Annotated in this window: 114 protein-coding genes (1 of these 114 cut by a window edge); 45 read left to right on the plus strand and 69 right to left on the minus strand. The window is 59.4% G+C overall.

Going from position 1 to position 111,816, the window contains the following annotated elements:
• Positions 1-261: 261 nt before the first annotated feature.
• The 4 genes from FHP24_RS16635 to FHP24_RS16650 all read right to left on the minus strand — a co-directional run bounded on the left by FHP24_RS16635 (position 262) and on the right by FHP24_RS16650 (position 4,660).
• Positions 262-1,596 carry a solute carrier family 23 protein gene (locus FHP24_RS16635; protein ID WP_139677337.1) on the minus strand — a complete coding sequence of 445 codons (1,335 nt, stop codon included), beginning with the start codon at positions 1,594-1,596 and terminating at the stop codon, positions 262-264.
• Positions 1,597-1,858: 262 nt separating this feature from the next.
• On the minus strand, positions 1,859-2,323 hold the full coding sequence (alaE, locus tag FHP24_RS16640) for an L-alanine exporter AlaE (RefSeq protein WP_139677338.1): 465 nt from the start codon (positions 2,321-2,323) through the stop codon (positions 1,859-1,861).
• A gap of 185 nt (positions 2,324-2,508) precedes the next feature.
• On the minus strand, positions 2,509-2,865 hold the full coding sequence (locus FHP24_RS16645) for a hypothetical protein (protein WP_139677339.1): 357 nt from the start codon (positions 2,863-2,865) through the stop codon (positions 2,509-2,511).
• 205 nt (positions 2,866-3,070) lie between these two features.
• Positions 3,071-4,660: a trimethylamine methyltransferase family protein gene (locus tag FHP24_RS16650; protein WP_139677340.1), complete on the minus strand. Its 1,590-nt coding sequence runs from the start codon at positions 4,658-4,660 to the stop codon at positions 3,071-3,073.
• Positions 4,661-4,928: 268 nt separating this feature from the next.
• Here FHP24_RS16650 and FHP24_RS16655 point away from each other — a divergent pair, with 268 nt between their 5' ends.
• The gene (locus tag FHP24_RS16655) at positions 4,929-8,567 is read left to right on the plus strand and encodes a response regulator (protein WP_180356042.1); all 3,639 of its coding nucleotides are present in this window, start codon (positions 4,929-4,931) and stop codon (positions 8,565-8,567) included.
• An 8-nt stretch (positions 8,568-8,575) separates the two neighbouring features.
• Here FHP24_RS16655 and FHP24_RS16660 read toward each other — a convergent pair whose 3' ends face one another.
• From FHP24_RS16660 to mnmD, 4 genes are all read right to left on the minus strand, one after another.
• Entirely contained in the window at positions 8,576-9,712 is a 1,137-nt protein-coding gene (locus FHP24_RS16660) for an acyltransferase family protein (protein WP_139677342.1), read from the minus strand.
• A gap of 279 nt (positions 9,713-9,991) precedes the next feature.
• On the minus strand, positions 9,992-10,561 hold the full coding sequence (locus tag FHP24_RS16665; protein WP_139677343.1) for an NADPH-dependent FMN reductase: 570 nt from the start codon (positions 10,559-10,561) through the stop codon (positions 9,992-9,994).
• A gap of 123 nt (positions 10,562-10,684) precedes the next feature.
• Positions 10,685-11,083, minus strand: coding sequence for a hypothetical protein (locus FHP24_RS16670; protein WP_180356033.1), 399 nt, complete (start codon positions 11,081-11,083; stop codon positions 10,685-10,687).
• Between the two features lie 137 nt (positions 11,084-11,220).
• Positions 11,221-11,982: a tRNA (5-methylaminomethyl-2-thiouridine)(34)-methyltransferase MnmD gene (gene mnmD, locus FHP24_RS16675; protein WP_139677345.1), complete on the minus strand. Its 762-nt coding sequence runs from the start codon at positions 11,980-11,982 to the stop codon at positions 11,221-11,223.
• Between mnmD and FHP24_RS16680 the strand changes: the two genes are divergently transcribed.
• From FHP24_RS16680 to FHP24_RS16725, 10 genes are all read left to right on the plus strand, one after another.
• Positions 11,981-13,204, plus strand: a complete 1,224-nt coding sequence (locus tag FHP24_RS16680; protein ID WP_139677346.1) for an NAD(P)/FAD-dependent oxidoreductase — start codon at positions 11,981-11,983, stop codon at positions 13,202-13,204. The two genes, mnmD and FHP24_RS16680, sit on opposite strands and share 2 nt — an antisense overlap.
• 126 nt (positions 13,205-13,330) lie before the next feature.
• On the plus strand, positions 13,331-14,038 hold the full coding sequence (locus tag FHP24_RS16685; protein ID WP_139677347.1) for a DUF1045 domain-containing protein: 708 nt from the start codon (positions 13,331-13,333) through the stop codon (positions 14,036-14,038).
• A gap of 77 nt (positions 14,039-14,115) precedes the next feature.
• Positions 14,116-15,060 carry an allantoinase PuuE gene (puuE, locus tag FHP24_RS16690; protein WP_394344632.1) on the plus strand — a complete coding sequence of 315 codons (945 nt, stop codon included), beginning with the start codon at positions 14,116-14,118 and terminating at the stop codon, positions 15,058-15,060.
• A complete protein-coding gene (gene uraD / locus FHP24_RS16695; protein WP_139677348.1) occupies positions 15,057-15,554 on the plus strand; it encodes a 2-oxo-4-hydroxy-4-carboxy-5-ureidoimidazoline decarboxylase in 498 nt (165 codons plus the stop codon). The genes puuE and uraD overlap by 4 nt, the downstream gene beginning before the upstream one ends.
• A 63-nt stretch (positions 15,555-15,617) precedes the next feature.
• On the plus strand, positions 15,618-15,911 hold the full coding sequence (locus FHP24_RS16700; RefSeq protein ID WP_139677349.1) for a nucleotidyltransferase family protein: 294 nt from the start codon (positions 15,618-15,620) through the stop codon (positions 15,909-15,911).
• Positions 15,908-16,270 carry a HepT-like ribonuclease domain-containing protein gene (locus FHP24_RS16705; RefSeq protein WP_139677350.1) on the plus strand — a complete coding sequence of 121 codons (363 nt, stop codon included), beginning with the start codon at positions 15,908-15,910 and terminating at the stop codon, positions 16,268-16,270. The genes FHP24_RS16700 and FHP24_RS16705 overlap by 4 nt, the downstream gene beginning before the upstream one ends.
• Positions 16,267-16,773: an ureidoglycolate lyase gene (locus tag FHP24_RS16710; protein WP_180356034.1), complete on the plus strand. Its 507-nt coding sequence runs from the start codon at positions 16,267-16,269 to the stop codon at positions 16,771-16,773. Before FHP24_RS16705 ends, FHP24_RS16710 begins: the two co-directional genes overlap by 4 nt.
• Entirely contained in the window at positions 16,770-17,126 is a 357-nt protein-coding gene (gene uraH / locus FHP24_RS16715) for a hydroxyisourate hydrolase (protein ID WP_139677352.1), read from the plus strand. Before FHP24_RS16710 ends, uraH begins: the two co-directional genes overlap by 4 nt.
• Positions 17,126-17,872: a metallophosphoesterase family protein gene (locus tag FHP24_RS16720; RefSeq protein ID WP_139677353.1), complete on the plus strand. Its 747-nt coding sequence runs from the start codon at positions 17,126-17,128 to the stop codon at positions 17,870-17,872. Before uraH ends, FHP24_RS16720 begins: the two co-directional genes overlap by 1 nt.
• Before the next feature lie 91 nt (positions 17,873-17,963).
• A complete protein-coding gene (locus tag FHP24_RS16725; protein ID WP_139677354.1) occupies positions 17,964-18,728 on the plus strand; it encodes a hypothetical protein in 765 nt (254 codons plus the stop codon).
• Between the two features lie 21 nt (positions 18,729-18,749).
• Here FHP24_RS16725 and FHP24_RS16730 read toward each other — a convergent pair whose 3' ends face one another.
• From FHP24_RS16730 to FHP24_RS16760, 7 genes are all read right to left on the minus strand, one after another.
• Positions 18,750-19,685 carry a lytic transglycosylase domain-containing protein gene (locus FHP24_RS16730; protein WP_139677355.1) on the minus strand — a complete coding sequence of 312 codons (936 nt, stop codon included), beginning with the start codon at positions 19,683-19,685 and terminating at the stop codon, positions 18,750-18,752.
• Between the two features lie 55 nt (positions 19,686-19,740).
• A complete protein-coding gene (locus FHP24_RS16735) occupies positions 19,741-20,886 on the minus strand; it encodes an alpha-hydroxy acid oxidase (protein WP_139677356.1) in 1,146 nt (381 codons plus the stop codon).
• 132 nt (positions 20,887-21,018) lie between these two features.
• Positions 21,019-21,399 (minus strand): helix-turn-helix domain-containing protein, encoded by a 381-nt coding sequence (locus FHP24_RS16740; RefSeq protein WP_139677357.1) that lies wholly within the window; start codon positions 21,397-21,399, stop codon positions 21,019-21,021.
• On the minus strand, positions 21,392-21,670 hold the full coding sequence (locus FHP24_RS16745; protein ID WP_246091786.1) for a type II toxin-antitoxin system HigB family toxin: 279 nt from the start codon (positions 21,668-21,670) through the stop codon (positions 21,392-21,394). The genes FHP24_RS16740 and FHP24_RS16745 overlap by 8 nt, the downstream gene beginning before the upstream one ends.
• A 43-nt stretch (positions 21,671-21,713) precedes the next feature.
• Complete coding sequence (gene guaD / locus FHP24_RS16750) at positions 21,714-23,045, minus strand: guanine deaminase (protein ID WP_139677358.1); 1,332 nt, start codon at positions 23,043-23,045, stop codon at positions 21,714-21,716.
• Between the two features lie 19 nt (positions 23,046-23,064).
• Positions 23,065-24,294: a urate hydroxylase PuuD gene (puuD, locus tag FHP24_RS16755; protein WP_139677359.1), complete on the minus strand. Its 1,230-nt coding sequence runs from the start codon at positions 24,292-24,294 to the stop codon at positions 23,065-23,067.
• Positions 24,295-24,410: 116 nt separating this feature from the next.
• Positions 24,411-25,913: a S10 family peptidase gene (locus tag FHP24_RS16760; RefSeq protein ID WP_139677360.1), complete on the minus strand. Its 1,503-nt coding sequence runs from the start codon at positions 25,911-25,913 to the stop codon at positions 24,411-24,413.
• Positions 25,914-26,254: 341 nt separating this feature from the next.
• Here FHP24_RS16760 and FHP24_RS16765 point away from each other — a divergent pair, with 341 nt between their 5' ends.
• On the plus strand, positions 26,255-26,590 hold the full coding sequence (locus FHP24_RS16765; RefSeq protein ID WP_394344641.1) for a hypothetical protein: 336 nt from the start codon (positions 26,255-26,257) through the stop codon (positions 26,588-26,590).
• Positions 26,591-26,608: 18 nt separating this feature from the next.
• On the opposite strand, the gene FHP24_RS16770 is transcribed toward FHP24_RS16765, so the two are convergent.
• Entirely contained in the window at positions 26,609-27,505 is an 897-nt protein-coding gene (locus FHP24_RS16770) for a LysR substrate-binding domain-containing protein (RefSeq protein ID WP_139677362.1), read from the minus strand.
• 115 nt (positions 27,506-27,620) lie between these two features.
• Between FHP24_RS16770 and FHP24_RS16775 the strand changes: the two genes are divergently transcribed.
• The gene (locus tag FHP24_RS16775) at positions 27,621-27,854 is read left to right on the plus strand and encodes a hypothetical protein (RefSeq protein WP_139677363.1); all 234 of its coding nucleotides are present in this window, start codon (positions 27,621-27,623) and stop codon (positions 27,852-27,854) included.
• A 25-nt stretch (positions 27,855-27,879) separates the two neighbouring features.
• On the opposite strand, the gene FHP24_RS16780 is transcribed toward FHP24_RS16775, so the two are convergent.
• Positions 27,880-28,812: a LysR substrate-binding domain-containing protein gene (locus FHP24_RS16780; protein WP_139677364.1), complete on the minus strand. Its 933-nt coding sequence runs from the start codon at positions 28,810-28,812 to the stop codon at positions 27,880-27,882.
• A gap of 125 nt (positions 28,813-28,937) precedes the next feature.
• On the opposite strand from FHP24_RS16780, the gene FHP24_RS16785 reads away from it, so the two are divergent.
• Positions 28,938-29,192 carry a hypothetical protein gene (locus FHP24_RS16785; RefSeq protein WP_139677365.1) on the plus strand — a complete coding sequence of 85 codons (255 nt, stop codon included), beginning with the start codon at positions 28,938-28,940 and terminating at the stop codon, positions 29,190-29,192.
• Here the strand turns inward: FHP24_RS16785 and xdhC are convergent.
• Positions 29,166-30,017, minus strand: coding sequence for a xanthine dehydrogenase accessory protein XdhC (xdhC, locus tag FHP24_RS16790; RefSeq protein WP_139677366.1), 852 nt, complete (start codon positions 30,015-30,017; stop codon positions 29,166-29,168). The two genes, FHP24_RS16785 and xdhC, sit on opposite strands and share 27 nt — an antisense overlap.
• Positions 30,018-30,215: 198 nt before the next feature.
• Here xdhC and FHP24_RS16795 point away from each other — a divergent pair, with 198 nt between their 5' ends.
• A complete protein-coding gene (locus FHP24_RS16795) occupies positions 30,216-31,160 on the plus strand; it encodes a GGDEF domain-containing protein (RefSeq protein WP_139677367.1) in 945 nt (314 codons plus the stop codon).
• Positions 31,161-31,175: 15 nt separating this feature from the next.
• On the opposite strand, the gene FHP24_RS16800 is transcribed toward FHP24_RS16795, so the two are convergent.
• From FHP24_RS16800 to FHP24_RS16820, 5 genes are all read right to left on the minus strand, one after another.
• The gene (locus FHP24_RS16800) at positions 31,176-31,676 is read right to left on the minus strand and encodes a GNAT family N-acetyltransferase (protein WP_394344642.1); all 501 of its coding nucleotides are present in this window, start codon (positions 31,674-31,676) and stop codon (positions 31,176-31,178) included.
• 88 nt (positions 31,677-31,764) lie between these two features.
• Positions 31,765-34,101, minus strand: coding sequence for a xanthine dehydrogenase molybdopterin binding subunit (xdhB, locus tag FHP24_RS16805; protein WP_139677369.1), 2,337 nt, complete (start codon positions 34,099-34,101; stop codon positions 31,765-31,767).
• Position 34,102: 1 nt separating this feature from the next.
• Complete coding sequence (gene xdhA / locus FHP24_RS16810; protein ID WP_139677370.1) at positions 34,103-35,575, minus strand: xanthine dehydrogenase small subunit; 1,473 nt, start codon at positions 35,573-35,575, stop codon at positions 34,103-34,105.
• 209 nt (positions 35,576-35,784) lie between these two features.
• Positions 35,785-36,561, minus strand: coding sequence for a 3-hydroxybutyrate dehydrogenase (locus FHP24_RS16815; RefSeq protein ID WP_139677371.1), 777 nt, complete (start codon positions 36,559-36,561; stop codon positions 35,785-35,787).
• A gap of 115 nt (positions 36,562-36,676) precedes the next feature.
• On the minus strand, positions 36,677-37,627 hold the full coding sequence (locus tag FHP24_RS16820; protein WP_139677372.1) for a GGDEF domain-containing protein: 951 nt from the start codon (positions 37,625-37,627) through the stop codon (positions 36,677-36,679).
• Positions 37,628-37,887: 260 nt separating this feature from the next.
• On the opposite strand from FHP24_RS16820, the gene FHP24_RS16825 reads away from it, so the two are divergent.
• Positions 37,888-39,132: a D-alanyl-D-alanine carboxypeptidase family protein gene (locus tag FHP24_RS16825; protein WP_139677373.1), complete on the plus strand. Its 1,245-nt coding sequence runs from the start codon at positions 37,888-37,890 to the stop codon at positions 39,130-39,132.
• A gap of 5 nt (positions 39,133-39,137) precedes the next feature.
• On the opposite strand, the gene FHP24_RS16830 is transcribed toward FHP24_RS16825, so the two are convergent.
• The 9 genes from FHP24_RS16830 to FHP24_RS16870 form a co-directional block, all read right to left on the minus strand.
• Entirely contained in the window at positions 39,138-39,716 is a 579-nt protein-coding gene (locus FHP24_RS16830; protein WP_139677374.1) for an SH3 domain-containing protein, read from the minus strand.
• A 44-nt stretch (positions 39,717-39,760) separates the two neighbouring features.
• The gene (locus tag FHP24_RS16835; protein ID WP_139677375.1) at positions 39,761-40,255 is read right to left on the minus strand and encodes an invasion associated locus B family protein; all 495 of its coding nucleotides are present in this window, start codon (positions 40,253-40,255) and stop codon (positions 39,761-39,763) included.
• Between the two features lie 245 nt (positions 40,256-40,500).
• Positions 40,501-41,031, minus strand: a complete 531-nt coding sequence (locus FHP24_RS16840) for a TadE/TadG family type IV pilus assembly protein (protein ID WP_139677376.1) — start codon at positions 41,029-41,031, stop codon at positions 40,501-40,503.
• Positions 41,028-41,546, minus strand: coding sequence for a TadE/TadG family type IV pilus assembly protein (locus tag FHP24_RS16845; RefSeq protein WP_180356035.1), 519 nt, complete (start codon positions 41,544-41,546; stop codon positions 41,028-41,030). Before FHP24_RS16845 ends, FHP24_RS16840 begins: the two co-directional genes overlap by 4 nt.
• A complete protein-coding gene (locus FHP24_RS16850; RefSeq protein ID WP_180356036.1) occupies positions 41,543-42,796 on the minus strand; it encodes a pilus assembly protein TadG-related protein in 1,254 nt (417 codons plus the stop codon). Before FHP24_RS16850 ends, FHP24_RS16845 begins: the two co-directional genes overlap by 4 nt.
• Positions 42,797-42,995: 199 nt before the next feature.
• Complete coding sequence (locus FHP24_RS16855; protein WP_139677379.1) at positions 42,996-43,478, minus strand: GFA family protein; 483 nt, start codon at positions 43,476-43,478, stop codon at positions 42,996-42,998.
• Positions 43,479-43,540: 62 nt separating this feature from the next.
• Positions 43,541-44,248, minus strand: a complete 708-nt coding sequence (locus tag FHP24_RS16860) for a glutathione S-transferase N-terminal domain-containing protein (RefSeq protein WP_139677380.1) — start codon at positions 44,246-44,248, stop codon at positions 43,541-43,543.
• Positions 44,249-44,277: 29 nt separating this feature from the next.
• Complete coding sequence (locus tag FHP24_RS16865) at positions 44,278-44,637, minus strand: type II toxin-antitoxin system RelE/ParE family toxin (protein ID WP_139677381.1); 360 nt, start codon at positions 44,635-44,637, stop codon at positions 44,278-44,280.
• Positions 44,638-44,889 (minus strand): ribbon-helix-helix domain-containing protein, encoded by a 252-nt coding sequence (locus FHP24_RS16870; protein ID WP_139677382.1) that lies wholly within the window; start codon positions 44,887-44,889, stop codon positions 44,638-44,640.
• Between the two features lie 127 nt (positions 44,890-45,016).
• Here FHP24_RS16870 and FHP24_RS16875 point away from each other — a divergent pair, with 127 nt between their 5' ends.
• The gene (locus tag FHP24_RS16875) at positions 45,017-45,409 is read left to right on the plus strand and encodes a YciI family protein (protein ID WP_139677383.1); all 393 of its coding nucleotides are present in this window, start codon (positions 45,017-45,019) and stop codon (positions 45,407-45,409) included.
• Positions 45,406-46,677, plus strand: coding sequence for an RNA polymerase sigma factor (locus FHP24_RS16880; RefSeq protein ID WP_139677384.1), 1,272 nt, complete (start codon positions 45,406-45,408; stop codon positions 46,675-46,677). The genes FHP24_RS16875 and FHP24_RS16880 overlap by 4 nt, the downstream gene beginning before the upstream one ends.
• 4 nt (positions 46,678-46,681) lie before the next feature.
• Here FHP24_RS16880 and FHP24_RS16885 read toward each other — a convergent pair whose 3' ends face one another.
• The 4 genes from FHP24_RS16885 to mqo all read right to left on the minus strand — a co-directional run bounded on the left by FHP24_RS16885 (position 46,682) and on the right by mqo (position 52,997).
• Positions 46,682-48,529: an ABC transporter ATP-binding protein gene (locus FHP24_RS16885; RefSeq protein WP_139677385.1), complete on the minus strand. Its 1,848-nt coding sequence runs from the start codon at positions 48,527-48,529 to the stop codon at positions 46,682-46,684.
• A gap of 157 nt (positions 48,530-48,686) precedes the next feature.
• Positions 48,687-49,070, minus strand: a complete 384-nt coding sequence (locus FHP24_RS16890) for a response regulator (protein ID WP_139677386.1) — start codon at positions 49,068-49,070, stop codon at positions 48,687-48,689.
• Between the two features lie 3 nt (positions 49,071-49,073).
• On the minus strand, positions 49,074-51,068 hold the full coding sequence (locus tag FHP24_RS16895) for a GAF domain-containing protein (protein WP_246091788.1): 1,995 nt from the start codon (positions 51,066-51,068) through the stop codon (positions 49,074-49,076).
• Positions 51,069-51,296: 228 nt separating this feature from the next.
• Positions 51,297-52,997 (minus strand): malate dehydrogenase (quinone), encoded by a 1,701-nt coding sequence (mqo, locus tag FHP24_RS16900; RefSeq protein WP_139677388.1) that lies wholly within the window; start codon positions 52,995-52,997, stop codon positions 51,297-51,299.
• Between the two features lie 214 nt (positions 52,998-53,211).
• Between mqo and FHP24_RS16905 the strand changes: the two genes are divergently transcribed.
• The 4 genes from FHP24_RS16905 to FHP24_RS16920 all read left to right on the plus strand — a co-directional run bounded on the left by FHP24_RS16905 (position 53,212) and on the right by FHP24_RS16920 (position 56,605).
• Positions 53,212-54,237 carry an ABC transporter substrate-binding protein gene (locus tag FHP24_RS16905; protein ID WP_139677389.1) on the plus strand — a complete coding sequence of 342 codons (1,026 nt, stop codon included), beginning with the start codon at positions 53,212-53,214 and terminating at the stop codon, positions 54,235-54,237.
• Complete coding sequence (locus tag FHP24_RS16910; protein ID WP_139677390.1) at positions 54,234-55,274, plus strand: FecCD family ABC transporter permease; 1,041 nt, start codon at positions 54,234-54,236, stop codon at positions 55,272-55,274. Before FHP24_RS16905 ends, FHP24_RS16910 begins: the two co-directional genes overlap by 4 nt.
• Positions 55,271-56,032 (plus strand): ABC transporter ATP-binding protein, encoded by a 762-nt coding sequence (locus tag FHP24_RS16915; RefSeq protein WP_139677391.1) that lies wholly within the window; start codon positions 55,271-55,273, stop codon positions 56,030-56,032. The genes FHP24_RS16910 and FHP24_RS16915 overlap by 4 nt, the downstream gene beginning before the upstream one ends.
• 111 nt (positions 56,033-56,143) lie before the next feature.
• Positions 56,144-56,605 (plus strand): SRPBCC family protein, encoded by a 462-nt coding sequence (locus FHP24_RS16920; RefSeq protein ID WP_139677392.1) that lies wholly within the window; start codon positions 56,144-56,146, stop codon positions 56,603-56,605.
• 67 nt (positions 56,606-56,672) lie between these two features.
• Here FHP24_RS16920 and FHP24_RS16925 read toward each other — a convergent pair whose 3' ends face one another.
• Both FHP24_RS16925 and FHP24_RS16930 read right to left on the minus strand, forming a co-directional pair.
• The gene (locus FHP24_RS16925; protein ID WP_139677393.1) at positions 56,673-58,214 is read right to left on the minus strand and encodes a cation:proton antiporter; all 1,542 of its coding nucleotides are present in this window, start codon (positions 58,212-58,214) and stop codon (positions 56,673-56,675) included.
• Positions 58,215-58,344: 130 nt separating this feature from the next.
• Positions 58,345-59,532: a GGDEF domain-containing protein gene (locus FHP24_RS16930; protein WP_180356037.1), complete on the minus strand. Its 1,188-nt coding sequence runs from the start codon at positions 59,530-59,532 to the stop codon at positions 58,345-58,347.
• A 190-nt stretch (positions 59,533-59,722) separates the two neighbouring features.
• Between FHP24_RS16930 and FHP24_RS16935 the strand changes: the two genes are divergently transcribed.
• Entirely contained in the window at positions 59,723-60,784 is a 1,062-nt protein-coding gene (locus FHP24_RS16935) for an LLM class flavin-dependent oxidoreductase (RefSeq protein WP_139677395.1), read from the plus strand.
• A gap of 27 nt (positions 60,785-60,811) precedes the next feature.
• Positions 60,812-61,567, plus strand: a complete 756-nt coding sequence (gene map / locus FHP24_RS16940; RefSeq protein WP_139677396.1) for a type I methionyl aminopeptidase — start codon at positions 60,812-60,814, stop codon at positions 61,565-61,567.
• A gap of 114 nt (positions 61,568-61,681) precedes the next feature.
• Here map and FHP24_RS16945 read toward each other — a convergent pair whose 3' ends face one another.
• Positions 61,682-61,900 carry a hypothetical protein gene (locus tag FHP24_RS16945; protein WP_139677397.1) on the minus strand — a complete coding sequence of 73 codons (219 nt, stop codon included), beginning with the start codon at positions 61,898-61,900 and terminating at the stop codon, positions 61,682-61,684.
• A gap of 201 nt (positions 61,901-62,101) precedes the next feature.
• Here FHP24_RS16945 and FHP24_RS16950 point away from each other — a divergent pair, with 201 nt between their 5' ends.
• Both FHP24_RS16950 and sbmA read left to right on the plus strand, forming a co-directional pair.
• Complete coding sequence (locus FHP24_RS16950) at positions 62,102-63,274, plus strand: YbfB/YjiJ family MFS transporter (RefSeq protein WP_246091789.1); 1,173 nt, start codon at positions 62,102-62,104, stop codon at positions 63,272-63,274.
• Positions 63,275-63,397: 123 nt separating this feature from the next.
• Positions 63,398-64,675 (plus strand): peptide antibiotic transporter SbmA, encoded by a 1,278-nt coding sequence (sbmA, locus tag FHP24_RS16955; RefSeq protein WP_139677399.1) that lies wholly within the window; start codon positions 63,398-63,400, stop codon positions 64,673-64,675.
• A 420-nt stretch (positions 64,676-65,095) separates the two neighbouring features.
• Here sbmA and FHP24_RS16960 read toward each other — a convergent pair whose 3' ends face one another.
• The 3 genes from FHP24_RS16960 to FHP24_RS16970 all read right to left on the minus strand — a co-directional run bounded on the left by FHP24_RS16960 (position 65,096) and on the right by FHP24_RS16970 (position 67,347).
• On the minus strand, positions 65,096-65,446 hold the full coding sequence (locus tag FHP24_RS16960) for a VanZ family protein (RefSeq protein WP_139677400.1): 351 nt from the start codon (positions 65,444-65,446) through the stop codon (positions 65,096-65,098).
• A 109-nt stretch (positions 65,447-65,555) separates the two neighbouring features.
• Entirely contained in the window at positions 65,556-66,572 is a 1,017-nt protein-coding gene (locus FHP24_RS16965; protein WP_139677401.1) for a polysaccharide deacetylase, read from the minus strand.
• 124 nt (positions 66,573-66,696) lie between these two features.
• Positions 66,697-67,347 carry a hypothetical protein gene (locus FHP24_RS16970; RefSeq protein WP_180356038.1) on the minus strand — a complete coding sequence of 217 codons (651 nt, stop codon included), beginning with the start codon at positions 67,345-67,347 and terminating at the stop codon, positions 66,697-66,699.
• 376 nt (positions 67,348-67,723) lie between these two features.
• Here FHP24_RS16970 and FHP24_RS16975 point away from each other — a divergent pair, with 376 nt between their 5' ends.
• Both FHP24_RS16975 and der read left to right on the plus strand, forming a co-directional pair.
• Positions 67,724-68,395, plus strand: coding sequence for a tetratricopeptide repeat protein (locus FHP24_RS16975; protein WP_139677403.1), 672 nt, complete (start codon positions 67,724-67,726; stop codon positions 68,393-68,395).
• A 32-nt stretch (positions 68,396-68,427) separates the two neighbouring features.
• On the plus strand, positions 68,428-69,852 hold the full coding sequence (gene der / locus FHP24_RS16980) for a ribosome biogenesis GTPase Der (protein WP_139677404.1): 1,425 nt from the start codon (positions 68,428-68,430) through the stop codon (positions 69,850-69,852).
• A 338-nt stretch (positions 69,853-70,190) separates the two neighbouring features.
• On the opposite strand, the gene FHP24_RS16985 is transcribed toward der, so the two are convergent.
• Complete coding sequence (locus FHP24_RS16985) at positions 70,191-71,243, minus strand: glycosyltransferase family 4 protein (protein ID WP_139677405.1); 1,053 nt, start codon at positions 71,241-71,243, stop codon at positions 70,191-70,193.
• Positions 71,244-71,607: 364 nt separating this feature from the next.
• On the opposite strand from FHP24_RS16985, the gene FHP24_RS16990 reads away from it, so the two are divergent.
• Positions 71,608-72,093 (plus strand): fused DSP-PTPase phosphatase/NAD kinase-like protein, encoded by a 486-nt coding sequence (locus tag FHP24_RS16990; protein WP_139677603.1) that lies wholly within the window; start codon positions 71,608-71,610, stop codon positions 72,091-72,093.
• 26 nt (positions 72,094-72,119) lie between these two features.
• On the opposite strand, the gene FHP24_RS16995 is transcribed toward FHP24_RS16990, so the two are convergent.
• Positions 72,120-73,034, minus strand: coding sequence for a sugar kinase (locus FHP24_RS16995; protein ID WP_139677406.1), 915 nt, complete (start codon positions 73,032-73,034; stop codon positions 72,120-72,122).
• 157 nt (positions 73,035-73,191) lie between these two features.
• On the opposite strand from FHP24_RS16995, the gene bglA reads away from it, so the two are divergent.
• A complete protein-coding gene (gene bglA, locus FHP24_RS17000; protein WP_139677407.1) occupies positions 73,192-74,850 on the plus strand; it encodes a beta-galactosidase BglA in 1,659 nt (552 codons plus the stop codon).
• 192 nt (positions 74,851-75,042) lie between these two features.
• Here bglA and FHP24_RS17005 read toward each other — a convergent pair whose 3' ends face one another.
• The 6 genes from FHP24_RS17005 to FHP24_RS17030 form a co-directional block, all read right to left on the minus strand.
• Positions 75,043-76,284: a saccharopine dehydrogenase family protein gene (locus FHP24_RS17005; protein WP_139677408.1), complete on the minus strand. Its 1,242-nt coding sequence runs from the start codon at positions 76,282-76,284 to the stop codon at positions 75,043-75,045.
• Positions 76,285-76,351: 67 nt separating this feature from the next.
• The gene (locus tag FHP24_RS17010; protein ID WP_139677409.1) at positions 76,352-77,449 is read right to left on the minus strand and encodes a carboxynorspermidine decarboxylase; all 1,098 of its coding nucleotides are present in this window, start codon (positions 77,447-77,449) and stop codon (positions 76,352-76,354) included.
• Between the two features lie 150 nt (positions 77,450-77,599).
• Positions 77,600-78,133 (minus strand): SRPBCC family protein, encoded by a 534-nt coding sequence (locus tag FHP24_RS17015; RefSeq protein ID WP_139677410.1) that lies wholly within the window; start codon positions 78,131-78,133, stop codon positions 77,600-77,602.
• Positions 78,130-78,546 carry an ArsR/SmtB family transcription factor gene (locus FHP24_RS17020; RefSeq protein WP_139677411.1) on the minus strand — a complete coding sequence of 139 codons (417 nt, stop codon included), beginning with the start codon at positions 78,544-78,546 and terminating at the stop codon, positions 78,130-78,132. The genes FHP24_RS17015 and FHP24_RS17020 overlap by 4 nt, the downstream gene beginning before the upstream one ends.
• A 70-nt stretch (positions 78,547-78,616) precedes the next feature.
• Positions 78,617-78,871: a type II toxin-antitoxin system RelE family toxin gene (locus FHP24_RS17025; protein ID WP_139677412.1), complete on the minus strand. Its 255-nt coding sequence runs from the start codon at positions 78,869-78,871 to the stop codon at positions 78,617-78,619.
• Positions 78,868-79,068 (minus strand): hypothetical protein, encoded by a 201-nt coding sequence (locus tag FHP24_RS17030; protein ID WP_139677413.1) that lies wholly within the window; start codon positions 79,066-79,068, stop codon positions 78,868-78,870. Before FHP24_RS17030 ends, FHP24_RS17025 begins: the two co-directional genes overlap by 4 nt.
• A gap of 212 nt (positions 79,069-79,280) precedes the next feature.
• On the opposite strand from FHP24_RS17030, the gene FHP24_RS17035 reads away from it, so the two are divergent.
• Positions 79,281-80,123 (plus strand): alpha/beta fold hydrolase, encoded by an 843-nt coding sequence (locus tag FHP24_RS17035; RefSeq protein WP_139677414.1) that lies wholly within the window; start codon positions 79,281-79,283, stop codon positions 80,121-80,123.
• A 190-nt stretch (positions 80,124-80,313) separates the two neighbouring features.
• On the opposite strand, the gene ade is transcribed toward FHP24_RS17035, so the two are convergent.
• Together ade and FHP24_RS17045 are read right to left on the minus strand one after the other, a co-directional pair.
• Positions 80,314-82,008 (minus strand): adenine deaminase, encoded by a 1,695-nt coding sequence (ade, locus tag FHP24_RS17040; protein ID WP_139677415.1) that lies wholly within the window; start codon positions 82,006-82,008, stop codon positions 80,314-80,316.
• An 82-nt stretch (positions 82,009-82,090) separates the two neighbouring features.
• Positions 82,091-83,050, minus strand: coding sequence for a threonine ammonia-lyase (locus FHP24_RS17045; RefSeq protein WP_139677416.1), 960 nt, complete (start codon positions 83,048-83,050; stop codon positions 82,091-82,093).
• A 98-nt stretch (positions 83,051-83,148) separates the two neighbouring features.
• Here FHP24_RS17045 and FHP24_RS17050 point away from each other — a divergent pair, with 98 nt between their 5' ends.
• Entirely contained in the window at positions 83,149-83,610 is a 462-nt protein-coding gene (locus tag FHP24_RS17050; RefSeq protein ID WP_139677417.1) for an Lrp/AsnC family transcriptional regulator, read from the plus strand.
• Between the two features lie 148 nt (positions 83,611-83,758).
• On the opposite strand, the gene FHP24_RS17055 is transcribed toward FHP24_RS17050, so the two are convergent.
• The 6 genes from FHP24_RS17055 to FHP24_RS17080 all read right to left on the minus strand — a co-directional run bounded on the left by FHP24_RS17055 (position 83,759) and on the right by FHP24_RS17080 (position 89,526).
• The gene (locus FHP24_RS17055) at positions 83,759-84,862 is read right to left on the minus strand and encodes a branched-chain amino acid ABC transporter substrate-binding protein (RefSeq protein WP_139677418.1); all 1,104 of its coding nucleotides are present in this window, start codon (positions 84,860-84,862) and stop codon (positions 83,759-83,761) included.
• A 428-nt stretch (positions 84,863-85,290) separates the two neighbouring features.
• Positions 85,291-85,611, minus strand: a complete 321-nt coding sequence (locus FHP24_RS17060; protein WP_139677419.1) for an ArsR/SmtB family transcription factor — start codon at positions 85,609-85,611, stop codon at positions 85,291-85,293.
• Between the two features lie 128 nt (positions 85,612-85,739).
• Positions 85,740-86,456, minus strand: a complete 717-nt coding sequence (locus tag FHP24_RS17065) for a HugZ family pyridoxamine 5'-phosphate oxidase (protein WP_139677420.1) — start codon at positions 86,454-86,456, stop codon at positions 85,740-85,742.
• A 118-nt stretch (positions 86,457-86,574) separates the two neighbouring features.
• Positions 86,575-87,645, minus strand: a complete 1,071-nt coding sequence (gene choV / locus FHP24_RS17070; RefSeq protein WP_139677421.1) for a choline ABC transporter ATP-binding protein — start codon at positions 87,643-87,645, stop codon at positions 86,575-86,577.
• Positions 87,642-88,502: a choline ABC transporter permease subunit gene (gene choW, locus FHP24_RS17075; protein ID WP_139677422.1), complete on the minus strand. Its 861-nt coding sequence runs from the start codon at positions 88,500-88,502 to the stop codon at positions 87,642-87,644. Before choW ends, choV begins: the two co-directional genes overlap by 4 nt.
• A 70-nt stretch (positions 88,503-88,572) precedes the next feature.
• The gene (locus tag FHP24_RS17080; protein WP_139677423.1) at positions 88,573-89,526 is read right to left on the minus strand and encodes a choline ABC transporter substrate-binding protein; all 954 of its coding nucleotides are present in this window, start codon (positions 89,524-89,526) and stop codon (positions 88,573-88,575) included.
• Positions 89,527-89,758: 232 nt separating this feature from the next.
• On the opposite strand from FHP24_RS17080, the gene FHP24_RS17085 reads away from it, so the two are divergent.
• Both FHP24_RS17085 and FHP24_RS17090 read left to right on the plus strand, forming a co-directional pair.
• A complete protein-coding gene (locus FHP24_RS17085; protein ID WP_139677424.1) occupies positions 89,759-90,481 on the plus strand; it encodes a L,D-transpeptidase in 723 nt (240 codons plus the stop codon).
• 134 nt (positions 90,482-90,615) lie between these two features.
• On the plus strand, positions 90,616-90,957 hold the full coding sequence (locus FHP24_RS17090) for a YciI family protein (protein WP_139677425.1): 342 nt from the start codon (positions 90,616-90,618) through the stop codon (positions 90,955-90,957).
• A gap of 8 nt (positions 90,958-90,965) precedes the next feature.
• Here FHP24_RS17090 and FHP24_RS17095 read toward each other — a convergent pair whose 3' ends face one another.
• Together FHP24_RS17095 and FHP24_RS17100 are read right to left on the minus strand one after the other, a co-directional pair.
• Complete coding sequence (locus FHP24_RS17095) at positions 90,966-91,226, minus strand: hypothetical protein (protein WP_139677426.1); 261 nt, start codon at positions 91,224-91,226, stop codon at positions 90,966-90,968.
• An 86-nt stretch (positions 91,227-91,312) separates the two neighbouring features.
• The gene (locus FHP24_RS17100; protein WP_139677427.1) at positions 91,313-91,573 is read right to left on the minus strand and encodes a DUF982 domain-containing protein; all 261 of its coding nucleotides are present in this window, start codon (positions 91,571-91,573) and stop codon (positions 91,313-91,315) included.
• 161 nt (positions 91,574-91,734) lie between these two features.
• Here FHP24_RS17100 and FHP24_RS17105 point away from each other — a divergent pair, with 161 nt between their 5' ends.
• The gene (locus tag FHP24_RS17105) at positions 91,735-92,262 is read left to right on the plus strand and encodes an AAA family ATPase (protein WP_139677428.1); all 528 of its coding nucleotides are present in this window, start codon (positions 91,735-91,737) and stop codon (positions 92,260-92,262) included.
• A 9-nt stretch (positions 92,263-92,271) separates the two neighbouring features.
• Here FHP24_RS17105 and FHP24_RS17110 read toward each other — a convergent pair whose 3' ends face one another.
• A complete protein-coding gene (locus FHP24_RS17110) occupies positions 92,272-92,799 on the minus strand; it encodes an NUDIX hydrolase (RefSeq protein WP_139677429.1) in 528 nt (175 codons plus the stop codon).
• A gap of 104 nt (positions 92,800-92,903) precedes the next feature.
• Between FHP24_RS17110 and FHP24_RS17115 the strand changes: the two genes are divergently transcribed.
• The 6 genes from FHP24_RS17115 to FHP24_RS17140 all read left to right on the plus strand — a co-directional run bounded on the left by FHP24_RS17115 (position 92,904) and on the right by FHP24_RS17140 (position 98,101).
• Positions 92,904-93,548, plus strand: a complete 645-nt coding sequence (locus tag FHP24_RS17115) for a DUF47 domain-containing protein (protein WP_139677430.1) — start codon at positions 92,904-92,906, stop codon at positions 93,546-93,548.
• Entirely contained in the window at positions 93,548-94,552 is a 1,005-nt protein-coding gene (locus FHP24_RS17120) for an inorganic phosphate transporter (protein WP_139677431.1), read from the plus strand. Before FHP24_RS17115 ends, FHP24_RS17120 begins: the two co-directional genes overlap by 1 nt.
• An 82-nt stretch (positions 94,553-94,634) precedes the next feature.
• A complete protein-coding gene (locus FHP24_RS17125; RefSeq protein WP_139677432.1) occupies positions 94,635-95,216 on the plus strand; it encodes a thymidine kinase in 582 nt (193 codons plus the stop codon).
• A 129-nt stretch (positions 95,217-95,345) separates the two neighbouring features.
• A complete protein-coding gene (locus FHP24_RS17130) occupies positions 95,346-95,795 on the plus strand; it encodes a pseudoazurin (RefSeq protein ID WP_139677433.1) in 450 nt (149 codons plus the stop codon).
• Positions 95,796-95,915: 120 nt separating this feature from the next.
• Positions 95,916-96,794 (plus strand): hypothetical protein, encoded by an 879-nt coding sequence (locus tag FHP24_RS17135; protein WP_139677434.1) that lies wholly within the window; start codon positions 95,916-95,918, stop codon positions 96,792-96,794.
• A 143-nt stretch (positions 96,795-96,937) separates the two neighbouring features.
• Positions 96,938-98,101: a DUF2333 family protein gene (locus FHP24_RS17140; RefSeq protein WP_139677435.1), complete on the plus strand. Its 1,164-nt coding sequence runs from the start codon at positions 96,938-96,940 to the stop codon at positions 98,099-98,101.
• Between the two features lie 114 nt (positions 98,102-98,215).
• Here the strand turns inward: FHP24_RS17140 and FHP24_RS17145 are convergent, their stop codons facing one another.
• The 5 genes from FHP24_RS17145 to FHP24_RS17165 form a co-directional block, all read right to left on the minus strand.
• Complete coding sequence (locus FHP24_RS17145; protein WP_139677436.1) at positions 98,216-98,686, minus strand: PAS domain-containing protein; 471 nt, start codon at positions 98,684-98,686, stop codon at positions 98,216-98,218.
• A gap of 34 nt (positions 98,687-98,720) precedes the next feature.
• On the minus strand, positions 98,721-99,422 hold the full coding sequence (locus tag FHP24_RS17150) for a response regulator transcription factor (RefSeq protein ID WP_246091790.1): 702 nt from the start codon (positions 99,420-99,422) through the stop codon (positions 98,721-98,723).
• 353 nt (positions 99,423-99,775) lie between these two features.
• The gene (locus tag FHP24_RS17155; protein WP_139677438.1) at positions 99,776-101,110 is read right to left on the minus strand and encodes a GGDEF domain-containing response regulator; all 1,335 of its coding nucleotides are present in this window, start codon (positions 101,108-101,110) and stop codon (positions 99,776-99,778) included.
• Positions 101,111-101,232: 122 nt separating this feature from the next.
• Positions 101,233-101,766, minus strand: a complete 534-nt coding sequence (locus tag FHP24_RS17160) for a TIGR00645 family protein (RefSeq protein WP_139677439.1) — start codon at positions 101,764-101,766, stop codon at positions 101,233-101,235.
• Positions 101,767-101,894: 128 nt separating this feature from the next.
• Positions 101,895-104,249 carry a TonB-dependent hemoglobin/transferrin/lactoferrin family receptor gene (locus tag FHP24_RS17165; RefSeq protein WP_139677440.1) on the minus strand — a complete coding sequence of 785 codons (2,355 nt, stop codon included), beginning with the start codon at positions 104,247-104,249 and terminating at the stop codon, positions 101,895-101,897.
• A 290-nt stretch (positions 104,250-104,539) separates the two neighbouring features.
• Between FHP24_RS17165 and FHP24_RS17170 the strand changes: the two genes are divergently transcribed.
• Together FHP24_RS17170 and FHP24_RS17175 are read left to right on the plus strand one after the other, a co-directional pair.
• Positions 104,540-106,219 (plus strand): formate--tetrahydrofolate ligase, encoded by a 1,680-nt coding sequence (locus FHP24_RS17170; protein WP_139677441.1) that lies wholly within the window; start codon positions 104,540-104,542, stop codon positions 106,217-106,219.
• Between the two features lie 145 nt (positions 106,220-106,364).
• The gene (locus tag FHP24_RS17175; protein WP_139677442.1) at positions 106,365-106,676 is read left to right on the plus strand and encodes a hypothetical protein; all 312 of its coding nucleotides are present in this window, start codon (positions 106,365-106,367) and stop codon (positions 106,674-106,676) included.
• A gap of 7 nt (positions 106,677-106,683) precedes the next feature.
• Here the strand turns inward: FHP24_RS17175 and FHP24_RS17180 are convergent, their stop codons facing one another.
• Positions 106,684-107,919 (minus strand): extensin family protein, encoded by a 1,236-nt coding sequence (locus FHP24_RS17180; protein ID WP_246091791.1) that lies wholly within the window; start codon positions 107,917-107,919, stop codon positions 106,684-106,686.
• Positions 107,920-108,251: 332 nt separating this feature from the next.
• Here FHP24_RS17180 and FHP24_RS17185 point away from each other — a divergent pair, with 332 nt between their 5' ends.
• Positions 108,252-110,441 carry an anthranilate synthase gene (locus tag FHP24_RS17185; protein WP_139677444.1) on the plus strand — a complete coding sequence of 730 codons (2,190 nt, stop codon included), beginning with the start codon at positions 108,252-108,254 and terminating at the stop codon, positions 110,439-110,441.
• Position 110,442: 1 nt separating this feature from the next.
• Positions 110,443-110,943: a GNAT family N-acetyltransferase gene (locus FHP24_RS17190; RefSeq protein ID WP_139677445.1), complete on the plus strand. Its 501-nt coding sequence runs from the start codon at positions 110,443-110,445 to the stop codon at positions 110,941-110,943.
• On the opposite strand, the gene FHP24_RS17195 is transcribed toward FHP24_RS17190, so the two are convergent.
• On the minus strand, positions 110,940-111,626 hold the full coding sequence (locus tag FHP24_RS17195) for a GNAT family N-acetyltransferase (RefSeq protein ID WP_139677446.1): 687 nt from the start codon (positions 111,624-111,626) through the stop codon (positions 110,940-110,942). The genes FHP24_RS17190 and FHP24_RS17195 overlap by 4 nt on opposite strands.
• Positions 111,623-111,816, minus strand: partial view of a MarR family winged helix-turn-helix transcriptional regulator gene (locus tag FHP24_RS17200; RefSeq protein ID WP_139677447.1) — the 3' portion only. It continues 298 nt past the right edge of the window; only the last 194 of its 492 coding nucleotides appear in the window; its start codon lies beyond the right edge, outside the window — the gene reads right to left on this strand; it ends in the stop codon at positions 111,623-111,625. Before FHP24_RS17200 ends, FHP24_RS17195 begins: the two co-directional genes overlap by 4 nt.

The raw sequence follows: 111,816 nt of genomic DNA on the forward strand, positions 1-111,816 counted from the left end.
TCAAGAACCCCGCGTGATTTGGGAACTTGTGTGTTGGAAATTGCTTCCCAGCGCTTGAACCCTGATTGTCAGGGCGATCTATCAGTGCGCCTTGTTCCTTCTTTGCGATCGATTTTTGTCGCAGGGCCAACTCACGCGGCGGCCGGAAGGTGAAAGCATGAGCCGCATGTGGTGGATTTCGCCGCAAAAGTCAAGGATGTTTTGCAGATGCGAAGCGCAGGCCAGCCATGCGGCCTGCGCTCTGGTCCGGTTCCGACTTGATCAGGACTGCTGATCCGGCTTCGTTGCGGCCTTCGTCAGCCCCAGCGCATGATAGAGCACGATCGCGCCGATCGTTGCCGTGCCGATGCCGTCGAGCGTGAAGCCGGCGATGTCCAGCTTGAAATTGCCGGCTCCCAGCACGAGCGCGACGCCGACGGTGATGAGATTGCGCGGCTCGGAGAAATCGACCTTGTTTTCCACCCAGATCCGGCCGGCCGTGGCGGCGATCAGGCCAAAGACGACGATCGAAAGGCCACCGATGACCGGACCGGGAATTGTCTGGATCAGCGCGCCGAATTTCGGCGAGAAGCCGAGCAGGATGGCAACACATGCCGCGACCAGGAAGACCAGCGTCGAGAAGATACGGGTCACGGCCATCACACCCATGTTTTCCGCGTAAGTGGTCATGCCGGTGCCGCCGAAGAAGCCGGAGAACATCGTGGCTACCCCATCACCGATGAAGGCGCGGCCGAGATAGGGGTCGAGATTGCGGCCGGTCATCGCACCGATCGCCTTGATGTGTCCGAGGTTTTCGGCAACGAGAATGACGACGACCGGGGCGATCAGGGTGATTGCCGAAGCGGAAAAGACCGGCGCGGTGAAGGTCGGCAGGCCGAACCATGCGGCGGCCGAAACGCTGGAGAAATCGACCGGCGTGCCGTAACCCATGCCGTTCGCCAGCACGAGATAGAGAATATAGGCGAACGCTCCACCGAGGAGGATGGGCAGGCGGCGGGTCATGCCGGGCGCATAAACGGCAACGAGGCCGACCGCGGCAACGGTCAGGATCGCCACCCAGCGCGACAGCTGGCTGCCGTCGGGCGAGGTCGGGCCAATGCCGGAGGCGCTGGCGATTGCGATTGGTGCCAGAACGAGGCCGATGGCGGCGACGATGGCGCCGGTCAGGACCGGCGGCATCAGTCGCTCGATCCAGCGATGGCCTGCCATCATCACGATGACGCCGATCAGCGCATAAAGCGCACCGGCCGCGATGATGCCGCCGAGCGCCAGAGCGATGTTCGGGTTAGGGGCGCCGGCTGCGGCGGCCGTCGCCACCAGAACCGGGCCGATGAAGGCGAAGGACGAACCGAGATAGCTCGGCACGCGGCCGCCGACGGCGATGAAGAAGATCAGCGTCGATATGCCGGAAAACAGAATCGATACATTGGGATCGAAACCCATGATCATCGGCGCGAGGACGGTCGAGCCGAACATCGCCACCACATGCTGGAAACCCAGCACCACCGTCGGTCCTGCCGGCAGACGTTCGTCGGGCAGAATGCGCCCCTCCGTCTTCAGCCGCCAACGCGGAAAATAGCCACCCGTCTCGCTCATCGCTTGCCCTGTCCTGTTGCTTCCCGCCAGGCGACCTGACACGCTTTTTTTAAGGACGCGCGTTTTCGTTTTTCGGTCGGAGGCGGGAAAGAGATTTTGCCTGTCGCGCGGGCACGGGATCGCCGCTAAGGCGTCGAAGTCCGGGGCCGGCTCGCAAAAACCTTCGATACTTCCATCAGCGGCCACTGTCATCGGGTGAGCGAGGGTTTCCCACAGCAGTTCGCCTGCGACTTCTGCGAGAATTGGCCGCGCCGACCGGGCGTCAGCTGTTCAGGGACATCGGCTTTGCGCCGCCCTGTGGCAGTCCGAAGAGGTGCCTGACGGTATTGAGAAACGCTCCGTAAGGCCTTCCCAGAACGAGCATCATCACTGTTGCGCCGATCGTGCCGTGCAGCAGGCCGGAGCCGGATGCGCCGCTGATGGCGATGATCGCCGCATAGATCGGGACCTGGAAGGTCATCAGCGCCATGCCATCCCAGAACAGGCGCGATAAGCTCGTATCGCCTGCGCGCTTCATCAACCAGTCGCGCCAGAGCCCATATGGCCGACCAACAGGCACCATCAGCACTGCCCCGAGAAGACGGGCGTGAAAGACTTCGTCCCAGGTCATCTGCGCGATGAGGCGCTCGTTGATGATGCCGGTCGTAGTGAAAAACATGATCAGCGCCAACGTATCGGCGGTGAAAGATCGCCAGCGGCCGCTTCGTTCTTCAACGGTGAGGGACAATCTCGCTATCCTCGAAGTGTCATCGTCGTTTGCCAACGCATCGGCAGCTGCTTTGTTGCGGCCTGTAGGATAGCGAGGCGGATCGGCTTGGCGAGATCGTGTTGCTTTACATACAAGAAAAGCGGCGGTGAATGGTTCACCGCCGCTTTCGGCAATTTCAGGTCAAGGCCCGATCTGCAGGCCGGTCAGTAGCAAACGCGGGCGCGATAGGCTTCGCCATATTCGTTTTCCACCCATTCCATATGGCAGCGCGGCGGAGGCGGGGCCGGCTCGTAATAGGCGCGACGGTAATAGACCGGCGGCGGCGGTGGGGGCGGAGCATATTCGTATTGCGGCTCGACATAGACCGGACGCTGCGACCCGGAAACGATCGCGCCGCCGATGAGGCCGCCGGCAATGCCTGCAGCGGCGCCAAGCAGGACGTCATCGCCGCGATGGTGGTAACGGTCGCGGGCTTCTGCGGCCGGTGCGGTCGCGGCAAGAGCGCCTGCGACAGACAGGGCGACAAGGCCTGCGGAAACTGTTTTCTTCATGAAGGTCATGATCGTGATCCTTTCCCTCTGGTTATTTCCAAGGGCACGTTCACAAGGTGATGCTGAATCTCGGCGGTTTGATGGAAAGAAACCGGAAGTAGTCTGAACGGGTGTTCACACTCGGTCGTCCGGGAGTTGATTTTCTCGCCCGACATACAACTTCTGCCTCGCTTCGTGGCAAGATCATGGCAATTTTGCGCCAGATCGAAGGCGGTCAGAAATCCGTCGGAACGCCGCCTTCCGACTTCCGGTTCGCTACGAAGGCGTCCAGTTCCTCTTCTGCCGCCGGATCAAGCGCCGGTTGCTGATAGGCATCGAGCGCCTGCTTGTAGGTCCGGTTGGCATGGTCGTAGGTGGTCGGGCGACCGGCTTCCGTCCATGTCTCGAAATTGCGCCAGTCGGACAGGATCGGCGAGTAGAACGCGTTTTCATAACGGGCCAGCGTGTGGGCGGTGCCGAAATAATGGCCGCCGGGGCCGACGTCGCGCACGGCGTCGAGTGCCAGCGCGTCCGGGCTGACGTCGAGCGGCGTCAGGAATTCCGCCACCATCTGCAGCATGTCGACATCGAGGATGAATTTTTCGAACGATGCCGTCAGGCCGCCCTCCGTCCAGCCGGCGGAATGGAGAATGAAATTGCCGCCCCCTTGGGTCAGCGCCCAGAGGGACATGGCCGATTCGTAAGCCGCCTGCGCATCGAGCGTGTTGGCGGCATTGGTATTGGAGGTCCGGTAGGGGATGCCGTAACGACGGGCGAGCTGCCCGCCGGCAATCACCGCCTTCATATATTCCGGCGTGCCGAAGGCGGGGGCTCCCGTCTTCATGTCAACGTTGGAGGTGAAGCCACCATACATGACCGGCGCGCCTTTCCGCACCATCTGGGTGAAGGCGATGCCGCAAAGTGCTTCGGCATTCTGCTGCACCAGCGCACCGGCGATCGTCACCGGTGCCATGGCGCCCGCCAGCGTAAACGGCGTCATGATGACGACCTGATTGCGCGACGACATTTCGATTATGCCCTGCAGCATCGGCCCATCGAGGCGAAGCGGGGAGGAGGAGTTGATGACGGTGAAAAGTGACGGCTCCGTCTCCATCTGCTCCATCGAAATACCGCGGCCTATGCGGGCGATTTCCAGCGCGTCGAGATTGCGCTGTTTGCCGAGCGAATAGCAATGGAACACCTTGTCGGTCAGCTTCACCAGATCCGACAGGCAATCGAGGTGGCGGACGGAAGCGTGGATGTCGATCGGCTCGACCGGATAACCGCCGGTCGTATGGATGATGTCGTAATGCTGCGCGAGTTTTATCAGCTTGCGAAAATCTTGCCTGTTGCCAGCCCGGCGGCCGCCTTCGCGGTCGGCTACGAAGGGTGCGCTTGCAACCTGGGCGAAGACCAGATTGCTGCCGCCAATCTTGACGGTTCTGGCCGGATTGCGCGCATGCATGGTGAAGGTTTTCGGGGCATGCGTGATCAGTTCCTCGATGAGGCCGCGATCGAAACGCACCCGCTCGGAGCCCGGCGTCACGGCGGCGCCGGCGGCCTTCATCCGATCGCGCGCTTCGGGCAGGATCACGTCCATGCCGATTTCCTCGAGCACGGTCAGCGAGGCGTCGTGAATGTCTTCCAGCGTCTGTGCCGAGAGGATTTCGGTTTTGTCGATCGTGTTGACGAGGTTGCGGTATTTTGTCCCGTCAGAACCGCTGCGGATGCGCTCGGCGCTACGTCCACCGGCACGTCTGCGACGCTCACTGCCTCCCTGGGCGGTTTCGAGTTCGCCGGATGCTGGTGTCGTGATCTCGCTCATGGCTGTTCCGTTCGCGCCGTTACCGGGCAAATGTGACAAATTGCAGGGTCGATCGCCCTCGTCATTTGCGACTACCTGCCGCCTCTTACAGAACATCGCGCCGTTCGGATGGAAAGATACGGGGCACTACATGAAAATCCGGGTGACGACCTGTGGTAAAAACGCGTTGTTAACACTCGTCATGGTGTTATCGTCGCCATCATGGCCGCAGAGAATCGGCCCAAAAAATTGCCCGGGAACACAATTATAGGGACAGCAGCGCTTGGATATGCACAGCGACTTGCTCGACAAAGCCTGTGCGCGGATCCAGGATCTGCCGCAGCCGGCTTACATCAAGGATAGCGCGCTCCGTTACGTGGCGGTCAATGCCGCTTATGCGGAACTTTTCCGCGCACATCCGGAAGGTTTTGTCGATGGTGCCAGCCGCAACCTCACCGGCACGGTGGATGCCGGCGAGCGCAAGGAAAAGGAAAGCCGCGCCATCGTGTTCGGCAGCGACGAGGTGGCAAGGCTGTTCGATGCCTCCGGCGCGCTCGCTTATGAAGTCCATATCGAGCGCTTTCTGACCGAAAACGACCATACATATCTGTTCGGCACGATCGAGGCGATTGCCCCCAAGACGGTCGTTTCGCCCGACATGGCCAAGGTTATCCCGTTGCCGATTGCGAGCAGTTCCGCCACCGTATTCGACAACAAGCTTATCGACGATGCGCTCGACATGCTGGAAATGGGAATCGGCATCTACGATCGAAATGACGTGCTGCTTTATTGCAACTCGCAGCTCACAGAATATGGCCGCACGCTCGATATCGATCTGCAGACGGGGATGAGCCTGCCGCAGATTCTTGTCCAAGCTTATGATCGCCGTAAAAGGATCTATCACTCGGACGATGTGGTGTTTGCGCAGGGCAGGGATAGCTGGCTTGCCGAGCAGATGAAGCCTTTCCGGTTGCCCTATTACGAAAACATCGAACATCTCGCCGATGGGCGCTGGCTTCGCGCAGTCAACAAGCGGCTGGAAAACGGTGTTCTGATCGCGATTCGCCAGGAGGTGACCGACTTCAAGGAGCAGGAAATGCTGCTCCGCAATCAGGTTGCCGAAACGGAAATGTTCCGCGCCATTCTTGAGGATCTTCCTACGCCGGTTTTCGTGCGCAATGCCCGGCACGAGCTGACCTATGCCAACCATGCCTATGAACAGATGCTCGGCGACCGGCGCGACCGCTATCTCGGTCAGACGGAAGCAGAAATGTTTCCATGGGCGGCGGAACGTTTCCGGGACGAGAATGCCCGGGTGCTGCACGGTGAGGATATCGACAAGTCCGAGGATATGACCTTTCCGGACGGATCGGTCATACCGGTTTTGACGCGTCTTCGGTCAATCCGGACGGAGGACGGCAGCAACTATCTCCTCTGCTCCCGCACGGATGTCTCGCAGATCAGCCAGGCGCAGGCGAAGGCTGAAAAGATCAGTCAGGACCTGCAGACCATCCTCGACGCACTTCCTGTCGGTGTCGCGATCCTGACGGAAGACTTCGATTTCGAATATGCCAATCCGGCCTTTAGCGAATTCTGGGATACGAAAAAGAGCTTCGACATTTCCGGTCGCTCCTATCGCGATTTCCTCCGATTCGCATTCGACAATGGCGTGTTTTCGAATCACGGGTCCGACTTCGAAAGCATTTACCGGCAACGGATCGCCGCGCTGACGGAAGACGGGCATCCGCCACTCGAAATTCGTTCGCTGACGGGCAGGCAGGTGCTGATTTCGCCGTCGAGGCTCACCGACGGCAAGCTGCTCCTGAGCTATACCGACATCACCGCGATGCGTAAGCGCGACGCTGAGATTCAGGAGGCCCGGGCGGCGCTCGAGCGTCACGGCGCGCTGATGCGGGACGCGACCAGCGCCATGTCGCAAGGGCTGCTGATCCTGCGCGATGGACAGGTCGAACTGTGTAACGACGCGATTTCCGCCATGCTGGAAATCCCCGTCGAAATGGTGTCGCAGGGGGCGCGGTGGCGTGATCTGTTCCGCTACTGCGTTCGTCGTGGTGATCTCGGCGCCAACGGCCAGGCGTTCGGGACCTTTCGATCGCTGGAAGAGAACATGGCCTCCGGCAGACCGTTCTTTGCCTCGTTCAAGATCGAGAACCGCAAATGGGTTCAGGTTGAGGCGCGGCAGACGGACAGCGCCCATTGGCTTGCCATCTTCACCGACGTTACCGACGTCAAGGCACGCGAAGAGGACCTGACTCGGCTGTTGCAGCGCGCCGAAGCCGCCGATCGAGCCAAGTCGGAATTCCTCGCCAACATGAGCCACGAAATCCGCACGCCGATGAACGGGGTTCTCGGCATGGCGGAACTTTTGGCGAAATCACATCTCGATACGCGGCAGAAGACTTTCATCGACATCATCGTCAAATCCGGCAATGCGCTGCTGACGATCATCAACGACATCCTCGATTTCTCCAAGATCGATGCCGGCCAGATGAAGCTCAGGAAGGCGCCGTTCGACCCCGTCGAAGCAATCGAGGACGTCGCGACGCTTCTGTCTTCGGCAGCTGCCGACAAGGATATCGAACTCATCGTGCGCGGCGATGCGTCCGTGCGGGAAACCGTGCTCGGCGATGCCGGGCGTTTTCGCCAGATCGTCACCAATCTCGTCGGCAATGCGGTGAAGTTCACCGAAAAAGGTCATGTCTTCATCGACCTGAAGTCCGAACCTGCCGGTGCATCAAACCTGATGCTGAAGATCCGCATCGAGGATACCGGGCTCGGCATCCCGCAGGAGAAGCTCGCTTCGGTTTTTGAAAAGTTCTCGCAGGTCGATACCTCGTCGACACGGCGGCACGAGGGGACGGGGCTCGGGCTCGCCATCACCTCCGGTCTCGTCGAACTTTTCGGCGGTTCGGTCGATGTCGAGAGCGAAGTGGGGCGCGGCTCTGTCTTTACCGTCCGGCTGCCGTTCCCGATCGTGGCGGAACGCAAGACGGAAACGGTGCTGCCCGTCAACACCAGCGGCGCCCGTGTCCTGATCGTCGACGACAATATCGTCAATCGCCGCATCCTGACCGAACAGCTTTCGATGTGGGGTTTCGATACGGTAGCGGCGGAAGGCGGTGCCGAGGGGCTTGCGGTTCTCGCCGAGGCGTCGCGGCTCGGTATTACCGTCGATGCGATCGTTCTCGACTATCACATGCCGGGAATGAACGGGCTTGATTTTGCCAAGTCTCTGCGTGGTGACAATCGCTTCGACAGCGTCGGCATCATCTTCCTCACCTCGATGGACATGGCAAGCGACGAGAGCGTGTTCGCCAGCCTGCAGATCCACGCACATCTGATGAAACCGGCGCGCGCCAACCTTCTTCGCAGCACGGTCATCGATGTGGTCCGCTCGGTCCGCAGCAAACGCCGGATGGAGGCGGCCATCGCCCATGACGCGATTGCCCCGGTCGCAAGTCTCGATATGGTGACAAGTGCCAAATCAACACTTCCAGTGCAGGCCGCGCCATCGCTCGACGTGCTCGTGGCCGAAGACAACGAGGTCAACCAGATCGTCTTCACCCAGATCCTGCAGACCACCGGATGGCTGTTCCAGATCGTCAGGAATGGCGCGGAAGCGGTCGAAGCCTGGCAGACGCACGACCCTGCGATCATCCTGATGGATGTCTCTATGCCGGTTATGAACGGGCATCAGGCAACCCGGCGGATCCGCGAACTGGAGGAGCGCACCGGCACACATACGCCGATCATCGGCGTGACGGCGCATGCGCTGGAAAGCGACCGGGAACTCTGCTTCCAGGCAGGCATGGACGACTATCTGTCGAAACCGATCAGCCCGGAAGCGCTGGAAGACAAGATCCGCACCTGGATCGGCGGCGCGCGGCTGACGACGCGGTTGCGCTGACCGTCAAATCAGGCCGCGGCGGTCCGCGGTCTGGTGAGGCTCCGGCCGATCTTCTGTCCCTGCATTTCGATCAGGTTGTAACCGGCAGCCGCCAGTGCGTAAGTCATGGGAATGGTGATGATCAGTGTCACCAGCCAGCGCGCTGGATCGCCCATCTCGAAATGGCGGATCAGATAGGCGACGACCGGCTGCAAGATCAGCAGGTGGGCGAGATAAGCACCGAAAGATAGTTCGCCGAGCGTGTGGAAAAACCGGTTGCCGAGATGATCGGAAATCGTCTGGGCAATGCTGGAGATCATCGATGGCAGACGTGGTGCGTGGACCAGCACGAAGAACGCGATCACCAGCAACAGCCGCACGATCTCATGCATGGGCCGCATCGACCCGCCGATCGGGATAAGGACGAAGACGCAGGCGAGCGCCGCATAAGCGTAAGCGCGGCGGTTGCTGACACCCAGTGCGGCAGCAAGGATCATCCCGGCGGCGAAGACATGCATCTTGAGCGGCAGGAAGGTCGGCATCGGAAAGTGATAGCCGAGCTTGGAGACGACGTAGGCGGTGACCACACCCGCTGCGACAACACCGAGAATGCTCTTCACCCAGCCCAGCCGCCCGACGATGACCATGATGAACGGCAGGGCTAGATAGAATTGCATCTCCAGGCCGATGCTCCAGTCAGGCAATGCCGTTCTGTATCCGTATGTCGGGCTAAAGCCGGACAGGAAACTCAGGTGAAGCAGATAGTTCGTGGCACTGTCATCGAGGTAGCGCGATGCCGGCTGCGGGGGGACTGCGTTGAATGCATCAATGACCATGCGGGCATCGTAGATGATCGGGCCGAGGGTCAGCGCCGCGAACAGCATGACATAATACAGCGGTGCGATGCGGAAGAACCGCCTGACCCAGAAGACGGTCCAGGTGCTCGGTGCCTCCCAGGGCTCTTTGTTTCGTCTCAGCTGGTAGTGGAAGACCATCAGGAAACCCGACAGCATGACGAATAGGTCCACGCCTAGATCAGGGTCTCCAATGATAGGCACCCTGAAACCGGTCAGGATATGGGCGTGTCCGACGAGCACCCACAGTGCTGCCAAACCACGCAAGCCATCCAGGCATGCGATCCTGCTGCTATTGGCGGAACTGTTCATCCGGCGATCTCCCCGCTGCATCGTCCGCCCGTTCGCGCGCACTCGGTTGCTTCGCAGAACACATGTTGCTGCACTGCAAAAAAGGAAGGGCGGATATGGCATCATTGTGACCATGATGCCGAAATTTGTGATTTGGTGTCCGGTTGGCCCGTCGGACGCCCGCGACAAGTGCTTGCAGTGCAGGCGTGGGCGCTGCCGTTGCGTGCCGAAAAAAAATTAAAGGGAGGAGCCCGATCTGTCGGGCTCCTCCCTTAATCGTTGCCGATACTATTCTAGATTTCAGCCCTGACGGCCGGCCTTCAGGGCTGTGGCCCAGGTTGCCAGCTGGTCGAGTGCCGCATTCAGGCCTTCGTTCATCGGAGCGGTCGGGTTGAAGACCTTCTGCTCGTCGATGAAATTGGTGAAGAAGGGGATCGGGACCGTCTGCGGGATCGGCATCATGTTGAGGTTGCTGATCAGCAAACGCAGTTCCTGGGCGGCGCGAAGGCCGCCTGATACGTGCGCGTAGCTCAACACACCGGCGGGCTTGAACGACCATTCCAGCGACAGGACCTGCAGCGCGTTGATCAGCGCGGCATTGGGGAAATAGTCGTATTCCGGGGTGAGGAAGAGATAGGCGTCGGCGGATGCGACGCTGGCGGCCCAGCGCCTGGTATGCTCGTGCTCGTATTTCTGCATGCGCGGATGGTTCGGCTCGTCGAGAAGCGGCAGGTTGAAATCGGCGAGATCGACGAGTTCGACTTCGAACTTGCCGTGTTGCTTGGCATGGTCGGCGGCCCATTTGCCGATTGCCGGGCCGGCGCGGCCCGGACGGGTGCTGCCGATGATGACGTTGAGCTTCAATGACATGCTGAAATTCCTATGTTGATCCAACATGCCTGTTTCACCCCTGCGGCCGAAGGATGCAGGTGCAAATTTCGAATGGCAGCCATGTGCGGGTGAAGGGGCTGTGCGTAACTCAAGCGATTGCCGTCAGATAGATCCGTCGAATGCATCTGCCTCGTTTTGCGTGGCGAAGTTGAATGTGACCAGTTCGCTCTCATCATCCTGACGGATACCAACCGCGGTAACGATCAACCGGGCGATCTCATCCTGCGCTTCACTTCCCGACCGGGACGATGCCACGGCCGTCTCCATGGCCGATGCAAATATTTCGCTGATCAGACCGAGGCGCATATTGTGCTTCATGATAATATCGCGGTCCTCAAGGATAGCTACCTGTTCAGCCTGCGGGATACCTGCGTTGTCCATTGCAGTTATCGTGGCACTGGTCGCGAGCCTGATCGGACCTTCCTGAAGCCAACGGTCGACCATCTCGTGGAACTGACGCATGCGCGCAGCGGGGATTGTTTTCTGTACGGTGATCGACATCTGCGTTCCTTTGTCAGTTTTCATTCAAACCGATATGCGCCCCTTGGATAGAGGATCGGCTGTCTTAATCATCAAGACGTTGCGCCGGCAGGGTGTATGGGGCCGGGTAAGAAGCTTCAATTCATTTGTGTTGAAGATCAGCCGTCGGCGGAGCCTGAATGTGACCGCGTGCCGCACAGCATTTCACGCTTGCCGGCAAAGCCGGGGCGACGTTCGACGATAAAGCCCGCGGCGCCGAGATTGCGCCGCACGAAGCCTGCGGCGGCATAGGTGGCAAAGCTGCTGCCCGGTCTGGTGCGGTCGAACAGCATCTGCATCAGTTCGGGCGACCACATCGCGGGATTGCGCGACGGCGCAAAACCATCGAGAAACCAGGCGTCGAAATCGGGTTCCGCTGCCGTCACGCCGTCTAGCGCCGGGCCGCAGACGACCGTCAGGCGGGTCTGCACGTCGACTTCGATCGTCACATGGCCGGTCGGTTCGTCCGGCCATGCTGCGGCAAGCGCCTGCCGTTCCGTATCGATTTCCGTCCAACGGGACAGCGCGCGGTCGATGTGGTCGCGTTTCATCGGGTAGAGTTCGAACGAGGTGAAATGAAGCCTCGCGCCCGGCTGGCGCACCAGCTTCCATTGCCGCCAGGTTTCGCAGAAATTCAGGCCGGTGCCGAAGCCCAGTTCGCCGATGCGGAATGTGTCGCCAGAGCGCATGTCCTGCCAGCGGTCCGGCAGGCCATTGCCGGAAAGGAAGACGTGGCCGCATTCCAGCCGCCCATCGGTGCGGCAATAAAAGTGATCGCCAAATTCCTGGGAATACGGCATATCGCCTTCGTGCCAGTCGAGTGTCTGGAATGCCGGGCTTTCGCCGTCAAGTGTCTTCAAATCGGGATCATGGTCGCTCATGAACAATGCGGATAATCCGGCTGGCGCCGGTGGTCAATCTGGAGTGCGGGATGCCGTCTCTCCGCATGGTGCCGCAACCCTGCCGGCCTCTGCCGATCTGGTTATCCTCGGCGGCGGCATCATGGGCCTGTGGACGGCGGTAAAAGCCGAGCGGCTCGGCATCCGCACGGTGCTCGTCGATTCCGGGCGACTTGGGCGCGGCACGAGCGGCGGCCTGCTCGGCGCGCTGATGCCGCATATGCCGGACAAGTGGAACGACAAGAAACAGTTCCAGTTCGATGCGCTGCTTTCACTGGAAGACGAAGTGGCGCAGATCGAGGCGGAAACCGGGCTTTCCTGCGGTTACCGCCGCACCGGTCGGTTGATCCCGTTGCCGAAATCGCATCTGCGGGCAATCGCCTTCCGCCATTCCGAGGACGCAGCGACCCACTGGGATCATGGCGGGCGACGGTTCCATTGGCATGTGGCCGATCAGACGCCACATTCCGGCTGGCCGGATGCGCCGTTCTGCGAGGCAGGCATCGTGCATGACACGTTTGCGGCCAGGGTTTCTCCACGCAAACTCACCGAGGCGCTTGCCGCCAGCCTGCATGCCGGCCGTCATGTCACAGTGGTCGAAGGACTTGCCGCCTCGAAAATCGATGCCAAGTCGAGCAGGGTTTTGTTCGCTGACGGAACAAGCATCGCTTTTGGTTCCTGCATTGTGGCAGCCGGTCATCATGCCTTCCCGTTGATCGAGGCATTGTCGGCTCCGCTGCCGCAACCGATCGGTCAGCCGGTCAAGGGACAGGCGGCGCTGCTGAGGGCAGGGGCGGATCCCGATCTGCCGCTTCTTTACCTCAACGGTCTCTATCTCGTGCCGCACGACAATGGTGACGTCGCACTCGGCAGCACCAGCGAAGAGACGTTCGACGAGCCCTTTTCCACCGATCATCAACTTGAAGATCTTGTCGAAAGAGCAAGGGCGCTCGTACCGTCGCTTCGCAATGCTCCGGTTGTAGAGCGCTGGGCGGGGTTGCGCCCCAAGGCGATCGACCGGGATCCGATGGTCGGGCCGCATCCAGGCCACGCAAACGTGATTGCGCTGACCGGCGGCTTCAAGGTGAGCTTCGGGGTAGCGCATCTGCTTGCCGAGGCGGCACTCGATGCCGTTTCCGGTCGAATAATGCCGGTGCCTGCAGCATTCCTGCTGGAAAACCATCTTTCCGTCGCTGCGCGTTAAACGCGAATCTTCTTCATCTTCGTCGTCAATCTGTCACGCAAATCACTTAGGTCCCTGATCACGGACTGAATAAGCAAATGCGTAATTAAACAGGGCGTTTGACAGGGATGCACGAGAAGGTGACGCATGCGCTATGCCATATATTTCACTCCGCCTGCCCATGACCCGCTGACGCTCGCCGCGTCGCAGTGGCTTGGTCGCAACGCATTTTCGGGAGATGCGGTCGAGCTTCCCCCCATTCGCGGTGTCGGCCTGCACGAAATTTCCTTCCATACGGCAATTCCGCGTCGAAGCGGCTTTCACGCCGCGTTGAAGGCGCCGTTCCGGCTTTCGCCCGATATCAACGAGTCGATGCTGCTGCGGCACCTGATGCGTTTCGCGGGCTCGCATGAGCCGTTCCAGCTGCCACCACTTGAGGTGGCAAGGCTCGGTAATTTCTTCGGTCTTGTTCCGGCAATACCCTGCGAACAGATGCGCCTGTTTGCCTGCGCCGTCGTGCAGGAATTCGACGTGTTTCGCGCGCCACTGTCGGATGCGGAATTCGAGCGTAGCGATCCCGGCGACCTGTCGGCGCCGCAATTTGCCAATCTTTATCGTTGGGGCCATCCTTACGTGATGGATGAGTTCCGTTTCCACATGGCGCTGACAGGCCCTCTTCTGCCGCGCGACAGCAGCTTCATCGAACCGGCCTTGAGGGACTATTTCGCGCCCTATCTGACAAAACCTGTCGATATCTCCAATATTGCGCTGTTTGTCGAAGAGGAACCGGGGGCCCCGCTGCAGGTTCATTCGCTACATCCGATGGGGCGCGTCGCGGCCCGAAAAATAGCCTGAGGCAAAACGTCAGATCTTCCATCTCGACAGCGGCGGAAGCGGTGCGCTACCGTCGTGTCAAAATCAGAGGTGGAATGATGCCAATAAACATAAAAGACTATCCGCGCGAACTCGTTGGTTACGGTCGCAACCCGCCTGATCCGAAGTGGCCGAGCGGTGCCAATATCGCCGTGCAATTCGTCATCAATTACGAAGAGGGCGGTGAGAGTTCTATTCTCGATGGCGATGCTGCTTCGGAAAACCTGCTGTCGGAAATCGTCGGTGCGGCGCCTTGGCCCGGCCAGCGCAATCTCAACATGGAATCGATCTACGAATACGGTTCGCGCGCCGGATTCTGGCGGCTGTGGCGATTGTTTACCGAACTCAAGATGCAATGCACCGTCTACGGCGTGACACTTGCCATGGCGCGCAACCCGGAAGCGGTTGCCGCGATGAAAGAGGCCGGCTGGGAGATCGCCAGCCACGGATACCGCTGGCTGGAATACAAGGATTTTCCGATCGACAAGGAGCGTGAGCATATTCTGGAAGCGGTGCGGCTGCATACGGAACTCGTCGGCGAGCGGCCCTATGGCATGTATCAGGGCAAACCCTCGGACAATACGCTGAAGCTGGTGATGGAAGAGGGCGGGTTCCTCTATTCCTCCGACAGCTACGCCGACGATCTGCCCTTTTGGGTGCCAGGACTGGACGACAAACCTTTCCTGATCATCCCCTATACGCTCGAGACCAACGACATGCGGTTTGCGACGCCGCAGGGGTTCAACTCCGGCGACCAGTTCTTCGCCTATCTCAAGGATGCGTTCGATACGCTCTATCGCGAGGGCGAGGAAGGTAGTCCGAAGATGCTGTCGGTCGGACTGCATTGCCGGCTCGTGGGCCGGCCCGGTCGTGTCGCTGCGCTGCGCCGGTTCATGGAGTATGTGCTGTCTCACGACAAGGTCTGGGTGCCGCAGCGGATCGAGATCGCAAAACACTGGCACGAGCATAACAGGCCGACCAACTGGCCAACGGGTGCCGCATGACCGCCAGACAGGATTTCATCGCGGCCTTCGGCGGCGTGTTCGAACATTCGCCCTTCATCACAGAGCGTGCCTATGACGCCGGTCTGATCTTCGTGCCGCTGACGGCCAAGGGCGTACATGCAGCAATGGTATCGGAGTTTCGCAAGGCCGGTCACGACGAGCGGCTTGGCGTGCTGCGGGCTCACCCCGATCTCGCCGGGAAGCTGGCGATTGCGGGGGATCTCACGGAAGATAGCAGACAAGAACAGGCCGGTGCCGGCCTCGACCGTCTGAGCGCCGACGAACACTTACGCTTCACGGCGCTGAATGCCGACTACACGACGAAATTCGGCTTTCCGTTCATTATTGCGGTCAAGGGGTTGAACAGGGACGACATTCTTTCGGCTTTCGAGACGCGCATCAGCAACAGCGCAGAGCAGGAGTTTTCGACTGCCTGTGCGCAGGTGGAGCGGATTGCGCTTCTACGATTGCAGGTGCTTCTGCCGGAAGGGTGAGCGCTTGCGTGCTTTTCCCTTTTCTTCCTGTCGCCTATAATGACTGTAACCGGAGTTTTGCACATGCGACCCTCGGAAGTGCTTGAAAAGAACCGCGAGGCGATCCGTGAAGCGACGAAGCGCTTCAACGCGGCGAACCCGCGCGTCTTCGGTTCGGTCGCGCGCGGCGAGGATGGCCCGGACAGCGACATCGACATACTCGTCGATGCTTTGCCGGGAACGACATTACTCGATCTTGGCGGGCTGCAATACGAGCTGGAGCGGATGTTCGAGGGGATCAAGGTGGATATCGTCACGTCTGGCGGACTGCCTGAACGGATCAAGGCCCACGTGCTCATCGAGGCATCGGCCATATGACCAGCGATCGTCTAGCAGCTTATCTCGACCAGATGCACGCGGCTGCCCTGCAGGCTCGCGCTTTTGCAGACGGTATGACCCTCGAGCAATTTGTTGCGGACACGCGAACGCAAATGGCAGTCGGCATGGCATTGGTACTGATCGGAGAAAGCGCTACGCGGATCATGGCTGGATATCCGGATTTTCCGAATGAGCATCCAGAGATACCATGGGTGAAAATGAAGGGAATGCGCAATTTCGTTGTTCATGACTACTATGAACTGGAGTTGCCGGTGGTACTGACGACTGTACAGACATCGATACCCGATCTTCTTTTTCATCTCGAGAGCCTCCGCAACCTACATTCCCAAGGCGAATGATCTTGAATGAAGTTCTGAAAATCCTCCCGCTCACCAAATCCGCCTTCGCGCCCTACGGCGATGTGATAGAGGCCGATCCGTCAACGATGCGGCTGATCAACAACGGTACGACAGAGCGATACCATGGGCTGGCGGAGCCGATCGTTGTCGGCGCACCCGAGCGGCTGATCTTCAATATCTTTCGCGGCCAGCCCCGGCAGTTTCCTTACGAGGTCGGCATGATGGAAAGGCACCCTTATGGCAGCCAGAGTTTCGTACCTTTGTCCGGCAGGCCGTTTCTCGTCGGCGTGTCGGATGACGAGGGCGGAAAGCCGGGGCGGCCGAAGATATTTCTGGCGGCGGCGCATCAGGGCGTGAACTATTTCGCCAAGACCTGGCACCATCCGTTGATGGTGCTCGGCGATGTCAGCGATTTCCTCGTCGTCGATCGCGACAATACCGCTGCCAATCTTGAAGAGTTCTTTTTCGACACGCCCTACCAGATTTCGGAGCCAACTGCATGACCGGCCTCACCACCCATGTGCTCGATACGGCCACCGGCAGGCCGGCCGAGGGACTGATCATCGATCTTTACCGGATCGAGGGCGAGGCTCGGACGAAGCTCAAGTCGGTGACGACCAATGCCGATGGGCGTGTCGATGGCGGGCCGATCCTGATCGGCGAGAGTTTCGTCGCCGGCACTTATGAACTCGTCTTTCATGCAGGCGATTATCTGCGCGCCCACGGGGTCATCCTGAGCGAGCCCGCTTTCCTCGACGTCATCCCGATCCGCTTCGGCATTTCGGATGTCACGGCGCATTACCACGTGCCGCTACTGCTCTCGCCCTACGGCTATTCCACTTATCGGGGCAGCTGATGCGCTTTGCCGCGATCGCCGACATTCACGGGAACTGCGCGGCGCTCAAGGCGGTGCTCGACGATATCGCCGCACTTGGAATCCGCGACATCGTCAATCTCGGTGATTGCTTCAGCGGGCCGCTGGAAGCGGATCACACAGGCGATCTGCTGCTTTTGCTCGACTTGACGTCCGAGCGGACGGTGCGGGGCAATCATGATCGTTATCTTATCGAGATGGCGGCCGATCAGCTTGCTGCATCGGATGCGCATGCGCATCGCCAGATGTCGTCCCGGCATTTCGACTGGCTGCGCAAACTGCCTTTCAGCATGGTCTGGCGCGAGGAGGTTTTTCTCTGCCACGCGACGCCGCAAGACGACAATGTCTACTGGTTGGAAACGGTTTCACCGCACGCGCATGTGACGCTGCGTCCTCAGCATGAGATCGAGGCGCTGGCGCAAGGCATTGAACAGTCGCTCATTCTGTGCGGGCACAGCCATATTGCACGGATGGTGGCGCTTTCCGACGGACGGCTGATCGTCAATCCCGGCAGCGTCGGTTGTCCTGCCTATGATGACGATGCACCGTTCTACCACAAGGTCGAGACTGGCCACGCCATGGCTTCCTATGCGGTGATCGAAAAGACCGAAGGCGGATGGGCTGTGACCTTCCGCAACGTGGCCTACGATCATATGGCCATGTCGAGGCTTGCTGCCAAGAACGGTCGGCCTGAATGGGCCAGTGCACTTGCGACGGGGCGGGTTTAAAGTTCGGACAACCTGAGTTCGGATATATCTAGAAACCATTCGGCAAGGCTTATTCCGGATACTCCTCTCCGATTCGACAGGAGATGGTTCCATGGCTCAGGTACGGAAAAAAACGGGCACCCGAGGCAAGGGTGGCAGGCGCGCATCGGCACGCTCGGGATCTTCGTTCCTGCCTTGGGTCGCAGCACTCGTGGTGATCGGTGGGGGCATCGCTCTCTATGACAATTTTGCGCCTGCCCGGAAATTCGTCGCCAGCCTGACGGCCGATAGGCCAGTTCACACGGCACCCCGTGAGGAGCCGCGCGAAAAGGTCGTCGCCGCCAAACCTCCATCGGCTCCGTCCCATCGCGGGATCACGCCTGTCCCGCCGCGTCCGGTTGGGCCGCCGGACCAGACACAGACAGCCGCCATCATTCCGCCGGCCCCCGTCGGCAAACCGGGCCTGGAGATAGCCTCCCTGCCTTCAGCGGCTCCGAAATCGGGCGAAAACCTTGCCGGCGATTATCAGGGCAAGTTTTTCCTTTGCGGCACGGCCAAGCAGGACGATTGCGTGGTGACCGCCGATCGCTTCGTTTTCCATGGCCAGAAAATCCGCCTCGTCGGCGTCGAGGTGCCGGATATCAAGAAACCGCGTTGCGAGGCAGAGCGGATCAAGGCCAGCGATGCGAAACTGCGCGTGCGCGCCTTCCTTGATTCCGGCCCGTTCGAACTCGTTACCTGGCAAGGCAACAATTCGGCCGTCGATGGGCACCAGTTGCGTGACGTAACGCGCAACGGCCGGTCGCTTGCCGACGTGCTGGTCAACGAGGGTCTCGCCAAACGTCCCGGTTCAGCAAAAAGCGGCTGGTGCGGCTGACGAGGTTCAGCACAGCCGAATTCAGCGATTGCGGAAGACGGTGCAGGAAACGCCAGCGGTCTTGATGGCGGAGCATAGGTTCGTCGCCTCCTGACGCGTCTCGCGTCCGATCCGTGCGGCATAACGCGGACGGTTTCCGAAATTGCCGCCACGTTGCCTGACGACGAGGGCACGCTCCTCATTCAGCGGCGCCGGCAATCCCAGGATTGCACGGGCGAACAGCCGATCCACCACGGCAGGGCGATAGTGGGCTGCCAATTGAACACCCCAGGGAGCCCAGTCGGCAGAACCGGCCAGGACAGGCTCGTTCATCCGGCGTGTGTCCGCCAGCGTCGTACAGGCGTCCTGAAAGGGCAGGGCCTCGTCCAGAGCGGGTGCCGCAATTTCGGGCGGGGCATCGCGCCAGGTCTCGATCAGCGCGCCGGTGATGGCGAAGACATAGTCGCGTGTTTCGATCGGCAGCTTTTCGGTCGAGAGGAAGCGTGCAAACCCGTTCTCGCCCGCATTATAGGCTGCTGCGGCAAAGCCCAGATTGCCGAAACGGATGCTCAGTTCCTTCAGGTAGGCGGCAGATGCATCCAGCGCGTCGAGGACATGGAAACTGTTGCCAAGTCCGCGCATCCTGGCCGTCGAAGGCATGAACTGCGCTATGCCCTCGGCGCCCTTGTGGCTCACGGCTTCGGGGCGAAACAGGCTTTCGCGCCAGATCAGGCGGGCCAAAAAAGCCGGTGGGATGGCGTGTTTGTTTGCTGATAATTCGATCGCGCGGCAGAGGTCGGCGTTGAAGAAGTTTTTGCGGATGCAGATCGGCTGGCCGTCAGCAGATCTCTCGTAGAGGCAGGCGTTTTCCTCACGCTTGTCGACGGCCGCGACTGTTTCAGACGCCAGGGCTGTTCCACCGAAAAGCAGCGAGGCACCGAGTGCCGCCGCTGTTAAAGACCATCCAGAGCCGCTCATTCCGCCCCACTCCCTTGAGCGGAGCATCGTAACCGGCTTTGGATCTTATCCCAACTTAGAAGGGTGAGGAGGCGATGATGTTCTTGCCGCAATCGGCAATATCGCGCTTGCCGCAGAGCGCCATGGTGATGTCCATCTCCTTGCGGATGATTTCCAGCGCCGTTGTTACGCCCGGCTTGCCCATGGCGCCGAGGCCGTAGAGGAACGGGCGGCCGATATAGGTGCCCTTGGCGCCCAGTGCCACCGCTTTCAGCACATCCTGACCGGACCGGATGCCTCCGTCGAAATGCACTTCCAGCCGATCGCCGACCGCATCGACGATCTTCGGCAGCATCGAGATCGAGGAGGGGGCGCCGTCGAGCTGGCGGCCACCGTGATTGGAGACGATCAGTGCATCGGCACCGGTATCGGCGGCTGCGCGGGCATCTTCCTCGTCGAGGATGCCCTTGATGATCAGCTTGCCGCCCCAGAGATCCTTGATCCAGCGGATATCGTCCCAGGAAAGTTGCGGATCGAACTGTTCGGCCGTCCAGGCAGACAGCGAAGAGAGGTCGGAAACGTTGCTGGCATGTCCGACGATATTGCCGAAACCGCGGCGCTTGGTCTGCAGCATGTCCAGGCACCAGAAAGGTTTCGTCGCCAGCTGGAAGGCGCTGTTCAGCGTCCATTTCGGCGGGGCGGAGAGGCCATTGCGCAGGTCCTTGTGGCGCTGGCCCAAAATCTGCAGATCGGCGGTCACGACGAGGGCGCCGCAGCCGGCGGCCTTGGCGCGGCCGATCAGCCGTTCGATAAAGCCGCGATCCTTCATCACGTAAAGCTGAAACCAGAAAGGCTTGCTGGTGACCGACTTCACATCCTCGATCGAGCATATGCTCATGGTCGAGAGCGTGAAAGGCACGCCGAATTCTTCCGCCGCCTTTGCCGCCAGCATCTCGCCGTCAGCATGCTGCATGCCGGTCAGACCGGTCGGCGCGAGTGCTACCGGCATCGAGACATTCTGGCCGACCATGGTCGTCGCAAGCGATCGGTTGGTCATGTCGACCAACACCCGCTGGCGCAGCTTGATCTTCGAAAAATCGTCCTCGTTGGCGCGGTAGGTGCCTTCGGTCCAGGCGCCGCTATCGGCATAATCGAAGAACATCTTTGGTACCCGACGACGGGCCTTGGTCTTCAGATCGGCGATTGTAAGCGGCTTGGACATTCCTGGGTCTCCCTCCCTAACGTGGTGTCAGAGAGGTAGCACACGGAGGAAACGAAGGAAGTCGAATTCGATGTGGTGACAACATTTTATGATGTCGTACCGGCTGCCTAACCTGCCAAAGCCGATACTTTTTTAAGCCGCGTCTTTTGCCGGTCGAATGGGCTGTATCAGAACTTCGGCCGGAATTCCTAGCTCGGCATGTAGTCGGCGGATCATGTCGAGCGAGAGCGGTCGTTTTCTATTGAGGATTTCCGCCACCCTGCCTCGGCTGCCGAGAAGCGACTCAAGATCTTTTCGCGTTAGATTTTGCTGTTCCATGCGAAAAAGGATGGCGTCTATGGGGTCCGGCAGATCCATCGGATGACGGAGGTTTTCATAATCGTCGATCAGCGTCACAAGCAGGTCAAGCCTGTCATTTTCGGGCGTACCAGTCGCAGCTCCCCACAGGGTCTTCAACAAAGCCATCGCCTCGTTATAGTCGGCTTCATTGCGGATTGGTTTCAGCTCAATCATGTTCCACCGTTGCAGCATCGATATGGTCGTAGTCGCGATGTGTGCCGCTCCACTTGATCCAGACCGCTCCGATCCTGAAATCCACAGAGGCAATCAGCCGATAGTCGTTTCCCTTGATATTGAAGACCACCCGCTCGGCATTGATGATGCTCGCATGAGCATATCGCTTCCTGATGTCAGCCGTTGAGCGCCACTCAGCCTTTTGTGCTTCATGAAACCAGGTATCTAGCGCGGCCTTTAAGGCTGCGCCACCCTTCTGGCCTTTCAGCAAATAGTCTCAGCGTGCGACGAGAGATTATTCGCATGGGAAAATATCACGCTCCCGAATTGGCTGCAATGGATGTGCTTTTCATCGCCTTGCCTGCCACATAGGTCTCGACGACGGTGCGGTCGTCGCCCATGGTCTGCAGCAGGAAGAGTTCTTCCGGCAACGTCCTGATCGTTTCCATCCGCAGCTTCATGGCAGGCGTTGCACCTGCGTCGAGTATGACGAGGTCTGCGGTCGTGCCGATATCCAGCGTACCGATATCGTCCTGCATCGACAACGCCTCGGCATTGCCGCGGGTCATCAGATGGAAGCTTTCGAGTGGGTTAAGGCGCTCGCCGAGCAATTGCTGGATCTTGTAGGCCTCGTCCATCGTCTTCAGCATCGAATAGCTGGAGCCGCCGCCGATATCGGTGGCGACGGAGATGCGGACCGGTTTTTCGCGGCGCATCAGCTGTTTCATCGGGAAGAGGCCGGAACCGAGGAAGAGGTTCGAGGTCGGGCAGTGGACGGCGATGCTGCCCGCTTCCGACAATGCGTCCAGCTCCCGTTCCGACAGATGGATGGCGTGGCCGAGCAGGGTCTTTTTGCCGAGCAGGCCGTAACGGGCGTAGATATCCGTATAGTCTTTCGCTTCCGGATAGAGCTCGCAGGTGTAGCGGATCTCTTCGTGGTTTTCCGAAAGGTGCGTCTGGATGAAGAGGTCGGGAAATTCTTCCGCGAGCGTTTGTGCGGCCTTCATCTGGCCCGGCGTCGAGGTGATGGCGAAACGGGGGGTAATGGCGACGTGGTTGCGGCCCTTGCCATGCCACCGTTCGATGACCGCTCTGGTCTCGTCATACCCCATCTCGGGCGTGTCGAGCAGGCCCTGCGGGGCGTTGCGGTCCATCATCACTTTGCCGCCGACCATGCACATGTTGCGCTTCAGGGCTTCGGCGAAAAAGGCATCCGCAGAGGCCTTGTGAACAGAGCAATAGGCGACGGCAGTCGTCGTGCCCTGGCGCAGGAACTCGTCGTAGAAATGGGTGGCGATGCGCGTCGCATGGTCGCTTTCGACGAAGCGGCATTCCTCGGGAAACGTATAGGTGTTCAGCCATTCGAGCAGGTTGGCCGCGTAAGAAGCGACCACCTGCATTTGCGGGAAATGGACATGGGTATCGATGAAGCCGGGCAGGATCAGATGCGGCCGGTGATCGATTTCGGTCACATCCTCCGGCGCATCGGCCTTCACTGCGGCATAATCCCCGATCGCGGCGATCTTTCCATCGGTGCCGACAAGCAGACCGCCGTCATGCTCATACAGATAGCTGTCGCTGTCGGTGAGCGAGTGAGGCGCGCGCTTGAAGGAGAGGAGGCGTCCGCGGATCAGGGTCGATGTCATATGTACCTATGTCGGTGAGCTATCTGGAAGCGATTGCGCTTTCATACCACGCGACCAGCAATTTGCGTTCCTCAGGCGTGAGGTCCGTTATGTTGCCGGGCGGCATGGCATGGCTTCGTCCTGCCTGGATATAGATTTCGCGAGCGTGGCTGGCAATCTCGGCATTCGTTTCGAGCTTTACCGATTTTGGCGTGAAGGCGATGCCGTCCCATACCGGTTCGGCCGCATGGCACATGGAGCAGCGGGCCATGACCACATCGCGAGCGGCTTCGAAATGCGCGTTCGATGCGAATTTCTGGCTGACCGGAGATAGCGCTGTCTCCGTTTCGCCCGTCAGCACTTTCGGCACTGTCGACAGCCAGATGATGAGGATAAAGAGGATGACCGTCACCAGCCAGGTCCAGGTCGGCTTGCCCTTGCGGGCATGAGTGGTGTTGAACCAGTGCCGGATGGTCACGCCCATCAGGAAAACCAGCGAGGCGATCACCCAGTTGAAATGGGTGGCGAAGGCCAGCGGATAGTGGTTCGACAGCATGAAGAAGATGACGGGCAGAACCAGATAGTTGTTGTGCAGCGACCGCTGCTTGGCGATGCGGCCGTATTTCGCATCCGGCGTGCGGCCGGCGATCAGGTCGGCGACGACGATCTTCTGGTTTGGAATAATGATGAAAAACACGTTGGCCGACATGATCGTCGCGGTGAAGGCGCCGAGATGCAGGAAGGCGGCGCGGCCGGTAAAAATCTGCGTATACCCCCAGGCCATCAGCACCAGTAGGATATAAAGCAGGATCATCAGACCCCAGGTGTTGTTGCCGAGCTTCGACTTGCAGAGCTGGTCGTAGAACAGCCAGCCGATCGACAGCGAGGCCAGCGACAGACAGATCGCCTGCCAGTTTTCCAGTTCCATCACCGAGCGGTCGACGAGGAAGAGATCGGCGCCGCCATAATAGACCACACAGAGCAGCAGAAAGCCGGACAGCCAGGTGAAATAGCTCTCGTATTTGAACCAGGTCAGGTGCTCGGGCATCTGTGCCGGAGCGACCAGATATTTCTGGATATGGTAGAAGCCGCCGCCATGGACCTGCCATTCCTCGCCATAGGCGCCCGGCGGCAGATGCGGCCGTTTTACCAGGCCAAGATCGAGCGCGATGAAATAGAAGGACGATCCGATCCAGGCGATCGCGGTGATGGCATGAAACCAGCGCAACGCAAAGCTCAGCCATTCCCAGGCTACGGCATACTCATACATTCGGTTGTTCCCGTTCTTTTTGTTCCCGACTCGTAAGTGTGAGGAAAAAAACGGGACGTGGGAAGGGGCAGGAGGACGCAGGATGAAACTAGGGCATCTCTCCCTATTGTCTGTCCCTAGCCTCGGGGGCGTTCGGCCTGACCCGATATTGCTGCCCGGTAAAAGGAGCGCATGTCTTCGTTCGCTTGCCGCCGCGAGTTGGGATCGCTGTAAAACATGTGGCCTCCACGGTAGAGTTTCAGTTCGGTGCGGCCAGTCGCAAGCTGTTCAGGCAGGTGGTTCAGAAGGAATTTCGAGACCCCATAGGGCGTCAGTATGTCACTATAGCCATGCAGAACCGCAAGGCGAAACGAGGGGATGACGGAGAGAAGATCGCGTATATCGTCGGAAGCATTTGCATCCGATCGCCTTCCGTCCCAATCCCACTGGCGGTTCACTTCGCCGCTCAGCAGCGTGTAGGTCATGTCGGTTTCGAAGCGCAGGTCGTTCCTCGCATAGGCGGCAAAGAGGGCGCCGTAGGCGCGCGTATAACCGTCCAGAATGGAATCGTCGTTGGTGACATTGGCGCGTTCGGGATATGCGTCGGCCGAGATATCGGCACCGTCGTAAGGGCTGACGAGCCGGCCGTTACCGGCGGATTGCGTCCGGTAGACCGAACTGACGAAACCGCGGGTGCGGGCAACTGCATCTTTCGGTACGCCCGTCAGTGCCGCGACATGTGCATAGAGGGCTTCCGCCTCTGCCCCGGACGGGGTCGCGCCCGCAAGCGATACGAGGTAGGTGCTCATCGCATAGGCCTCGGCTTCCTGAACCTTCTGCGGTAAAAATGTTCCCGTTCGCTCGAATTCGGCTGCCGCCAGCGATGGCAGTTGCAGGGCGGCCGTGACAGGATCCGTGTCGGCCGTCATCAGGAAGCGGCCATCGATCATCGGCGAGACCATGACGATGCCGGACACGAGAATGCCCTGGCTGTCCTTCAGAGCCTTCGCGACCTTGGCGGACCTGAAGCCGCCGTAACTTTCCCCGACGAGATATTTAGGAGAGGAGAGGCGGTTGTTCTTCTGCGTGTAGAGGGCGATGAATTTTGCCAGGCTCTCGGCATCCTGCCTCACGCCGTAAAAGGCATTTTGCGCGTCGGGTACGGCGCGGCTCCAGCCGGTGCCGACCGGATCGATGAAGACGAGGTCGGTGAAACCAATCCAGCTGGACGGATTGTCCTCAAGTGTCGGCGTGGTTCCATCCTGGCTGTCACTGCCAAGACTGGCGACCTTCGGTCCCATCAGGCCGAGGTGAAGATAGGCCGAAGCTGCGCCCGGTCCTCCATTGAAAACAAAAGTAACGGGTCGAGATGATTCCGCATCGGGGACTTTGTAGGCAGTGTAAAAAATCTTCGCGTTTCGTGTGCCCGTCTGACCGAAAAGGTCGATCGTCCCGGCAGTCGCCGTATAGCGAATATCGCCATTCGGGGTTTTCAGCAGATGTTCGGTCGAACTGTCGGCGGGAATAAGATCGAAGATCGATGGTCCGCCGCTACTGCGGCCCGGTTCCTGAGAATATGCCGGCCCGCCGATGAGACCGAGCAGGATCAAGCTTACGATCGTGTACCATCGGGCGCGCATCTGAATTCCTTCCTCTCGGATCAAGCCGTGAAGATAGGGGATGTTCTCGATCACCGAAACTCAACTCTTCAACAGCATCTGTCTTGCGGATTTTGTTCCGGCCGCGGAGCCCGCCACGCTGACGGACGTTCCGACCAGCTTAATTTTAGGGTATTCTAAAGTTTATAGTTGTGCATTGCACAAATGCGGGCTTAGCCGGCTAAGGCGACTCGGGTATTGTAGCAAGTGCAAATTCAACCGGTGGTGCCGGGGTATTGCGTCAATAACACCGCCGGGGATGGCATCCATCAACGGAGAACAGTCTGATGCCCAAAGACAGGCGATGCATTCTTGCAGGTGTGATGATTGCGTTTTTCTCGGGCATCGGAATGCTGCCCGCCGGCGCTCACGAGGCCCACAGCGCCCACGGCGTGACATGGAAATATGACGGTTATTGCTGCAATGGTGACAGCAAGAGCGGTGACTGCCAGATGATCTCGACGCGCAACGTCAAGGTCACCAATCAGGGCTACGAGATCTCGCTCGGACCCGGCGATCACCGGCTGATCACGCGGCCGCATCACTTCACCATGCCGCAGAGCGAGGCGCGCCGGTCGAAGGACGAGGAATATCACCTCTGCCTCTATCCAACCGAGGATACTCTGCGCTGTTTTTATGCGCCCGACATGAGCTATTGAACTGGCCTGAGGTCGCGATCAGTCGCGAAAGGTCGGCATCATCTTGCGCATGAATTCGCGGAATGCGGTGATCTTTTTCGAATGCCTGCGAGCTTCCGGGTAGGCGAACCAGTAGTCGCTGCCGTCCGTCGCCCTCAATTCGAAAGGCTGGATCAGGCGACCGAGCGCAACGTCATCCGCATAAAATTCCGGTTTGAGGATCGCGACGCCCTGACCGGCGATCGCTGCTGCCGCTTCGATAGTCTGTGCGCCGAGACGACTGATCGGCCGTCCCTGAAGATTTTCCTCGGGCAGGCCGGCTGCTGCGAACCAGTGCAGCCACCAGATGTCACCGGGATCGATTATCCTCAGCTTGAGGATATCTGCCGGCTCATGAACGCCGCCGATCGTTTCCGCCAGTGCCGGGCTCAGCATCGGGGTAAAGTCGCTCTTCATCAGGAAATGCGCTCTCAGCCCCGGCCATTGGCCGCTGCCACTGCGGATCGCGATGTCGGCTTCGGTACGGGTGAAGTCCACCATCTCCTGGGAGGTTTCGAGCCTTACCGCAATGCCAGGGTTTTCGAGCTGGAACGTGCCGAGATGATGCGCCAGCCAGCGCGCGGCGAAAGTCGCGGTCGTGTGGATGATCAGGGTGCTGTCGGATTGGCTTTTCGTGCCGGCCAGCGCCTCGTCGATGATCTCGAAGGCTTCGGATATTTTCGGCGCCAGCCTCGCACCGGCATCCGTCAGCATCACCTGCCGCGGCCGGCGCAGGAACAACTGCTCTCCCAGCGTGTCTTCCAGAAGCTTGATCTGGTAGCTGACGGCGGTCTGGGTCAGCCTCAGTTCTTCTCCAGCGCGGGTGAAGCTCATATGCCGGGCGGCTGCCTCGAAAACCCGCAGGCTGTTGAGAGGAAATTGCTTCGACATCTTCATGGATCAAATCTCTTTATGCATGCAGACGGATGTTTCGTTGGAAACGAAGCATAATCGAGCGCATCTTCCAATCATAGACATCAATTCAGCGATGGTGAAATAAGGAGATGCGACCATGGTCAATGGTTTGCTGACAGGCTTTCTGCGCCTGAAAAACACGAGCGAAAACCTGGCTGGAGCAATTCTTGCCGGGCGCACCGGCACCAATCGTGCGGATCACGAGGCGCTGAGTGAACATGACCTGCGCGATCTGGGCATGCTTGACGGACGGGTGTCGCCGAGCACGGTCGAGCGATGCGTCCGGTCCAGTGCCTGGCATCTGATAGATTTGCCCCCGCATTCGCTGTGAGGTGCTTAATATTCGATCAAACGGCTCAGGTCGGCGCTTCAGGATGAGAGGCGTCGAGACCGCGGTCGGCCAGATCGCGGACCAGCGTTTGCTCGATCCAGTCCCTGAACGCGCGGACCTTCGGTGTGTTGCGGCGGGATTGGGGATAGACGAGCCAATAGCTTTTCCCGTCGCCGATGCTTTCGCCGAAAGGCTGGATCAGTCGTCCGGCCGAAAGCTCCTCGGAGAAAAAGAACGGGCTCAGCATGGCGACACCATGGCCGGCGATCGCGGCATTGGCCTGCAAATCCAATGCGCCGAAAGTGTTGAGATTGACGTGCCTGATGCGGTTTACATCCAACCCCAGTGACACGAACCAGCCTGTCCAGACGTCCTTGGTATCGGAGATCCATGGCAGTTTCAAAAGATCCGCCGGCTTGCTTATGCCGCCGATACTGGCTGCAAGTTTCGGATGCAGCATGGGCGTGTATCCAAGGGTCATGATCCGATGGCAGATAAGTCCGTCCCAGGGTTTCGAGCCGATCCGAATTGCGACGTCGTTCGGTGCCTTGTCGTCATCGTAGCCCATGGTGCGCGTCAACCGGACGCTGAGATGCGGAGCATTCTGCTGGAACGCACCGAGATGGCGCGACAACCAGTGAGAGGCGAATGTCGGCGGTGACTGTATTTCCAGCGTTTCTCCCGCTGAATGCCGGGCGATGGTCATCGCGTCGGTCAGGAGCGCGAAGGCCTCCGAGACTTTCGGCAGCAATTGGACACCGGTCTCGGTCAGTTGCAAAGCCCTTGGCTTGCGGATGAACACTGCGTCGCCGAGATGCTCTTCGAGAAGCCTGATCTGGTAGCTGACGGCAGTCTGGGTCATGCCCAGTTCCTCGGCGGCACGGGTGAAGTTCTCCAGACGAGCGACCGCCTCGAAGACTCTTAGCGCATTCAACGGAAGCTGACGCGACAGTTTCATCGATGCGGTCCTCAGCCATAAGCTCTCTTTATCGCGGCAGACTGTATTCGAATTGGAAATCTGCTGCAATCGGCGGCATTGCTGGTGCCATCAAAACAACTTCAACGATCGATGTAGAGCGAATCATGCTGTCCGCAAATGCCCATGCCGTGCCTGAGTTTCAGGCTTCCGCGCCGCTTTCCCGACAACCCTTCCGCCAGCGCCTGCAGGCGCGGTTCGTTCGGCTGTTCCGGCGTCTCTTGAAAGGCGGCAAGACGGTTGCTCCCGGCCTGCCGGAGAATCTGCGCGCCGATGCCGGGTTCGAACAACCGGCTCCGGAGCGGGCGGAAGCTTTCTGGCAGGACAGACAGCGGTCAGTCGGACGCGATCTGCCGCTCTGACACGGTGTTCGACACTGTGAGAGGCACGCGCTGCAGAAGTTCCGCGGCAACGAGGGCTGCGATCACCTCCGGGCGTTTATCCCTGACCGCTGATCCGCCGATCGGCAGGACAAGGCGGGACATCATCGTCGCGTTTTCATCATGCAAGGCGTGGTCGTGCTGCCGGTCCAGCCAATGCGAAAAGGTCGCACGTTTGGTCGCAGATCCGATCATGCCGACATAAGCCAGGTCGTGCCTTGCCAGCGCGCGCTCGGCGATCAGAAAATCCAGCGCATGGTCGTGGGTGAGTATGACCGCGGCGCCGCCGGGCGGGATGTTATCCACAGAGGCCTCGGGCATGGCAGTCAGGCGCGACGCTACGCCCACGGGCAGGGTCTGCAACGCCTCATTACGTGTTTCGATGACGGTCACGGCAAAGGGTAGGGGAGCAAGTGCCCTCGCGAGTGCCAGTCCGACATGACCTGCACCGAACAGGAATACGGCCGGGCGCTCGTCGTTTTCGCGGACGATCCGCTGTTCCAGCTCCGCTGCAATTCGTGGGGTCACGAGGGTGAAGCGCAGTTTCGTTCGGCCGCCGCAGCACTGGCCGATTTCCGGGCCGAGCGGAATATCCATCAAGGATTCGCCGTGGCTTTGCAGGATGGCGCGTGCATTGTCGATCGCCATATATTCGAACTGGCCGCCGCCGATCGTCCCCCAGATCGTCCTATCCGCAACGAGCATGTATGTGCCGGCTTCGCGCGGCGTCGAGCCCCTGGCTTCGACCACTTCGACGAGAACCGATCTGTTGCGCGCGAGAAAAGCGGAGAGGGATGATGCACTCATGGGCACGAACATAGCACCTTCACAATCGGCTGCATCATCCGTTTCTGCCTGCTATTTTTGCGGGTATTCTCTGTCTCTCTTCTCAAAATGCGAGAAATTCTATTAAAAATATATCAGTAATTTCGTTGTAGATGTTGCCCGACGTCAAATTGATTTTTGATAATTGTTGCGCGATATTCCAGTAGACGACGGGTTACTATGACGAAGAGAGCATCGATTGCCTCGCTGATACCAGCCTCCCAGGATATCTACCGAAAGATCGTCTTCGAAATTGCCGATGGAATTATCGGTATCGATGATCACGGCATCATTCGGCTCTGCAACCCTGCGACTGAAAGCATCTTCGGCTGGAAATCAGGAGAACTACTGGACAAACCCCTTGAAGTCCTGCTGCCGGAACGCGTTCACGGGTTTCATCAGAAGCTTGTGGCCAGCTTCCAATCGGGTAACACTGAAGCGCGATATATGGGGCAGAGAAGCGCAACCATCGCGGGCCGTCGTCTGGACGGTACGGAGATCAATCTCGGGATCACCATCCTTAGGACGTCTGCTGCAGGGTCGCCGATGATGGTGGCAGTGATCAGGGATATTTCCGACCATGTTCGTTACCAGAACGATCTCAAGCGCCTTGCGGAAACCGACAGTCTGAGCGGTCTTCTCAATCGCCGTGCATTCCGCGCCAATGTGCTGCAGAGCGTAAGCGCGAACGCCACCAGTTACTCCTCGATGGTGATATTCGATCTCGACGGCTTCAAGGGTGTCAACGACCGCTTCGGGCACGATGCCGGTGACGAGGTCATCACCTGCTTTTCCGATGTCCTGCGCAACTCCATCCGCGCAACGGATATTGCCGGGCGTTGGGGCGGCGAAGAATTCGTGTTGTTCCTGCCGAACCTGAAAGCCAGGGAAGCCATCGCGATCGTCGAACGGATCAGGGCCAATTTTTCCGGCGCGGATTTCAATTGGCAAGGACATCCGTCGGCGAATTTCACCGTCAGCGCCGGGCTGGCGATCGCAGCACCCGGTTGCGCCGACCTCTCCGACATGATCGCATCGGCCGACAAGGCGCTCTACGAGGCCAAGCGCGCAGGTCGCGACCAGCTGGTTTGCCTGGAGATTCAGCAGGAAGCGCTAGCGTCTTGACGCTTGCATTTCGGCCTATTCCAATGTCGCGAATGCTGGAGAAAAGGTGAGTACGCCGTGGGGTGCATGGCCTGACAGTGTGAGGTATTGTACGTAGATGTCCTGCACGCCCTCATAAGTGAGTTGCCCGTCGCTGACGAAGCCTGACCCTTTATAAACCGCCTGATCTCCGACCAGTGCGCAGCCGTTGGCCCCCAACGCTTTCAACTCGTGGATGCCTTCGCGGATCAGCGTGCGGCCGATACCCTGCTTCTGCCTGTCTGCCCTTACCGAAATCGGACCCAGCCCGAACCAGTCGTCGTAATGGCCGTCGATGGTGACCGGTGAAAAGGCGACATGGCCGATGATCTCGCCATTCTCTTCCGCCACCAGCGACAATGTCAGGTCGCCGCGGGCGCGCAGCGCACGGATGATCGCGCCTTCGGTTCCCGAACTGTAGGACATGGGCGCGAATGCGGATTGGGTCAGTTCGTGAATGACGCCCTCGTCGCCGGGGCGTTCGGCACGGATGGTAATCGTCATGTCTGCCTCCTCGATATTCCCGCTCCCGCTGATTGAAACTAAGCCTTTGCGGGAAAAAATCGAAGCGTTTTTATATGACTTTTTACAGGGACTTCAGCCGTTCCACCGCCATCAGCACCCGTTCCGGTGTCGCCGGCGCATCAAGGCGTGGGCAGATGGCGTAGTCGGCAACACTTGCCACTGCCATGGAAATCGCCTCCAGAACCGAGATCGCCAGCATGAAGGGTGGTTCACCCACTGCCTTTGAACGGCCGATCGTCGGTTCGGCATTTTCCGACCATTCCGCCAGCCTGACGTTGAAGATTTTTGGACGGTCGGAGGCAAGCGGGATCTTGTAGGTCGAGGGCGCATGCGTGCGCAGGCGACCCTTCGCATCCCACCACAATTCTTCCGTCGTCAGCCAGCCCATGCCCTGGACGAAGGCACCTTCGATCTGGCCGATATCAAGGGCTGGGTTGAGCGATTTTCCGACGTCGTGGAGAATGTCGGTGCGATCGACCATATATTCGCCGGTCAACGTGTCGATCGAGACTTCCGAAACCGCGGCACCATAAGCGAAATAATAGAAGGGATGACCGCGGCCGGCCGCACGATCCCAATGGATTTTCGGCGTCTTGTAGAAACCGGCGGCCGAAAGCTGCACCCGATCGTAATAGGCGGCCTTGATGAAAGTGTCGAAGGGCACGATCTCGCTGCCGATCCTGATCCGGTTCGGAAGGAACTCGATCTTGTCGCGATTGACCTGCCATTGCCGCGCGGCAAAGTCGATCAGCCGTTCCTTGATCTGACGGCAGGCATCATAGGCAGCCATGCCGTTGAGGTCGGAGCCAGAGGAGGCGGCCGTCGCCGAGGTGTTCGGCACTTTTCCGGTCGTTGTCGCGGTGATCTTCACCCGGTCGATATCGACCTGAAACGCGTCTGCCACGACCTGCGCCACCTTTGTATAGAGGCCTTGGCCCATTTCGGTGCCGCCGTGGTTCAGATGGATCGAACCGTCCGAATAGACATGCACCAATGCGCCGGCCTGATTATAGGCGGTCAGCGTAAAGGAGATGCCGAATTTCACCGGGGTCAGCGCAATGCCCTTGCGGATGACGGGGCTTGTCTCGTTGAATTTCAGGATCGCCTTGCGCCGCTTCCTGTAGTCGGACGAGGCTTCAAGCTCGTCGACGATCCGGGCGATGACGTTGTCGTGGATTTCCTGATGATAGGGAGTGACGGTGCGGCCCGATCCGCGCTGGCCGTAAAAATTCAGCTTGCGGATTTCCAGCGGGTCCTTGCCGAGTGCATAGGCGATTTCCTCGATGATCCGCTCGCCGCCGAGCAGGCCCTGCGGTCCGCCGAAACCGCGAAAGGCGGTGTTGGAAACGGTATGGGTCTTCAGCGGTTGCGAGGTCAGGCGCACATGCGGATAGAAATAGCTGCTATCGGCATGGAAGAGGGCGCGGTCGGTGACCGGGCCGGACAGATCGGCCGAGAAACCGCAACGCGCTGCATAGGTCGCATCGACCGCATGGATTTTGCCCTTCTTGTCGAAGGCGACGTCGTAATCGACGCGGAAATCGTGGCGCTTGCCGGTGATCGACATATCCTCGTCGCGGTCGGGGCGGAATTTCACCGCCCGCTTCAGCTTTTTCGCCGCGACTGCGGCAAGGGCTGCGAACTGGTTGCTCTGGGTTTCCTTGCCGCCGAAACCGCCGCCCATGCGGCGTGTCTTCACCTCGACCGCGTGGTTGGAAACGCCCAGCACATGCGCCACCATATGCTGCACCTCGCTCGGGTGCTGGGTGGATGACCAGACAGTGACGTCCTCGTCCTCGCCGGGAATGGCAAAGGCGATATGGCTTTCGAGATAGAAATGCTCCTGGCCGCCGATATTCATCGAGGCCTGAACGCGGAACTCCGGCTTTTCGATCTCGGTTTCCGGCTCTCCGCGTTTCAGCGTCATCGGTTCGGTAACGAGAGGCGCACCATGTTCACGCGCGCCGTCGATATCCGTCCAGTGGGGCAGATCGCGATATTCGATCTTCGCCAGCCTTGCAGCGCGCCGCGCCTGATCGCGGGTTTCGGCAAAAACGGCAAAGACCGGCTGGCCGTGAAACTGGACGAGATCGGTTGCCAGCAGCGGCTCGTCGTGTTTGCCGGTCGAGGCCACGTCGTTTGCGCCGGGAATATCGTCCGCCGTCATCACCCAGACGACGCCGGGGGCTGAGCGCACGGCGTCGAGATCGATGGAAAGGATCTGCGCATGCGCCCGGTCGGCAAGCCCGAGGCCGCCGTGGAGCGTGCCGGCCGGTTCGGGAATATCGTCGATATATTCGGCAGTTCCGGTGACATGCTTGTGTGCTGAATCATGTTTCAGCGACACATGCATCGGGCCATCGATAGCGGATTTCATCTCGAAGGAGGTTTTGTCCATCTTATACCTCTTCCATCTCGAACCGGTGCAGTTCCGTCGGGGCGCCGGCGGTTTCGAGGAAGAACCTGGTGAGCAGGTTCTTTGCCGTCAGGCTGCGGTATTCGGCGCTTGCCCGCCAGTCGGTCAAAGGCTGGTAATCCGCATCGAAGGCCTCGCGGGCAGCAGAAATCGTGTCCCATCGCCATGGCTTGCCGATCAGCGCCTGTTCTACATGTTTCGCCCGTTTCGGGGTCGCCGCCATACCGCCGAAGGCGATGCGGATATCCTCCACATGGCCGTCCAGATCAAGCATCAGGTTGAAGGCGCCGCAGAGTGCGGAAATATCCTCGTCGCGGCGTTTGGAGATCTTGTAGACGGCGAAATGATTTTCCTCCGGCGGCTTCGGTACGAAGATCTTTTCGACGAATTCACCGGCCATGCGGTCCTGTTTGCCATAGGCGAGGAAGTAGTTTTCGAGCGGCATCGTGCGGCGGCCGGAATGGGAGCGCAGCGTCAGTGTGGCGCCCAGCGCAATCAGCGGCGGCGGCGTGTCGCCGATCGGCGAGCCGTTGGCGATATTGCCGCCGATCGTGCCGGCATTCCTGACCTGTTGCCCGCCGATCCGATCGAACAGTCTTCCAAAAGCGGGAATGACCGCTTCGAGAAAACCATGGGCCTCGGCGTAACTCACGCCGGCACCGATCGTGATTCCGGCCGGCTCTACCGAGATCGACTGCAATTCGGGGAGATGGTTGATAAAGATGACCGGATCGAGCTTGCGCATCTGTTTCGTTACCCACAAGCCCACATCGGTCGCGCCGGCGACCACGGTGGCATGCGGTTCATCTGCCAGCGCCTCGGCAAAGGCTTCGACCGACCCTGGAACAATGGAGCGCGCGCCGTCCTTCTCGACCACGATCGTCTGCATGTCGGAGCGGATCGACCAAAGCTTTGCCATGACCTCGGTGCGGTCGCGTTCCAGCGGATCAAAGAGCGAACTCGGCCGGCTCCAAGCCACCTGTTCGGCTGCTTTTACGATCGGTTCGTAACCGGTGCAGCGACAGAGATTGCCTTGCAGCGCGCTTTCGATTTCGGCTCGGTTCGGGTTCTCGTTGGAAAGCCACAGGCCGTAAAGCGACATGACGAAGCCCGGCGTGCAGAAGCCGCATTGAGAGCCATGACAGTCCACCATCGCCTGCTGGACGGGATGCAGCGTGCCATCCGCAGCTGCCAGATGTTCGACTGTGACGACATGAGTGCCGTGCATGGAGCCGAGGAGCCTTATGCAGGCATTGACACTTTCGTAGCGCAGGCCGGTTTCGGTCAATCGCCCGACCAGTACCGTGCAGGCGCCGCAGTCGCCTTCGGCGCATCCTTCCTTCGTCCCCGTCAGCCGCCGCGTCAGGCGGAGATTATCGAGAAGCGTGTCCGTGGGCAAAAAGTCTCCAAGGGTCACGTCCTCTCCATTGAGGATGAAGCGGATGGCTGAACTCATCGGTCTCCTTCGTCCGCCGTTGCCGGCTCCCAGTCAAGAATCACCCGGTCGCCGTTTTTGGCTGTTCGCGGGGCAAGGTAGTTTATCCTCATTCCTGTGCTTGTCACAGGAATCCAGCAGCGTCGCGTCTGCGACGCAAAAGAGTCTTTTCACGCGAAGGACTTCGCGTGACTGGATTCCTGTGACAAGCACAGGAATGAGGGAGCAGCTTACTGCGCCGTCCAGCCGCCGTCGATGGAGATATGCGTGCCGGTAATGCTCTTTGCGGCATCGCTTGCCAGATAGATCGCGGCGGCCGCCACTTCGTCTATGCCGACGAACTGCTTGGTTGCCTGCAGGCGCAGCATCACCTCGTCCTTGACCTTTTCCTCGCTGATGCCTTTTTCGCGCGCCTGATCGGGGATCTGGCTTTCGACCAGCGGTGTCAGCACGAAACCGGGGCAGATCGCGTTGACGGTGATGTTTTCCTGCGCAAGCTCAAGTGCTGCTGTCTTTGTCAGCCCCATGATGCCATGTTTGGCGGCCACATAGGCCGACTTGAACGGGGAGGCGACGAGGCCGTGGGCGGAGGCGACGTTGATGATGCGGCCCTTGCCCGAAGCCCTCATCAAAGGGATCGCGTGGCGCATCGTGTGGAATGCCGAGGACAGGAGAATGGCGATCAGCTGATCCCATTTTTCCGGTGGAAACTCCTCGACCCGAGCGACATGCTGGATGCCGGCATTGTTGATGAGAACATCCACCGTGCCGAAGCTGCCGCGGGCCGTCAGAATGAGGTCTTCGATATCCACCGGTTTCGTCATGTCGGCGGGGTGATGCAGGACAGTGCCCGAACCGGCGGCATCAAGCGATGCCCGGATCGACTCGATCTCGTTCTTTTCGCCAAAACCGTTGATGATGACATTGTCGCCCTCGGCCGCGAATGCTTTCGCGATGCCGAGCCCGATGCCGCTGGTGGAGCCGGTGACGACCACGGATCTGTTCATGCTGTTCCTCCCCATGAACGTGCAGAGCGCGGTGTTCTCCCTCACCGCAGAAGGAAGGTTATGCGCAAAGCCGGTCGGCTGGCAACGGGCTGATGCAGGGGGAGGTCGGTTGGCGTCAGAGGATATGTTTGCCGTTGATCGGCGATGCTGCCTTGACCGGGACCCGTTTGGCAGACGTCATTGCCTCTTCGCCATGGCCCTCCTGGGCGCGCCTGATGCAGTTTCGGCCGTCACGCTTGGCCTCGTAAAGGGCAAAGTCCGCCCGCAGCAGCAGGTCGGGCAGCCGATCGCCTGGGCCGGCGGCGCAGAGGCCGAAGCTTGCCGTCATCCGGCCCTGCCGCAGCGGCGGTACAGTCGTCGTTGCCAGCGTGGTGCGCAGGCGTTCGCCGATCGCTTCTGCTTCATCGAGCGAGGTGCGCGGCAGCATGATGCAGAATTCCTCGCCGCCGATACGGGCCGCAAGATCATAAGGGCGCAGGCAGGTACGTACGATTTCACCGGTTGCCACCAGCACCCGGTCGCCGGTCTCGTGACCATGGCCATCGTTGATGCCCTTGAACCGGTCAAGGTCGAGCACAAGCACGGACAAAGGCTCTCCCAGTCTTTCGGCGCGCGCCAGTTCTTCTGCGGCACGTTCGTTCAGCCAGCGGCGATTGCCGAGGCCGGTCAAAAGATCGGTCATGGCCTGATGGCGCAGCTTGGTCATCAGGGTTTCGGTTTCGGCAACCATGGCCGTCACCGTCGATGCCAGAAGGCCGATCTCATCCTTGCGATCTATCTGCATGCGGACGGGCGTGCCGTTTGCGCGATAAATTTTAATGGCATGTGCCAACTGGCGCAAAGGTCTGATCACCCACCATAGGCTTAGGAGGCAGATGGTTGTCCCGGCCACGGTGGCGGCCAAAAGCAGAAGCAGGACTGGTTCGGGCTTTGCCGCATAGCCAGCCGCCAAAAACGCGATAAAGACCAATAGCGGCACATGGACGGAAACGAAGCAGATTGCGAAGACCTTAATGGTGAGGGACGTTTGAACCATCTGGGTCAGCCTCGAAGACATCGGAATCATTCCGAGCTTTCCTCCTGTGAAGATTGCATTCGGGCGCAAGCTAGAAAGTTGGCTATAAAGTTCAGGTTAACCTATTCGTTAAAATGCAAGCATTCACAGGCTCTGTTTTATTCTGATACGGGATCACTATTTCTGCGGCTCAAACGAATCGTGGCTCGGTGGATTAACCATAGGTCAAGAACTTGTATTAATTTCAGATTGAGTCATTTTCGCACCATGTTGGGTCAATATTCATGGGCCGCGGTAACGAGGGGGAGCAAATGCTTCTAATCCGGCGGATCATGGCGTTCGTGTTTGTAGCAGGCGCCTTTCTTTCAATCAGCCGGACGGCCGAGGCCGGCTATGCGCATTACATCTATGATGTGCAGAGCGGCAAGGTTCTCTCGTCGCAGAATGCCGAGACGCTCAATCATCCGGCATCTTTGACGAAGATGATGACGCTCTATCTCACCTTCGAGGCTTTACGCACCGGTCGTCTTCGCTGGGACGACAAGGTCGTCATGACCTCGAATGCGGCATCGAAAATTCCCTTCAAGCTTGGTGTACCCGCCGGCCAGACGATTACCGTGCGCGAGGCCGTCTATGGCATGGCGATCCGCTCGGCCAATGATGCCGCTGCTGCCATGGGCGATCATCTGGGCGGTAGCGAAGATCGTTTCGGTGTGCTGATGACGAAAAAGGCGCGCCAGCTCGGCATGCGCAGCACCGTGTTCCGCAACGCGTCCGGCCTGCCGGATGATGCACAGGTCACCACGGCGCGGGACATGGCGGTTCTGGCGCTGTCGCTGATCCGCGACTATCCGCGGGAATACAAGATCTTCTCGCAGCGTTCCTTCAGCTTCCGCGGACGGACGATCAAGGGCCATAACAACCTGATGTACCGTTATCCCGGCATGGACGGGATCAAGACGGGCTTCGTCAACGCTTCCGGCTACAATCTCGCCAGTGCCGTCGACGTCAACGGACGTCGGGTGATCGGCGTCGTGCTCGGCGGCAAGACGGCGCGCCAGCGCGACAACCGGATGGCGGAACTGCTCGATCAGGCCTTGCCGGGCGGAGCTGCCTTGCCCGGTGTCGCTGTCGCCACATCAGGCCAGCAGAAGCGGCCGGCCGAAGGCGTGGCCAACCTGGCTTCCAAGGCGCCCGTTCCTCGTCCGCGCACGGAAATCATTCTCGGCGGGACGACCGCAACTGCCGCGGCAGTCACGCCTTATGCGACGGTGCCAAAGGGGGCTCCCGTTCAAAACATGATTCAGCCGGGCACGCCGCTCTGGGATATCCAGATCGCGGCGGCCGGAAGCCAGGCTGCGGCCGCGGGCGCGCTCAATTCCGCACTGCCGCTGCTTTCCGATTTCGGCCAGATCGCTCCGAGTGTTCAGGGTTCGAGCTCCAGCGGACGGGAGGTTTTTCGCGCCCGTCTGACCGGTTTTGCCGATCGTGACGCTGCCGCGCGGGCCTGCTCGGTGCTGCAGACGCGGTCGATCGACTGCTTCGTGGTTCGATAATCAGATTATTTCAGCTGTTCGTGCGGATAAACGCCCCAGAGATCCGCCTGAGCGACATAGCCGGAAAGGCGACGGTTCTGCAGCGACACATCGCACCATGAACCGTCGCAGTTCCTGAGGTCGAGGCGCACGGACGGAGCTAGCTCGGCGATCACTGAAGCCGACGCGCGTGGTGCGTTGCGAAGCGCCACGGACTTCGCCATCCACGGGCCGACCACGGCAGTGCGTCGGCCGGACAAAAGAGGCGCAAACATCCAGCCGCTGGTTCCGTCCGGGTCGCGGACCTGACGCCAGTTGCCGTATTCCTCGATGATCTCGAGCGGCAGCCCGCGGGCCGAATAGACCCAGTTGGTCGCATAGTCGGTCGATGGGCCGACACGCATATGGGCATTTGCGGATTTGATCGAGGCAAAACGGGGGACGGGGTAACCCGTCGCCCGACCAGTTCTGAAACCCGCAGCAAGATTTCCGGCAGCACTGGCGGACTGGACGTCACTGGCTTCAAGCCGGGCTGCGAAAGGCAAGCCGAGCGCGATCGCCAGGGTGACGGCAACGAGGCCGCGACGAGTTCTTGTCCGTATCATGGGTGACCGCTGGCTCCGCCCCGCCGATGTCGAGACGGTTACCGTCAGCGGCACTTGCTCACTTCCTGCAGCGCGGCCGTCACGCCGCTCAGCGAATATGAGTAGCTGGTGGCGGTGCCGCGCCCGGAGGTCGCCTGCACCGTCATGCGGCTGCCGCCGCGCATCGCGTTTACCAAGGCCGGCTCGCGGCTCTGGTCGCGCACCCAGGCAGTGTTTTCGCGCGGTGCGAGATCGAACCTCTCGTTGTCCACGGCCACGGTGACGTCCGAACCCTGTCTCAGGGCATAACCCATGATCGCCTGCGGCATATAGGACTGGCCCTGCGGCGAGATCAGGAAGAAATTGTCACCGTGCGTGACGCTTGCCGGCGCGGACGTGGTCGGCACTGATAGGGCATAGCAGCTGGTCTGGCCATTGTTGCTATAGGAATATACGCCCCACGCTTCGAACTGCTTGATCCGGGTGGGCTGTGCCGCAGTGGCCGCGGCGGCCGAGACGAGGGTGAGGGCGAGTGCAAGAGCTGCAGATTTGGTGCGCATGATGTCTCCACAAAAAAACACGAACAGACCCGGGAGATGGGCCTTGCAAACTGAGTGGCCATACAAGGCCGCGACAGTTAGCGAGAGGTTAATTTGTGTGTCGATTCGATGATGCAGTCGGTCACAAAGGGGTGACTGTTGTTTGTGTGGATGACTGCAATCCTCTGTTTTTCAACGGTAAATTTACAATATCCCAATTGTGGCGAGGGATTTTTTGCCGTGATCACATGTGTTGATAATGGACGTCACGAGCCTTTGACGGTTGCGGCGAAACGGGGCCGGGTGAAGGCGTTTTCCGAATAGGTGACGGTTCCGAAACCGAACAGTGCGGCGAGCGCCGTATATTGCGTCACGCCTTCGACTAAGATGAGCGAGTCACCCGAGGGAATGGTCGGAAGCGTCGTGGCATCGAGTTTCTGCTCCGGAAGAAGGGCTGTCGTGCCTGCCTTTTTCGTCCAGTCGGCTGTGTATTTCCCATCCTTCCAGATGACGCTAGTGATGCGCAGGGCGTTGGGCATCGACTTGTCGGCCTGCAGTGCTGCAAAGGCGCCATAGGTCTTGGTGAAGAAGGCGTCGTCCATCGTCATCTGGCGCGCCACGACATCCGCCACGATGCCGTTGGCCTCGACGATCCTGTTATAGGCGCGCAGCAGGTCGTAGAGGGTGGCGCCGCCGATAAACAGCAGAATGATGACCGGAACGGTCAGGGCGAATTCGATGCCGGACGTGCCGGCCTCGTTCGACAGGAGGCGCTTTGCAAAATAGGGTCTGGTCATATCGGCTCGTTGACGAAAGCGAAGCTGGAGGTCAGGCGCATGGCGCCGGTATTGTCCTTCGGTACCGAAAGCCCGTAACCGATGCCCGGAACCATGGGGTCGACCACGAAACAGGCGCGGGCGAATACAAGTTGCGAGGTCTGGCCGGACTGGTAGGTGGTGACCGGATCGATTGCCACGCTGCGGTCGACGCAGGGCGTTGTCGAGGTAGGGAAGTCGGCCGCGGTGTCGATCGGCGTCAGTTCGAGCCGTAGCGCTTTTTCGCAGTTGGCCAGAATGAAGGCTTCGTCACAGACCTTCTGCTTGTATTGGGTATAGGTCATCGCGGTCGTGCCGATCTGGACGGCGCGCGATGCCCGGCTCAGGCCACGGTCGAGCATGATCGACTGGGTCATGATCCAGCCGGCCTCGAAGACGGAAAACAGCAGGGCAAGAACAAGCGGGAGAAGCAGCGCGAATTCGACGGCGGCACTCCCGCTGCGGTCCGCAATATGGCGACGAAGGCGGCCGGTCACTGGGTCAGCCTCAGCTTCTTGATCGAGATGGAGATCGACTTGAAGGCATCGGTGATGTTCGAGCCCGAGGTCGGATAGTAGTGGGCCTTGCTGGAGGCGCAGTTGGTCATCTGTGTCGTCGCATCACCGCTGACTTCGAAGCCGATGGTGAAGATGGTTACACCCTTCGCTTTCGCAGCGGTGCAGACGCTGGAAAGCCGTGCCGCATTCGTGCTGCGGTTGGAAATTTCCTTGTTGTCCGGTTTCAGCGTCACTGATCGGCTGTAGTCCTTCGGGCGGACCTGTTCTGTGATTTCCCCGTCGGTCATCAGAACGATGACCTTCATCGTATCCGCGTCGTTGAAGGCGGCGGGACGATCGGCGAACTTGCTATCCATCTTTCCTGTCGCGAGAGCAGCCGCAAAGACGCTCTTGCTGGCGGGATTGAGCAGGGTATAACCCCATTGCATGGCATTCTGGGTGCCGGTGCCGTCATGCATTTCCAGCGCGTCGATCTTGGCTTTCAGCGCGGTCGCATCGTTTGAAAGATAGGTGATCGACGTACTTTCCATCGGACACCACCAGGGGCGCATATCGGTTCTGCCGAAGTTCCAGTGGGTGAAATGGGGCAGCTGTGCTGCACCCTTGAAGGTGATCGGGTCGGCACCGTAGGCGGCTGTCGTCTCGCCAAGTTCGAAACAGGAGGAATTGGAGTGGTCGCGCTTGCCGCCCAGCTTGTCGAACATCGCCGCGCCGACATTCACATGGCCCGCATAGGGGACGATGCTGATCGTCGTGTAGCTCTTGGTATCGTCGGTGAGCATCTGATCGATGAAGGACTTTGCGGCCTTCTTGAGGTTGCCGATACGGTTGTTGCTGATCATCGAACCCGACATGTCGAGCATCAGCGACATCTCGATATTCTGCTTGGCTTCCTGAGCGGTTGAGACGGCGTTGACGGTCAGCTTGTTGATGCCGACGAGCTTGATGAAGGCCGTGTCGATCGTGTAGCTGGCCGAGGCTTTGACGATGCGCTGATTGAGGGTGTTCTGACGCTCGAAACCGAGAGTGACTTCATTGGCGTAGCTCAGGTTCTTGAGGTAATCCTGAAGTACGGCCTTGGCGTCACGGCTCTGTGTCAGCGAGGCGGCGGCAAGCACGCCGCGGTCGAGGCCGTCCTGCAGCTCGACGCGGATCGTCTCATAGCGTGCGATATCCGCGCCCGCTCCGCCAAGCGCCACGAGGGGCACCAGCAACAGGCCGAAGACCATGCCCACGTTCCCACGCAAGTCTGCATGGAAAGCCTGTAACCGTCGCAAAATCATGAAAGCCCCCAGTAAATCGTGGGGGATATTCGCGTGTGATAATTTACGATCTCATGAATAGCGTGTCAGCCACACAGGCAAATATTAGGACTTGGTTTCTGACGAGTTACTTAATATTAGCCCTAATATATATCCATAAACACTGTCACATTTTTGCGTTTTCCCCATTTGCACTGTTCCACTGTGCAAACTCCTTCATCAGCCCCTCAAAAGCGTCGAGCGGCGGAAACTCCGGATAACTGTGAACGGCGCCGGTCTTCGCCCAAGGGAATTTCGTCGATGTATAGGTCTCGACGAAGGGCGCGTACCAAGTGGCTTCGTCAAGCATGGTTGGGCGCACATTGACGAACCATTCCATGCCGACCATGCGGGTGAAAACCCAGCTCTTGCAACGCGGGCAGTGATAATGGTGGATCTCATCGCCATGGGCACCGCCGATCACCGGTTCGCCGGCCGTCACTTCGAAACCGGCCGTGGGAATGGCTGCCGAGCAGGAAAAGGCGCTGGCAGTCATCTTCTGGCAGCCCTTGCAGTGGCAGGCCATGGTGATCATCGGCGTGGCGCTGATCCTGATGCGCACCTCGCCGCAACGGCACGAGCCTTCTGTCGGCAGGCTTATCTGTGGCATGACTATCTCCTCTCTTCTGCCTCGAGGAGATAGCGCAGGCCGGCAGGGAAGTCAGGCCGCTATCAGGCGGGACGCTTGGGAATTTCCAGCCCGCGCTGCACTGCCGGACGGGCGAGGCCACGTTCCAGCCACTTGGGCACGTTCTTCAATTCGTCATAGGCGATGAGTTCGCCGGCACCGTAAAAGCCGATCAGGTTACGCACCCAGCCAAGCATGGAAATGTCGGCGATCGTATATTCGTCGCCCATGATCCAGTCACGGCCTTCCAGCCGGCTTTCCAGCACGCGGATCAGGCGGGCGCTTTCCTTGGCGTAACGGTCGCGCGGGCGCTTGTCCTCAAAATCCTTGCCGGCAAACTTGTGGAAGAAGCCGAGTTGTCCAAACATCGGCCCGAGACCGCCCATCTGGAACATCACCCACTGGATCACCTCGTAGCGCTCTGCCGGATCGGCAGGCAGAAGCTTGCCTGTCTTTTCCGCCAGATAGATCAGGATCGCACCGCTTTCGAACAGTGCAAGCGGCTTGCCACCTGGTCCATTCGGATCGAGGATGGCAGGGATCTTGCCGTTCGGATTGAGCGACAGATACTCCGGTCCCCAGGTCTCGTCGGCACCGATATTGATGAAATGCGGCTCATACGGAAGGCCGGTTTCCTCCAGCATGATCGACACTTTCACGCCGTTCGGTGTCGGGGTCGAATAAAGCTGCAGGACGCTGTCGTCCTTGGCAGGCCATTTGGCGGTGATAGGGAAGGCGGAAAGATCGGTCATGGGCAGTTTCCTCACATGCAACTTAACTTTCAGGACTCATCCGGGTCCCGTTTGGCGATATGCAATAAATCCTCTCCGAGCCTCACCGGCAAATCCATTCGTTCATGCAGAATGCTGATGACCCCGATCCGATCATCGGAGAGCTGGCGGAAAATGATATAGTGATGCTTGTAACGACTGAACCAGACTTCGATACGTAAATCCTGCGGAACGGCCAGCGCGGATGGTAGGCGACGCCAGAGGGTTTTGTGTCGGGCGATCTCATCAAGATGCTGGTGCAGGCCGATGATATAGGTTTCAGCCTGGCTTTCTCCCCATGTCCCGACCGTCTCCTCCCAGATACGGTCCTGAGCGGCGTCTGCCGTCTTGTAAAAGAGGTAGCCCGCCACCTAGCTCTGCTTGTTGCGGCGAATGACGTCGGCGGCGGAAACCTGTTTGAATTCACTTTCGTCGCCCCGCAACCCGGGTTCGATATGCTGTTTCAGCCAATCCCACGCATCGTCGTTTTTCTGGATATCGCTGCGGATCAGCGCGCGGATATATTCGCTGGCATTCTCATACAGGCCATTCTCGCCTGTCTGCTGGCGGATATGATCCTGCAGCTTGCCCGTGACGCGGACGTGAATGCTTTCCGATGCCATATTCGATCCTTCTGCTGGTGATCACAGTGTCGCAGATATTGCCAATAAATGCGACGCCGGATTTTCTGATGCGCAATGTCGGATGGGCGGTTACCTTTTCGTCTTCCAAACGGAGAAGGAGAGGAAGATGCTGTACGCCATCCTGTGTTACGCCCATGAGGAAACTGTCTTCGCCTGGTCGAAGGAGGAGGAAGCCACTGTCATGGAAAAACTCCAGGCGGTGCAGGCGCCGCTGGCAAAGGCCGGCAGGCTCGGCCCGGTCGGGCGACTTATGCCGACGACGGCAGCGACGACGGTGCGCAAGGGGAGGGATGAGCCGCTGGTGCTGGACGGGCCGTTTGCCGAAACCAAGGAGGTTTTGCTCGGCTTCTACACTGCCGAGTTCGACAGTCTCGACGATGCGGTCGCGTTTTCGAAAGAGCTGTCGGCGGTCAATCCCGGCTCCAGTTCCTATGAAATCCGGCCCTTCTACGTCTTTCATCCGAACGAGATCAAAACTGCGGAAGGCGGGTCGTCATGACGGATATTGCCTGGATCGAGCTGGCGCTGACTGCGGCGCGGCCGCAGGCTCTCGGGGCGCTGCTGCGTTATTTCCGCGATCTCGATACCGCAGAAGAGGCATTTCAGGAGGCCTGCCTGCGGGCCATCCGTACATGGCCGGACAAGGGGCCGCCGCGCGATCCTGCCGCCTGGCTGATTTTCGTCGGCCGCAACAGCGGCGTCGACCAGATCCGCAAAAGAGCGAAAAACCAACCGCTGCCGGAGGAGGCGGCGTTTTCCGATCTTTCCGATGCGGAGGAAGACATTGCCGACCGGCTCGACAATGCGCATTACCGCGACGACATTTTGCGGCTGATGTTCATCTGCTGCCACCCGGACCTGCCGAATACGCAGCAGATCGCGCTGGCGCTCCGCATTGTCTGCGGGCTCACGGTGCAGCAGATCGCCCGCGCTTTTCTCGTGTCGGAAAGCGCCATGGAGCAGCGGATAACCCGTGCCAAGGGGCGGGTCGCCAAGGCCCAGAGAGGAGAGGGGGCGGTCGGCTTCGAAACGCCAGACGTCCATGAGCGCAATGCGCGGCTGCAAACCGTCGCTTCAATGGTCTACCTCGTCTTCAACGAGGGGTATTCTTCCGGCATCGGCAACCCCGACAGCGCCGCCTTCTGCGACGAGGCCATCCGGCTGTCGCGGCTTCTACTGCGCATCTTTCCCGCCGAGCCGGAAATGATGGGCCTGTCGGCCTTGATGCTGCTACAGCACTCGCGCGCCGGTTCCCGATTTGATGAAGCCGGCCAGATCGTGCTTCTCGAAGATCAGGATCGCGGTCGCTGGGACAGGCGGTTGATCGATGAAGCGCTCGCCATGCTCGACAAGGCGATCCGCCACCGCAAACCCGGTCCCTATCAGGTGCAGGCGGCGATCTCAGCGCTGCATGCCCGTGTGGCCAGCCCAAGCGATACCGACTGGGGCGAGATCACCCTGCTTTACGAGCTGCTCGAAAAACTGTCACCGTCGCCGGTGGTCAGCCTCAACAGGGCGGTTGCGCTATCAAAACTCAAGGGCGCGGATGCGGCGCTGGAGCTGATCGAGCCGCTTGCGGAAAAACTCGACGGTTATTTTTATTTCCACGGCGTGCGTGGCGGATTGCTGATGCAGACCGGGCGCAGCGACGAGGCGCGGATCGCTTTCGACCGGGCGATCACGCTTGCCAACTCCCCGGCCGAATGCGCGCATATCAGAATGCAGCTGGACCGGCTTGGCGCTGGCGCTGGCGCTGGCGGAGGCTGAGGCCTCAGTTGTTGCCGATATAACCGCCGGTCTGGCGTTTCCACAGACGGGCATAAAGCCCGTCCAGCGCAAGCAGTTCGGCCGGCGTGCCGGTCTCCACGATCCGGCCTTTGTCCAGCACGACGATACGATCCATGCTGGCGATCGTCGACAGACGGTGGGCGATGGCGATCACCGTCTTTTGCCGCATCACCTGCGCCAGATTTTCCTGAATGGCTGCCTCGGATTCACTGTCCAGCGCCGAGGTTGCTTCGTCGAGGACCAGGATCGGTGCGTTCTTCAAGAGCACGCGTGCGATCGCGATGCGCTGCCGCTGGCCGCCGGACAGTTTTATGCCGCGGTCGCCGACAAAGGCATCGTAACCCGAGCGGCCTTCCTTGTCCCTGAGGGCCAAGATGAAATCGTTCGCATGTGCCGCGGTGGTGGCGTGTTCGATCTCTTCGTGCGTGGCGTTTGGTCGGCCATAGCGGATATTGTCGCCGACGGACCGATGCAGCAGCGAGACATCCTGCGAGATGACGCCGATGTTTTCACGCAGGCTGGATTGGGTAACCTGCCTGATATCCAGTCCATCAATCAGGATCGAACCGCTTTTAAGATCGTAGAGGCGCAAGAGCAGGTTGACCAGGGTCGTCTTGCCGGCGCCTGACAGACCGACAAGCCCGACCTTTTCACCGCCCCGGATTGTAAGGCTCATCCCTTCGATCACCGGTTTGTCCATGTGGTAGGAGAAGCCGATATCGTTGAAGCTGATCTCGCCGGTCTCCATAACAAGCGGCGATGCATCGGGGGCATCGGTAATGGTCGGCGGTGTGGTCATGACGGGCATGGCGTCACGCAGCGTACCGACCGCCTGAAATACCTGATGGCACATGTCGAGGAAGGAGCCAGCATTGCCCTGTAGCCGGTTGCCGAGATAAAGTGCTGCGACGAACTGGCCGGTGGTGATGCCCCCGGTCGTCATGCTCCAGAATCCGGTAGCCAGCATGGCAATCCAGAACAGTGCATTGACGGAAATGATGGCCGTGCGGGTCGTCAGATAGACGCGCCGTTCCTTCTGCTGGCTGTCGATCGTCTCGGTGAATACCTTGCGCAGCGCACCGGCCTCACTGTCCTCGGCGGCGAAATGCTTGACCATCTGGATATTGGCATAGAGATCGGTCATGGCCCCAACGACGAGGCTTCTCTGGCGTGCGGTCTTTTTCGAGCGCTCGGCGAAATGCGGCACCGCCTTGATGGTGATCAGCGCGATCGCCACCATCCAGATGACGGCCATCAGCGCCAATTGCCAGCCCAGCGTGCCGAGCAAGACGAGCGTGCCGATGAACTGAATGATGAAGGGCGGGATCGTCTGGAAGGCGATGCCGAGCTGCTGCTGGACGGCAGTTGCCACCTGTGACAGGCGCGAGGCGACCTGACCGGCAAAGAGGTCGTGGAAGAAGGCAATGTCCTGCCGTTCTACCGCCTTGTGGCCTTGCCACTGGATAGCTGCCGGAAGGCAGACGCCTGCCACCTGTGAGGACAGCGTATTGGCGATGAAGGCAAAGAGCGGAATGGTCGGAAACAGCAGCACGGCCATGACGACAAGCAGGGGCCAGTCCTCGTTCACGAAGCCGGCCGCGCCTTTGGCGCTAACACCATCGACGATGCTTCCGAGGCTCCAGATCAGGAACAGGTTTATTGCTTCCACCAACATGGCCAGTATCGCGATCGGGAATAGGATCGGCCCGAACATGCGGATGAAATGCCAGAGGAGTACAAACGGCCCGGTTGAAGGCAGTGGCCTGTAGGGAATATCCAGCGGCTGGATCAGCGTTTCAAAAGGACGGAAAACTCGATCTGAAAAGGTCATGGTGCCCGGGCGCGCGATTTCGATTGACGATTCGGGTGGCCTGCAATGGTGCTATTCAACCACGTATCGTATCGCCTGGGCACCCTTGATATCAAAGGATGTGCCGTCACTGTGGCGGTATCGCAAGGCGACCATATCCGCCAGCAGCTGAGCCGGCTTAGTTCGCAGCCATCAAGTTCAACTGCGCGGTGACTTTTTCGGTATCGTATGGTTTCGGGAAAAAGACGCTTCGAGCCGGAAGATCCACGTCGTTCATCCGGATATGGCCGGAGGTGACGATGAGTTCGATTGGCGGCCAGCGGTCGCGGATGGATGCCGCCAGCTTGAGGCCGTCCATCGAGCCTGGCATGTCGACATCGGTAAAGACGATACGGATGTCGGTCCGGCTTTCGAGAATGGTGACTGCTTCGTCGGCGCTCCACGCCTCGACGACGTCGAAACCGGCATCAAGGACGAGGTCAACCGCCATCATGCGCTGCAGCGGTTCGTCTTCGACCACAAGAACCACTGTCCGATTGTTGATCGGCGTTGACTGTGCCATTCGTCAGTTTGCCTGCTGGAGTTGTTGAAGGGACGCCGACATTTCTACGGAAAAGCCGGGTGCTTCATAACTCGTGACCACGCCGCCTGTTCCGATCAATCCCATCTGAATCAGTTTGGAACCGAAACCTTTCCGTTCCGGCGGCTTGGGTAAGGGGCCGCCGCTTTCCTGCCAGAAGAAGGTCAATTGCGGCTCAGGGCCGCTTTCGTCGATCACCCAGCGGATGGTGATGATACCGTCCGGCTGCGAAAGCGCGCCGTATTTCATCGCATTGGTGCCGAGTTCGTGCATCACCAGCCCCATCGACAGCGCGCCGCGCGGACCCAGTACGACGTCGGGTCCATCCAGATCGATGCGGCCGGGCATCGCCAGCGTCTCGTCCAGACTTTCGACGATGTTACGGATCGATGCGTTGCCCTGGTCGTGGATGAGGATGTCATGCGCCTTGCTGAGCGCAAACAGACGTTTTTCGAAATTCTGCACATGGCCGCGTTCGGTGACCGGCCGCAGGGTCTGGGTGGCGATTGCCTGGATCATCGCGAATGTGTTCTTCAACCGGTGGCCGATCTCGCGGTTCAGCGTCGCCTGTTCGGTTTCTGCCTGCAGTTTCGCCATGGCCATCTGCACGCGGTCGCCGAAGCTCCGGATGAACGCGACTTCTTCGTCGGTCCAGTCATAGACGTGATCGTGGTGGACATAGACCAGAAGATTGAACCGGCCGTGATCGAGGACGGGCAGGTTGACGAAGGAGCGGATGCCGAGTGCCAGAAGCGCGTTTGCCGTGCCGGAGGTTCGCGGATCGGCCTTGACGTCGGAGAGCACGACCGGCTCGCCGCGCTTTAGATCCTCGATATAGGAGCCGTAGCTGCGGAAATGATGTTTCAACGCCAGCGCATCGGCTTCCACCGAATGCCATTCCGACTGGATCGTCAGGGTTTCCGCAGCCTTGTCGACAAGCCCGAAGCCGGCGCGGGTGGCATCGAAAGCCTTGCCCATCAGGTCGGAGGCGACGAGTGCCATGTCGGTGATGTCGTCGAGATCGCGCAATCGGTCGCCAAGATCGAGCAGCGCCTGCGTTCTCAGCACTGTTCGTTTGGCGTCCGTGATGTCCTGCACGGTGCCGATCATCTTGACCGGGCGGCCGGTCTCGTCCTGCTCCAGAACGGCATGCCGGCTGATCCAGCGAACGCCATGGCTTGCTGTCCGGATCCGGTACTCGACATTCATCGACGCAGAACCGTCGCTTCGGTTCCTGTCGGTCGAATGCAGGCCCCGGTCCGATGGGACGACCATGTCCTGAAAGGTTTTCGCGGGGTAGGTTGGGACGGCCGGCACGTCGAAGATGCGGCAGAACTCGGCAGATGCCGCGATCACATCCGTCACAATGTCGATTTCGAACGTGCCGATCCGTCCGGCTTCCTGGGCGGCGATGGTCTTGTTGACGGTCGCCCTGAAATTCGCCGCCATACCTTTCTGGCGGCGGAACAGCTCGTCCTTGCGATGCGAGGTTCGCCGGTGTTCGAGAAGGGCGATCACCTGTCGCGACAGGGCGGCCAGAACCTTCTGCTGCGACGGCGTGAGACCTTGCGGCCGCGGTTTGGTATCGATGACGCAAAGCGTGCCGATGGCAACACCATCCGGGCCGATTAGGGGGGCGCCGGCATAAAAGCGGATATGCGGCGGCTCGGTGACCAGCGTGTTCTGCGCCGTTCTCGGATCGAGCGTCAGGTCCGGGATGATCAGAAGATCCGGGCTTGCCAGCGAATGGGCGCAAACGGACTGTTCGATCGGCGTTTCGCAGGGCTCGAAACCGACGCTTGCCTTGAACCATTGCCTGTTCGCCTCAACGAGGCTGACGAGGGATACTGGCGTGCCACAGACTTCGGAGGCGACGAGCACGATGTCGTCGAATTCCGGTTCCGGTGGCGTGTTCAGAATGTCGTATGCTTCAAGCAGCTCAAGGCGGCGGATCTGATCTAAATCGGGCGGGTTCGTCACATTCGTCTCGGGCTGTCTCAAAACATCTCGTTGGAGTGATAGCAAACCGGGCATTTCGGTCCCTTCAATCTCCAGTGATGTAGCAGAGTTGCGCGCTACGGCAATACAGGTGACCGTACCAATCTCGCTCTAAGGCACTGGCTTCAAAAGAGGGCGATGCAAGCGTGAAAAGAAAACCGGGCGCCATCAGCGCCCGGTCTGTCGTTCAAATTAGCGCCAGCGACCGGCTCAGAGGGCGATATCGGGAACGCGCTTGACTTCGCCGGCCGGCGTCACGGTCGCGCCGGGTGCAGCAACGTTGACTGCCGGGGAGGCAATCGCGAGCTGCAGGCGCTCTTCGGTAGCTTTCCATTCCGCAACCAGCATGTCCGGGTTTTCGTTTAGCTTGCGGCCGTAGCTCGGAACGATCGCGTGCAGCTTGTCCTGCCATTCCGGTGTCTTGAGCTTTTCGGCGAACACCTTCTTCAGTACGTCGAGCATGATCGGTGCGGCCGTTGAAGCGCCCGGCGAGGCGCCGAGCAGGGCAGCGATCGAGCTGTCCTTGGCCGCAACGATTTCCGTGCCGAGCTTCAGGACGCCGCCCTTTTCAGCATCGCGCTTGATGATCTGGACGCGCTGGCCGGCCTGCCACAGGCGCCAGTCCTCAGCCTTGGCATTGGGGAAATAGACTTTCAGCGCCTCGAAGCGATCTTCGTCCGACATCATCAGCTGGCCGGCGAGATACTGCACCAGGGCGAACTCGTCCGTGCCGACCTTGACCATCGGCCAGATGTTGTCGATCGTCACCGATGCCGGCAGATCGAACAGCGATCCTTCCTTCAGGTATTTGGTCGAGAAAGTGGCGAAGGGGCCGAACAGGATGTGGCGCTTGCCGTCGAAGACGCGGGTGTCGAGATGCGGAACCGACATCGGCGGAGCACCCGTCTCGGCCTGGCCATAGGCCTTGGCGAGATGGCGCTCGACGATTTCCGGGTTGTCGCAGACGAGGAAGGAGCCACCGACCGGGAAGCCGGCATAGTCGTCACCTTCCGGAATGCCGGACATCTGCAGGAGCGGCAGTGCACCACCACCGGCACCGAGGAAGACGAACTTCGCCTTGACGGTTTCCGATGTGCCGGTCTTGCTGTTGGAGTAGCTGACGCTCCAGGTGCCGTCCTCGTTCTTGACGATTTCGTCGACTTCGGACGAGGTGCGCAGCGTGAAGGTCTGCTGGTTCTTCAGATGATCGACATACTGGCGGGTGATCTCGCCGAAGTTGACGTCCGTGCCGAGCGGGCTCCAGGTTACGGCCAGCTTCTGGTTCGGATCGCGACCTTCCATCATCAGCGGAACCCACTTGGCGATCTGCGCGTGATCGTTGGAAAATTCCATGCCGGAAAAGAGCGGGCTGGCCTTCAGCGCTTCGAAGCGCTTGGCGAGGAACTCGGTGTTCGCGTCGCCCCAGACGAAGCTCATATGCGGTGTCGAGTTGATGAACGAACGCGGGTTCTTCAGAACGTTCATGTCGATCTGATGCGACAGGAACTGCCGGGTGATCTGGAAGGCTTCGTTGATCTCGATCGCGCGGCTGATCTGGACGTTGCCGTTCGCGTCCATCGGCGAATAGTTCAATTCGGCGAGCGCGGAGTGGCCAGTGCCGGCATTGTTCCAGCCGTTGGAGCTTTCCAGCGCCACGTTATCCAGACGCTCGATCATCTCGATCGACCAGGTCGGTTCCAGTTCGGAGAGCAGAACGCCGAGCGTGGCGCTCATGATGCCGCCGCCGATCAGCAGCACGTCTACCGTCTTTTCCGTCGCCTGGGCCCAGGCGGGAATCGAGGTCACGCTGACCGCTGCCACGCCGCCGGCTGCGGAGCCGAGAAGCTGGCGACGGCTGAGGCTCAGGCCGCTGATGTTGGACGGGGAATTGTTTTTGGTTTTGGAAGGCATCGGCCACTCGAATTGTTGATTGTCAATTCCTCCCGATGCGCTGATTAAGCGAAAGATGTTTTAGCGACAACCCCTTCATGCGGCATTTTGTCTGGATGGCGCAATGTCGCGCCAGCTAACTGCGAAAAAGATGAGCGGATTGCTCTTGTTTTGGGCGTCGGTCGTGGATATAGCGCCGTTGCGTTTACTGCCCCTCCAGACAGGACAAATTCTCGTGACTTCTCTCAAGTCTCTTCTGGCCGCTTCCGGCCTGTGCGCCACCCTCGGTTTCTTCGCCGCAAATCAGGCTCAGGCCGCCACCCAATATCCGCTGACGATCGAAAATTGTGGCGCATCCGTCATCTTCCAGAAGGCGCCGGAGCGGGCCGTCGGCCTTGGCCAGAACAGCGCGGAAATCCTGCTGCTGCTCGACCTTGAGGACAAGATGGTCGGCACCGCTTTCTGGCCGAGCAGGGTTCTGCCGCAGCTCGAAGCCGCCAATGCCAAGGTGAAGCTTCTCACTGTCGAATTCCCGACCTTCGAGAGCATTCTCGCCCAGAACCCGGATTTCGTCGCAGCCGCCCTGCCGAGCCTGATCGGCCCGACCAGCAAGGTCGCCAAGCGCGAGGATTTCGACAGGGTCGGCGTGCCCTCCTACATCTCGCCCAGCACATGCCTCTCCACCGAAAAGGTGAAGAACGAATATGGCAGCCGCGACACGCTCTGGAACATGGATCTTCTCTACAAGGAGATCGACGAGCTTTCGCAGATCTTCGACGTTTCCGACCGCGGCGAGGCGCTGATCGAGGATTTCAAGAAGCGTGAAGCGGCTCTGCGCTCCAGCGTTTCGAAGGACGGCAAGAAGCTTTCCTATGTCTTCTGGTTCTCCAGCCAGTCGCCGACCGCGGACGCCTATCTCGGCGGCCAGAACGGAGCTTCCGGTTTCATCGCCGACGTGCTCGGCGGCGAAAGCGCGATCAAGACCGAGGCCGAATGGCCGACGCTTGGTTGGGAAAGCATCATCGCCACCAATCCTGACGTCATCGTCGTCGCCAATCTCGACCGCAACCGTTGGGAACTCGACAAGCCGGAAGCCAAGATCAAGTTCCTGACCACCGATCCGGCCGTCAGCCAGATCCCGGCGGTGAAGAACAAGGCGCTCGTCGTCATGGACGGCCAGGCGATGAACCCGACCGTCCGCACCATCTATGGTGCAGAACAGGTGGCCGAGCAGCTCAAGGCACTCGGTCTTCTGAAGTGAGCCAGACGCGCAGTCCCATACAGCAGGTCGCTGTTCTCTCAGTGCTCCTGCTGGTATCTCTGGCCGCCATCGCATTTGTCGTGGGCGTCAGCGTCGGGATCGGTGACCTGCCGATCCCGCTGTCGACGACCTATGTCGCGATCACCAACCGGCTGGGCTGGACTGCGATCGAACTCAACCGCATCCACGAGACGGTGATCTGGGATTACCGTCTCAGCCGGGCGCTGGTCGCCGCCTTCTGCGGCGCGGGACTGGCGCTGTCCGGCGCAATCATGCAGTCGCTGCTGCGCAACCCGCTGGCCGAACCCTATGTGCTCGGCATTTCGGCGGGTGCCTCCAGCGGTGCCGTGGCGATCGTTATCCTCGGGCTCGGCTCCGGTGCCGTGTCTCTTTCGGCCGGTGCCTTTGCAGGCGCTTTCGCGGCTTTCTTTTTCGTGGCGTTGCTGTCGAACGGCACGCGGGGCGGGGCGGATCGCACCATCCTTGCCGGTGTCGCAGCCTCGCAGCTTTTCAATGCCGCCACCTCCTATGTCGTCACCACATCCGGCAATGCGCAGCAGGCGCGTGACGTGATGTTCTGGCTGCTCGGCAGCTTCGGGGGCGTGCGCTGGCCGGAATTCATGCTGGTCTCAGTCGTCGTTGGTATCTGCCTGATCGTCTGCCTCGCTTATGCGCGGGTGCTCGACGCATTCGCCTTCGGGGACGAGGCGGCCGCGTCGCTCGGGGTCAATGTCGGCTGGGCGCGGATCATTCTTTTTGCGCTGACGGCGATGATGACGGCGACGATCGTTTCCATGGTCGGCACGATCGGTTTCGTCGGCCTCGTCGTGCCGCATGCGGCGCGGTTCGTCGTCGGCCCCCTGCATATCCGGCTGCTGCCGGCCTGCGCCATTGTCGGGGCAATCTTCATGGTGCTGGCGGATATCGCCTCGAGGGCGCTGATCCCGCAGCAGGTTCTGCCGATCGGGGTTGTCACAGCACTCGTCGGCGTACCGTTCTTCGCCGTTATCCTCTATCGTTTCCAGAGGGTGTCATGAGCATCAGGACCGACAATCTCACGTGGAAGATCGGCCGAAAGACCATTCTCGACGACGTGTCCTTCGAGGCAAAACCCGGACAGATGCTTGGACTCTTGGGGCCGAACGGATCGGGGAAGACATCTCTGCTGCGGCTGCTCGCAGGGCTGAAGAAGCCGCATTCGGGCAGCGTCACGCTTGAAGGGTGGGACATCAAAAGCATCGGCCGTCGGGCGATGGCACAGCGCGTCGCCTTCGTCGAGCAGCATGCGGCGACCAACTCCAACCTCAAGGTCATCGACGTGGTCAAGCTCGGGCGGTTTCCGCATCGCTCGATGTTTTCCGGCTGGTCGAAGGCGGATGACGATGCTGTATCGGAAGCGCTCGATCGCGCTGGCATGAGCGAAAAACGCGACGATCGCTGGCAGAGCCTTTCCGGCGGCGAGAAGCAGCGCGCACATATCGCCCGGGCGCTGGCGCAGTCGCCGAAGGAACTGATCCTCGACGAACCGACCAACCATCTCGACATCCAGCACCAGATCAGCCTGATGCGTTTGGTCTCCAGCCTGCCGGTGACCAGCATCATCGCGCTGCACGATCTCAATCACGCGGCGATGTTTTGCGACCGGCTGATCGTCATGCAGCGCGGAAAGATCGTCGCGTCCGGTGCGCCGGAGGAAATCCTGACGCAGGATCTGTTGCGTGATGTGTTTTCGGTCGACGCGCGAGTGGAAACCTCGCCGCACCATGCGCGGCCGCATATCCATTATCTGCGATAGTAATTGAGGGGCTTAGAAAAAAAATCTTCGGCCTGTCGGTTTTCCGTCTCCACCTTCGTCCTAGGTTCAACATCCGATGCGATGATGGGAACCCGAAGGGAGACATGGGTCATGGCCGCTACCTACCAACTGCAGTTTACTCGCGAATTCGACGTGCCCGCCGAAAAGCTGTTCAAGGTGTGGACGACGCCGGAGCGGTTCGGCGAGTGGTTCTGCCCGCTGCCGTGGAAGGTGACCGAGGCGCGCTCCGACCTTCGCCCCGGCGGCGAGAGTTTTGTGCTGATGGAAGGCCCGAACGGCGAGAAGGCCCCCAATCACGGCGTCTATCTGGAGATCATTCCGAACCGTAAGCTGGTCTTTACCGACGCCTACTCCGCAGGCTGGGTGCCGTCGGAAAAGCCGTTCATGACCGGCATTCTCGAATTCGAGGATCTGGGGAACGGTCGTGCGCGCTACACGGCGACGGCAGTCCACTGGACGGAGGAAGATATGAAGGCGCACGAAGAAATGGGTTTCGAAGAAGGCTGGGGAACCGTCGCAGACCAGATGGCCGAGGTCGCCAGGACATTCTGATTTCAAAGAGTCTTTTCAACGGATTGTTCCGGCAGGCTGATGAATTGATTCAGCTTGCCGGACCACGTCAAATTTCCTCGATCCGGCGCTCCTCTTCCGGCAGCACGGAAAGCTCGCGCCAGTCGATCTCCTCCAGAAACAGATTGTATTCGTCGACGGTGAGCTTGTTGTCTTCTCGCAGCTGTTCGAGGGCTTCGCGCTGGGCATTGATCGCGTCGAGCGCAAGCCGGCGGTAGGTTGCGAGCGCGGTCGCGCCTTCTTCGTGCAGGCTGCCGTGTTTTTCCAGCTTGAAATTGTTGCGCAGCATCTCGGCTTCCGGACCGGCGGCGTTTTCAAGCTTCATGAAACCGGCGCGGGCGATATGGGCGCGCAGCTTGGTCTGTTCACGGATGCCTTCCGCCGTACGGTCGAGGCCGAGCCAGTTGATCAGCGGCACAAGCGTCAGCCCCTGCGCGACCAATGTCGCCAGCACGACAGCGAAGGCGGCCAGCACAACGATATCGCGCTGGGGGAAATCGGCCGGCAGGGCAAAGGAGGTGGCGAGCGTGACGAGGCCGCGCATGCCGCACCAGCCGGCCAGCACCGCCTGTTTCATCGTCGCCGGTTCGGGGCGGCCGGCGCGGTGGGCGTAATAGGCATGGATACGGTTGAAACCGATGCAGACGACGAGCCTGACGACGATAACGGTAGCGACGACAAGGCCGGAAAAGGTGATCGCTTCGCCCAGATGTCCGGGTTCCATGTCCGACAGGATAGCGCGGGCCTGCATGCCCATAAGCAGGAAGGCCATGACGTTCAGCACGAAAACGGCGGCGCTCCACACGGCATAGGACTGCACCCGCATGCGGGCGGATGAGCGCGCCTCCGACATCTGCGCCAGCGTCATGCCGCAGCACACGACGGCAAGGACGGCGGAGAGGTGCAGCCGCGTTGCGATGATCCAGAGAAGGAATGTCTGGGCGAACTGCATGACATTGCCGCCCAGCGTGCCGCTGACCGACAAGGTGAGGCGGCGGATCAGGCGGGCGGCGAGAATGCCGAAGATGATGCCGCCTGGAACCGCAAGCGCCAGATGCAGGCCGACCTCGGCATTGAGGTGGCCGGCCGATTGGACCGCGAGTGCGGCATCGAATATGAGCAAAGCGGCCGCATCGTTGAACAGGCTCTCGCCGCGCAGGATTGTGTCGGTTTCGCGCGGGATGGACATGGTCGACAGCATCGCCGTCGCGGCTGCCGCATCAGGCGGTGCGACGATCGCACCAAGCACGACGGCGGCTGCGATCGGCAACCCGGCAAAGGCCCAACCGACCCAGGCGACACTTGCCGCCGTGACGATGACGCCGCCGATGGCGAAGGCAACGAGCGGCAGCCAGAAACGTTTGGCTGTGCCGAGTGGAAAATCGAAGGCCGCATCAAGAAGTGCCGGCGCGATGAACAGAGCCAATGCGGTTGCCGGATCGATGTTGATCACCGGCGTGCCCGGAATGAGCGCCACGGCAGCACCTGCCAGCGCCAGCATCGACGGATAAGGCATGCGCAGCCGCCGCGACACCTGCAGCAGCGCGATCGCCACGAGGATCAGGACAAGGAGGCTTTCGAAGAAACTCATGATCGCCCCCGGCTTATGCCCAGGCGCAGGCCCGAGGCTTGATTGGTCGGAGTGTCAATGTAGCGCGTCGCCGCAGCCTTGCCAGTCGTATCTCAAGTGTCTGCTTATGATGGAGCCGTGGCCGTGACTGCTATTCGGCGGCGGCCGGATGCGTGTCTGATAGCGTCTCGACCCGGTTTCGCCCTGCGTTCTTGGCTGCATAAAGGGCGCTGTCGGCTTCGACAAGCAATTCGGAACTGCTCTTTTGCCGCTCCTCCTCGCGATGGGCGAGCCCGATACTGGCGGTGACCAGACGCCGTATCCTCTGAGGATGAAGACCGGCAACGGACTGGATGTTGGTGCGGATCTTTTCGGCAACCTCCAGCGCCTGATCCCGATCGAGTTCGGTCAGGACTACGACGAATTCCTCGCCACCGTGGCGTGCCACCAGATCGACCGAGGCGTCAATGCTGCGGCGCAGGGCATCCGCGACAAGGATGAGGCAGATGTCGCCTTCACTGTGACCGTAGGTATCATTGTAGGATTTGAAGTGGTCGATATCGACGACCAGCACGGCGCAGCGATCCGGGGTGCGACGGAGGAACTCGATCAGCCGTCTTCGATTGGCGAGCCCGGTCAGCGGATCGGTCAGGGTCTGGGCGGTGAGTTCGCGGTTTTCCTCTTCGAGGATCAGCCTGCGGGCCGCGAGCTGTTCGGTCAGCTGGCGGTTCCTGTCGAGCAGGCGAAATGCCATGCTCAACTGCTCGCCCATACTGCGGGCGATGATTGCAAGCGCCGCGCACAAGGTGGCCGAAGCCACGGCCAGCAGGTTGCCGTATTCGATATCGCTGATCATGAAGGCGATCGAAAAGGCGAGAAATATCGGCACCTGAAAGAGGTTGAAGACGGGTCGGTAGACGACTGCCGGATAAGTCACCGTGACGGCGCCCATAGCGATGCAGCACATGACGAGCGTCTGGTGGTCGTCGCCCTGCAGCAGCAGCCAGGATCCGCCGAGCCCCCAGCAGGTGCCGGATGAAAGATAGACGGCCCGGATGAGCCGGGACCAGGCGGCGGGCGACCAGTCGAGCTTAAAGCGCCGCTGCAGCATGAATTCCGGGCGCATTGCGGCGCTGGAAAGATGGGTGATCGCGATCACGCAGATGCAGCCGAACCAGATGGTGAGCATGGGTGCCAGAGACGGTGACCAATAGGTGAGAATCGTCAGCACGCCACCGAAAATGCTCATCGCCGAGGCCGGCGCGCCCCGGTAAAGCGCCTCCATCTGCATGGCAAGGAGGTTCGACTGCTGGTCGTCTTTCCGAGCCAGTTCTTCCATGAGCATTCTCCCGGATCTGGCCGGAAACTAGAGTGAGAATGCTAAGATTTACTTGTCGGGAAGAAGCCAGTTATCGAACTTATCGAACGTTTCGTTCAACCTTTTGCGGTTTGCGCTCGGGGCTCGCGGTCTCTATCTGAAGCCTGGAACCATTCCACGCCACGCTTTTGCGTGCAGTACAGGATTTCTCATGGAACTCGGGCTTCATACATTCGGCGATATGGACGCGGCAGCGCTCGACAAGGGACAAGAGGGTGCAAGGCGGCTGAAAAACCTTATCGAAGAGATCACGCTGGCGGATCAGGTGGGGCTCGACGTTTTCGGTCTTGGCGAACATCACCGTCCCGATTACGTGATCTCCTCGCCTTCGACGGTGCTGGCTGCTGCCGCCGCACTGACGAAAAACATCCGGTTGACCAGCGCCGTTACCGTTCTAAGTTCAGACGATCCGGTGCGGGTCTTTCAGCAATTTTCGACCGTCGACCTGATTTCCGGCGGGCGCGCCGAGATCATGGCCGGGCGCGGATCGTTCATCGAATCGTTCCCGCTGTTCGGCTACGATCTGGGAGATTACGACGAGTTGTTCACTGAAAATCTCGATCTTCTGCTTGCGCTTCGGGATCAGGAAATCGTTACCTGGCAGGGCCGGATGCGGCCGTCGATCAACGGGCGCGGCGTCTATCCGCGGCCGCTTCAGGAGCAGTTGCCGGTGTGGATCGCGGTCGGCGGCACGCCGCAATCGGTGGTTCGCGCCGGAACCCTCGGCCTGCCGTTGGCGATCGCCATCATCGGCGGGGAATACCCGCGCTTCAAGCCGTTCGCCGATCTCTATCGCGAAGCGGGGGCAAAGGCGGGGCACGCTCCGGAAAAGCTGAAGACCAGCATCAACGTGCACGGGTTCATTGCCGATACGACGGAAGCAGCGGCCGACCAGTTCTACGGGCCGCAGTCGGAAGTGATGAACCGGCTTGGGCGCGAACGGGGCTGGGGGCCGACGAGCCGGGCGCATTTCGATGACGCCCGTTCGCCGCTCGGCAATCTTTTCGTCGGCGAGCCGGAACTGGTGGCCGAAAAGATCATTGCCGCCCACAGGGTTTTCGGCATGGACCGGTTCCTGCTGCAGATGGCGATAGGCCTTATGCCGCATGACCAGATCATGCGCGGCATCGAGCTTTACGGGACTAAGGTGGCGCCGATCGTCAGAAAGGAATTGACCGGATCGGCCGAGCGCGCCACATCGCAGGCGAACTAAAAAGACAAAAAGAGGAAACGACCCGGAATGGTAATCTCCAGTGAAGACGAACTCGACAAGCTGAAAGTCATCGGCCGGCTATGCGCCCAGGCGATGGAAACGATGGCGAAGTCGCTCGAGCCGGGGATCACCACCAAGGAACTCGACGATATCGGCCGCAAGATCCTCGAGGATAACGGCGCGCAATCGGCGCCGGAGACCTGCTACCAGTTTCCCGGCGCGACCTGCATCAGCGTCAACGAAGAGGTTGCGCACGGCATTCCGGGCGGCCGGGTGATCAAGGCGGGCGATCTCGTCAATATCGACGTTTCCGCCGTCAAGGACGGGTTCTTCGGCGATTGCGGTTCGTCCTATGCGGTGCCGCCGGTTCGTCGTGAGATCGAGAAACTGTGCCGCGACGGCAAGCGGGCGCTTTGGACGGGGCTGCAGCAGGTCAAGGCCGGCAACCAGATCGCAGGTATCGGCAATGCGATTGGCGCTTTTGCCAAAAAGAACCGCTATACGCTGATCACCAATCTTTCGAGCCACGGCATCGGCCTGACGCTGCATGACGAGCCGAAGGAAATACCGACCTGGCCGGAAAAGAGCGAGCGTCGGATCATGGAGGAGGGGCTGGTGTTTACTGTCGAGCCCTTCCTGTCGCTTGGCGGCACATGGGCCGAAGATGGCGACAACGACGATCCGTGGACGCTCTACAGCGATCCGAACGCACCGACCGTGCAATACGAGCACACGATCGTGGCGACCAGAAGCGGGCCGCTGATTCTGACACTGGCGAATTGAGGATTATAGTGATCTAGCCGAATGACCGGTCGCGGCAAAAGCGGCGACCGGAAAAGGCTCACGGTTTAAGGAGTTCCGGTCGCAAAACCGGTTTCCACTTTTGCTGGAATTGCTTTAGCGGAGGCAGGCTTCGGCGCGATTGGCGGACTCGATGGCGCAATAAAAAGCTGTCGCGCGCTCTTCGCCAAGATTGTTGATCGCGCGGCGCGAATGAACGCGAGCAGCGCTTTCCATCAGCTGCGCGAATGCTGCATTTCCGATCAGGTCCGCCTTGCGCAGCTGCGCGATCAGCGGGTCCACCAGGACTTCCGATACGGTCAGGTCACGGTCCATTTTGCGCCTCCCGTCTGTTGAATTGGCACAAGACAATTTATGACGGGCATTCGTGTCAACAACAAGACAAATGACACCATGCGATGCACCAATTCGTTACTGCGGCTGCTTTCCAGATAGAATCATTCAAATTATTCCAGCGGCGATGAAAAATGCTGATTTGTGCGGCGTATGCAGCGCTGCCATAAGCAGGGAATGGACATGACCCCTCGCTTGAATCTTCGCCTCGTCGGCCTTTCCGGCGCGATCGCCATGGCCGCTGCCATGGGCTTCGGCCGTTTCTTCTACACGCCCGTCCTGCCGGGCATGATTGCCGGTATTCCGATCTCGTCTGCTGATGCAGGTTATATCGCCGCCGGCAATTTCGCCGGGTATCTGGCGGGCGCAATCCTTGCGGGGCAGGGATGGGCAGCGGGACGCGAAAGAACGATCGCGCTTTCTGCGCTTGCGGCTACGGCGATCCTGATGGCTGCCATGGCTTTCACCACGTGGGTGCCGGCATTCGTCGCCATCCGCTTCCTTGCAGGACTGGCGAGCGCTCTGGCGATGATCCTTACCTCCTCGATCGTGCTTCCTTATGCAAGGCAGGGCGGAAAACAGGGGCATGTGGTCAATTTCCTGCATTTCGGCGGCGTGGGCATGGGCATTGCTCTGTCCTCGGCACTGGCGCTGATCGTCAATACGTCCGCAGGCGATGCGGCGCATGGATGGCGGATCAACTGGCTGGCCGGTGCAGCGATTACGCTCGCAGCGGTGCTTCTGGTGCAGTGGATGTTGCCGCGGCCGCACGGCCCGACGGAACGGCGGGTGGAGCCGCCGCTGACATGGAAGTTGCCGCTTGTGCTGCTGACCACGTCCTACGGCCTATTCGGCTTCGGCTATGTAATTACCGCGACGTTTCTGGTGACGATCGCAAGGCAGGGAGATGCCGGGCCAATCGTTGAATTTCTCGCATGGTTCGTCACCGGCTGTGCGGCCGCCGTTTCGCTTCTTGCCTGGCATCCGCTGGCGATCCGGATCGGGCTTGCCAGATCCTATACGGTGGCAATGGGCGTACTTGCGATCGGTGTCGTCTGTTCGGTGCTTCTGCCGCCGACGACCGGCGCGCTGTTCGGAGGGCTTCTGCTCGGCGCGACCTTCATGGTGATTACCGCCTACGGGCTGCAGCTCGGCGGAAAGCTGGCGCCGGAAAGCCCGCGCCGGGCGCTTGCCTCGATGACGGCAGCATTCGGTGTTGGCCAGATCATCGGCCCGCTGGTGGCCGGCTGGGCGGCTGAAAAAAGCGGCAGCTTTGCGCTGCCGACGCTGATCGCGACGGGTGTGCTCGTCGTCTGCGTAGTGCTTGCGGCGATCGTCGCCAGACGTATTGGCTGAGAACCAACGTGGTTACAAATGCGTAACAAACTGGCGCGGCCATTGCCGCGTCCATGCGATTGCCATAGTTTCCCGCCCTAACACCGCACCCCGCAGCTACGAACTCAGGAAAGCGCTCGCTCCGTGTTCCACTCCTTCTTTCCCCGCCCGAAACTGTTCTTCATTTCAGCCGCCGTATGGGCGTTAATTACCATTCTAGCTTGGTATTTCGTCTTTGCCGGGATAGGCAGTCGAGCCGGCTTTATCCTCCCGGAAGGTACGTCAGAACCTTACGACCTAACTTATTTTCTGGTGCCGTCGAACCTTTATTTCTATGCCTATTTCGCCAGCTGCCTTCTTTTGTTCGGCGCGGCTTGGTCTTTCCTTGCCAAGCATAATCCATGGATCGTTTGGTCGGTATGGGGCTCGCTTCTCATCATCGCCGTAACTTATTTCAGCGTTCAGATTTCGGTGATCTTCAACAACTGGCGTCGACCGTTTTTTGATCTCATGCAGAACGCTTTGGAAAAGAAGCCGGGGATCACGGAAGGGGACTTCTACAGCCTGATGCTGATATTCGCTCAGGTCGCCTTTCTCAGCATGTTCGTGTCGATCCTGACGGATTTCTTTACTAGCCACTACATCTTCCGCTGGCGCACAGCGATGAACAATTTTTACATGTCTAACTGGGAAAAACTTCGCCATATCGAAGGTGCTTCGCAGCGTGTCCAGGAAGACACGATGCGCTTTTCCGCAACGCTCGAAGGTCTCGGGATTTCGTTGATCAACTCGGTGATGACGCTGGTCGTCTTCCTCCCGATCCTTCTTGGCATGTCCGGGTATGTTTCCGAAATCCCGATCATCGGCGAAATCCCGCACGCGTTGTTCTGGATGGCGATTTTCTGGTCGCTTTTCGGCACCGTGCTGCTGGCCACCGTCGGCATGAAGCTGCCTGGTTTGAACTTCCGCAATCAGCGTGTCGAGGCTGCATATCGCAAGGAACTCGTTTATGGCGAGGATCATGCCGATCGTGCCCAGCCAGCGACGGTGAAGGAACTTTATGCCAATGTTCGGAAGAATTATTTCCGTCTGTACTGGCATTATCTCTATTTCAACATCGCCCGCTACTTTTACCTTCAGGCGGACGGGCTATTCCTGCTGTTCATGTTGGTGCCGACGATCGTTGCCGGCAAGATAACGATGGGCATCTGGCAGCAAATCGCGACGGCATTCGGCCAGGTGTCTAACTCGTTGCAGTATCTCATCAGTTCCTGGACGACGATCATCGAACTGCTTTCCATCCACAAGCGCCTGAAGGCCTTCGAGGCGGCGATCGATGGTGGCCCGCTGCCGGAAATCGATCAGCGATATCTTGAGCGTGAAGCTGAAGGCGGCGAGATGGCGGCGAACAAGCCGACCTGATCCGCGTCAGAAAAACAAGCAGCTTTGGCCGCGCCGGATGTGTCGATCCGGCGCGGTTTTCTATTTGGGGGATCGCACCAGCATGATTGGGAGATAGCTGGCACGGTCTACCCATGAGGGAATAGGGCAGGCAGGTATTCGATTGCATGGGGGTATTTCAGGCTTTTGCCTGCCCCGACCGCTTTCGGTGTAGGACAGGAGGAGTTGTCAGTTCCTCCGACCGCACCGGCTGCGACCATCACCGGAACCAAGCTCTTCGAACCCGCTGAGGAGGCCGGTTCGCGAACCCGGTTTCCCATCCGATGACGGGTCGATTATGTGGCCTGTCTTCAGAACGGGGATATGGCGGGGACGAGAAAAACGTAAGCGCTTGACCGTGCTTGGCCCGGCTGGAGACTGTTGGCGGATTCGTCCCCGGTTTCAGGCGAGGCTTAGCGGGCGCAGGCGGTTGATCGTCCAGCCGATCAGGCAGCCGACCGCCGCACCGGCCGCCTTGACCGCCGCATCGTCCAGATGGGCGTGACGGCTGGGCGAAAGGTACTGCAACAGTTCGATGCCGCCCGCGCCGACGATCAGCAATACCGCGCAAAGCATCCACTGCCGCGGATAGGCCAGCACGAACAGAAGCGCCATGACGGCAAAGGCGCCGGCGCGGTCGACATCCACGGAGGCGATGTCGTGCGGTCTCAGGCGGATCGGCGAGATCGTCGCGAAGATGATGGCGGCGAGCGCCAGCCACGGGAGCAACTTGAAGAGACGGGCTTTTGTCATGAGAATGTCATATCGTGAGCGGGAACAGGCCGAAAGCAGCATCGACAGGCGAGATTAACGGAAAGAGATAAACATCGCGTGAGTGCATGTGGTGCAGGGCGGATGCTGGTTATCCTGCAGAGCGGTCATCTTGGGCGCTTTGGTGGCCGGTGGAGGAACGGCGCTCATCGAGCATTCGGATCGCCTCGCTATAGCTTACGCAGGCGACGTCGGCCTTGTTGCAGACTTCGGAGGCCAGACGTTCCATCGCCCGCCAATAGGCGCCGGCGTTCATTTCGACGAAATGCAGGCCGATCTGCATGGGGATGCGCTCGCCGTCATATTGCTTGTCGAAGGCGGCGCGGAAGGCGGAATAGGCGCGTTCCTCGAATTCGGCCGAGCGGCTCGGATTGTCGATGCCGGCCGAATGGCGGATGAAGAGATTGTAGTCCATGGCGATGATCGGCCGCTGCTGCGGACCCTCGGGGATCAGAGGCAGACCGAAGCGGATCAGGCCGTCCTTCGTTTCCGGCATCAAAGGACCCTTGGTGACGAGGCTTGCGTCATAGCGGAATCCGGCCTTCTTTTCCGCGTCGGTCATGCCGGCGCTGGTGGAGAAATAGGGGGCTCGGAAACCGCGAATGTCGTTGTCGATGAATGTGCGCCAGCCCTGCGGCTCGTCGGCTGGCGCGCCGATCGCCTTCCAGGCATCGGTCATCACATCGTGAAAGCTCGTCATTTCCTGCCGCCATTCGGCCTCGGACCAGTCCTTGCCGTCGAAATGGCCGCAAGTGTGGCTCGATATGTCGTGGCCTTCCTGATGCGCCTGCCAGATATGGCCGAGACGTTCCTTCGCCTCGGGAATATCCTGGGCGAAACCGATATTGGAGCGGCCCGCCTTTTTGTCCGGTCCCTGATACCGGCTCTTGTCGGCGCGCGGGATGACCAGAGTGCAGGACAGAAAATAGGTGAAATGGGCGTTGTTGCTGCGGGCGAAATCGCGGCTGCGCTGCCACAGGGCGTTCGGACCTGCGCCGTCGAAGGAGATCATCAGGAGCTGCTTCGGCCTTTGCGCCACATCCTGCGCCATCGCACCTGTCGAGATGGTGAGGGCAGCAAGGAGGGCGGTCAGGGGAGAAAGACGCATTACGGATTCCTGATTCTTCGAACGGGCGTGATGTTGCGCTGATGCTCTTGGCCGCGGAATAAGGCGAAGCTTTGATTTTGGAACGGCAGGGCCGCCACTTATCTGCGCAAGCATTCCCGGCGGACTAAAAGCGGAAGCGAAGTCCAACCGTGAGATACTGAATTCCGCCATCTGCATCACTCACTAGGCCATAGGCGCCGGAGCGATGGTGAAGCCGGATGACGAGCTCCTTCGACTTGTCCTGCGGCGATGCGAAGGTGATCTCAGGCGCAAGATAGTGCAAAATCCGGTCACCGCGATCATTTCCCGCGCGTGCTCTTTCCTCGTCCGATATGCCGCTGGCATAGTTGAGGCCGGTGGAAACGGCCACGGTCGTGTAAAGGTAATCGTTCCAGGGGAAGTCACGGTAACGAAGGAACAAGGCTGCCCAGGTTTCTGATTCGTGCATGCTGCCAAATCTCTTGCCGACCCCCAGCTCGGTTTCGATTGCAAAGCGTTCGCGCCAGAAACTGGCGACCGTGCGGGACGCTGAAAAGCCGATAAAACCGCTGTCGCCATATTCCCAGTTGAACGGGGAGAGATCACCCCGAAGAAAAATGTCCTCCATCGGAGTTTCAACGAATTTTCCGCCGAAAACCATGATCGCGCATTTATTATCGCAGGGGCCGGTCAAGCCGTACCATTGCCAATCGAACCAATCTCCGGCGTCGGCTGGCAGGGGACACAGGGTCGAAGCCAGTATGGCGAAAGCCAGAGCTGAAAAGATTCTTCGCATCGAGATGACCTCCCGAGCCACTCGTGGGACGATCACACTGGCGAGATGCGGTCTCCCACGAGGGGGCGAAAGTGAGGGCTTGATGCTGGAGCCCCACATGCGAAGAGACGCAAATCGTCGCATGAAACTCTACTATGGGAAGCATACTCTCATTGCATGCAGCTTCAAGGGGTGGCCGCATCGGTCTGCGGCGGGCGTGGTTTGGACCGAATTCAAGTCATGCTTTCAATAAGGTTTCCCAGTTTTACGCGGGGGGCCTTACATCCTGGGGAAAATAGGCTAGAAGGCGCTTTCCCGACTGATTGTCCGCTGTATGGCGGAGCTTTGGCCGGACGACCGACCCAGGATTGGCCCCAAGAGCGGGCCGGAGACTTCGATGGCGCATAACGACGACAGTTTTTTCCGTGAAGTGAACGAAGAGCTTCGCTCCGACCAGCTCAAGAACGCCTGGTCGCGCTACGGCCGGATCGCGATCGGCGTTGCCGTTCTGATCGTCGTCGGTACTGCCGGCTGGCGCGGTTTCGAATATTGGGACAACAATAATTCCTCGCAGTCCGGCGACCGGTTCATCGCGGCGTTGGCGCTTGCCTCGGAAGGCAAGAACGACGAAGCGCTTTCGGCTCTCGGGACGATCGAGACGGACGGTACTGGCGCCTATCCTATCTTGGCGAAAATGCGCGCCGCGTCGGTGCAGCAGGCAAAGGGTGATGCGGCTGCGGCCGTAGAAACCTACAAGCAGGTCGGAAACGACAATACCGCTCCGCAGGCCGTGCGCGATCTCGCCAAGATGCGCGCCGCCTTCATTCTGGTCGATACCGGTTCCTACGATCAGGTTGCGGCAGAGGCAGAAATCCTGTCGGCCCAGGGGCATGTCCTGGCCAATTCCGCCCGTGAGGCGCTCGGTCTTTCCGCCTACAAGGCCGGAAACATGCCGCAGGCCAAGCAATGGTTCAAGCTGATCGCCGACGATGCGGGTGCTCCGCGCAATGTCGCGAACCGCGCGCAAATCATGCTCGACAATATCGCCGCTACCGGCAAAGCGCCCTAATTCCATTCGGATAAGGGCTTGAGGAAAACATTATGAGCTTCACGGTCGCCATCGTCGGACGTCCGAATGTCGGCAAGTCCACGCTTTTCAACCGTCTGGTTGGCAAGAAGCTGGCGCTTGTCGATGACACGCCGGGCGTAACCCGCGACCGTCGTCCGGGCGATGCGAAGCTCGTGGACCTGCGCTTCACCATCATCGACACGGCCGGCCTCGAAGAAGTCGGGCCGGAGACGCTCGAGGGCCGCATGCGCGCCCAGACCGAAATGGCGATCGAAGAGGCCGACCTGACGCTGTTCGTCGTCGACGCCAAATTCGGCCTGACGCCGCTCGACAAGACCTTCGGTCACCTGCTGCGCCGCAGCGGCAAGCCGGTCGTGCTGGTTGCCAACAAGTCCGAAGCCAAGGGATCGGACGGCGGTTTCTACGATGCCTATACGCTGGGCCTCGGCGAACCGGTTCCGATCTCGGCCGAACATGGTCAGGGCATGATCGATCTGCGCGACGCGATCGTCGAGGCGATCGGCAAGGAGCGGGCGTTCCCAGAGGACGACGTGGACGAAGCTGAAACGGATATCGACGTCAGGGACTCGGTTCTCGGCGAAGAGGCCGAGAACGACGCAGAATATGACGAGACCAGGCCGCTTCGCGTCGCCATCATCGGTCGCCCGAATGCCGGAAAGTCGACCCTGATCAACCGCTTCCTCGGCGAGGATCGGCTGCTGACCGGGCCGGAAGCCGGTATTACCCGCGATTCGATTTCAGTCGACTGGGATTGGCGCGGCCGCACGATCAAGATGTTCGACACGGCCGGCATGCGCCGCAAGGCACGCGTGCAGGAAAAGCTCGAAAAGCTTTCGGTGGCGGATAGCCTTCGGTCGATCCGCTTTGCCGAAACGGTCGTCATCGTTTTCGATGCAACGATCCCGTTCGAAAAGCAGGATCTGCAGCTTGCCGACTTGGTGCTGCGTGAAGGCCGGGCCGCCGTGCTTGCGTTCAATAAATGGGATCTGATCGAAGATCAGCAGGCAGTTCTGACCGATCTGCGCGAAAAGACAGAGCGGTTGCTGCCGCAGGCGCGAGGCTTGCGCGCCGTGCCGATTTCCGGCGAAACGGGTTACGGGCTCGACAAGCTGATGCAGGAAATCATCGCGACCGACAAGGTGTGGAACAAGCGCATCTCGACGGCGAAGCTCAACAAATGGCTTGAGGGCACGCAGGTCCAACATCCGCCACCGGCGGTTTCCGGCCGTCGCCTGAAGCTGAAATACATGACCCAGGTGAAGGCGCGCCCGCCGGCCTTCATGGTATCCTGCACGCGGCCCGAGGCTATTCCGGAAAGCTATATCCGTTACATGATCAACGGCTTGCGCAACGATTTCCAGATGCCCGGCGTGCCGATCCGCATTCATTTCAAGGCAAGCGACAACCCGTTCGAGAACCGCAGGAAGAAGCGCTGAGCTTCTTCTTTTCGCGTATTCTTTCCATCCGTTTCCGGTATCGGCGATTTTCCCTCGGCGACCTGATGACGCTGCGATTTGCTATATTTAGCAAATCGTGATGCACTGCCGTTCTGGCTTGTGTGGTTGGAGGACCTGCAAGCCTTTTTCGGCGGATCTGCTTCGCAGCGCCGGTTCATGATCGGGAGGATCATCATGATTGTAGTGGGTCTCGTCGTAGCCATCTGTCTTGGCGTCGGCAGCGTCGTGTATTTCCGCAGTCGTGACGGGCGGAGCAGCTGACAACACCGGTCTTCATACTCTCCAGAAACGCTAAAGCTCGCCTTCGCCGCAGCCGTTCATTCGGCTGCGGGTAGCGCGTGGCCGCCTGGTCCGCGGCTGGCCTGGGCCTTCAGCACATTGCCGAGGAACTGTTTTGATGCGGCTTCCCAAGTGTAGCTGCGGGCAAGCCGGCTGGCATCCTCTCGACGACAGCCGAGCGCCCTGAGGCATGCGGCCTTGAGATCCTCGTCCAGAGCACCGGCCCCGGAACCTTCCGCGATGATGTCCACCGGCCCCATGACCGGATAGGCGGCAACGGGCACGCCGCTTGCGAGCGCTTCGAGAATGGTGTTGCCGAATGTGTCGGTCTTAGACGGGAAGACGAAGACGTCTGCCTGTGCATAGGCGCGGGCGAGTTCCTCACCGGTCTTCATGCCGGTGAAAAGCACTTCGGGGTAGCGTTTTTTCAGTTCCGCCAGAGCCGGGCCATCGCCGATCACGACCTTCGAGCCGGGCAGATCGAGATCGAGGAAGGCCGGCAGGTTCTTTTCCACCGCAACGCGGCCGACCGTCATGAAGATCGGGCGCGGCAGGTCGAAGGGGCGTTCCTCGAGGTTCATCGGATGGAATGCGGTCTGGTCGATGCCGCGGCTCCAGCGCAGGAGATTGTGAATACCGATCTTCGACAGTTCCCGCTCAAGGCTTGCGGTCGCGACCATGCAGCCGTTGCCGGCATTGTGGAACCAGCGGACGAAAGCCTGCATCCAGCGGATCGGTACCGGAAAGCGCGCCGCCACATATTCGGGAAAGCGGGTGTGATAGCTGGTGGAGAAGGGCATGTTGTTCTTCAGGCACCAGCGGCGGGCGATCAGGCCGAGCGGGCCTTCGGTGGCGATATGGACCGCTGTCGGCAAGGTCTTTTCAATCACGCCTGCAACCTGGGCGAAGGTGGTGACCGACAGCCTGATCTCTGGATAGGTCGGGCACGGGATGTTGGCGAATTCCTTCGGCGTGACCATGCATATTTCGACGCCCATGCGGGTCAGTTCGCGATTGGTGTTCTCGATGGAACGGACGACTCCATTCACCTGAGGGTACCAGGCATCCGTCACGATGGTAATTCTTGTCATGCGCGGCCATAGCCCCGTTGCCGATCCGACGGCGACTCACGCCATGGGATGCGTTTTCCGGTCCTCTATCGGGAAGTTTCGTGACAGGAGAATGAAGCGCCCTGTGGAGGTGTTCGACATGAAAATCCGTCCAATCAGATTTTCGCGCGTGAAGGACCTTCTGTGCGTTCGTCAATTCCGCGACATTTACACGATTGGTTCTAGAAGGCGAAAAGATGCAGCCTGTCATTTCTGGTTTGCAGTGCACCGAGCTAAGTCCTATCTGAAGGGCCAATGATGTTGTGAGTATGCCTCCGTGACCCCGCGTTCGATCAAGACTGCCGCCGCCGTCCTCATCGCCCCGATCGCCGCTATCGGCATCTATATGGGCATCAATCAGATGACCGGCAATTTTCATGAAGTCATAGCCGGCGAGCTCTACCGCTCTGCCCAGCCCGGCGATATGGTGATCGACAAGGCTGCGCGCCAATATGGGATCAAGACGATCATCAACCTGCGCAACGAACGTCGCGGGGCCTGGTATGCCGAAGAAAAAGCGTCGGCCGAGGAAAACGGCGTGACGCTGATCGATTTTCCGCTGAGTTCGGCGAGATTCGTGCCGGTCGAGGAAAGCGAACGGCTGGCCGAGATCATGCGGACGGCGGAAAAGCCGATCCTGATCCATTGCGAACACGGCGCTAACCGTACCGGGCTGGCTTCAGCCATCTATGTCGGAGCTGTCGCCAAGCGCAGCGAGCTGTTTTCCGAACTGCAGCTTTCGCCCTATTACGGGCACATCCCGATCCCCGGCATCGGCCGGTACGCGATGTACCAGTCCTGGGACGAGTTCGAAGAGACGATCGGTTTCTGATCGTCTCTTCCTCTCGAAGGTTTTCGTTACTTCGGCAACAGATCGGGGCTGATCAATGCGCCGTGGTGGCGGATGACGGTGGAGGCGACGGCGGCGCCATGGCTTGCTGCCTCGGCCGGTGTTGCGCCCTGCACGAGACGCGAGAGGAAACCGCCATTAAAACTGTCACCGGCGCTGGTCGTGTCTACGACCTTGTCGACCTTCATTGCGGGCACGTGGACCGTGGGGGATGAACCGAAGGCGAGCGTTACGCCAGCGGGGCCGTTCTTGACCACGACGTTTTCGACGCCGAGCGCCTTGTAACGGGCAATCGTCGCAGCCTCGTCCGTATCACCGAAATAAGCCGCTTCGTCATCGAAGCTCGGCAGCACGAGGTTGGAGGCGCGGGCGCCGTCCTCAATCGTCTTCAGCATGTAAGGCTTGTTGTGCCAGAGGCGCGGGCGGATGTTCGGGTCGAAGACAACGGTCTTGCCGGATGCCTTGGCGCGACGAGCTTCGGCCAGCAGCGTGTCGACTGCTTCCGGCGCCAAGATACCGAGCGTGATGCCTGAGAAATAGATGATCTGCGCACCATCGATCGCCGAGCGCAGATGATCGGCATCATCTGCGAGCTTTTTTGCCGCAGCCGTATCGCGCCAATAGCTGAAGGTGCGTTCGCCGTCCTTCAACGTGATCAGATAAAGGCCGGGCGTCTTGCCCGGAATGCGGCGGATAAGGTCGGTGCCGATGCCGGCGCCTTCCATCATGGCCAACATTTCCATCGACATCGGGTCGTCGCCAACGGCGGTGAAGTAGTCGATCGACCAGTCCGATGGGAAACAGGCGCGGGCGTACCAGGCCGTGTTCAGCGTGTCGCCCGCAAAGCCCTTGCGCAACAGGCCTTCGCCCGCCTGCGACAGTTCCACCATGCATTCGCCGATCGAAAGAAGTCTGCCCGCCAAAATCTCGTCCTCCGGTAAAGTCCTGTTGTCGCATAAGCTTTAAGCCCGTGTCTGACAAGTCCGTGCAGGGGGTGGTTTGCGCGTTGTCTTTTGTCACAGGGGCTCTAGGTTGGGCCCAGGCTAAGGTTGGAACATTTGCATAGAGGAGCATGAGAGCATGGCCACGGAAGTGCAGAACAAGGCCGCTGGAGCAGATGCGGACTGGTGGCGCGGCGCGGTGATCTACCAGATCTATCCGCGATCCTTCCAGGATACGACCGGCGACGGGTTGGGCGATATCAAGGGGATCACCCAGCGCCTGCCGCATGTGGCCTCGCTTGGCGTGGATGCGATCTGGCTGTCGCCCTTCTTCACCTCGCCGATGGCGGACATGGGCTATGACGTTTCCGATTACTGCAATGTCGATCCGATGTTCGGCACGCTTGCCGATTTCGACGAGATGATGGTGGAGGCGCATCGGCTGGGCCTGAAAGTCATCATCGACCAGGTGATTTCCCACACGTCCGACCGGCATCCGTGGTTCATCGAAAGCCGCACCAGCCGCACCAACCCCAAGGCCGACTGGTTCGTCTGGGCCGATCCGAAGCCCGACGGCACCGCGCCGACCAACTGGTTGTCGATTTTCGGCGGGCCGGGCTGGGAATGGGACGGCGTGCGCAAGCAATATTACATGCACAATTTCCTTATCTCGCAGCCGGACCTGAATTTTCACAATCCGGATGTGCAGGATGCGATGCTGGATACGGTAAAGTTCTGGCTGGAGCGCGGCGTCGACGGGTTCCGGCTCGATACGGTGAACTACTATTTCCACGACAAGCAACTGCGTAACAACCCGCCTATGGTCTATGACACAGATGGCGCGGGCATGGAGACGGATACCAATCCGTATTCGATGCAGAACCATCTCTACGACAAGACGCAGCCGGAGAATATCGGCTTTTTGAAGCGGTTCCGGGCGCTGCTCGACAGCTATGACGACCGTGCTTCAGTGGGCGAGGTGGGCGACGGACCGCGGTCGCTCAACACGCTGGCGCTTTATACGACCGGTAATGACAAGCTGCATATGTGCTACACGTTCGACCTTCTGGGGCCGGCGTTTTCGGCAAGCTATATCCGCAAGGTGATGCAGACGGTGCTCGACACTGTGGTCAATGGCTGGGTGTGCTGGGCGTTTTCCAACCACGACGTGGTGCGCCATGTCACCCGCTTCATCGAAGATCCGGCGGAGCAGGATCGCGTGGCAAAACTTTCGGCCTCTCTGATCTCGGTTCTGCGCGGCTCGATCTGCCTTTATCAGGGCGAGGAGCTTGGCCTGACGGAAGCGGAGCTTTCCTTCGAGGATCTGCGCGATCCTTACGGCATCCGTTTCTGGCCGGCTTTCAAGGGGCGTGACGGATGCCGCACTCCGATGGTCTGGGATTCCAAGGCGCCGCATGCGGGCTTTACCGAAGGCGCGACCACCTGGCTGCCTGTGCCGACGGAGCATGCTGCCCGCGCGGTCGACGCGCAGGAGAAGTTGGCAGATTCCGTTCTTGCCCATTACCGAGCAACATTCGCCTTCCGCAAATCGCATCCTGCGCTGGTCGATGGCGACATGACCTTCATCGAGACCAATCAGGATCTGCTGGCATTTGTCCGCGAAAAGGGCGGCGAGAAGCTGCTGTTCGTCTTCAACCTGACGCGGGAGCCGCAGAAGTTCACACTGCCTTCGCGATTCGGCAGCGTGATGCCGGTAGACATGCCGGGGTTTGTCTCGAAGCTGGAGAATGGCGTAGTGGCGCTGGATACCGTGGATGTGTTCTGCGCGCGGGTGTGAGGGGTGTAGGCAAGGTGCCGACTGAGGTCGTCATGCTCGGGCTTGTCCTCCCGAGCATATGCAACGCCTCCGCTTGCTGCTACCTGCTCTAGATCCTTGGGACAAGCCCGAACAGCACGTCCCAGAACGTAGAAAGGCCCGCGATCGCTCGCGGGCCTTTGTCATTCCATCATTCAGGCAAACGCCCGCATCTCAATCGAAATGCAGTTCGCGTTCGCCCTGTTCGTCACGGATGCAGGTCTGTAGGCCGATCTTGTTGAGGATGTTGAGGAACGGGCGCGGGGCCAGTTCTTCGACGTTGGCCATCTTCTTGACGTCCCATTCGCCGGTGGCGACGAGCATCGCTGCTGCGACCGGCGGAACGCCTGCCGTGTAGGAAATGCCCTGGGAGCCGACTTCGTTGAAGGCTTCCTTGTGGTCGGCGACGTTGTAGATGAATACGGTGCGTTCCTTGCCGTCCTTCGTGCCCTTGACGAAGTCACCGATGCAGGTCTTGCCTTCGTATTCCGGCGCCAGCGAAGACGGGTCGGGCAGGCAGGCCTTGACGACCTTGAGCGGCACGACTTCCGAGCCGTCCGCCAGTTTTACAGGCTGTTCGGACAGAAGGCCGATGTTTTTGAGAACGGTGAAGACGTTGATGTAATGGTCGCCAAAACCCATCCAGAAGCGCACATCGGCGCCGTCCATGTTCTTGGCCAGCGAATGCACTTCGTCATGGCCGCAGAGATAGGCGCGACGCGTGCCGACGACCGGCAGGTCGTAGTCCTTGCCGATTTCGAACATCTTGTTGACGTTCCATTCGCCGCCCTGCCACGAGTAAACCACACCCGTGAATTCGCGGAAATTGATTTCCGGGTCGAAGTTCGTGGCAAAGTACTTGCCGTGGCTGCCGGCATTGATGTCGACGATATCGACGTCGGTGACGGTGTCGAGATATTCGTCCTTGGCCAGACGCGCATAGGCGTTGACGACGCCCGGATCAAAACCGGCGCCGAGGATGGCGGTGATGCCTTTTTCCTCGCATTCTGCAGCGCGCTTCCACTCGTAGTTACCGTACCACGGCGGCGTTTCGCAGATCTTGTTCGGCTCTTCGTGGATGGCGGTGTCGATATAGGCGACGCCGGTATCCATGCAGGCGCGCAGCACCGACATGTTCAAGAAAGCAGTGCCGACGTTGATAACGATCTGGCTGCCGGTCTTGGTGATGAGAGCCTTGGTGGCTTCGATGTCCAGCGCGTCGAGCGCGTGGCCTTCGAGTACGCCTGCCTGCTTCATCGCCTTCTTTTCGTGAACCGAGGCGATGATGGCGTCGCATTTCGACTTGGTGCGCGAGGCGATATGGATGTCACCGAGGACATCGTTGTTCTGCGCACACTTGTGGGCAACGACCTGTGCGACGCCGCCGGCGCCGATGATGAGCACGTTCTTTTTCATTCTGGGGACCACTCCTTGCGTCCAATCGTCAGAGAAGTCTTTCCTGTGGGCCTTTGGCCCTGTCTGATCAGGAAAGGCTCTGTTCGTAGTCCGTGTAGTGAAACTCACGGACCGTCCTGAGGCTGCCATCCAGTTCTCGGATGGCGATTGCCGGCATTTTCACGCCGTTAAACCAGTTTTTCTTGACCATCGTGTAGCCGGCAGCATCCTGGAACGAGATGCGGTCGCCGACCTTTACTTCCTGCGGGAAATCGAATTCCCCGAAGATATCGCCGGCAAGGCATGACTTGCCGCAGACCATCGCACGATGGGGTCCCTGGTTGGGGTGAACCTTGGCATTCTCACGATAGATCAGGAGATCCAACATGTGCGCTTCGATGGAACTATCCACCACGACAAGGTTCTTGCCGTTGTAAAGTGTGTCGAGGACGGTGGTTTCCAGCGTCGTCGATTTGGTGATCGAGGCTTCGCCCGGCTCCAGATAGACCTGTACGCCATATTTGCCGGAGAAGCGCTTGAGGCGCTCGGCAAACTGGTCGACCGGGTAATCGTCGCCGGTGAAATGGATGCCGCCGCCGAGCGAGACCCATTCGGCCTTTTTCAGAAGCGGTGCGAACTTTTCTTCGATGTCGCCCAGCATGCGGTCGAACAGGGCAAAATCCCTGTTCTCGCAGTTGTTGTGGATCATGAAGCCGGTGATCATGTCCATGACCGGCTCGACCTGCTTCTGGTCCCATTCGCCGAGGCGCGAGAAGGGGCGGGCCGGGTCGGCGAGATCGAAGCTCGACGACGAGACGCCGGGGTTGAGGCGCAGGCCGCGGGTGATGGCGGAGGACTGGTTTTCGAAACGCTGCAGCTGGCCGATCGAGTTGAAGATGATCTTGTCGGCGTGGGAAACGACCTCGTCGATCTCGTAATCGGCATAGGCGACGGAATAGGCGTGGGTTTCCTTGCCGAAACGCTCGTGGCCGAGGCGGACTTCATTCAGCGACGAGGACGTCGTGCCGTCCATATAGTCGCGCATGAAATCGAAGACGGACCAGGTGGCAAAACATTTCAGCGCCAGCAATGCCTTGGCGCCCGACTTCTCGCGGACAATAGCGATCTTTTCCATGTTCTGGAGCAGCTTCGATTTGTCGATGAGATAGTAGGGTGTCTGCAGCATTTCTGTCGGTCGGCCTTCTTACGGTTGTTCTAAAATGTAAGGGGGCCTATTGCCTGACCCAGATGACATCTTCAAGACCCCAGTGCTTTTTGGGGTAAAGAAAAGCCCCGAAGCAGGGCTTCGGGGCGTATTGTTCTGGATTTCCGTTGCTTATTCGGGGATCAACCGTTCGTATTCTTCCCTCAGTCGCAACCAGCCTTTCCAGAAAGGTTCAGGCTTATAGCCATTGGCCTTGGCAGCTAGGATATCGAGATGCATGTGCCAGCCGGCGCCGACCATGGTCATGTTGCGGCGGTCGGAAATGTGGCTGTGGATGAGGGTCAGCAGCACGTCCGTGCCGATGGGTTTCAGTTCGATCGAGACTTTGCCGCTCGGCGGCCAGGTGAAGACCAGACGGTGCGGCGCCTCGAATGCAACAATCTCGCTTGTCATCCGCTGCTCCTGCGGAAAACCTTCCGGGCGTTCCTCCGGTTGATCCGTCAGTTCGTCGTTGCGCCAGACGAGTTCGAACGTGTCTCCGGGCGTTTCCGGCATCACGCCGGACGCAAGCCATTGGCGGCGCAGGTCGCTGTCGGTCAGATAGTCCCAGATGCGCTCGATGGGGCCGGGCAGTTTTCGCTGGATGGTGATCTCGAAAGGCGCTGTCACTGCACCGTATTTGTTCAACGATATCATGTCGTTCATCGGTCTTCTCCCAGTTTTGATTCAAGCTTTGTCTTCCGCCAGGCTGCCGGCAGTCCTTTCGCCGTTTCCTTGTCGGCCTTGCGGGCATCGGCTTCTGTCAGAAGGCGTTCGAGGGCATCAAGACGGCCGCTCCAGAAGCGTTCGTAGAAGGCGATCCATTCATGGGCGGTCGCAAGCGGGCCTGGATCGAGGTGGCAGAGATGGGTGCGCCCCTGAATCTCACGACGGACGAGACCGGCATTTTCCAGCACCTTGATATGCTTGGAGGCGGCGGCGAGCGACATGGCATAGGGCTCCGCCAGCTGCCCGACCGTCCGCTCACCATCCGCCAGTTCCCGCAGCATCTGGCGACGGGTGGCGTCACTGAGTGCATGGAAAACGGTGTCGATCTGATGTGTATGTAATTCAACCATGTGGTTGAATGTGCGCCTCGCGAGAGCGATTGTCAACCGATTGGTTTATTATGTGCGGCTTATGCTTGGCTCAGTCTATGAGTTTGTCATAGTCCGCATGAGAGCCGATCCAAAACCAGACAAGGTCGTCATCGTCACGAACAGCAAGCGCGCGCCATGATTTCCCGACGCGGACGGACCAGAATTTGCCGAGCGATTTGAGATGAAGAGAAGGATGTCGCGGGTCGCTCTTCAGCAACTCGAAATTCGCATCGGCGAGATCGCGAACATGCTTGGGTAGCCGGTCGTATGTTTCCCAAAAGCCGGCCGTTGCGTGATGGTTCAAAGTTGCCGCGTCCTTCCAGAACGGAAATCGGCGAGTGCGTCTGCAGCCAGTTTGTCGAGCTTTCCGGCCGTACCGTCGGCCTTGATCTGCCGATCCCATCGCGCCGTCTGGAACGCGTCAAACCATTCGGAGAAGGCTTCAAGTTCCTCGCCATTCAATTCCGCCACGGATTTTTCGATCTGTTCTAGTTTGGTCATTCAAAACCCTCTGGAAGGGGCCTTTGGATAGGCGCGGCTTCGATAACGATACGATAGCAGAGATACCATCCTCGTTGAAGGTCAGCCCTTTGTCCTAATTCCCAAACACGACAAGCCGTCATATCGTGGCGCCGGCCGGTGAGCAGGGATAGCCACGTGCCGCATTCACATGACTTCGCATGCATTTTGCCAGATCAACCTGAGGGAAAATCATGAGTGGCAGTTTCATCACCACCGCTGACGGTACGCAGATTTTTTACAAGGACTGGGGGTCGAAGGATGCCCAGCCGATCGTTTTCCATCACGGCTGGCCGCTTTCGGCCGACGACTGGGATGCACAGATGCTGTTTTTCTTGCATGAAGGTTTTCGTGTGATCGCGCATGACCGGCGGGGTCATGGGCGATCCAGCCAGACAGAGACCGGCAACGAGATGGATACCTATGCCGCCGACATGGCGGAGCTGGCGGCGCATCTTGATTTGAGAAATGCAATTCATGTCGGGCACTCGACCGGAGGCGGAGAGGTGACACGGTATGTCGCCAAGTTCGGCCAGCCGCAGGGGCGCGTCGCCAAGGCGGTGCTGATCGGTGCCGTGCCGCCGATCATGGTCAAGAGCGACAAGAACCCCGGCGGCTTGTCGCTCGAAGTGTTTGACGGGTTTCGTGCCGCTCAGGCCGCCAACAGGGCGCAGTTCTTCCTCGATATCCCGACCGGGCCTTTCTACGGTTATAACCGAGCGGGTGCTGAGGTTTCAGAAGGTGTGATCCGCAACTGGTGGCGGCAGGGCATGATGGGCGGGACGAAAGCCCATTACGATTGCATCAAGGCGTTTTCGGAAACCGACTTTACCGAGGACCTGAAGGTGATCGACGTGCCGGTGCTGGTGATGCACGGAACGGACGACCAGATCGTGCCGTTCGCGGATTCGGCACCGCTTTCTTCAAAGCTTCTGAAGAACGGGGTGCTGAAGGTTTATGAAGGCTTGCCGCACGGGATGGCGACGACACATGCGGATTTGATCAATGCCGATCTGCTGGCGTTTTTCAGGGGGTGATGCTGCCTCGGCGGTGGTGCAGCCTCTCACCCTAACCCTCTCCCCGTAATGACGGGGAGAGGGGACTTGCCCCGCTTAGCGGCAGAGAGGGACGAAGACGTCGCGGCTCGTTTCCTTCTCCCTGTGAAACGGGGAGAAGGTGCCGGCAGGCGGATGAGGGGCTATGCGCAGAGCCTGGCCGTCTTTCACCTCAAATCAGCTGGAACTTGTCCACATCCACCATGCCCATATCCGAAATCTTCAGGTGCGGGATCACCGGGAGCGGCAGGAATGCGACCTGCAGGAAGGGCTCTTCCAGAGTCGTTCCAAGGGCATAGGCGTGTTTTCTCAAGTCATGCAGAGTGTCGCGCACCCATTCATAAGGTTCGAGGCTCATCAGGCCGGCGATCGGCAGTGCGATCTCGCCGGTGACCTTGCCGTCTTCCACCACGACGAAGCCGCCCTTGATTTCGCCGAGGCGATTGGCAGCGAGCGCCATGTCGTCTTCCGAGACGCCGACGACGCAGATATTGTGGCTGTCGTGGCCGACGGTGGAGGCGATGGCGCCCTTCTTCAGCCCGAACCCCTGGACGAAGCCGTTGGCGTGGTTGCCGTTCTTGCCGTGGCGCTCGATGACGGCGACCTTGATGATGTCACGGTCGAGATCGACGCCGGCCTGGTTGCCGGCGGCGGGCAGGCGGTAGCGGCGGTGCTCGGTGATGATTTTCCCCGGGATTACTCCGATAACGGGCGTTTCGGCTTCGGAATAGGGAACGCCGAACTGCATGGCTTGGACTGGGCGGGCCTTGACGCTATCGAGGCCGACGGGGGCGACGGGCTTGCGGGTGGCGAAGAGTTCGTCGGTCACCTTGCGGCCGGCGGAAAAGACCATCGAGGCCTTGCAGTTTTCGAGCGTATCGATGACGACGAGATCGGCGCGCCAGCCGGGGGCGACGAGGCCGCGGTCGCGCAGGCCGAAAGCTTTTGCAGCGGAAATCGAGGCAGCGCGGTAGATGGCGAGCGGTTTGACGCCGGCCTTGATCGCGGTGCGGATCATGTAGTCGAGATGGCCTTGTTCGGCGATGTCGAGCGGATTGCGGTCGTCGGTGCAGAGCGCCAGATAGGGTGACAGGCGCTCGGTGATGATCGGCATCAGGGCTTCGAGATCTTTCGAGACCGAGCCTTCGCGGACCAGAACATGCATGCCCTTGCGGATCTTTTCGAGCGCCTCTTCGGCAGTCGTCGACTCGTGCTCGGTGCGGATGCCGGCGGCGAGATAGCCGTTCAGGTCGTTTCCGCGCAGAAGCGGTGCGTGGCCATCGATATGGTCACCGTAAAAGGCGTCGAGTTTTGCCAGGCAGATCGGGTCCTTGTGGATGACGCCCGGGAAGTTCATGAACTCGGCAAGGCCGATGACCTGCGGGTGATCGCGGAAAGGAAGCAGCTTTTCGATCGGCAGGTCGGCGCCTGCGGTTTCCAGATGGGTGGCCGGCACGCAGGAGGAAAGCTGGACGCGGATATCCATGATCGTCTCGAGCGATGAGTCGAGAAAATATTGGATGCCTTCCGTGCCGATGACGTTGGCTATCTCGTGCGGATCGCAGATCACCGTTGTCACGCCATAGGGCAGGACACAGCGGTCGAATTCGTGCGGGGTGACGAGAGAGCTTTCGATATGCAGATGCGTATCGATGAAGCCCGGAACGACGATCTTGCTGGTTATGTCGATCTCCGTCTTGCCCACGTAATCGCCATAGGTTCCGACGATCCGATCGCCGCAGATGGCGATGTCGGAGGCGACAAGGTCACCAGTGACGAGATCGAAGAATTTACCGCCTTTCAGCACGATATCCGCGGGCTCGCGGCCGGTGCCCTGATCGATGAGGGTTTCGAGGCGAGTGGTCATGGGGTGCTCCTGGCATTTTTCGATTCACCCTACTTAGCCCGTCAAAGCGAAAACGGGGAGAGGCGATCAGCAATACCCGCTTTTATGCCGGGTTTGCCCTGACATTGCCGCCGCAGAGGATCGTTGCAACCGTCTTTCCCTTGAGGCTGTCGCCGTTCTCGATCAGGCCTGCAAGGCCGGAAGCGCCTGCTTCCTCGACCACGAGGCCATAATGACGGAGGCAGAATTTTCGCGCCCGCCCGATCGCCTCTTCGCTTACCTGCCAGACTTCATCTATGGTGGTTTTCATGCAATCCAGCGCGTAGGGGACACATTCGCGCACGGCAATGCCGTCTGCTGAGGTATCGGCCGTTTCGGTCGAAACGAGCTGGCCGGTTTCCCAGGAGTGCTTCATCGCCGGTGCGTTGGCCGCGACGACGCCGATGACCTTGCAGCCGGGTGCCCTGGCCTTGATCCAAGTGCCGATACCGGTCAGCAACGCGCCATTGCCGAGCGGCACGATAATCGCATCGAGCGGGATGGCGTCCCGCGACAGGCGTTCGGTGATTTCGAGCGCGATCGTGCCGGCACCTTCGGCGATGGTGCGAAGGGCACCGTCTTCGACGAAAGGGCAGCCGTGAGCGTTCGCATAGGCGCGGGCGGCTGCTTTCGCGGCATCGAAATCATCGCCCTCCAGCCGAACCTCCGCGCCGAGCCTGCGCATCGCTTCCACCTTGCCGGGATTGGCGGTGGTGGCGGAGAAGATGACGACCCTGCGGCCGCGTGCCCGGCCGGCATAAGCGAGGCCCTGGCCGAAATTGCCGGCGGAGGCGGAAACGACGGGGTGGTCGCCCGATGGTTCGTTCTGCATCCACCAGTCTGTGCCGCGGCCCTTGAACGAACGGATCGGGTTGAGCGTCTCCACCTTGGCGAACAGCCGCAAGCCGAGTTCGGCATTGGCGGTCTGCTGTTCGATCAGCGGGCTGCCGGTGAAGACCGGATCGATGTTTTGGGATGCGGCGAGAATGCCGTTAACGGAGGGAGGGTTCTGTGCCTGAGTCATTTCAACAGCATGGCAAGGAAAAGCTGGAGTTATTCCTGAAGATATCGGAGCATGCAGGAATATCTCCCGATATCGGGATTCTGGCGGGAAATTTGCCCATGGCGCTGACGAAGACCGATCGCGACATCCTGAGATTGATGCAGCAGGATGCGACCATCACGCTGACCGAGCTTGCGGAGCGGGTGGGGTTGTCGCCGTCTTCGGTGCAAAGGCGGCTGCAGAAGCTGCGCGAGGACAAGGTGATCCTGCGCGACGTTTCCATCGTCGATCCGAAGAAGGTGGGCGGTGCCGTGTCGATGCTGGTCGAGGTCGAGCTTGAGCGCGACCGGCCGGAGCTTTTGCCGCCCTTTTTGCGCTGGGTCACCGAGACGCCGGAAGTGCAGGAGGCCTGGGGAACGTCGGGGCGAGGGGATTACACGCTGGTGATCCTGGCGCAGTCTGTCGAGCATTTCGATGCGCTTGCCGACCGGATGATGGAGCTCAATCCGAACATCCGCAAGTTCACCACCAGCGTGGTGCTGAAAACGCTCAAGCGCGGGCTGGTCGTGCCGGTGGGATGAAGCTGGAGTGGATCCGGTGTAAGGTTGCTTCTTCGGCTTTCTGTTTCAGCATCGCCGAAATCTTTCGGTTGCTCTCGGAGAAAATAGCCGTGACCCGTAAAACAAAACGGGCGCCCGAAGGCGCCCGCTGCATATCCATTTCGTCCGATTATTCGGCAGCGACGATCTTGCCGGCTTCCCACTTGTAGAGCGAGAAGCTCTGCGAGGTGAGGTCGCCGGTTTCGCCGTAGGTCAGCTGGCCGATGGCGGTCGGGATGGCGGTGCCGTCCTTCAGTGCCGCGGTCACGGCTTCCGCGTCTTCGGCGGTCTTGGCCTTTTCGATGCCGGCCTTGATGACCTGCACGGCGGCATAGGCATTCAGCGTGAACGCTTCGGCCGGGATGTTCTTCGCCTTGAGCGATTCGGCGGCGGCCTTGGAGTCTTCGTTCTTCAACGCATCCGATGCATTGGTGAACAGCGTGCCGGCTGCTGCTTCACTGCCGATCGTCCAGTATTCCGAGTTCGACAGGCCGTCGCCGCCGATGATCTGGGCGTTGAGCGCGAGGTCGCGCAGCTGGCGAGCCATCAGGCCGCCTTCCGGGTGGTAGCCGCCGAAATAGATCACGTCGACCTTTTCCGACTTGAGTCGGGCCGTGAGCGCGCCGAAATCCTTGTCACCGGGAGTGATGGCGTCGTTGACGACTTCGGTCACGCCGCCGGCGTTCAGCGTGGCCTTGAAGGCATCGGCGAGGCCTTTGCCGTAGGCACCCTTGTCGTTGATGATGGCGACGCGCTTGTCCTTCAGCTTTTCAAGAACGTATTTGGCGGCGACTTCGGCCTGCTGGTCGTCGCGACCGCAGGTGCGCAGGACGTTTGCAAGGTCGCGCTTGGTAAGGTCAGGTGCGGTTGCCGTAGGCGTGACCATCAGGATGCCGTTTTCGGACAGGACGTCGGAAACCGGGATGGAAACGCCTGATGTGACCGGGCCGACGACGAAATGGATGCCTTCGCCGACGATCTGGTTGGCGGCGGAAACGCCCTGCTTCGGTTCACCGGCATCGTCGGCCAGTTTCAGCACGACCTTTTCGCCGAGAATGCCGCCGGCCTTGTTAATGTCGTCAACGGCCGTCTGGGCGCCGTTCTTCACCTGATCGCCATAGGCGGCAACGGGGCCGGTCAGGGGCGCAATGAGGCCGATCGTGATATCTGCATGGGCAAGCGGCGCAAAAGCCAGCGTGGCAGCCAATGCTGCCGTGATTGTCTTCAATGTCATGTCCATCTCCTTGGGGTACAGGCCTCCCAACCTGTTTCTTCAGCATGCAGCGGCCTTGCTCCTTCGTCCGTCGACAGTGATCGTCGTGTCGGGCGAGAGATGGGCATCGCAGTCGTCCACGCTACGGCCATGTTTGGCTCGCGACGCGACGCAATTTTTGTAGAAATCTTGGGGCTGTCGCGCAAGAAGATAACCGGGTGCTGCGACATTTCGATGGGGAAGTTTCAAGCCGCAGAGCTCTGCATCGAAGCAGGTCTCGATCAAGCTGATTCGACGTCACCGACGGGGCCGGTCCGGAGGGGGGAATTCAAAGGCTATAAATGACTAACAACGGCCAAGGCCATTCCCCGGGGAATGGCCTTGTTTCAGGCGGCCGCAAGTAAAAGAGCCCGGAATTGCCCGGGCTTCTTTTTAGACCGATCCAAAACTCAGGCTGCTGCAGATGTCTTCCGCTCGGCGCTGATATAGATGTCTTCCAAGCTGTCGAGAATCTTCAAAACCGATTCCGACGAGCTGGAATAATAGATCGTCTGTGCGTCGCGCCGGGTCTTGACGAGCTTCTGTGCGCGAAGTTTGGAGAGATGCTGGGACAGAGCCGATTGGCTCAAACCTACGCGTGTCGCCAGTGCACCCACCGCGACTTCTCCCTTCACCAGGCAGCAGAGAATCATCAGCCGCTTGGGGTTGGCCATTGCCGACAGCAGCCCAGCTGCTGCGTTCGAATGTTCAGAAAGTGCAACCTTGTCCATAAGTTCTCTTCACCTCGTCTCCAAAGTGGCCACGCAATTCACCAGATATTGTTATCCGGTGATGTTAGGCGGCACATGCAGAATTTGTACATCCCCTAAATTTCGGGTAGTTCATGCGACATTTTAGTTTATTTGCAGATATAATGTATGACGTCTTCCGGCAAGTCTAGTCTGTGTTGAAACTCGTGCCGGACGAGTAGATCGCCCGAAACTAGGTCGATCCCAGCGGGATCAACCAATCCGAATCTCCAGTTCTTGTCTCCAAGGCCCAGGCGCTGCGCAAACTTGCCGGCTTCAACGTTTTTTTCGGCCAGTTCGCTCTGCAATTCCAGCCATGTTGATTCGTCCGTGGCGAGCGGAAAGACCAGGTCTTCGCCGCTCAGCGCGTAAGCACGACCAAAGCCGCCATTCAGCGAAGCCTGAACGGGCGCGAGCCGGAAAAACCTGAAATCAGGGAAATCGACGTAAAGCTGTGCCTTGGCATGACGTCGCAGGAAACGGGCGCGAACCCTGTGATGAGTTGCAGCATCGCGGGCAACCGGTTCTGCCTCGCAGAAAACGGTTATGCGGGCATGTGCCAACGGATCACCTTTTCCCGGTTCCCCGGCAAGCAGTGAGCAACGGCAATCATCATTCAGGCCCTTCGTGTGGCCGGAGAGCCCGGAGACGAGCACGACGGGAACGCCGTCGAGATCGATCGCCGTCAGAGCTCTGCTAACGGAAGGAAAACCTGTTGCCGGATCAAGCACTGCGAGCGACATATAGCGCGCTCCACGGATAAGCGTGCGAGCAAGCTCGCGTGCCTCGTCGTCTGTGGTGCGCAATAACTGGGCCTGTTCGGCCATCCGTCACTCTCTGGTTGAATTCCGATTTTGCTTTATTTTTATATCATTTAATTCCGCACTGCAAAAGAGACCTTGCCGCGTCAAGTTTGCGCACCATGTGCTGAAGGTTAAGACTATATCAGCGGTTGTCGCGCAGCCGATGCCGGGTCAGACCGGCCACCACGTCGTCTGCGGTGATGGAGCCCACCACGCTGCCATTGTCGACAATGGCGATAGCGCCGCGCTGGCGCGCAAGTCCATCCATGATGTCAATCAGGGGGGTGTCCGGTGATGCGGATGCCGAGACGGTAACACCGCTCGTTGCCGACGACACGCCCTTGGTCATGATGTCGCCTGCGGTCAGCATGCTTATCGGGTTCATGTGCTGGACGAAATCGGCGACGTAGTCGTCTGCTGGATCACGGACGATCTCCTGCGGTGTGCCGCACTGGATGATTTTCCCGCTTTCCATGATGGCGATACGGTTGCCGATGCGGAATGCTTCGTCGAGATCGTGGCTGACGAAGAGGATGGTCTTTTTCAATCGCCGTTGGAATTCCAGCAATTCGTCCTGCAGCTTGGTGCGGATCAGCGGATCGAGTGCCGAGAAGGGTTCGTCCATCAACAGAATGGGCGCACCGGTGGCGAAGGCACGTGCCAGGCCGACGCGCTGCTGCATACCGCCTGAAAGCTCGCCGACGCGCCGATCCGCCCATTTGCTGAGGCCGACCAGTTCCAGCTGTTCGCCGATGCGCCGTTTGCGTTCCACTTCGGGAACGCCGGCAAGCTCGAGGCCGAAGCCGACGTTTTCCGCCACCGACCGCCAGGGGAGGAGGCCGAACTGCTGAAAGACCATGGAGACGGTGTGCATTCGCAGTTCGCGCAGCGTCCTGGCGTTTGCCTTGTAGGGATCGACCGGGCCTGCGGGTGTGGCGACGCTGACGCTGCCGCGTACGACCGGAGCCAGGCCGTTGACGGCGCGAAGAAGCGTCGACTTGCCCGAGCCGGACAGTCCCATCAGAACGAGGATTTCACCTTCCCGGATCGATAGCGAGGCATTTGAGACGCCGACGACGATGCCAGTCTTGGCGCTGATTTCGTCACGGCTTTTGCCGGTGTCGAGCATCGGCAGGGCGGTGGCGGGTTCGTTGCCGAAGACGATATCGACATTGCTGAATGTGACGCAGTCCCTGGTCGAGGTGTCGGTCATGCCGCATCTCCATTGTCGCTCTTGAACATGCGATCGAGGATGATGGCGAGGATGACGATGCACAGCCCCGCCTCGAAGCCACGGGCGATATTGACGGTGTTGAGCGCCCGCACGACCGGCACGCCGAGACCGTTTGCGCCGACCAGGGCGGAGATGACGACCATCGACAGCGACAGCATGATCGTCTGGGTCAGGCCGGCCATGATCTGCGGCATGGCGTAAGGGAGTTCGACCTTGCGCAGCACCTGTGCAGGTGTGGCACCGAAAGCCACGGCGGCTTCGGTCAGCGCGCCCGGCGTCGAGATTATGCCGAGGCGCGTCAGGCGGATCGGTGCCGGAACCGCGAAGATAACGGTCGCAATCAGGCCCGGAACCATGCCGAGGCCGAAAAGGATGAGGGCGGGGATCAGATAAACGAAGGTCGGGATCGTCTGCATCAGGTCGAGGACCGGACGCATGCCTTCATAGATCCACTGGCGTCTTGCTGCCGCAATGCCGAGCGGTATGCCGATCGTCATGCTGACCACGGTTGCGGCGAGCACGAGCGCGAGCGTCTCGGTCGTCTCTTTCCAATAACCCTGATTATAGATCAGCAGAAGTCCGAGACAGGTGAAAGCCGTGACGCCGAGCGAACGGCGAAGGCCATAGGCCAGTGCGGTGAAAATTGCGATGAGGAGAAGCGGGTGCGGATATTGCAGCACTGCCAGCAACGCGTCGATCACCTTCGACAGGACATGGGACAGCCAGTCGAAAAACCAGCTCGCATTTGTCGTCAGCCAGTCGACGGCATTTTTCGCCCAGTTGCCGAGGCGCAGCTTTCCGCTCGAATCGACGAGCCAATCGGGTAGCCAGTTCACGTCCGGTACCACCTCAAAATATTAAACGGGAAGGGCGAAAGGGCCGGAAACCCGGCCCTTGTTGTTGAGCTCAGAGGCCGAGTTCGGACTTTACGGCCTCAAGGCCCGGCTTGCCGTCCTTGGTGGTGACGCCCGCCAGCCATGGTTCGATCGCGGCACCATTGGCCTTCAGCCAGCCGGTCGCTGCGACTTCCGGGTCTTCGCCGTCATTCAGGATGCCACCCATGATCTGGTTTTCCATCGGCAGCGTGAACTTGAGGTTCTTGATGAAGGTGCCGACATTGGAACATTCCTCGGTGAAGCCGGCGCGAACATTGGTGTAAACTTCGGCACCACCGAAATTCGGGCCGAAGACATCGTCTCCGCCGGTTAGATAGGTCAGCTTGAAATTGGCGTTCATCGGATGCGGTTCCCAGCCGAGGAAGACCACAGGTTCGCCGGCCTTGTCGGCGCGGGCGACTTGGGCGAGCATGCCCTGTTCGGAGGATTCGACCACTTCCAGCTTTTTCATGCCGAACGTGTCTTTCTCGATCAGATTGAGAATCAACCGGTTGCCGTCATTGCCGGGTTCGATGCCGTAGATCTTGCCGCCAATCGCATCGGCGTGAGCGGCGATGTCCTTGAAATCCTTGATGCCGAGTTCGGCGCCCTTGGCATTGGTGGCGAGCGTGTATTTCGCGCCGACCAGATTGGGTCCGAAGGATTCAACCGATTTTTCCGTCAGGAATGGCCGGACATCGGCTTCCTGGGTGGGCATCCAGTTGCCGAGGAAGACGTCGATGTCCTTGTTCTTCAGCGACGAATAGGTCACCGGCACGGACAGAACCTTGATGTCTGTCTGATAACCGAGCGCCTTCAGGATTACCGAGGCCGTGGCCGTGGTGGCGGTGATGTCGGTCCAGCCGACATCGGACAGGCGTACGGTGCCACAGGCGGCCGGCTCGGCGGCAGATGCATTGGCGGTGAAACCGGCAACGGATGCCGAGAAGGCGACGGTGAAGGCCAGCGATTTATGGATGCGCATGATTTGCTCCCGTTCTTATTTGTTCCTGGCCATTATCAATATCTTCCTACAGCAAGCAAGCGTGCGCGTTTACGCCGCAGGACCAAGGCCATTTGCGACATCCGCGCGATATCGGCAAAATTGTCACCATGGCGCGCTTGCTAAGCCCGATGTCCTGGTTGTGACTTGATCTAACTCATATCAAGGGAGATAGAAGCTCAACGTTCTCTGCTCAATCCCGGAAACAACCTTGATGCCCACTTCATTTTCCCTGTCGCGGCGAAGCTTCGTGCTTGGTTCGGTCTCCATGACGGCGGCACTTGCCGGCTGTTCCACGACCTCCCAGCCTTCTGTCATTCCTGCCGTGGCACAGCGTCCCGTCGGCCCGCCGAGCGAGGCCGAATTGCAGGCGCGGTATGCCGCGATGGAAGATGGCGGTCATCAGCTTCCGGCCATACCATACCAGCAGATCGACCCGAAATATTACCGCCAGCGGGTTATCGATCCGACAGGCGAGAAGCCGAACACGATCGTCGTCGATACGCCGAACCGCTTCCTTTATGTCGTCGAGCCGGGTGGTACGGCGATGCGCTATGGCGTGAGCATCGGCCGGGACGGTTTTGCCTGGGAAGGTGAGGGCGTGATCCAGTGGCGGCAGCCCTGGCCGCGGTGGAAGGTGCCGGACGAAATGGTCGCCCGCCAACCGTCGCTGGCGCGCTTTTCGGTCAAGGCCGGCGGAATGGAGCCGGGGATCAAGAACCCGCTCGGCGCCCGTGCGCTTTACATCTTCAAGGATGGCCAGGACACGCTCTATCGTCTCCACGGCTCGCCGGAATGGAAGTCGATCGGAACCGCTGCCTCATCCGGCTGCGTGCGCTTCGTCAATCAGGACATTCTCGACCTTTATACACGCGTTCCCTACCATGCGCGCATCGTCGTGCATCAGGGATCTTTGGGGACTACTTCCAGCGTCTGACGCGGACTGCTGCCAGAAATATCCCGCTTCGGAGATCGACATGTCGAAAGACGTGTCGGAATTCGCTCGCAGCGCTCGTCCTTAGAGTGATGGGAGGGCATTGTGCCATCCCATCATCCCTGGAGGAGGGCATAATGGCACGCTATCTGGTTTCCATTCATCATCCCGACGATTACGATCCTTTCGCCGTTGAAGACGAGGCGATGTCGCGCGATATCGACATTTTGAACGAGGCGATGATCGCTGCGGGCGTCAGGCTTTTCGTCGGGGGGCTCAATCCGGCACGAGAGGCGAAGTCGATCAGTGTGCTGCCTGGCGGCGAGGTGCAAGTTGACGACGGGCCATATCTGAAAACCGGCGAGCATCTAGGCGGTTTCTGGGTGCTGGAAGCGGCCGATATGGGAGAGGCGGTCGACTGGGGCCGCAGGGCCGCCGTCGCCTGCCGGGCACCGGTGGAAGTCCGGCAGTTTCATTGACCGATGCGTCAATTTTCATTTTTTGACGTATGCTGGATCCGCGTTGCAATGCCGTCCTGATAGATCCGGTGCATGGTTTCGGCCACAGCCTGTTCCACAGGCTTCTGGAAGAAAATTTGCGGATGGGCCGCCATGGCGTGGAATGTCTGCTCGACGAGTTCGTCCTTATCTGGCCCTGAAAGAAAGTATCGCGCGGCGTAACGGCTCAGTAGCGACCTCAATACCCTTTTGTCGCTTTCCGATAGGGTGCGGGAAGAAGACCTGGACATGGTTTTGCTCCATTCTCACCAAAAGCGCGATGCTTCCATGCAGAAGCGCTTCCGAGTAGAAAGGTCGAATGTTCTCTGGATTAAAGCTAGTGGCGGCTTTTATCGAACTGCTTTCGCGCCTCTGACGCTGCGGCTTCGAATGCAATACGCGCTTCGTCTACGGTTTTGTGACCGGCAAGCGCGCCGCGGCATGCGCTACGGGCTTTTACGAAGGTCAATCCCTGCCCGGCCGGCCAGTTCTCGGTCAAATACGTAAGGGCCTCGAAAGGGCCTAAAACTTGATGCGAGCCGGTGGCAGGCAAGGATATTTCTACCGGCTTGTTCCAACGCGAATTCGGACCAGACACTTTAATTCCTCCCTCAATAATAATGCGCGCGACTAACGCAAAACCGCGCCCAATGTTCCGTTGTCAGCGGAAATTTTGGGCATTTGATTTATTTTTCGGCGGTGAGCATTGAGACTTGCCCTTGGCGTCCCGCGCGCATGGATAGATGAAAGACGCTGCTTATGAACTGTTTTGTCGCGATTTCCGGATGTTCCGGAGGAGGGAAATCCACGCTTTTGGCAGAGCTCGCGGCTCGCGGCTTTTCGGTCGTCGAGGAGCCCGGCAGGCGTATCGTCAAGCAGGAGCTGGAAGGAGAGGGCGCATCATTGCCTTGGGTGGACCTCGCAGCCTTTGCGCGGCGGGCAATCGGGACGTCGATTGCGGATCGCGCAGAGGCTGCGGCAAATCGTGGCTGGACGTTCTTCGATCGCGGATTGATCGACGCAGCCATCGCGCTGGAACACGCCACCGGAGAGCTGGTCACTCGACGTTTAAACGCGATCCATCCGTATCATTCGACGGTTTTCATGACGCCGCCGTGGCCGGATATCTATGAAGGCGATCCCGAGCGACGCCATTCCTTCAGTGACGCCATTGCAGAGTATGAACGGCTTTCCGTCATCTATCCGGTACTCGGTTATGAGGTCGTGCTCTTACCGAAAGTTTCCGTTGCCGAGCGGGCCGACTTCGTCCTGAGCATTCTTGGCTGACCCAAGGCGTTATTTCTTCTTAGGTTTGAAATCGATGATGAGCGATTTGAGTTCTATTTCGCGGACGCGGTGGGCGGCTTCGCCTGGTGAAAGCCATGCGATCTCACGCTGGCCCCGCTCCTTGTAGTTCTTCCCGATTTCCAGCGCCTCGACCTGAAAGACATCGACGACGCAGGGGGCGACATCGCCGTTGTCCAGCCATTTGAGATAGGTGTAACGGCCGATCGGCTTCTTTCTCGCGCGGCCGCGGATGCCGGCCTCCTGCCAGGCTTCGATCTCGGCCGCCTGATGCGGTTCCTTCTTCTTCATCGGCCAGCCCTTGGGGATGACCCAGCGACCGCTTTCCCTCGAGGTAATGACGAGGATCTCGATGGCGTCACTATCGGCAATCCTGCGGAAGCATAAAGCGCCGTATTGTTGGCGAAACTCGCCGCTGAAAAGCTTCTCCGGCATCTGCGCAAGCTGTTGCAACAGCGTCCGTGGCTTCGGTCGCTGCTGGGCACTTGGGGATTTCGGAGATTTCTTGACAGGTTTCATACTCGTCTAAATGCCGATTTTTGCGGTTGATTCCAGCCGTCCGATGGCTTTTATGACAGTTTTGTGACGGCCCTGATGTCGGTGCCGCGTCAGGGATTAGTGTCATGATGAGTATTTTCCGGAAGTTGATGCCGCGCGAAGACAAGTTCTTCGACATGTTTTCCGAGCATTCACGAACCGTCGTGGAAGCCGCCGAGGCCCTGCGCGACCTTCTCAACGGCAAAGACGTAGAGGTGAATTGCGAGCGCATCGTGACACTCGAAGACCGGGCGGACGACATTACCCGTGAGGTGCTGCTTGCCGTCCGGCGCAGCTTCATCACGCCTTTCGACCGCGGCGACATCAAGGACCTGATTCAGTCAATGGATGACGCGATCGACATGATGCACAAGACGGTGAAGACCATTCGGCTGTTCGAGCAAACGGATTTCGATCCGCTGATGCAGCAGATGGGTGAAGAGGTCGTCAAGGCGGCGCATCTCGTCGCCGAAGCGATCCCGCTGCTCGACAAGCTCGGCGCTAATGCGCAGCGTCTCAGCGCGATTGCAGAAGAGGTGATGCGTGTCGAAGGCCGGTCCGACGACCTGCATGATCAGGGGCTCAAGGATCTTTTCCTGCGTCACGGCGCCTCCGGCAATGCCATGGCGTATATGATCGGCAGCGAGATCTACGGTGAACTGGAAAAGGTCGTCGACCGCTTCGAGGACGTTGCCAATGAAATCAGCGGCATCGTGATCGAGAACGTCTGATGGATGCGACACTCGCCTTTCCGCTGCTGATCGCCCTGGTCGGCATTGCGCTGTTCTTCGATTTTCTCAACGGCTTGCATGATGCGGCAAATTCGATCGCGACGATCGTCTCGACCCGTGTGCTTAAGCCGCAATATGCGGTGGCATGGGCCGCCTTCTTTAACTTCATCGCGTTCATGTTCTTCGGCCTGCATGTGGCGGAAACGCTCGGTACGGGGATCATCGATCCGGGCATCGTCTCGCCCGCGGTGATTTTCGCCGCGCTGATGGGGGCGATCATCTGGAATATCGTTACCTGGGTTTTCGGCATTCCATCCAGTTCCTCGCATGCGCTGGTCGGTGGATTGATTGGCGCGGGGCTTGCCAAGGTCGGCATTTCCTCGATCGTCTGGGGCGGCTTTCTCAAGACCGCGGGGGCGATCTTCATGTCGCCGGCGATCGGGTTCTTTCTGGCGCTTGTGCTGGTGCTTGCCGTCTCATGGATCTTCGTGCGCCAGACGCCGTTTGCGGTGGACCGGACGTTTCGGATCATGCAGTTCGTTTCCGCCTCGCTTTACTCGCTGGGGCATGGCGGCAATGACGCGCAGAAGACGATGGGCATCATCGCCGTGCTTCTGTTCAGCCAGGGTTATCTCGGTTCGGATTTCTACGTGCCCTTCTGGGTGGTGATTTCCTGCCAGTCGGCCATGGCGCTCGGCACCCTGTTCGGCGGCTGGAGGATCGTCCATACGATGGGATCGAAGATCACGCGGCTGAACCCGATGCAGGGTTTTTGCGCCGAGACCGGCGGAGCGCTGACGCTGTTCGGCGCGACATGGCTCGGCATCCCGGTTTCGACCACCCATACGATCACCGGTGCGATCATCGGGGTCGGCGCCGCGCGGCGTGTCTCGGCGGTGCGCTGGGGGCTTGCGGGCAATATCGTCATCGCCTGGATCGTGACCATGCCGGCTGCGGCTCTGATCTCTTATCTGACCTATCGCATCGTCTCGCTGTTCGGTTGAGGCGGTGCGACGGTTCGCAAATAACTGTGGTTATCTGCAGCCGTGTCTTTCCCTCGTGGCTGGGGAATAAGAAAAGCAAGCCATGGCCAAGCTCTATTTCCACTACGCGACGATGAATGCCGGCAAGTCGACGATGCTGTTGCAGGCGTCCTACAACTACCGGGAACGCGGCATGCGCACGGTGATTTTCATCGCCGCGCTGGACGAGCGTGCCGGCAAGGGCAAGGTCTCCTCGCGGATCGGGCTGTCCTCGGAGGCCATTCCCTTCAGCGCCGGCGACGATCTTTTTACTGCGATTGCAGACATGCATGCACAGGAACCGATCGCCTGCGTTTTTATCGATGAGGCGCAGTTCCTTTCGGCAGAGCAGGTCTGGCAGCTGGCGCGGGTTTCCGACCGTGTCGGCATTCCTGTGATGGCCTACGGCCTGCGCACTGATTTTCAGGGCAAGCTGTTTCCCGGTTCCCACGAACTTCTGGCGATTGCCGACGAATTGCGGGAAGTCAGAACCATCTGCCATTGCGGCCGCAAGGCGACCATGGTCGTCAGGGTGGACGAGGCAGGCGAGGTGATCCGCGAAGGCGCCCAGGTCGAGGTCGGCGGCAATGAAAAATACGTTTCCCTGTGCCGGCGGCATTGGGAAGGAAAGATGCGTTGCGATTGAGGCTGCTGCGCCGTCCCCCTAAAAATTCGGGGAGCCGCTGTTCTATTGACCAATGTCAAAGCGCTAAAGTCCTGCAGCGGTAAAACGCAGACATCGCGGTTGTAGCGCGAACCTTCGCAGGAGAATTCAATGATCAGAACGATACTGAAGACCGCCACGCTGGCCGCTGGCGTGGTTCTGCTGGCCCTGCCGGCACTGTCCGCCGAGATCGAGATCAAGATGCTCAATAAGGGCTCTGACGGTCAGGCGATGGTCTTCGAACCGGCTGCCGTGAAAGCTGCACCCGGCGATACGATCAAGTTTGTCTCCGTCGACAAGGGACACGATGCCGCGTCCATGCCGGGCCTTGTTCCCGAAGGTGTCGCGGACGTGAAGGGCAAGATCAGCCAGGATCTGGTTGTGACCGTCGATCAGGCCGGCGCCTATGTCTTCAAGTGCACGCCGCATTTCGGCATGGGCATGGTGGCGCTCGTCGTTGTCGGTGACGCGCCGGCCAATATCGACGCGGTCAAGGCCGCGAAGATGCCGAAGAAAGCAAAGGAACGCCTCGACGCAGAAATTGCAAAGCTCGGTCTCTGAGCTTCTCGCTTTTCCAACCAGACCTTTTCATCACCTAATCATTACCCTTTTTATCACCTAGTTATTATTGCAGGGCCGCTGTCGTCAAATTACGCAGCGGCCCTATTTCTGTTTCCGAGCATGGAGGCAGAGACGAAGGTGAAGGCGGGCGTTTCCACTGTTTTCGAAGACACGATCGTCGAGATCGACGCGGGATTGAAGGCTGTTGTCGCAGCCGGTGCCGATTTGCTTGCGGCCATTCCAAAGGCGGCTAGCATGATCCAGCCTCTGGATGGCGAGGCCTTTGCCGAACTGGGCGCGTTACGCCTGGCACTTCTGGTGCAGCAGAAATCCGCTTATGGGGCTCTGGCTTCGCATGTGGCGAGGATCGGTGCTGTCGTCGATGACGAGCGGGCAGTTTTCGACAGTCGGGAAAACCCGCAGGTGAGCGATGTGCTTCTCGGCTTCTTTTCGAAGAAGTCGATGCGCCGGCGGATCGAAAGGCGTGCCGCGAGAGCGGGCGGTATCGAGCGGTTGCGGACTGTTCTTGGAAGGGCAGACAGACTGGTGGGACGGATCGAAGTTCATCGGCAGGCTGTGACCCGTCAGCGGGTACTGGCTGAAGAAGTGCTGGCTCTATTGACCGCGCGCAAGGCGCCTCAGGAGGTAAAAGCGTTCCAAGCCGAAGGCGGCGGTGAAACCAAGGCCGCGAGAGAGCCGGCTTTCGCAAGCATGATCGGTCTGATCGATACGGTTGCGCGGACATTCAACGGAGGCGTCAGAGATTTGAACCTGCTGATGCAGAAGCTCGGCCTCGATATCGAGAACCTTCTCGATCTCTATTCGGTATTGCTTTCCTTCGATCGCGAGCGGGAGGCGCATTTCCTGTCTCCCGATGCCTATCCGCATCTTGCCCAATCGGTATGGCGTCTCGCGAACGACCTTTTACCCGGCGCACGCCTTAACCGCAGCCGGCAGATGATCGATCTCGCCTTCGAAAGACGCTTTGAAGACTCGTGACGTGCAGCCAGCAAGGGCACTGCCGACACGAGAGTGCGACGTTATCCCGATCGAATTTGTTCCAATCCTCTCCGCCGCGCTGTTGTACTTGTGGGGTCGGCATCATATGTCAGCGGTGACCGATCGGCTTCCAGGAGGACTAGATGCGCGACCAGATCATCGGATTTTTTCGAGGCGTGGCCGCTGCCATAGGGCGGGGTGTCAGGATACTGACCGCCTGGTTGATCTGGCCGCTGATGGCAGCGCATGGATGGTATCGCGGACGCCGTCTCTGGGTGAAGGGGCCGATTGCCGTCTTTCTCGTCCTGCTGGTCTCTCTCTACGGCTATTTCATCTGGCAAACGCAGGTCTGGCGAAATTTTGACCCGAATTTCGTCGATACCTATCGCTGGAACGAGCGAAACATTCCGGCAGGGCAGGAATTGCCGGTGCCTGGCGTGGAGGCGCAGGCACAGGCAGCCGGGCCATCCGGTGTAGCCGCTGCATCCGTCAGACAGTGTCAGACATCGGCTATTGCGGATGCGAGTGCCGATCTTACCGACATGAACGTCAACCAGAATGCATGGATTTCATCCATGCTTCTCTATCGTCTCGGCTTTTTCGGGGTCGACTGGGATCATACGCCTTTCCTCGACAACAAGGCATCGTTCCAGCGCGGCGTGAACCAGGCCGTGCGCCGCACCTCGGTCGAGCTGGTCGATACGCTGGCACGGATGAGGGGCACGTCGGGCGTCAACATCAACCTTCAGGATGCGCGCAGCAATCTGCAGTTCGACGAATATTCGTGGTATTTCGGACTGAGCCCATTTGGCCCTAAGACGCCAACACCGAGCTATTATCGAGCCGCAATCAACAGCCTGCACAAGTTCAACACCGAACTTAGCAATTGCTCGGCGACGTTCGACAGCCGCGCCGACAATCTGGTGCAGTTCATCGACCGGGTGGCCAACGATCTCGGAAGCACCTCGGCCATCCTTCGCGAGCGTTCGGAAAACTATAATGGCGGCTGGTTCGATACGCGGGCGGACGACCGCTTCTGGTTTGCCTACGGGCAGATCTATGGCTATTACGCAATTCTCTCCGCTGCCGGCGCCGATTTCTCGCAGGTCATTCGCGAGCGCAACCTTGCTCCGCTCTGGACCGATATGCTGAAGCAGATGCAGGCCGCATTGCGCATCCAGCCGGCGATCATCTCGAACGGTGCGGAAGACGGCTGGATCATGCCGACGCACTTGGCCGTGATGGGTTTCTACACGCTGCGTGTCCGGTCCAATCTGGTCGAGATCCGTCTGGTTCTAGACCGATAGAGCATTTCCGCCTTTCTTCGAAACGCAAAACTGCTCTATCGCTTTGTTTGTACTCAACTCCGGACGCAAAACCGGTTCCTACTTTTGCTGGAATTGCTATAAAAAGAAGGGTGTTTAGCCCTTCAGCAATTCGTCATCGGGAATGAAGCCGATCGTTGTGCTCGCCTGCGGGAAAAGCTCGTAGGTCATGCCGATGACGTCGCCCTGTCCGGCGGCGTCTGCGCGGAACTTGCCGACGCTGCGTACGAACTTGAAGCTCGTGGGGCCGGTCTTGACCCTGTAGAGATTGTGGAAGGTCAGCCGCGAAGCGCTCGCACGCTCAAAAGTCTCCATGATGACGGTCAGGTCATCCGGGTGGATTGATGCACTCAGCCTGACGACGTCCAATGGGCCGTCGCTGTGCTCGATGCCGAAAATCTGACAATATTCGGTAGTGCCGAAGAGATGGCCGCTATCGACATTGAAACGCCAGAAACCACAGAGGCGGAAGGACCCGACAAGTTCCAGTACTTCCTTATCGCTCAAGCCGACAACCTGGTGCTGGGCTTCATAAGGTTTGCGCGAATGCTCGATCCAGGATGCCAATTTCAGATGATCTCCAGCCGGGGCTGACTTGAACTTACGCTATGAGTCTCAGCCGCAGCGCCTTCGCCACCAGCTGGGTCCGATTGACGCAATCGAGCTTCTTGATGGCATTGGTCATGTAGGCGTTCACCGTGTGGTCGGACAAGGTGAGGATCTGCCCGATCTCTGCGGACGTTTTGCCCTGGGCTGTCCAGCGAACTACTTCCAGCTCCCGGACGGTTAGGGGAGACGGTGTTGCCTTGCGTGCGTTGCGCCTTATCTTTTCGAACATGTCGAAGGCATGCAAAGTGATCATGCCAATTTCGTTGAGTTCGACCTGAGTGAGACGCGGGCGGGCGCCATCGAAGCGCATGACGAAACGCTCACCTTCAAGGGAATAAAGCTTCATCGCGACGCTGGTGATGAGGCCGTAGCGTCGCTGAAGATCTTCGATGCCGGAATCGATCGTGAACGGACGAGATGGCAACGGATCGCCGATCGACCAGCAGAACGGCAATTTCGTCTGCATGATGATGTCAGCAGGCGCACATTTATCGAGCAGGCGTTTTCGGTCGAATTCCGCGAAATAAGGCTCCGGGATGCTGCTTTGTACAATCATCCGCGACAGAAGTTTCTCGTCGGGATTGTTCAGCGATAGCAACGTTACGTGTTGCAAACTGAATTCATGCGTCACCCGTCGCAAGGCCAAGAATAAACCTTCTTGCGAATGGGCCGCAGATATCTCGCTGCTCAGCACCGATTGCCGTTCGTGAGTTATCATCAGTTTTTCGGGTTCAAGGGAGCTATGTTATTGTTAATAAATATACTACTTGGGTCTAATATCTAGCAGAAACTGGTGGAAACTCCACCAGTTAACAGATTTTATGATATTTAGTCATGTTAACCATTTGATTTCAGTGACTTATGGGCAAATGCCAACGCCATCGAAATAAGCTCACGTTTGGTTTTTTTCGCCGTCGGGCGAAAAAAACCTGCTTATCTCGTTCGAAAAGTCTGGAAATGGTCTGACGCCCGCCCACTTGCCAACCCGCTTGAATGTTCGACGCAAACGTTTTGGCAGGCCATCGGCAACGGATATTTATCCCGATCTCAGCCGCTGGCTGAGGCTATCGGGTTGATCGCTTCGGGGATGGTAAGGGTGGAGTAGACCCGGTTTCTGCCGTTTGCCTTTGCCAGATAGAGAAGTTGGTCGGCAGCGTTCAGCTGATTTTCGAAAGTTTCATCCGGCTCGAACTCGACGACGCCGATCGATAGGGTGACCGATATGGGCCGGCTGCCGGTCTCAATCACCAGTTCGCCGATTCTTCTGCGCAACTCCTCGCAGAATGAATGTGCCTGAAAGGCATCCAGCTGGTTCAGGTATATAGCGAATTCTTCGCCACCGATGCGGGCAGGCATGTGCTTTGCAGTGGCGCACATGTCGGCCATGGCGGTCGAAATTGCCTGTAGCACGGCATCGCCGGCATCATGGCCATAGGTATCGTTCACCGTCTTGAAATGGTCGATATCGAGGAGGGCGATGGAGCCCTGCATGGCAGCTCTTCCACGCTGCCGCATGGTCGCGAAGAAATGCCGCCGATTGGCAAGGCTGGTGAGATAATCCTGCTCCGCCAACTGGCGAAGATGATTGAGCTGGGCCAGCGTCTCGACATTGTTGTCGATGCGGCATTTGAGTTCCTCATGCACAAACGGCCGGTAGATGAAATCCGAGGCGCCGGCCTTGAGGAAGCTTGCGGACAGAAGACGGTCCGACGACGAGGAGATGCCGATGATGCGCAGCTGTTCGGAATTGCGGGTCTGACGGATGCGGCGTGTCAGCTCGTATCCGTCCATATCGGCCATGTGGTGGTCGGTGATGACGAGGTCGATCGTCTTGTCGGCCGTCAGGATTTCAAGCGCCTGCCGGCCCGAGCGCGCTTCCAGAACGTGGAAGTTCTGGCGGCTAAGAATTTCCACGAGTTCGGAGCGGGCAGAGCGGGCATCGTCGACAACGAGTATCTTGTGGGCACTGTTGGCAAGGATACGGCCGACGGTATGCACGACCTTGTCCACGGTTTTCGCGCCATCCTTGACGATGTAATCGACGATCTCCTTCCTGGTGCACCGTTCCCGCGTGTCAGCATCGAACGTGGCTGTAAACACGATCGTCGGAATGGATGCTTCCAGCAACAGGTCGAGGATTTCGCCATCGGGGGCATCGGGAAGATTGAGGCCGGTCAGGGCAAGCAGGAACGTGCCTTCCGCAATATTCCTGCGGGCTTGCGTCAAAGAACCGCAACGCGTGACGATCGCACCGGTTTCCTCTTCCAGCCGCTGGGTCAGCAAGGTCGACAGCGCGACGGAATCCTCAACGAGGAGTATTCGTTCTCCCTGCCTCAATCGCAGTCCATTGATGGAAAGCAAATTCTCGCGACCTACCGTCATGTCGTTCTCCGGAACATTCTATGCATCGGATAAGCGAGATGAATTACGAATCAATTATTCGGCCGGCATCAGCGCTTTCGCGGTTGCCATTTCCATCCGCGACGGAAGGCCGCGGAAACGCATCACAGATGCGCTTCGGGCTTGCCTTCGTTTTTGTCGGCCTTGGCGGCGGCCATGATCCGTTCCAGCCAGCCGAGCATGACGGCAGAAACAACGAAGGTGAGGTGGATGATGGTGTACCACATCAGCTGCCCGTCGGTGTATTGCGCGGCGTTGAGGAAGATCTGCAACAGGTGGATGGAGGAAATCGCGACGATCGATGAGGCGACCTTGATCTTGAGACTGCCGGCATCGAGCTTGCCGAGGAAGGAGACGTCAGCCTCAGTCTCGTCGAAACGGCTGACGAAGTTCTCGTAACCTGAAATCATCACCATGACGATGAGGCTTGCGACAAGTGCTGCATCGATCAGCCCGAGCATCGCGAGGATCATTTCCGCTTCGCCGAGCGTGAAGACGTTCTGTGCGACTTTCCAGAACTTGTAGACGAAAGAAAGTGCATAGACCGCCAGCGCGGCGACAAGCCCCATGTAAAAGACGACCAGCAGCCAACGACTCGAGAGGATGATCTTCTCGACCAGCAGTTCCAGCGATTTCATCAGATGCTCTCCGGTTGGGGTGCGCTGTTCTGCCCATAAAGACACTATTTGACGTCCGCAAGAGCATTCGAAAATGAGAAACGCCGCATTCTTTCGAATGCGGCGTTTCCGTCTTGGTCAGGAAAATATCAGAACTTCTTCGAAATCGAGACTTTGAAGGTGCGGCCCGGCTCGGTGTAATAATCGGCGTTGCCGCTGACAGTATCCGGCGTGCTGACTGCATCCCAGTATTTCTTGTCGAAAACGTTGAAGACGCCCGCCTGAACCTTCAAGCCGGTGAGGTCGAACTCACCGACCTTTTCCGGCGTCCACCAGACAGTTGCATCGACGAGGCCATAACCGGGAGCCTTGAAATCGTTATCGTCGTCGGCAACCTTGCTATGCGCAGAGGCAAGCGTGAGCGAGAGATCTGAACCCCAAGTCTCAGTCGAATAGCCGACGCCAAGAATAGCGCGCCGTGGTGCAACCGAGTTCAGATAATCACCGGTTTCCGTGTCCTTGCCATAGGTCCAAGCGAAGGATCCCCAGGTGCGCCAGTTCTCCTGGAACTGCCACTGTCCGCCAAGTTCCACGCCGTAGATATGGACCTTGTTCCGGTTCTCGTAGCCGGTTACGCCACCGACAGGATATTCGCCACCAGGGGCTGCCAGTTCCACTGTATCGATGAAGTTGCGGTAGTAATTATTGAAGACTGTCGCCTGCAGGGCATAGTCGGTTGCCTGATACTTGGCGCCGATCTCGAAACCGTTGCTGGTTTCGGTTTCCAACTCTGGATTGCCGATGCGTGCATAGGAGCCTGGTGCGCCGTAGTTCTGGTAAAGTTCCAGAACGTTCGGGGCACGGAAGCCGCGGGTATACTGAGCGAAAAGTTCGAGTTCCTGCGTCGCCTTCCAGGCGGCACGCAGCTTCGGCGAAATGCCGAAATCATCCGACTTCTGCAAATAGGCCGGATCGTAGTTAGGGCTCGCCTGGTATTCGGGCGTATCCTTCGGGTCGTAGCTGTACCAGTCCATGCGAACGCCGGGGGTGAGCGTCAGACGGTCATCGAAGAACTTGATATCGTCTTCAACAAATGCGCCGAAGGTTACGCCATTGACATCGGCCATATCGGACGAGTTGGAATGCAGCATGCGGCACGTTTGTGGACCCAGGCTCGTGCCAAAGATGGTCAACTGCGGAATAGTGGACCAGTCGACGTCTGGGCAATTATCCTCACCGGCCGAATACTGGTGTGTTTTCGTCCAATAGAGATCGCCGCCAAAGCGGAAGTTATGGTCGAAACCGCCGAGTGTCGCCTCTTTGGAGGCGCTGCCGTTGATGCCGTAGGATGTTTGCTGCAACTTGTTGTCGCGAGTGTATATGCCTGTCGGGAAGCCATAAAGGAGGTCTTCGCCGCTCGGCGCGCCGCCAATGCTTGGAATGTCGGCGCGGCCATCTCTCAGGCGGAAGCCGTCCGTTGTGTTGCGGAGTTGTTCCTTCTGCCAGTATACGGTCACATTCGCCTGATCGACGATGTCCTCGTTTCCTGGAGAGATAAAGTCGTAAGAGCCGGATAGACGCTTACGATTGACGTCTTCTCCACTTCGCAGGCTCCCCTGCTCATAGTTCGTCAAGGTCGTTCCACGCTTGCTGTCGATATCTTTGTTGCGATCGAATACCTCGCCGGCCAGGCCGAAACGATGACCGCCTTCAAGATACTGATGAAACTTGACCAGGAGGTTGCGCTGCCAGAAGTCGGCTGGATCGGCATCGCCACGGGTGGTGTTATACCCGCCGACATCGCCATTCGTCTTGGTCTCGTGGCCCTTCTTGAACGAGCCTTGTACAAGCAGCCATGTATCGCCGGAACGGCCTGCAATCGCAGCATTGTTGCCGAAGCTGTCGTCGGTGCTATCGTAAGTGCTTTTCGTTAGCGCGCCAAAATTCTTGCCGCTGTCGATGATGTCTTCCGGATTGAGTGTCTTCAATTCTACAGTGCCGCCCAGCGCTCCACTGCCGAAGCGGCTGGAATCCGCGCCCTTGGTAATATCCACGGAGGACAGGCTGTCGAAATCAAAGGCTGTAATACCACCCTGGACACCACGCGGATCGACCAGCCAGGGCTGGCGGATGCCGTCGATCGTGGTCAGGATGCGATCATCCTGGAGGCCGCGGATGTTGATACTCTGATTGGCGCTATTGAAGTTCACGCCGGCATCAACGCGGCGGGCGAAGTCCTTAAAATCGGTGACCATCCGTTGCTGGATGACCTGACGCTCGGTCGTCTGGGTAAGCGGAGATGCTGCCGGAACCTGCGAAGTGCGGCCGGCGCGCAGTTCGATCGGGGCGAGTTCGGTTGTTGTCCCGTTCTGTGTCTGCGCCTGCTGTGCTGGTGTGGCAGGTGTTGTCGCATTCTGCGCCTGAGCAGAGCCAGTCGCAGAAAACACCATGAAAAGAGCCGAGCCAGCGAAAAGATAACTCTGCCTTGAAATAATAGACCCCATTAAATTCCCCTTAAAGGCATGCTTGATCGTCACGCGTCGAAGCCTGTCGGCGCATGTGGAGTTGAAAAAACTGTTTGATTTCCGCGAAAACGGAAGCCCCGCGAAATGTGTTAGAAATGTGCACAAAAATAGTCAAGTTTGAATCTGACTATTAAACTCAAGTTTGTGCGAGCTGGTTATCGGCTGTGGTATTTCAACAAATCGCGCAGGGATTTAGCTATGCAGGGCACCAGCGGTTGGTTATCTGATGTCTCAAGTATTTGCAGGAATTTACATACAGGAGGGCCGACATGGCGGATGTGAAGTCGGATATCGAGATTGCCCGAGCGGCGAAAAAACAGCCGATCTCGGCGATCGGCGAAAAGCTCGGCATTTCGGCCGATGATCTCATCCCATACGGTCATGACAAGGCGAAGATCGGTGCCGATTTTATCGCCTCCCTGCAGGGCAAACCGGACGGCAAGCTGATCCTCGTTACCGCGATCAATCCAACGCCGGCCGGCGAGGGGAAAACGACGACGACGGTGGGCCTCGGCGACGGGTTGAATCGGATTGGCAAAAAGGCTGTCATCTGCGTGCGCGAGCCATCGCTCGGACCCTGTTTTGGCACAAAGGGCGGTGCGGCCGGTGGTGGTTATGCTCAGGTCGTGCCGATGGAGGATATCAATCTTCACTTCACCGGTGATTTTCACGCGATCACCTCTGCGCATAACCTGCTCTCGGCAATGATCGACAATCACGTGTATTGGGGCAACGAACTCGATATCGATATCCGTCGCATCACCTGGCGGCGGGTGATGGACATGAATGACCGGGCGCTGCGCGAGATCGTCATGTCGCTCGGCGGCGCGAAGAACGGTTTTCCGCGCGAGGGTGGTTTCGACATTACCGTCGCATCGGAAGTGATGGCGATCCTGTGTCTGGCCGAAAACCTCACCGATCTCGAACGGCGGCTCGGGCAGATCGTTGTCGGTTACCGGTTCGATCGCTCGCCGGTCTATGCGCGGGATCTCAAGGCCGACAAGGCGATGGCTGTGCTGCTGAAAGATGCAATGCAGCCGAACCTGGTGCAGACGCTCGAAAACAATCCCGCGCTGGTGCATGGCGGGCCGTTCGCCAATATCGCGCATGGCTGCAATTCGGTGATCGCCACCAAGGCGGCGCTCAAGCTCGGCGATTACGTGGTGACGGAGGCCGGTTTCGGAGCCGATCTGGGGGCGGAAAAGTTCTTCGACATCAAATGCCGGCAGGCAGGCCTGAAGCCTGATGCCGCGGTGATCGTCGCGACCATCCGGGCGCTGAAGATGAATGGCGGGGTGAAGAAGGAAGAGCTTTCCGTCGAAAATGTCGAGGCGCTGACGCGGGGCTGCGCCAATCTCGGCCGACATGCCGCCAATGTCCGCAAGTTCGGCGTGCCGGTCGTCGTCGCCATCAACCACTTCATCTCAGACACAGATGCCGAAATCGCTGCGATCAAGGAATATGTCGACCGGCTGGGTGCGGATGCGATCCTCTGCCGCCATTGGGGTCAGGGCTCTGCGGGGATCGAGGAACTGGCCTACAAGGTGGTCGAGCTTGCCGATGGCGGGCAGGCGAATTTCCAGCCGCTCTATCCTGACGAAACGCCGTTGATGGAGAAGATCGAGACGGTGGCGTCGAAGATTTATCACGCTGGCGAGGTGACGGCGGACAAAGCCGTTCGCGACCAGCTGAAGGCGTGGGAAGCGCAGGGTTATGGCAATCTGCCGGTCTGCATCGCCAAGACGCAATATTCCTTCTCGACCGATCCCACCCTGCGCGGTGCGCCGGAAGGGCATGTCGTGCATGTGCGCGAGGTTAGGCTTTCGGCAGGTGCAGGCTTCATCGTGGCGATCACCGGCGAGATCATGACAATGCCTGGCTTGCCGCGGCTGCCGGCTGCCGAGCGGATTTTTCTCAATGACGATGGGCAGATCGAGGGATTGTTCTAGATATATTGTCCAAGCCGCTTGCGGTTTGGACCGTTTATATCAAGCTGCGGGAAAGCATTGCGGGAACCCGAGCTTGAATTTGGAATTGATGCTGCGCAGGATAGGACAAACCGCCGATCCTCGTTCATCCCGTCCGGAGAGTTTCATGTCGATCGTATTTGGAAAACACCTTTTGTCGATCGCTGCAGCCACTGCGCTTGGGGCTTTTGCGGTATTGCCGGCGAGCGCGGCCGATCTTGTCGGGGGTTATTATCCGCCGGCTGCGAAAAGCCAGCGGCACTATGTTCGGACGGCCTATGTCAACGAGGAGTGCGGCCTGTTGAAGGTCACCCAGTACGGTCAGTCGCGCATCGTGCGCATCTGCTCGCCGGTGCTTGATCTGGCGCCTGCTCCGACGAGGGGAACGTCCAGCGGTGATGCCGGAAACGGATCGTCCTTCACGGTGACGCAGCAGTAATCGAGCATCATCGGCAATAGCGATAACCACCTTTTCGGTCGAGAATATCGAGATGCAGATGGTCCTCGTGTGCCTCGTCGCTGCCTGGTGACAGGACGGTTGTGAAGTGCAGGCAGGCGCCGGCGGTGGCGGTGCGCTGGAAGGCGCCTTCCAATGTCGAGTCCTCCGTCCGCGGTTTCATCTCGATCCTTTCGCCATTGTCCAGCTTGAAGGCGGCGACGTCATAGGCGTTGCCGCGGGCATGTTCCGAAATTTTTCCAGTCGAGGCACTGTTTCTCAGGCGGCACTGGTAGGTGGAGCCGGGGACAAGGCCGACGATCCTGCGGCCGGGCATGGCGATGCTCATGGCGGGCTGGACGGTATCCTTCAGCCAATGGGCCATGGTCAGCGCCGTTTTGCAGCGCATGGTCGCACCGCCGAGATCGACGCCGGGCAGGACTTCCGCCACATCGACGGGGTGCTCGATGCCGCAGCCATTGCCATCGTCGATCGGATCGTTCGCCTGGAATTTCGCGCCGATCGCTTTCAGGTCGGCAAGGCAGGCCTGCAGTTCCTGCGGATCCTCCTTGACCAGCGGCGGCGGGGGAGGGCTCTCGGCCTTTTTTGTCTCGCCTTCTTCGGCCTGTTTGTCGGCCGGCGTTGCTTCGTCCTTTACGGGCTCGTTATCCTTCGCCGGATTGCTGGTGTCGGTCGTTGCCGTATCCGGTTCGGGTTTGGCAAGGGGTTTCGGAACCTCGGCTTCGCGTGCCGGCTCGGTCGCCGTGGCGGGCTGCTCGACGACAGGCGGCTTTACCGTCTCGACCGCCGGAGGCTGAGGGGTGTCGTCGGGCTTTGGCGTTTCGGGTGCTGCAGGCTTTTCGGCGATGGTCTTTTGCACCTGCGATTGCGTTGATACGGGAGGCTCTTCAACCTTGGGAACGGGTGTTGTGCTCGGCGTCTGCTCCGGAGCCGCAACCTCCTTCGTTGCAGATTGGGTCTCTGGCGTCGGCTTTTCGATCGGCAGTGGAACACTGGCGAGCGGTGGTGGTTTGGGTATCGAACCGCGCTGACTTGCGGTGCGGGACCTGCTGCGTTGGGGGGAGGATGATTGTTTCCTGATGCCCGTGTCCTTGAGGAATTGATCCAGAACGTTCACCTGTACAAGATCGGTGCTTTGCGCCTGCGGGATCGGACGGGAAGGTGGCAGGGATGCGCCGAGCATGAAGGGAGCGCTCAGGGCAAGCATGTAAAGAGACCGCTTCATCCAGTTCCAACCTCCGGGCCGTGATGACCATGGCCGGTCGTCTGGCGGATAGATCGGACGCCCGGCGAGAGAAGCAACGCGGATGTCCCGCTTTTGGTCGCATCGACCGGCGATATTTTTGCGCTTGCGTGTACACAAGAGCCACGCTAACAATTCCGGCCATGACGATTTCGATGAACAACAACGGTAACTGGTGGTGGGCACGCTGACGCGGCCTTGACCAGTCATGTCCATCGACAAGACGAGACCAAGCCGCCCGAGAACCGAGGCGGCTTTTTTATTGGCCGCTTTGCGGACCGGGCGAACCAGATCGAAGAGGCAAGGGCATTATTATGGTGACGATCATTCGCGACGACGGTTCGGAGACGTACGAGACCAAAGGTGGCATTACCGTCAGCCGCGCCCGCCGGCCGGCGGAATACGCAACCGCAATCTCCTCCTATGTCGATAGGCTGGATGAGCGCCGCGGCGCCGTCTTCTCGTCGAACTACGAATATCCGGGCCGTTATACCCGTTGGGATACGGCGATCGTCGATCCGCCGCTTGGGATCACCTGCAACGGTCGCGAAGTCTGGATCGAAGCCTATAACGAGCGCGGCGAAGTGCTGCTGGGTTTCGTTGCCCACCGGCTTGCTGCCGTCGAGGACCTGACGCTCGGAGAGCGGACTGCCCACCGTCTCGACCTCACCGTCAACAAGCCTTCGCGGGTGTTCACCGAGGAAGAACGCTCGAAAATGCCGACGGTATTTACCGTGCTGCGCGCGATCGTCGATCTGTTCTATTCAGACGCGGATTCGGCGATCGGCCTGTTCGGCGCATTCGGTTACGATCTGGCCTTCCAGTTCGACGCAATCAAGCTGTCGATGGAGCGGCCACAAGACCAGCGCGACATGGTGCTGTTTCTTCCCGATGAAATTCTGGTCGTCGACCACCATGCAGCCAAGGCCTGGGTCGATCGCTACGATTTTGCCAAGGGTGGCGTGACGACCGAGGGCAAGGGACAGGAAATTTCGCCTGATCCTTTCCAGCGCACAACTACAATGCCGCCGAAGGGCGACCACAAGCCCGGGGAATATGCCCAGCTCGTTACCAGGGCCAAAGAGAGTTTTCGTCGCGGCGATCTTTTCGAAGTCGTGCCCGGCCAGAAATTCATGGAACGCTGCGACTCCAAGCCTTCCGAGATTTCCAACCGGCTGAAGGCGATCAACCCGTCGCCCTATTCCTTCTTCATCAACCTTGGAAACCAGGAATATCTGATCGGTGCATCGCCGGAAATGTTCGTGCGCGTCTCCGGTCGCCGGATCGAGACCTGCCCGATTTCCGGGACGATCAAGCGTGGCGAGGATGCGATCTCCGACTCGGAACAGATCCTCAAGTTGTTGAATTCGAAGAAGGACGAGTCGGAGCTGACGATGTGCTCCGATGTCGACCGAAACGACAAGTCGCGCGTCTGCGAACCCGGCTCCGTGAAGGTCATCGGGCGCCGGCAGATCGAGATGTATTCGCGTCTCATTCACACGGTCGATCATATCGAAGGTCGCCTGCGCCCCGACATGGATGCCTTTGATGCCTTCCTGTCGCATGCCTGGGCTGTCACCGTCACCGGTGCGCCAAAACTGTGGGCGATGCGCTTCGTCGAGGCCAATGAAAAGAGCCCGCGCGCATGGTATGGTGGTGCGATCGGCATGGTCGGCTTCAACGGCGACATGAATACCGGCCTGACGCTGCGCACGATCCGCGTCAAGGACGGCATTGCCGAGGTGCGCGCCGGTGCGACGCTGCTGAACGACAGCAATCCGGAAGAGGAAGAGGCCGAAACCGAACTGAAGGCATCCGCCATGATCTCAGCCATTCGTGATGCCCGTGCCGGCAATACGGGCAAGGTGTCCCGCGACGTTGCCCGCGTGGGCGAGGGGGTGAAGATCCTGCTCGTCGACCACGAGGACAGTTTCGTCCACACGCTCGCCAATTACTTCCGCCAGACCGGGGCAACGGTTTCCACCGTGCGCACGCCGGTGCCGGAAGAGGTATTCGACCGGATCGATCCCGATCTCGTGGTGCTGTCGCCGGGACCCGGCAACCCGAAGGATTTCGACTGCAAGGCGACGATCAAGACGGCGCGGGCGAAAAACCTGCCGATCTTCGGCGTCTGCCTCGGGTTGCAGGCGCTGGCGGAAGCCTATGGCGGTCAGCTTCGGCATCTGGCCATTCCGATGCATGGCAAGCCGTCGCGTATCCGGGTGCTGGAGCCGGGCATCGTGTTTTCCGGTCTTGCCAAGGAGGTGACGGTCGGGCGTTATCACTCGATCTTTGCCGATCCGGCGACGCTCGATCCGAACTTCATCATCACTGCCGAGAGTGAAGACGGCACGATCATGGGCATCGAACATGCCAAGGAGCCGATCGCGGCCGTGCAGTTCCACCCGGAATCGATCATGACGCTCGGCGGCGATGCCGGGATGCGGATGATCGAAAATGTCGTGGCGCATCTGGCCCGCAAGCGCGAGACGAAGGCGGCGTAAGATGACGGATGAGATCCGTATCGAACCGATACGGGAAGATCATGTCGAGGGTTTTCGCGAAGCCCTCGACATCGTGGCGCGCGAGCGGAAGTACCTGATCTTTCTTGAAGCGCCTCCGTTCGAGGCGATGCTGGCTTTCGTTCGCGACAATATCGCCGCCGGACATCCGCATATGGTGGCGGTTTCCGGCAGCCGGGTGGTCGGGTGGTGCGATATCCGTCGCGCAGCGCGGGATGCGCAGGCCCATTGCGGCACGCTCGGGATGGGTATTATCCCCGGCTATCGTGACGGTGGCCTCGGCAGGCGGCTGATTACCGCCGCGCTCGATGCCGCCAGGGCTGCGGGTTTGCACAGGATCGAACTCAATGCACATGCGGACAATCTTCGCGCGATCGCCCTCTATGAGAAGGTCGGCTTCGAGCATGAAGGTGTTGCCCGCGATGCTGTGAGGATCGATGGTTTTTACATCGACAGCGTCAACATGGCGATGATCTTCGGTTAGGAAGTTTCCGTCCGCTTCACCAGGTGAAAATACATGTCGCTGCGGATTGCGAAGCCGAGCGAGCGGTAGAGGCCGACGGCTCCCTCATTGTGCTTGTAGGCGTGCAGATAGACGGTTTCATTGCCGGCCGAGATCTCGCCGGCGACGAAGCGTAGCATTAGTTTCCCAAGCCCCTTGCCCTGAAAATCCGGGTGGACGCAAAGGCCGCTCAGTTCGGCAAAACCCGGCTGGCGCATGCGCTGGCCGCCCATGGCGACGAGCCGGCCGTCCATGCGGATGCCCCAGAATTTTCCAAGAGACTGGGCTTTCAGCGTGAAGGGGCCGGGCTTGGTGAGGATTGCGAGCGCCAGCATGTCGGCTGCATCCTGTTCGCTCAAGGCCATGATGCGTGAATCGGCGATCCGTTCGAACGGTTTTTCGGCCAGCATCTGCACCAGCACGGCGTCGATGACGGTTTCGAACAGGGGAAGGGCAGGGATCGGCCGGGCCTCAACCAATGCCAGGGTTTCGTTTGCTGCGGCCAGATCGGTGAGAGCCGCAATGCTTTCGGATGTGTCGTCCTTCATGGCCGCAAACGGCACGATCGAAGGGTCGTAACGCTTTGCGAGCAACGTGCCTTCGGCGAAGGCCGCGTGGATGGTGGCCAGCGCGTTCCAGGCGGGGCGATCGAGGATGTGGGTCATCGGGATTTTCCAGTTTTCAAAGTACGTTGGGTCAAAGGACGTTGCGCAAGGCCGTCTTCGATGGCGGCGAGGTGTAGGAGTAGGTCAGCCCCGAAACCGTCGCAAAGATCGGTCACCGCCGCCTCGATATCCGGCCAGACGGTCTCCTTGGCGAAGACGATCACGTCACGCCCGGCATCCGTCAACGAGA

The sequence above is a fragment of the Aliirhizobium smilacinae genome, assembly GCF_006335145.1.
GTDB lineage: Bacteria > Pseudomonadota > Alphaproteobacteria > Rhizobiales > Rhizobiaceae > Neorhizobium > Neorhizobium smilacinae.

What these genes read in the sequence shown, in the direction of transcription:
- FHP24_RS16635 (WP_139677337.1), bottom strand. Translation starts at nt 1,596, where the DNA reads ATGAGCGAGACGGGTGGCTATTTTCCGCGTTGGCGGCTGAAGACGGAG.
- FHP24_RS16645 (WP_139677339.1), bottom strand. Translation starts at nt 2,865, where the DNA reads ATGACCTTCATGAAGAAAACAGTTTCCGCAGGCCTTGTCGCCCTGTCT.
- FHP24_RS16650 (WP_139677340.1), bottom strand. Translation starts at nt 4,660, where the DNA reads ATGAGCGAGATCACGACACCAGCATCCGGCGAACTCGAAACCGCCCAG.
- FHP24_RS16655 (WP_180356042.1), top strand. Translation starts at nt 4,929, where the DNA reads ATGCACAGCGACTTGCTCGACAAAGCCTGTGCGCGGATCCAGGATCTG.
- FHP24_RS16660 (WP_139677342.1), bottom strand. Translation starts at nt 9,712, where the DNA reads ATGAACAGTTCCGCCAATAGCAGCAGGATCGCATGCCTGGATGGCTTG.
- FHP24_RS16665 (WP_139677343.1), bottom strand. Translation starts at nt 10,561, where the DNA reads ATGTCATTGAAGCTCAACGTCATCATCGGCAGCACCCGTCCGGGCCGC.
- FHP24_RS16670 (WP_180356033.1), bottom strand. Translation starts at nt 11,083, where the DNA reads ATGTCGATCACCGTACAGAAAACAATCCCCGCTGCGCGCATGCGTCAG.
- FHP24_RS16680 (WP_139677346.1), top strand. Translation starts at nt 11,981, where the DNA reads ATGAACAATGCGGATAATCCGGCTGGCGCCGGTGGTCAATCTGGAGTG.
- mnmD (WP_139677345.1), bottom strand. Translation starts at nt 11,982, where the DNA reads ATGAGCGACCATGATCCCGATTTGAAGACACTTGACGGCGAAAGCCCG.
- FHP24_RS16685 (WP_139677347.1), top strand. Translation starts at nt 13,331, where the DNA reads ATGCGCTATGCCATATATTTCACTCCGCCTGCCCATGACCCGCTGACG.
- puuE (WP_394344632.1), top strand. Translation starts at nt 14,116, where the DNA reads ATGCCAATAAACATAAAAGACTATCCGCGCGAACTCGTTGGTTACGGT.
- uraD (WP_139677348.1), top strand. Translation starts at nt 15,057, where the DNA reads ATGACCGCCAGACAGGATTTCATCGCGGCCTTCGGCGGCGTGTTCGAA.
- FHP24_RS16700 (WP_139677349.1), top strand. Translation starts at nt 15,618, where the DNA reads ATGCGACCCTCGGAAGTGCTTGAAAAGAACCGCGAGGCGATCCGTGAA.
- FHP24_RS16705 (WP_139677350.1), top strand. Translation starts at nt 15,908, where the DNA reads ATGACCAGCGATCGTCTAGCAGCTTATCTCGACCAGATGCACGCGGCT.
- FHP24_RS16710 (WP_180356034.1), top strand. Translation starts at nt 16,267, where the DNA reads ATGATCTTGAATGAAGTTCTGAAAATCCTCCCGCTCACCAAATCCGCC.
- uraH (WP_139677352.1), top strand. Translation starts at nt 16,770, where the DNA reads ATGACCGGCCTCACCACCCATGTGCTCGATACGGCCACCGGCAGGCCG.
- FHP24_RS16720 (WP_139677353.1), top strand. Translation starts at nt 17,126, where the DNA reads ATGCGCTTTGCCGCGATCGCCGACATTCACGGGAACTGCGCGGCGCTC.
- FHP24_RS16725 (WP_139677354.1), top strand. Translation starts at nt 17,964, where the DNA reads ATGGCTCAGGTACGGAAAAAAACGGGCACCCGAGGCAAGGGTGGCAGG.
- FHP24_RS16730 (WP_139677355.1), bottom strand. Translation starts at nt 19,685, where the DNA reads ATGAGCGGCTCTGGATGGTCTTTAACAGCGGCGGCACTCGGTGCCTCG.
- FHP24_RS16735 (WP_139677356.1), bottom strand. Translation starts at nt 20,886, where the DNA reads ATGTCCAAGCCGCTTACAATCGCCGATCTGAAGACCAAGGCCCGTCGT.
- FHP24_RS16740 (WP_139677357.1), bottom strand. Translation starts at nt 21,399, where the DNA reads ATGATTGAGCTGAAACCAATCCGCAATGAAGCCGACTATAACGAGGCG.
- guaD (WP_139677358.1), bottom strand. Translation starts at nt 23,045, where the DNA reads ATGACATCGACCCTGATCCGCGGACGCCTCCTCTCCTTCAAGCGCGCG.
- puuD (WP_139677359.1), bottom strand. Translation starts at nt 24,294, where the DNA reads ATGTATGAGTATGCCGTAGCCTGGGAATGGCTGAGCTTTGCGTTGCGC.
- FHP24_RS16760 (WP_139677360.1), bottom strand. Translation starts at nt 25,913, where the DNA reads ATGCGCGCCCGATGGTACACGATCGTAAGCTTGATCCTGCTCGGTCTC.
- FHP24_RS16765 (WP_394344641.1), top strand. Translation starts at nt 26,255, where the DNA reads ATGATTGCGTTTTTCTCGGGCATCGGAATGCTGCCCGCCGGCGCTCAC.
- FHP24_RS16770 (WP_139677362.1), bottom strand. Translation starts at nt 27,505, where the DNA reads ATGAAGATGTCGAAGCAATTTCCTCTCAACAGCCTGCGGGTTTTCGAG.
- FHP24_RS16775 (WP_139677363.1), top strand. Translation starts at nt 27,621, where the DNA reads ATGGTCAATGGTTTGCTGACAGGCTTTCTGCGCCTGAAAAACACGAGC.
- FHP24_RS16780 (WP_139677364.1), bottom strand. Translation starts at nt 28,812, where the DNA reads ATGAAACTGTCGCGTCAGCTTCCGTTGAATGCGCTAAGAGTCTTCGAG.
- FHP24_RS16785 (WP_139677365.1), top strand. Translation starts at nt 28,938, where the DNA reads ATGCTGTCCGCAAATGCCCATGCCGTGCCTGAGTTTCAGGCTTCCGCG.
- xdhC (WP_139677366.1), bottom strand. Translation starts at nt 30,017, where the DNA reads ATGAGTGCATCATCCCTCTCCGCTTTTCTCGCGCGCAACAGATCGGTT.
- FHP24_RS16795 (WP_139677367.1), top strand. Translation starts at nt 30,216, where the DNA reads ATGACGAAGAGAGCATCGATTGCCTCGCTGATACCAGCCTCCCAGGAT.
- xdhB (WP_139677369.1), bottom strand. Translation starts at nt 34,101, where the DNA reads ATGGACAAAACCTCCTTCGAGATGAAATCCGCTATCGATGGCCCGATG.
- xdhA (WP_139677370.1), bottom strand. Translation starts at nt 35,575, where the DNA reads ATGAGTTCAGCCATCCGCTTCATCCTCAATGGAGAGGACGTGACCCTT.
- FHP24_RS16815 (WP_139677371.1), bottom strand. Translation starts at nt 36,561, where the DNA reads ATGAACAGATCCGTGGTCGTCACCGGCTCCACCAGCGGCATCGGGCTC.
- FHP24_RS16820 (WP_139677372.1), bottom strand. Translation starts at nt 37,627, where the DNA reads ATGATTCCGATGTCTTCGAGGCTGACCCAGATGGTTCAAACGTCCCTC.
- FHP24_RS16825 (WP_139677373.1), top strand. Translation starts at nt 37,888, where the DNA reads ATGCTTCTAATCCGGCGGATCATGGCGTTCGTGTTTGTAGCAGGCGCC.
- FHP24_RS16830 (WP_139677374.1), bottom strand. Translation starts at nt 39,716, where the DNA reads ATGATACGGACAAGAACTCGTCGCGGCCTCGTTGCCGTCACCCTGGCG.
- FHP24_RS16835 (WP_139677375.1), bottom strand. Translation starts at nt 40,255, where the DNA reads ATGCGCACCAAATCTGCAGCTCTTGCACTCGCCCTCACCCTCGTCTCG.
- FHP24_RS16840 (WP_139677376.1), bottom strand. Translation starts at nt 41,031, where the DNA reads ATGACCAGACCCTATTTTGCAAAGCGCCTCCTGTCGAACGAGGCCGGC.
- FHP24_RS16850 (WP_180356036.1), bottom strand. Translation starts at nt 42,796, where the DNA reads ATGGTCTTCGGCCTGTTGCTGGTGCCCCTCGTGGCGCTTGGCGGAGCG.
- FHP24_RS16855 (WP_139677379.1), bottom strand. Translation starts at nt 43,478, where the DNA reads ATGCCACAGATAAGCCTGCCGACAGAAGGCTCGTGCCGTTGCGGCGAG.
- FHP24_RS16860 (WP_139677380.1), bottom strand. Translation starts at nt 44,248, where the DNA reads ATGACCGATCTTTCCGCCTTCCCTATCACCGCCAAATGGCCTGCCAAG.
- FHP24_RS16870 (WP_139677382.1), bottom strand. Translation starts at nt 44,889, where the DNA reads ATGGCATCGGAAAGCATTCACGTCCGCGTCACGGGCAAGCTGCAGGAT.
- FHP24_RS16875 (WP_139677383.1), top strand. Translation starts at nt 45,017, where the DNA reads ATGCTGTACGCCATCCTGTGTTACGCCCATGAGGAAACTGTCTTCGCC.
- FHP24_RS16880 (WP_139677384.1), top strand. Translation starts at nt 45,406, where the DNA reads ATGACGGATATTGCCTGGATCGAGCTGGCGCTGACTGCGGCGCGGCCG.
- FHP24_RS16885 (WP_139677385.1), bottom strand. Translation starts at nt 48,529, where the DNA reads ATGACCTTTTCAGATCGAGTTTTCCGTCCTTTTGAAACGCTGATCCAG.
- FHP24_RS16890 (WP_139677386.1), bottom strand. Translation starts at nt 49,070, where the DNA reads ATGGCACAGTCAACGCCGATCAACAATCGGACAGTGGTTCTTGTGGTC.
- mqo (WP_139677388.1), bottom strand. Translation starts at nt 52,997, where the DNA reads ATGCCTTCCAAAACCAAAAACAATTCCCCGTCCAACATCAGCGGCCTG.
- FHP24_RS16915 (WP_139677391.1), top strand. Translation starts at nt 55,271, where the DNA reads ATGAGCATCAGGACCGACAATCTCACGTGGAAGATCGGCCGAAAGACC.
- FHP24_RS16920 (WP_139677392.1), top strand. Translation starts at nt 56,144, where the DNA reads ATGGCCGCTACCTACCAACTGCAGTTTACTCGCGAATTCGACGTGCCC.
- FHP24_RS16925 (WP_139677393.1), bottom strand. Translation starts at nt 58,214, where the DNA reads ATGAGTTTCTTCGAAAGCCTCCTTGTCCTGATCCTCGTGGCGATCGCG.
- FHP24_RS16930 (WP_180356037.1), bottom strand. Translation starts at nt 59,532, where the DNA reads ATGGAAGAACTGGCTCGGAAAGACGACCAGCAGTCGAACCTCCTTGCC.
- FHP24_RS16935 (WP_139677395.1), top strand. Translation starts at nt 59,723, where the DNA reads ATGGAACTCGGGCTTCATACATTCGGCGATATGGACGCGGCAGCGCTC.
- map (WP_139677396.1), top strand. Translation starts at nt 60,812, where the DNA reads ATGGTAATCTCCAGTGAAGACGAACTCGACAAGCTGAAAGTCATCGGC.
- FHP24_RS16945 (WP_139677397.1), bottom strand. Translation starts at nt 61,900, where the DNA reads ATGGACCGTGACCTGACCGTATCGGAAGTCCTGGTGGACCCGCTGATC.
- FHP24_RS16950 (WP_246091789.1), top strand. Translation starts at nt 62,102, where the DNA reads ATGACCCCTCGCTTGAATCTTCGCCTCGTCGGCCTTTCCGGCGCGATC.
- FHP24_RS16960 (WP_139677400.1), bottom strand. Translation starts at nt 65,446, where the DNA reads ATGACAAAAGCCCGTCTCTTCAAGTTGCTCCCGTGGCTGGCGCTCGCC.
- FHP24_RS16965 (WP_139677401.1), bottom strand. Translation starts at nt 66,572, where the DNA reads ATGCGTCTTTCTCCCCTGACCGCCCTCCTTGCTGCCCTCACCATCTCG.
- FHP24_RS16970 (WP_180356038.1), bottom strand. Translation starts at nt 67,347, where the DNA reads ATGCGAAGAATCTTTTCAGCTCTGGCTTTCGCCATACTGGCTTCGACC.
- FHP24_RS16975 (WP_139677403.1), top strand. Translation starts at nt 67,724, where the DNA reads ATGGCGCATAACGACGACAGTTTTTTCCGTGAAGTGAACGAAGAGCTT.
- der (WP_139677404.1), top strand. Translation starts at nt 68,428, where the DNA reads ATGAGCTTCACGGTCGCCATCGTCGGACGTCCGAATGTCGGCAAGTCC.
- FHP24_RS16985 (WP_139677405.1), bottom strand. Translation starts at nt 71,243, where the DNA reads ATGACAAGAATTACCATCGTGACGGATGCCTGGTACCCTCAGGTGAAT.
- FHP24_RS16990 (WP_139677603.1), top strand. Translation starts at nt 71,608, where the DNA reads ATGGGCATCAATCAGATGACCGGCAATTTTCATGAAGTCATAGCCGGC.
- bglA (WP_139677407.1), top strand. Translation starts at nt 73,192, where the DNA reads ATGGCCACGGAAGTGCAGAACAAGGCCGCTGGAGCAGATGCGGACTGG.
- FHP24_RS17005 (WP_139677408.1), bottom strand. Translation starts at nt 76,284, where the DNA reads ATGAAAAAGAACGTGCTCATCATCGGCGCCGGCGGCGTCGCACAGGTC.
- FHP24_RS17010 (WP_139677409.1), bottom strand. Translation starts at nt 77,449, where the DNA reads ATGCTGCAGACACCCTACTATCTCATCGACAAATCGAAGCTGCTCCAG.
- FHP24_RS17015 (WP_139677410.1), bottom strand. Translation starts at nt 78,133, where the DNA reads ATGAACGACATGATATCGTTGAACAAATACGGTGCAGTGACAGCGCCT.
- FHP24_RS17020 (WP_139677411.1), bottom strand. Translation starts at nt 78,546, where the DNA reads ATGGTTGAATTACATACACATCAGATCGACACCGTTTTCCATGCACTC.
- FHP24_RS17030 (WP_139677413.1), bottom strand. Translation starts at nt 79,068, where the DNA reads ATGACCAAACTAGAACAGATCGAAAAATCCGTGGCGGAATTGAATGGC.
- FHP24_RS17035 (WP_139677414.1), top strand. Translation starts at nt 79,281, where the DNA reads ATGAGTGGCAGTTTCATCACCACCGCTGACGGTACGCAGATTTTTTAC.
- ade (WP_139677415.1), bottom strand. Translation starts at nt 82,008, where the DNA reads ATGACCACTCGCCTCGAAACCCTCATCGATCAGGGCACCGGCCGCGAG.
- FHP24_RS17045 (WP_139677416.1), bottom strand. Translation starts at nt 83,050, where the DNA reads ATGACTCAGGCACAGAACCCTCCCTCCGTTAACGGCATTCTCGCCGCA.
- FHP24_RS17050 (WP_139677417.1), top strand. Translation starts at nt 83,149, where the DNA reads ATGGCGCTGACGAAGACCGATCGCGACATCCTGAGATTGATGCAGCAG.
- FHP24_RS17055 (WP_139677418.1), bottom strand. Translation starts at nt 84,862, where the DNA reads ATGACATTGAAGACAATCACGGCAGCATTGGCTGCCACGCTGGCTTTT.
- FHP24_RS17060 (WP_139677419.1), bottom strand. Translation starts at nt 85,611, where the DNA reads ATGGACAAGGTTGCACTTTCTGAACATTCGAACGCAGCAGCTGGGCTG.
- FHP24_RS17065 (WP_139677420.1), bottom strand. Translation starts at nt 86,456, where the DNA reads ATGGCCGAACAGGCCCAGTTATTGCGCACCACAGACGACGAGGCACGC.
- choV (WP_139677421.1), bottom strand. Translation starts at nt 87,645, where the DNA reads ATGACCGACACCTCGACCAGGGACTGCGTCACATTCAGCAATGTCGAT.
- FHP24_RS17080 (WP_139677423.1), bottom strand. Translation starts at nt 89,526, where the DNA reads ATGCGCATCCATAAATCGCTGGCCTTCACCGTCGCCTTCTCGGCATCC.
- FHP24_RS17085 (WP_139677424.1), top strand. Translation starts at nt 89,759, where the DNA reads ATGCCCACTTCATTTTCCCTGTCGCGGCGAAGCTTCGTGCTTGGTTCG.
- FHP24_RS17090 (WP_139677425.1), top strand. Translation starts at nt 90,616, where the DNA reads ATGGCACGCTATCTGGTTTCCATTCATCATCCCGACGATTACGATCCT.
- FHP24_RS17095 (WP_139677426.1), bottom strand. Translation starts at nt 91,226, where the DNA reads ATGTCCAGGTCTTCTTCCCGCACCCTATCGGAAAGCGACAAAAGGGTA.
- FHP24_RS17105 (WP_139677428.1), top strand. Translation starts at nt 91,735, where the DNA reads ATGAACTGTTTTGTCGCGATTTCCGGATGTTCCGGAGGAGGGAAATCC.
- FHP24_RS17110 (WP_139677429.1), bottom strand. Translation starts at nt 92,799, where the DNA reads ATGAAACCTGTCAAGAAATCTCCGAAATCCCCAAGTGCCCAGCAGCGA.
- FHP24_RS17115 (WP_139677430.1), top strand. Translation starts at nt 92,904, where the DNA reads ATGATGAGTATTTTCCGGAAGTTGATGCCGCGCGAAGACAAGTTCTTC.
- FHP24_RS17120 (WP_139677431.1), top strand. Translation starts at nt 93,548, where the DNA reads ATGGATGCGACACTCGCCTTTCCGCTGCTGATCGCCCTGGTCGGCATT.
- FHP24_RS17125 (WP_139677432.1), top strand. Translation starts at nt 94,635, where the DNA reads ATGGCCAAGCTCTATTTCCACTACGCGACGATGAATGCCGGCAAGTCG.
- FHP24_RS17130 (WP_139677433.1), top strand. Translation starts at nt 95,346, where the DNA reads ATGATCAGAACGATACTGAAGACCGCCACGCTGGCCGCTGGCGTGGTT.
- FHP24_RS17135 (WP_139677434.1), top strand. Translation starts at nt 95,916, where the DNA reads ATGGAGGCAGAGACGAAGGTGAAGGCGGGCGTTTCCACTGTTTTCGAA.
- FHP24_RS17140 (WP_139677435.1), top strand. Translation starts at nt 96,938, where the DNA reads ATGCGCGACCAGATCATCGGATTTTTTCGAGGCGTGGCCGCTGCCATA.
- FHP24_RS17155 (WP_139677438.1), bottom strand. Translation starts at nt 101,110, where the DNA reads ATGACGGTAGGTCGCGAGAATTTGCTTTCCATCAATGGACTGCGATTG.
- FHP24_RS17160 (WP_139677439.1), bottom strand. Translation starts at nt 101,766, where the DNA reads ATGAAATCGCTGGAACTGCTGGTCGAGAAGATCATCCTCTCGAGTCGT.
- FHP24_RS17165 (WP_139677440.1), bottom strand. Translation starts at nt 104,249, where the DNA reads ATGGGGTCTATTATTTCAAGGCAGAGTTATCTTTTCGCTGGCTCGGCT.
- FHP24_RS17170 (WP_139677441.1), top strand. Translation starts at nt 104,540, where the DNA reads ATGGCGGATGTGAAGTCGGATATCGAGATTGCCCGAGCGGCGAAAAAA.
- FHP24_RS17175 (WP_139677442.1), top strand. Translation starts at nt 106,365, where the DNA reads ATGTCGATCGTATTTGGAAAACACCTTTTGTCGATCGCTGCAGCCACT.
- FHP24_RS17180 (WP_246091791.1), bottom strand. Translation starts at nt 107,919, where the DNA reads ATGAAGCGGTCTCTTTACATGCTTGCCCTGAGCGCTCCCTTCATGCTC.
- FHP24_RS17185 (WP_139677444.1), top strand. Translation starts at nt 108,252, where the DNA reads ATGGTGACGATCATTCGCGACGACGGTTCGGAGACGTACGAGACCAAA.
- FHP24_RS17190 (WP_139677445.1), top strand. Translation starts at nt 110,443, where the DNA reads ATGACGGATGAGATCCGTATCGAACCGATACGGGAAGATCATGTCGAG.
- FHP24_RS17195 (WP_139677446.1), bottom strand. Translation starts at nt 111,626, where the DNA reads ATGACCCACATCCTCGATCGCCCCGCCTGGAACGCGCTGGCCACCATC.